Origin of the sequence: Pseudomonas sp. Pseusp11 (genome assembly GCF_047304405.1) — a bacterium.
GTDB lineage: Bacteria > Pseudomonadota > Gammaproteobacteria > Pseudomonadales > Pseudomonadaceae > Aquipseudomonas.
Genome location: NZ_JBGLZF010000011.1, coordinates 1 through 111,815, shown reverse-complemented (window position 1 = coordinate 111,815; position 111,815 = coordinate 1). Strand labels below are relative to the sequence as shown.

Here is a 111,815-nt window from a genome sequence, read left to right as displayed (position 1 = left end):
GTCCGCAGAGAATTTCCGTGACGGTTGTGTCGCCAAGAGCCGCGCTGTGCAGGCTTTCGCGCATCCATCGCTCATCGGCCTCGAAGAACATCCGGATGATGTCCAGCAGCGCTTTGGCGACAAACGTGCGTTGAGGGCTGTTCAGCGTCAGCCACAGGTAATGGAATACTTCAGAGAAATAGCGACTATGGCGCGCCTCGTCCGCCAGATGATCCCTGAGCATTGCCTGGACGCTGGAAACCAGGTCGTTACGGCAGACATCGAGCAGTTCCTTGGCAATGATCGTCTCCGACACGAACCCGACGAGAAACCAGGCCAGCGCCCTGTATCTTTCAGGGGCGCCGTCAAGCAGGGCGTTCAATCGCATGATGCGGTGCGGCATGACCGGACGCCGGCTGATCCCATAGAACCTGGCAACCTGTTCGGCAAGGCTGTTGGAAAACAGGGCGTGATAACCCTCGTCGGTATAAAGCTGAAGCGCGGCGGTCTTCATCCGTGCGGGAATGTGGACGTTCAGTTCATCATGGATGATGGTTTCCACGGAGCGGTTGACGATGCGGTGCTCAAGCAAGGTGGTGTAGTCGAGGAAGTACACCAGATGATTGGCCGACAGCCGATGGATGACGGTTTGACCTGCCGCCTGGATAGCCGGGTGAGTCAGGTAAGCCAGGAAGCCTGGAGGAAACCAGTGGCGCGTTTCCAGTTGCTGCTCCAGGTCTGGCGGTAATAGATAGTCGTGTTCGCTGGTGCGCACTGACGCGCGGGTATTCCAGTCGCCCAGGGTGTAACGATGAGCCCAGGACACCGGGTGGTCCAGCGGGGCAACGATGGGAGTGGTCATTGTTGCGGCTCCCGACTGCTCAGAAGATCTTTCAATTCCTTGCACATCATTTGTCCGTCGCTGTAGCCACAGCCGACAAAAAACAACGGTTGTTCCGCGCTGTCCTCGATCCCCAGCAAGACCTCGACCTGATCATCGGCCAACGCCCCAGTCAGCCAGGTGTTCAACCCCAGTGCAGTGGCCACCAGTTGGAATGTTTGAGAAATATGCCCTGCTTCCACGAAGGCCATTCGGTAGGCTCGCGAGTGTTCATATTTCCACCACAGCTTGTCGAACCGACTGGTGATGAACAGGCCCACGGGCAGGTTGTTGATGAAGTGCTGCCCACACAGCAACTGCCCCAGTGGCGAGTCAGGTGTCGGGTTGACGAAACTCAAGGCGTGGTCGGTGGGATGGTAGGCATAGAGCCCGGGTTTCAGGCCGCTGACGTTGTGTACATGAAGAAAGCCTTCGCAGGCATTCAGCCCGCCACCGGATGGGCTGCTGCGCCGGGCATCGAGACCTTCGACAAGGGTTTCGTCGACATCGCTTTCGCGTTCATGCAAGTAGCCAAGGGACAGGTAAAGCAGCGTGCCGATAGCTTCCAGTGAAACCGCTGCATCCGTGAAGGTGCGGCAGGTTTTTCGGCCGATCAGGACGTTGGTAAGAGACTCTTCCGGCAGGCAAGAAGGCTTTGGCAGGTCAATCAGCTCCCGCGCCTGACGTTCTGTGGACCGGTTGCTCGGCGCAGGAGTGGCCAGCACTTCGGTGCAATGGTCCAGGTAGTGTCTGGACCATTCATGAACATCCTGAGGGACATGTTCGCAGGGGATGTTTTTGGTACCGATATGGAATATCTTCGACAGTTCATCCCAACCCCATTCAACAGTACCTTGTATTGATGTTGTCAGTATTCCTGCGTTCAGGAGTTGAGTGTCAACTATGTTGCTGTCGTTATACAGTTCTGGGTTGTTGATAAGTTGCGTAAGTCTGCTTGAGTATTCAAGGCTTAGTTCAAATTGTTTGTGATTTTTGTAATCCCAGACTATTTGGCCGGGCGTGCGAGGAAGTATGAATAGATATGGGTTTATCTGCATGGTGGGTGGTTCGCTCTGGACGAGTGCCATAGAACACGCTGGGTAGCCGGCACTCCCCAGCGTCTCATTTACTTAGCGGGCTTTTGGTGCAACCAGAAAAGCCAGGTTGGCGATTTTGTTAGCTTCCAGAGTAATTGCTTTCATGTTGTTGACTCCTTGTCATTTGATAGTGAGTGTCACTTCGAGGTGACAACTCAATCATAGGCTTTAATGGGCTCTTATCAAGGGGAGATTAAGTAGGAATATTCCAGTAATTTTGTCGGAGCGGTCTTGGGGTTGGAGAAAGTTTGTAAGTTATATTCTTTCAAATCAAATGTGCAGGGAAATGTCCTGCAAGTCTGTAGGACTGCAAGAGTAAGACGATGGGGCGGGAGAGGAGATGTCGCTGCGTCAGAATGGCTGACGGAGAGCCTGTCGGCTCCCCGTCAAACCGGCGTACTCAGCTGTTTGGCAGCAGACGGCAGGTAATGCTCTTGATGTAGCGGGTTTCGGCAATGGCTGGGTGAACCGGGTGATCCGGGCCTTGTCCGCCGCGCTCCAGCATCTGGATGTTGCGGTCCAGGTGACGGGCGCTGGTCAGCAGGATGTTCTGCAGATCGTCTTCCGGCAGGTGCATCGAGCACGATGCGCTGACCAGGATGCCGTCCTTGCTGAGCAGGCGCATGGCTTGCTCGTTCAGGCGACGGTAGGCGCCTTCACCGTTCTTCATGTCTTTCTTGCGTTTGATGAAGGCAGGAGGGTCGGCCACGATGACGTCGAAACGCTCTTCGCTGGCTTTCAGTTCTTTGAGGGCTTCGAACACGTCGCCTTCAATGCAGGTCATTTTTTCGGCGAAACCGTTCAGTGCGGCGTTGCGCTCGACGCCGTCGAGGGCGAAGGCCGACGCATCGACGCAGAACACTTCACTGGCGCCGAAGGCGGCCGCTTGCACGCCCCAGCCGCCGATGTAGCTGTACAAGTCCAGCACGCGTTTACCTTTGGCATAAGGTGCCAGACGCGCGCGGTTCATGCGGTGGTCATAGAACCAGCCGGTTTTCTGGCCCTGGATGACCGGCGCTTCGAACTTCACGCCGTTCTCTTCCAGCGCTACCCACTCCGGCACCAGGCCGAACACGGTTTCTACGTAACGGTTGAGGCCTTCGGCGTCACGGGCGGCGGAGTCGTTCTTGAACAGGATGCCGCTTGGCTTGAGCACTTGGGTCAGCGCCGCGATCACGTCATCTCTGTGAGCTTCCATGGTCGCCGAAGCGATCTGGACCACCAGGATGTCGCCGAAACGGTCGACCACCAGGCCTGGCAGCAGGTCGGAGTCGCCGTAGACCAGGCGATAGAACGGCTTGTCGAACAGGCGATCGCGCAGCGACAGGGCGACGTTCAGGCGATGCACCAGCAGCGACTTGTCCAGCGGCAACTTGATGTCGCGCGACAGCAGGCGGGCGCAGATCAGATTGTTCGGGCTCATGGCAACGATGCCCAGCGGCTTGCCGCCGGCGGCTTCGAGGATCGCCTGATCGCCAGCCTTGAAGCCGTGCAATGGGGTGGCGGCTACATCGATTTCGTTGCTGTAGACCCACAAGTGACCGTTGCGCAGGCGTCGGTCGGCGTTGGCTTTGAGGCGCAGGCTAGGCAGGGACATGACGTCGCTCCGGAAAAAAGAGCGGGAGTATAGCGTGTTGAGGGAGTGGCGGGTTTGACGGACGATGAAACGCGCATGACGCCATCGCGGGCCCGCACACGTATGGATTGAGTTTGACTGGCTGTCGGATCGATCTTTTTAAGGGGTAGAATCCCCGCCTGACCCGGAGTGCGTACTTATGTCCCAAGAGCTGTCTTCTGAACAGATTCAACAGTCCCTGCAAGGCATCAGTGTGCCGGCCCAGCCGCAGATCATGGTGGATCTGCAGATGGAGCAATATATGCCCGACCCGGACCTGGAGGTGATCGCCAAGCTGATCTCCCAGGACCCTGGCCTTTCCGGCGCCTTGCTGAAAATCGTCAATTCGCCGTACTACGGCTTGAGTAACAAGATCACCGCGATCCAGCGTGCAGTAAACCTGTTGGGCAGTCGTTCGATCATCAACCTGATCAACGCGCAGTCGATCAAGGGCGAGCTGAACGACGACGCAATCGTCACCCTCAACCGATTCTGGGACACGGCGCAGGACGTAGCGATGACCTGCCTGAGCCTGGCCAAGCGCGTCGGCGTCCAGGCCGGTGATGAAGCTTATGCGCTGGGCCTGTTCCACGATTGCGGCATCCCGCTGATGCTCAAGAAATTCCCCGACTACATGAAAGTGCTGGAGCAGGCCTATGCCAACACCAGCGCCGAATGCCGCGTGGTGGATACCGAGAACAAGCAATACAACACCAACCACGCCGTGGTCGGGTATTACACCGCCAAGTCCTGGCGTCTGCCGGAACATGTCACCCAGGCCATTGCCAACCATCACAATGCCCTGGCCATTTTCAGCGATGAGTCGTGCCGCAATACGCCGCTGAAAAACCTGCTGGCAATCCTGAAGATGGCCGAGCACATTTGTGCCTCCTATCGGGTGCTGGGCAACCAGTCCGAAGACCACGAATGGAACAATGTCGGGCATCTGGTGCTCGATTACATCGGTCTATCGGAATACGATTTCGAAACCCAGAAACAAGAAATTCGCGACCTCGCCACGCGCTGAGTGTCGAACCTCGCCTGATTCGAGAGCCCCATGCCAGAACTGCCGGAAGTCGAAACCACCCGCCGCGGAATTGCACCGCACCTGGAAGGCCAGCGCGTCAGCCGGGTGATCGTGCGTGAGCGCCGTCTGCGCTGGCCGATCCCCGAAGACCTGGATGTGCGGCTGTCGGGCCAGCGCATCGTGCTGGTGGAACGGCGGGCCAAGTACCTGCTGATCAATGCCGAAGTCGGCACGTTGATCAGCCATTTGGGCATGTCGGGGAATCTGCGGCTGGTGGAAGCCGGCTTGCCGGCAGCCAAGCATGAGCATGTGGACATCGAACTGGAATCGGGCCTGGCCCTGCGTTACACCGACCCGCGTCGGTTTGGGGCGATGCTCTGGAGCCTCGACCCGCTGAACCACGAACTGCTGGTTCGCCTGGGGCCGGAGCCGTTGACCGATCTGTTCGATGGCGAGCGTCTGTTCCAGCTGTCCCGCGGACGATCCATGGCGGTCAAGCCGTTCATCATGGATAACGCGGTGGTGGTTGGCGTCGGCAATATCTACGCGACCGAAGCGCTGTTTGCTGCCGGCATCGACCCGCGCCGCGAGGCCAAGAGCATTTCCCGGGGGCGTTATTTGAAGCTGGCGATCGAGATCAAGCGCATCCTGGCGCTCGCCATCGAACGGGGCGGTACCACGTTGCGGGACTTTATCGGCGGCGACGGCCAGCCGGGGTACTTCCAGCAGGAGCTGTTCGTGTACGGCCGTGGTGGTGAACACTGCAAGGTCTGTGGCACGGGGCTGCGGGAAGTCAAACTCGGGCAGCGCGCCAGCGTCTTTTGTCCGCGCTGTCAGAGCTGATATCGGCTACGGTCTATAGTCAGTGTTCTCACTGCCTAGCCGAAGGACCGTGCCATGAATCTGTTTCGAACCTTTGTCGTCACGCTGCTGCTGAGCATCGCTGCGCCCACGCTGGCTACTGAGAACGGCAGCGGCGACCCGCGTTACACCATCCAGAATCCACCGGCCTACGCCATGCTTGGCGATCTGCTGATTGCCCGACCGTTGCTGGTGGTGGCGACAGTGATCGGTGCCGGGGCGTTTGTGGTATCGCTGCCATTTACCGCGCTGGGCGGCGGCATTGGCGATGCAGGGCAGGCGCTGGTGGTCGACCCGGCGAAAGCAGCGTTTGTGCGGTGTCTGGGGTGCATCGGGGAAGGGTTTGAGCAGCGGGAGTGAGGCATAAAAAAGATCGTCCGGACGCGGTTCGGACGATCTTTCCAGGCTTTCAAGCCTTACCGGTAATCTTCCGGTATTTCTCCATCAACTGTTCTTCAGTTTCCGGATGGGCTTCGTCCAGCGGAATGCAATCCACCGGGCAGACCTGCTGGCACTGCGGTTCGTCATAGTGGCCGACACATTGCGTGCACAGGTTCGGGTCGATCACGTAGATCTCTTCGCCCTGGGAAATGGCGGCGTTTGGGCACTCGGGTTCGCAGACGTCGCAGTTGATGCAATCGTCGGTGATGATCAGGGACATGCTAACTCCAGCCGGGGCGGCAGGCCCTGGCGCAATAAACCAATGCGCACAATTGTGCCGCATTGGCGCCCGCAGTGCACGCGGGCGCGATCAAGTGCAGCTTCGGCAGCGCCTACTTTTTGAAGCGTTCAGTGAGGGCGTCGGCCACCACCGGGTGGACGAACTTGGTGATATCGCCGCCCAGGGCCGCGATTTCACGGACCAGTGTCGAGGAAATGAACGAATAACGCTCGGACGGGGTAAGAAACAGGCTTTCCACATCCGGTGCCAGTTGGCGGTTCATGTTGGCCAGCTGGAATTCGTATTCGAAGTCCGACACCGCGCGCAAACCACGCAGGAACACATTGGCGTTCTGCTCTTTGGCGAAGTGCGCGAGCAGCGTCGAGAAGCCGACGACTTCAACGTTCGGCAAATGTTTGGTGACCTCGCGGGCCAGCTCCACACGTTGTTCCAAGGGAAACAGCGGGTTTTTCTTCGGGCTGGCGGCGACGGCGATGATCACGTGATCGAACAGGCGCGAGGCGCGTTCGACCAGATCGCCATGGCCCTTGGTAATAGGGTCGAAGGTACCTGGGTACAACACTCGGTTCATCGCGTCGTCCTGGCGGGAGTCCGTTGGGGAGTCGGATGGTATCGCAGCCTTCCCGGTCGGCCAAGTCGCCTGTTGGGTAAGAAAGCACTATAGACGATAGGAATATTCCGCGTTTTCATGGGTTTTTCAAACGTTCGGCCAGTGAATTCGCCAGTTGCGCCGTCAGTCCGTAGACCGACAATTGTGGGTTTGCACCAATGCTGGTGGGGAATAGCGAGCCGTCGTGAATCGACAGATTGTGCAGTTGATGATGTCGGCCGAGGCTGTCGGTCACGGCATTTTTCGGGTCTTCACCCATGGCACAACCGCCCATCACATGAGCACTGCCCAGGCGCGTGCGATACAACTCAAGGCTCAACCCGTCGATTAATGCACGCGCTTCGGCGAGGGTTTTCACGTAACGGGCGTCGGCATGCATCGGCATCACAGCGTTGGCGCCACCGGCGAACTGGATCTCGGCCATGCTATGGAACGCCCGGCGCAACCCGTCCCAGGCATACGGTGAAACCTGATAGTCGAGCACCGGCGTGCCGTCACTGCGCAATTCGACATTGCCGCCGGGGCTGTCCGGGTGAAAACCGTCTCGCAGCAACGCCAGCATCGCGTGGGTATGCGGCAGATTCTCCATGTGCCGGGCGTTTTCCGTGCCGAAGCCACCGAGCAGGGTGGTGGCCAGCGCCGGGTGCAGCGGTGGGACCTCCAATTTGTAGGACATCTTGCCGGTGATGCCGTCCTGCCACTGGAAATGGTCGGAATAAATCGACTGCGGCGCGCCGTAGAACGGGTTGATCACCTCGTCGAACAGCCCGGCGGACATGTTGACCAAATGCAGGAACGTCCGTTTCCCCAGTCGCTCATGCGGATCCGGCGCCTCTGAACGCAATAGCAGCGCCGGGCTGTTGATCCCGCCACCGGCCAGCACGTAATGCCGTGCCTTGACTGTGATTGTGCGTCCGGTAGGGGCAACGCAACGCTCATCCATCGCCACACAGTGCAGGCCAGTGACCCTGCCGTCCTTGATCGACAGCTTTTCAGCGCGGGCCAGATAGAGCAGCTCGCCACCTTTTTCCAGGGTCGCCGGGATGGTCGTGACCAGCATCGATTGTTTGGCGTTAGTCGGGCAACCCATGCCGCAGTAGCCGATGTTCCAGCAGCCGCGCACGTTGCGCGGGATCACATGCCAGGCGTAGCCGAGTTTTTCGCAGCCTTTGCGGATGACGTCGTTGTTGGCGTTGGGCGGCACTAGCCACGGGGCGACGCCCAGGCGTTGTTCCATTTTCTCGAACCAGGGCGCCATCTCGGCCGGTGTGTGGCCTACGACGTCATGTTCTTTGGCCCAGTGTTCGAGCGTCTGATCCGGGGTGCGAAAGCTCGAAGTCCAGTTGATCAGCGTGGTACCGCCCACCGCCCGGCCCTGGAGGATGGTGATCGCACCGTCCTTGCTCATGCGCCCGATGCCTTCCTGATAGAGGCTGGTGTAGGCCTGATCCTCGAGCATCTTGAAGTCGCTGCTGGTCTTGAGTGGGCCTTCTTCGATGAGCAATACCTTGTAGCCTGCGGCGCTGAGGATTTCGGCGGTGGTTCCGCCGCCGGCACCGCTGCCGATGATCGCCACATCCGCTTCGAGGGTCAGGTCCTGGCTCAGTTGGGCACCGTTGTAGGTTTTCCAGCCACGGGCCAGGCCTTCGCGGAACGGATCGGGTACGGGCATGTTCGGGTTCTCTTGTTGTTATGTTTTGGGTGCGATGGTGAGGCGCCACGGTCTCAAACAGTGGGCGGCCCCGGATACCCACAATGCACCCAAGACTCCGCCCGGCTGTACCACGCCATCATCACCATTTGCAGCAACGAGCTATGGCCCATGCGCAGCAAGCTCAGCGAGCTGTTTTCCCAGCGATCGAGAAACTGTCGGATGTCTTCGCCGGTGGCGTTTTCCCAGCTGCCCCAGATCCCGGTCAGTGGGCCGCGGGTGATGCTCATCCCCAGCACATCGAACAATTGCCGGGTCAGCTTGAGCATTTCCGCAGACAGGTGATCGAGGCTGTAATCCAGGCTTTTGAGGGTGCCGTCGACGGCGGCCGGCATTTTTTCGACGGCCACGGCACCGTCGAGCATTACCGGGATCAGTGCCCGCAGAAACAACAGGTCACCGCTGCGCAAAGTCGCGAAACCGCTGGCCGCCGTGCTCGACGAGCAGCCGCTGAGGCTCGCGCCTAATCCGGCCGTGGCCAGAAAGGCGCTGGCGCCCAGGCTGAATTTAAGCAGGCCGCGCCGGGACAGCGCGGGTGTGTCGGACAGGCTTGGGCTCATTATTGTTATTACCCGGCGGTGTTGATCGTTAGCGGATAAACAGCTTCTGGATCAGTTTCTGAATGGATTTGCCGTACGGCGGATAGATCAGCTTTGCCGCATTGAAACGCTGTTTGATCAGTACACCCTTGGCCTTGCTGAAGGTCAGGAAACCCTCATGGCCGTGGTAGTGGCCCATGCCCGAGGCGCCGATGCCGCCGAACGGCATGTCGTCCTGGGCAACGTGCAGCAAGGTGTCATTGAGGCATACGCCGCCGGAATGGGTTTCGTGGAGAACGCGGTTTTGCTCGCGCTTGTCGTAGCCGAAGTAATACAGCGCCAGCGGACGAGGCCGTTGGTTGATGTAGGCAAACGCTTCATCGAGGTCCTTGTACGGCACGATCGGCAGCAGCGGGCCGAAGATTTCGTCCTGCATCACCGTCATGTCGTCGCTGACGTTGAGCAGCAGGCTATGACCCATGCGCCGGCCCTGGCCCTGATCGAACAACGGAATCAGCAGCGCGCCCTTGCTGGTGGCGTCGCTGAGGTAGCCGTTGAGCCGCGCCAGTTGTCGCTCATTGATGATGGCGGTGTAGTCCGGATTGTCGGCCAGGGTCGGATAAAACCCGCGAACTGCCTGGCGATAGGCTTCGACGAAAGAGCCGACGCGGTCTTCCGGCACCAGCACGTAGTCCGGGGCGACACAGGTTTGCCCGGCGTTGAGAGTCTTGCCGAAAGCGATGCGTTCGGCGGCATCCTTTAGCGGTACATCGCGGGAAACGATGGCCGGGGACTTGCCGCCCAGTTCGAGGGTCACCGGGGTCAGGTTCTCGGCGGCGGCGCGCATCACGTGTTTGCCGATGCTGGTGGCGCCGGTGAACAGCAGGTGATCGAAGCGCAGCCGGGAGAACGCCACGCCGATGTCGGCCTCGCCGAGCACCACGCAAACCAGGTCTTGAGGGAATATCCGCCCCAGCAATTCCTTGAGCAGCAAACCGGTGGCGGGGGTCGATTCGCTGAGTTTGAGCATCACCCGGTTGCCCGCCGACAACGCCCCCACCAGTGGCCCGATGGCCAGATACAACGGGTAGTTCCACGGCACGATCACCCCGACTACGCCCAGCGGTTGATAAACGACTTTGGCCGACGCGGGTTGAAAGGCGATGCCGACTTTACGCCTCGAGGCCTTCATCCAGCCTTTGAGGTGTTGGCTGGCGTAGTGAATACCATGCAGGCTGGGCATCAATTCGGCGAGCAGGGTTTCGTCGGCGCTGCGGTGGCTGAAATCCTGGCTGATGGCGTCGACCAAGGCCTGGCGCTCATTGCTCAACAGGTCCCGCAATGCCTTTAGCCATTGCTGGCGCTGAGCCGCGGGTGGCATCGGGTTGCCTGCATACGCGGCGCGTTGAGCATCGAACAGGGTTTGGAGCTCGTCCAGAGGCTGCTGCAGGTTCTTCAGGTAGGCGATGTCAGCAGGCATGGTCGGCTCCGGATTTATTGTAATGGGAGGGTTTTTAGAGTCTATGCTCTAGAAAGTCAAATGACATCCTGACGCAGCTTTGTTTTATCCACTCCCGGATAGGTCGTAAGATGCCCGTCACCGCACTCTGAATTAAAGCTCAAGCCATGGCCCCTCGGATCAAAACCAGCGAGCGCATCGTGCAGAACAGCCTGGAGCTGTTCAATCAGCAGGGCGAGCGCAGCATCAGCACCAACCACATTGCTGCCCACATGGAGATTTCTCCGGGCAACCTGTACTACCACTTCCCCAACAAGCAGGCGATCATCGCTGTGCTGTTCAGTGAGTACGAAAGCCTGGTGGACAGCTTCCTGCGCCCGCCTCAGGGCCGCGCCGCGACGGTCGAAGACAAGCGCTTCTACCTCAAGGAATTGCTCGCTGCCATGTGGCGCTATCGGTTTTTGCATCGCGACCTCGAGCACTTGCTCGACAGCGATCCCGAGCTGGCCGCCCGTTACCGGCGCTTTTCCCAGCGCTGCCTGATCCAGGGCACCGCCATTTACGAAGGGTTCGTCGCCGCTGGCATCCTGAACATGGATAAGGTTCAGATCGAGTCACTGACGCTGAACGCCTGGATCATCCTCACGTCGTGGGTGCGGTTTCTGTGCACCACGCGGGAAAACTCCAACCACTTGAGCGAACAGGCCATTAAGCGTGGCGTGTATCAGGTGCTGGTGCTTGAGGCCGGGTTCGTTACCGATCAATCGCGCGACGCGGTAAATGCGCTGTTCGACGAATTTTACGTACCGCTGGCCCAGGCGCTGGAAGAAGTGCATTAGGATTCAAGACTGACAACATCACAGGAGCCCGTTATGCCCATTGCGCAACTGATCAGCCCGCAAGCGTTGGACCTGAAAAAGGAGACCCCGGGGCTGGTGATTCTGGATTGTCGTTTTGCCCTCGAAGACCCGGATTACGGTCAGCGCAGCTATGCCGAAGGGCATATTGCCGGGTCGAGCTTTGCCGATCTCGAGCGTGATCTGAGCGGGGCGGTGGTCAAGGGGGTTACCGGGCGTCATCCGTTGCCTGAACCCGAAAAGCTGATCGAGCGCCTGCAAGCCTGGGGCATCAATGCCGACAGCGAAGTGGTTTTGTACGATGACGGTCCTGGCGCCTACGCGGCGCGGGCCTGGTGGTTGCTGGCCTGGCTGGGCAAGCGCGATGGTGTGTTCATTCTCGATGGCGGGCTGAAAGCCTGGCACGCCGCCGGATTGCCCCTGAGTCTTGATCCGCCGTCGATCACTCGCGGCACCTTCACCGGGGCGCCGGATGCTTCGCTGGTGCTCAGCGCCAAACAGCTCCAGAAACGTCTCGGTCAGCCCGCGTTGACCTTGCTCGACGCCCGCGCCATGCCGCGCTTCAAGGGCGAAGTGGAGCCAATCGATCCGATTGCCGGGCACATCCCCGGCGCACAATGCGCCGCGTTCACCGAAAACCTGGGCAGCGACGGACGTTTTCTGCCCGCCGATCAGCTCAAGCAGCGGTTTGCCGCGAAGCTCGGTGATCGTTCGCCGACGGAGCTGGTCGCGTATTGCGGTTCCGGCGTGACGGCCTGCCACAACCTGTTCGCCCTGTGCCTGGCGGGTTATCCGTTGGGGTCGTTGTATGCCGGTTCGTGGAGCGAGTGGATTAACGATCCCGCGCGAGGCGTCGCCACCGGCGAGTAAGCGCAGAGCCGATGTGGGAGCGGGCCTGCTCCCACATTTGGATCTTCGTTGTCATCTATGGTCGGGCAATTGCCGCGCGCTGCGATACGCCCCCGGTCCAACGCCATAAACCTGCTTGAATTGCCGGCTCAGATGACTCTGGTCGGCAAAACCCAGTTGCGTCGCGACTTCCAGCGGCAGGCAACCGCCCTGTAACAACGCCCGTGCCCGAGCGATGCGCTGCTGCATCAACCAGGCGTGCGGCGGCATGCCGGTGGCGCGGCGGAACACCCGGGCGAAGTGGAAGGGGGACAGGTTCACCGTCGCTGCCAGTTCTTCCAGCGAGGGCGGCGCCGCCAATTGCGATTGCAGCCGTTCCTTGGCCAAGGTCACTGCGCGGTGTTCCTTGCCGGGTTTGCCGGCGATCGGGACGGCTGCGTGGCGTTGCAACAACGACAGCATCATTTCCCGCCAGACCGTTTGCTGCTGCAGTGCCGTGGACGGACTTTCCAGCAGCCGATGCAATTGGCAGAACCCCCTCACCAGATCCGGGTCGCGATACAGCGTGGCGCCAAACGCGGGCAGGGTGTCGCTCGGCAGTTCAAGCTCCTCCAGCAGCGAAAGAATTTGCCCGCTGTCGGGATAAAACGCCCGGTACAACCAACCGTCTTCCGTACCTTTGTGGCCGGTGTGCAGTTCGTCCGGGTTGATCAGCACCAGCGTGCCGCTGCCCGCCAAATGCTCGGCACCGCGATAGCGATAACGCTGGGCGCCGGCCATGATCATGCCGATCACATAGCCGTCATGCACATGAGGGGCGAAACGGTGTTCGATGTAGCGCGCAGACAACAACTCGACCCCGGCCAGCGGCGCCGTTTGCCAGAAGTGGATCGACTCGCCCTGATCGACTTCCACTGTTTATTTGCGCCCTGTGGCGGCCAGCCATTGGGGAATGCGCCGTTCCAGGTAGTAACCCGGTTGCCTGAACGAACCCTCGACGAAACCGACATGCCCGCCCTTGGCCTGCAACTCGAATTGAGTACTGGCGGACAATTCATCGGCTTGCGGCAGGCTATGCGGAAACACAAACGGGTCGTCAGCCGCCTGGATAATCAGGGTCGGCGTGCGAATCTCTCCAAGGAAATAACGACTCGACGCGCGACGATAATAGTCCGCGGCATCGGCGAAACCATTCAGTGGTGCGGTGACCCGGCCGTCGAAATCCCAGAAAGTACGCAAGTTCTCCAAAGAGCCCAGTGCCTCCAATGCCGCCAGGCCATCCTCATGTCCCTCATGCTGGAATCTGCGTTGTTTGTTCTTGATGTAGGCGACCATCTCTCGCATGAAATGCGCTTGGTAGAACTGGGAAAAACCCTGGCTGATACGATCGGCACAGTGATCGAGGCGAAACGGCACCGACACTGCCACCGCACCGAGTACACCGCTGTTGCTGCCGGTTTCACCCAGATGCTTGAGCAACACGTTACCGCCCATGGAATAACCGACCGCATACAGCGGCGCGAGGGGGCGTTGGGTGCGCAGGTGTCTGATGGTTTCGGCCAAATCTTCACTGGCCCCGGAATGGTAGCTGCGCGGCAACAGATTGGGCTCGCCGGAGCAACCTCGCCAGTTCAACGCGACGCTGGCCCAACCCTGGGCACCCAGCGCTTTCTGCATGCCGGCCACATAAGGCGAATTCGACGAGCCGGTCAGGCCGTGCAATACCAGCACCAACGGTGCATTCGCGCTGTGTGGGCCGTGCCAGTCCAGGTCAAGGAAATCGCCATCTTCAAGCCACAATCGCTCGCGCTCACGCTCGATATGTGTGGTTTTGCGCCATAGCGGTCCCCACAAGGTTTGTAAGTGCGGATTACCCAGGCCGTAGGCGGGCGTGAAGGCAGGGGTGAAACGTTCTGGCAGATGGGACACGATTGCTCTCGATGCTGCGGCGCGTACCCGCAGCGTTAGCTGACTGAGCTTCGCACCGTTTTCTCAGGCCGGACTAGCCGGCGATCCCTGCCATACGTTGCCACAACGCGTAGTACACACGTCCCGATTTTTGCTCCCGATGCAGGCGCCAATTTTCTGGCAAACCCAATATCGACGGTGCGCTTTCGCTTTCAGTGTAGACCCACGCATCGTCAGCCAGCCAATGACGTTCTTCGAGCAGAGTGCAAACCACAGGCAACAGATTCTGATTGAACGGCGGGTCGAGGAATACCAGGTCGAACGCCGTGGCCGGTTGGGTTTCCAGATAGCGCAAGGCGTCGGCAGTCTGTACCTGGCCGTTGGTGCAGCGCAGGGTGCCCAGATGTTCTTTCAGGCTGGACACCGCTATGTTGCTGGCGTCCAGCGCCTGGCCCATGGCCGCGCCACGGGACAAGGCTTCCAGGAACAGCGCGCCGCTGCCGGCAAACGGATCGAGCACCTTGGCCCCGGCGACGTAAGGCGCGAGCCAGTTGAACAGGGTTTCACGCACCCGGTCCGGCGTTGGGCGCAGGCCTGGGGCATCCGGGAAGCTCAGCTTTCGGCTGCGCCATTCGCCGCCGATGATGCGCAGTTGGTTCACACCGTTATGCACGTTGTGGACAGGTTTTTTTGGGCGAGTGGCCATTAATGCTCCGGAACCCCGAGCGGCTGCTCGGCAGGTTTGTCAGTAGGGGCCGGCAACGGCTTTTGTGGCACGGTCGGGCCAGCGCTGACGATGACCAGTTTATCCGTGCTCAGGTGTTTGCTCAGTGCGGCTTTGACTTGCTCGACTGTCAGGCTCTGGGACTGTTGCATGAAGTCTTCCAGGTAGCTCAGCGGCAAGTTGTAAAAGCCCATGGCGCCGAGCTGACCGACGATATCGGCGTTGCTGGCGGTGGACAGCGGGAAGCTGCCGGCCAGTTCACGCTTGGCGTCGTCGAGTTCTTTCTCGGTGGGGCCGGACTTAAGGTAGTCGGCGAGCACATCCTGCACCAGTTTCAGGGTGCCTTCGCTCATTTCGGCGCGGGTTTGCAGGTTGATCATGAACGGGCCGCGAACCTGCATCGGGCTGAAACCCGAATACACACCGTAAGCCAGGCCACGCTTCTCACGCACTTCGCTCATCAGCCGGGTGCCGAAACCGCCGCCGCCAAGAATCTGGTTGCCCATGGACAGCGCTGCGTAATCCGGATCGTCACGGTCGATACCCAGTTGCGCGATCATCAGGTTGGTCTGCTTGGACGGAAACTCGATGTGGCCGATGCTGGGCTTGGGGTCGGTCGGCTGTTCGACTTTCGCCAGGGCCGGGCCTTTGGGCAGGTCGGCGGATACCTGGGCGGCGACCGCCTCGGCTTCGGCGCGCGACAGGTCGCCTACCAGCGCAATCACCACGTTGCCGGCGGCGTAGGCTTTCTGATGGAAGGCTTGCAACTGCGCCAGGGTGATCGGTGGAATGCTCTTCGCCGTGCCGTCGCTGGAGTGCGCATACGGGTGATCGCCATACAAGCGGTTCATCAGCTCCAGGCTGGCGAGTTTGCCGGGGTTCTGTTTCTGGAATTCGAAGCCGGCGAGCATCTGGTTCTTGATGCGCGCAAACGAGTCGGCGGGGAAGGTCGGTTTGCCGACGACTTCAGCGAACAGCTTCAAGGCAGGCTCGCGTTTGTCCACCGCACTGAGGCTGCGCAGGGAGGCAAGCGCCATGTCCTTGTACGCGCCGTTGCTGAAGTCGGCGCCCAATCCTTCGAAGCCCTGAGCGATGGCGCCGACATCTTTGCCGGCCACACCTTCGTTGAGCATGGCGTTGGTCAGCAATGCCAGGCCGGGTGCATCACCGTCCTGGCTGCTGCCGGCGGCGAAGATCAGGCGCATGTCGAACATCGGCAGTTCACGGGCTTCAACGAACAATACCTTGGCGCCTTCGGCGGTATTCCAGGTCTGCACGTTCAGCGAGCGATGGCTTGGGGCCTTGCCGTCGAGTTCGGCCAGCGATTGCAGCTTTTGGCTGGACTTGGCCTTGTCGAGGGCTTCGCTGGCGTTGGACTCGTCGGGTTTTGACAGATAAAAGGCGGCAGACCCGATCAGTGCGACAGCGATCAGGCCGATCAGGGCCAGACGCGACTTTTTACGCTCACTCATGAGTCGTCTCCTGTGGCAGTACATGGGCGACGCTGAGACGTTCGCGGGTGAAATACAGCTTGGCGGCCTTCTGGATGTCCTGCGGGGTCACGCTTTCCAGGTCGGCGAGTTCGGTGTCCATCAGTTTCCACGACAGGCCGACGGTTTCCAGTTGGCCGATGGCGGTGGCCTGGCTGGTGATCGAGTCGCGCTCAAAGACCAGGCCGGCAATGACCTGTGCTCGCACCCGCTCCAGCTCTTCAGTGGACGGTGCGGTGGTTTTCAGCTGTTCGAGCAGTTTCCACAGGCCGGCTTCGGCCTGGGCCATGGTTTTCTTCTTCTGGGTGTTCGGCGTGGCCGACAAGGTGAACAGGCTGTCGCCACGGGTGTAGGCGTCGTAGCTCGACGAGCCGCCGGACACCAGCTCTTCGCCGCGCTCCAGTTGCGTCGGGATGCGGCCGCTGTAGCCACCGTCGAGCAGGGCGGAAATCAGGCGCAGGGCGTTCACCGATTGTTTGTCTGCGGCTGTGGCGATGCTCGGCACGTTGAAGGCCAGCATCAGGCTCGGCAATTGGGTCTGCACATGCAGGGTGATCTTGCGTTCGCCGGGCTCAGCCAGCTCCAGCGGGATTTTCGCCGGTGGCACGTCGCGCTTGGCGATCGGGCCGAAGTAACGCTGGGCCAGGGTTTTGACTTCGTCCGGGGTCACATCGCCGACCACCACCAGGGTGGCGTTGTTCGGCACATACCAGGACTGGTACCAGTGGCGCAGTTCTTCGACTTTCATGCGGTCGAGGTCGGCCATCCAGCCGATGGTCGGCGTGTGGTAGCCGCTGGCGGGGTAGGCGATGGCCATGAAACGTTCGTAGGCCTTGGACATCGGCTTGTCGTCGGTGCGCAGGCGACGCTCTTCTTTGATCACCTCGATTTCGCGGGTGAACTCGTCGGCCGGCAGGCGCAGGTTGGCCATGCGGTCGGCTTCCAGTTCGAAGGCCACGCCCAGACGGTCGCGGGCCAGCACCTGGTAATACGCGGTGAAGTCGTCGCTGGTGAAAGCGTTCTCCTCGGCACCGAGATCGCGCAGGATCAGCGAGGCTTCGCCGGGGCCGACTTTCTCGCTGCCCTTGAACATCATGTGTTCCAGCGCATGGGACAACCCGGTCTGGCCCGGGGTCTCGTAGCTGGAGCCGACCTTGTACCAGATCTGGGAAACGACGACCGGCGCACGATGGTCTTCGCGCACGACAACCTTCAGGCCGTTGTCGAGGGTGAATTCGTGGGTCGGTTGTGGATCGGCAGCCAGGGCCGAGAGGGGCAGACAAACTGTGCTGAGCAGCAGGCCTGCAGCGCGGCGGGCTAGAGCATTCATTCGTTTTTAAACCTGTTGGGCTGCCCGCTTGGTCTTAGCGTCGGCGGGCGAGAGGGTGCTAGGATACTGATCCGTTTTACTGGCGGCCACGCCTATCAAGCCTTTGATCGGCTTGCAGGTTGTATGGGTTACCGGCAGAAGCTTTGAGTTTGTCAGCTAAACTCTGCGTTTTCGCCGACGATGCCGTTCCAGTCCTTCGTATTAGTCGACCTTTGAGGCGCCGTTGGCTCCTCGACAAAATGTTGCGCGTGAACAAGCTGGATGAATCGCAGTCTGTTCAGCATCGAATTATTTATTTGCCGAGGCGCCTTTTGGCGCGTCGCTACCGTGAGATAGCCGTCCTCCATGTTTGGTTCCAACGACGACAAGAAGACCCCAGCTGCGGCTGGTGAGAAGAAAAGCCTGTTCGGATGGCTGCGCAAAAAGCCGCAGGAACCCGTTGTCGAACAGCCACAGCCACTTTCTGAGCCAACCCCGGCACCGGTTATAGAGCAAAAGCCTGCGCCGATTGCCGAGCCGGTGCTGCAACCTGCGGCCGCGCTCGTACCTGAAACCGAAGTCGCGGCCCCATTGCCGCTGACGCCAGTTGCCACGCCGTGGCTGACTTTGCCGGTAGCGGAAGAGCCGGTGGCGCTGGTCGAAGATGAGCAAGCACCGCACATCACCCCGCCGATTCCGGCCCCGACTGCGTTTGCTCCGGAGCCGGTTCGGGCGCCAGTGGTTGAACCGGCAGCTGTTGCTCCCGTGTTCGTGGCCGAACCTGCACCGGTGGCTCCAGTGCCAGCATTTGTTGCTCCGGTTGCTCAAGCGCCTGCGCCTGCGCCCGTCATCGCTCCTGTTGCCGCCACACCGGTTGCGCCCCTCGAAACTCCAGTCGAGCCTGTGCGTACCGAAGAGACCAAAGCCGGTTTCTTCGCCCGTCTCAAGCAAGGCCTGTCCAAGACCAGCGCCAGCATTGGCGAGGGCATGGCCAGTCTGTTCCTCGGCAAGAAAACCATTGATGACGAACTGCTCGAAGACATCGAAACCCGTCTGCTGACCGCCGATGTCGGCGTCGAAGCGACGTCGGTGATCATTCAGCGCCTGACTCAGAAAGTCGCCCGCAAGGAGCTGGCCGATGCCGACGCGCTGTACAAATCCCTGCAAGCCGAATTGGCAGCGATGCTCAAACCGGTCGAGCAGCCGCTGAAAATCACCTCGCAGAACAAGCCGTTCGTGATTCTGGTGGTCGGCGTCAACGGTGCTGGCAAAACCACCACCATCGGCAAGCTGGCGAAGAAGCTGCAACTGGAAGGCAAGAAAGTCATGCTCGCCGCCGGTGACACCTTCCGCGCCGCGGCGGTCGAGCAACTGCAGGTCTGGGGCGAGCGCAACAAGATCCCGGTGATCGCCCAGCACACCGGCGCCGACTCGGCTTCGGTAATCTTCGACGCCGTGCAGGCCGCCAAGGCCCGTGGCATTGATGTGTTGATCGCCGACACCGCCGGCCGCCTGCACACCAAAGACAATTTGATGGAAGAGTTGAAGAAGGTTCGCCGTGTGATCGGCAAACTCGACGCCGACGCGCCTCATGAGGTGCTGTTGGTGCTCGATGCCGGTACCGGCCAGAACGCCATCAACCAGGCCAAGCAATTCAACCAGACCGTCGAACTGACCGGCCTGGCGCTGACCAAACTCGACGGCACCGCCAAGGGTGGGGTGATTTTCGCCCTGGCCAAGCAGTTTGGCTTGCCGATCCGTTACATCGGCGTTGGTGAAGGCATCGACGATTTGCGTACTTTTGAAGCAGAACCCTTTGTCCAGGCATTGTTTGCCGAGCGGGAGCGTTCATGATTCGTTTCGAACAGGTCGGTAAACGCTACCCGAACGGTCACGTCGGCTTGCATGAGCTGAGCTTTCGAGTCCGTCGGGGCGAATTCTTGTTTGTCACCGGCCATTCCGGCGCCGGTAAAAGCACCTTGTTGCGGCTGTTGCTGGCCATGGAACGTCCGACCACCGGCAAATTGCTGCTGGCCGGGCAAGACCTGAGCACCATCAGCAACGCACAGATCCCATTCCTGCGCCGACAGATCGGCGTGGTGTTCCAGAACCACCAGTTGCTGTTCGATCGCACGGTGTTCAATAACGTCGCGTTGCCGTTGCAGATCCTTGGCCTGTCCAAGGCCGAAGTCGTCAAGCGCGTGGACTCGGCCCTGGAGCGCGTGGCGCTCTCGGACAAAACCGATCTCTACCCTGGCGACCTGTCTACCGGCCAGCAACAGCGCGTCGGCATCGCTCGCGCCATCGTGCACCGTCCGGCCTTGCTGCTGGCGGACGAACCGACCGGTAACCTCGACCCGCGTCTGGCGGCAGAAATCATGGGCGTGTTCGAAGACATCAACCGTCTGGGCACCAGCGTGCTGATCGCCAGTCACGACCTGGCGCTGATTGCCCGCATGCGTCATCGCATGCTGACCCTGCAGCGTGGTCGATTGATCGGCGACGGGGAGGCCGGTGTATGAGTGCGACACGTAGCCCCAAGGTTTCCGAGCGCGTGGCCCCGAAGGCCGCCGATCCGCAACCACAGCAGAAGAAAAAACGCGACGATGACGATGGCCCGGATTTCGCCACGCTGTTCCGCGCCTGGATAGAAAGCCATCGCGCCAGTCTGCTGGACAGCTTGCGTCGCTTGGGCAAGCACCCGATCGGCAGCTTTTTCACCTGCATGGTGATGGCTGTAGCCCTGAGCTTGCCGATGGGCCTGTCACTTTTGCTGAATAACGTCGAGCGTCTGGGCGGCTCCTGGCAGCGTGCGGCGCAGATTTCCCTGTACCTGCAACTTGAGGCCAGCCCTGCCGAGGGTAAGTCGTTGCGTGAGCAGATCAAAGGCATACCGGGTGTGGCCGATGCTGAATATGTCGGTCGCGATCAGGCGCTGGAAGAGTTCCAGCAGCAGTCCGGGCTGGGCGAGGCACTCAAGGAGCTCCCGGAAAACCCGCTGCCAGGCGTGGTCCTGGTGACTCCGAAAGAGGTCGACAAGCCTGCGCTTGAAGCATTACGACAAAAACTTTCCGAATTGCCGAAGGTACAACAGGCGCAACTTGATCTAGTCTGGGTCGAGCGTCTGGCGGCCATCCTCAAGCTGGGCGACCGTTTTGTCTTCGGTCTGACCGTGCTTTTGGTTTCTGCATTACTTTTGGTGATAGGCAATACCATTCGTCTTCATATTGAAAACCGCCGCACAGAGATAGAAGTGATTAAACTCGTCGGCGGCACGGACAGTTATGTGCGCAGGCCCTTTCTGTACATGGGCGCGCTTTATGGCTTCGGTGCGGGGATTTTTTCCTGGGGCGTATTGGCGTTCGGCCTGAACTGGCTGAACGACGCGGTGGTTGGACTGGCCGGTTTGTACGGCAGTGATTTTGCGCTGGCCGGAGTGCCAGTTGCCGACGGTCTGTCGCTCTTGCTTGGCGCGGTGCTGTTGGGGTATATCGGTGCATGGATTGCAGTCGCACGCCACCTGCGGGAGCTTGCGCCAAAGTAATATCATTTTGCTCGTATTGACCTTTCAGCGTTTATGGGAACTTGTTTTTTGGTTTCCGGTCAATTTTCGCAGTGCTGAACTGCACGAGTTATGTAAGTCGGAGGTTTTTTCGTATGACCAATTCTTTGCAGCCTGCATATGCTCTGGTCCCGGGTGCGAACCTGGAGGCCTATGTGCACACGGTGAACAGCATTCCATTGCTGACGCCGGAGCAGGAGCGTGAACTGGCCGAGAGTCTCTATTATGAGCAGGATTTGGGGGCGGCTCGGCAGATGGTGCTCGCCCACCTGCGTTTTGTCGTACACATTGCCCGTAGCTATTCCGGCTACGGCCTGGCCCAGGCTGACCTGATCCAGGAAGGCAACGTCGGCCTGATGAAAGCGGTCAAGCGTTTCAACCCGGAAATGGGTGTGCGCCTGGTGTCCTTTGCGGTGCACTGGATCAAGGCGGAAATCCACGAGTTCATCCTGCGCAACTGGCGGATCGTCAAAGTCGCGACCACCAAGGCTCAGCGCAAGCTGTTCTTCAACCTGCGCAGCCAGAAGAAACGTCTGGCCTGGCTGAACAACGAGGAAGTCCACCGTGTGGCGGAAAGCCTCGGCGTAGAGCCGCGGGAAGTACGCGAGATGGAAAGTCGCCTGACCGGCCATGACATGGCCTTCGACCCGGCCGCGGAAGCGGACGACGACAGTGCCTTCCAATCGCCGGCCAACTACCTGGAAGACCACCGGTACGATCCGGCTCGTCAACTGGAAGACGCCGACTGGAGCGACAACTCCAATCACAACCTGCACGAAGCACTTGAAGTGCTGGACGACCGCAGCCGCGACATCCTCTACCAGCGCTGGCTGGCAGAAGAAAAAGCCACGCTGCACGACCTGGCGCAGAAGTACAACGTGTCGGCCGAGCGTATTCGTCAGCTCGAGAAGAGCGCGATGAACAAGCTCAAGTTGTCGATCGCCGCGTAACCCACGCGAAGGCAATAAAAAACGCCCCGATCATTGATCGGGGCGTTTTTGTTTCTGCCCAATTTCCAGTTTAACGTCGACCTTGTGGGATCTTCGGTGTCATTGAGCCCACGGTGCCCGGCGCGAATCGTTGAGGCCGACCAGATAACTGTCCCCGCCCAACTGGCTCATCTGCTGACGAATCCACCCCGCCCGCCTTGCAACGTAAGAAGTCGGATGGCTGGCACTCCACACCCGCGGGTTCGGCAGTACCGCCGCCAGCAAACTTGCCTGCTGCCGGGACAGCGAACCAGCGCCCACGCCAAAGTGATGCCGGGCCGCTGCTTCGGCGCCGAACACGCCTTCATCCCACTCGGCACTATTGAGGTACACCTCAAGAATCCGCTGCTTGGGCCAGAACACTTCGATCAACCCAGTAAACCAGGCTTCCAGGCCTTTACGCAGCCAGCTGCGGCCAGACCACAGAAAAAGGTTTTTCGACACTTGCTGGCTCAGGGTGCTGGCGCCGCGAATCGAGCCGCCGCGCTCGTTATGTGCAAACGCCGCCTGAATCGCGCTGAAATCAAAGCCCCAATGCTCGGGAAACTTCTGGTCTTCACCGGCAATTACCGCGACTTTCAGGTCGTCGGAGATTTCATCCCAAGGTTTCCAGGTGCGTTGCAGGTCGATGGGCTCGCCGTCGAGCCAGGATTCGATCTTGCGCTCGACCATTAATGCCGTTCCCGGTGGCGGCACCACCCGAAACAGCAGAACCAGCAAAACGCTGCCGACCGCGAACCAGAGCAGGGCCTTTGTGAAACGACGGAAAATTAACTGCAGCATAGAGATGGCTTGGCCGAACCCGTTGAGCCGGCCATTATACAGACCCTGTTGATCGAGTCTGACTGGAGTTCTTCATGCTGCGTGGCTTTCTGATGCTGGCCGCTTTCTTCGGCTTCACCGGCGTTGCCTTGGGCGCATTCGCCGCCCACGGCCTGAAAAACCGCCTGACGCCCGAGTATTTGGCGATTTTCCACACGGGCGTCACTTATCAACTGGTGCATACCCTGGCGTTGCTGGGTGTTGCATTGCTGGCCACGCAGATTCCCGGTCGTCTGATTACCTGGGCCGGCGCGTCTTTTGCTCTAGGCATTGTGTTGTTTTCCGGCAGCCTGTACCTGCTGACGATGACCGGTGTCAGCAAGCTCGGGATCGTTACACCGTTCGGCGGCCTCGCGTTTCTGGTCGGCTGGGTTTGCCTGGGGCTAGCCGCCTGGCGGCTGAGCTGACCACGCAGTCCATTTCGTGACGAATGGCTTGGGTCGTCAAGTCTGATCGGGCTAGAATGCCAGCCCCTAAAAATGATGGCGGCATTCGGCATGCGCATTCAGTTGAACGGCGAATCCCTTGAACTGCCCGACGGTGAAACCGTTGCGGCCCTGCTGACCCGTCTGGAACTGACTGGGCGCCGGGTGGCGGTCGAGCTCAATCTGGATATCGTCCCGCGCAGCCAGCACGCTGAAACCGCGCTGAACGACGGCGACTCGGTCGAAGTGGTACACGCCATCGGCGGCGGCTAGCCGTCTGGCCCGAGCGGCCACAGAATCATTGTGCAAGAACCTCACCCCAACAGAGGATTTCCCATGAGCATCGTTCGTAGCGACAAGCCCTTCGTCCTGGCCGGTCGTACTTACCAGTCGCGTTTGCTGGTAGGCACCGGCAAGTACCGTGACATGGAAGAAACCCGCCTGGCCATCGAGGCTTCGGGTGCCGAGATCGTCACCTTCGCCGTGCGCCGGACCAACCTCGGCCAGAACCCGGGCGAACCGAACCTGCTCGAAGTCCTGTCGCCGGATCGCTACACCTTCCTGCCGAACACTGCCGGTTGCTACGACGCCATTGAAGCCGTGCGCACCTGCCGCCTGGCCCGTGAGCTGCTCGACGGCCACAACCTGGTGAAGCTGGAAGTGCTGGCGGATCAGAAAACCCTGTTCCCCAACGTGATCGAAACCCTCAAGGCCGCCGAAGTGCTGGTCAAGGAAGGCTTCGACGTGATGGTGTACACCAGCGATGATCCGATCATTGCCCGTCAACTGGCGGAAATCGGCTGTATCGCGGTCATGCCGCTGGCTGGTCTGATCGGCTCGGGCCTGGGGATCTGCAACCCGTACAACCTGCAGATCATCCTCGAAGAGGCGAAAATCCCGGTGCTGGTGGATGCCGGTGTCGGTACTGCCTCCGACGCCACCATCGCCATGGAGCTGGGCTGTGAAGCGGTGCTGATGAACTCGGCCATCGCCCATGCCCAGCAGCCGATCATGATGGCCGAAGCCATGAAACACGCCATCGTGGCAGGTCGTCTGGCCTACCTCGCCGGCCGCATGCCGAAAAAACTCTATGCCAGCGCCTCCTCGCCGCTGGATGGTCTGATCAAGTAAGAGCCATTGATGACTGAATCAAACGACACGCCTATCCAGCAGGAAGAAGGCGAAGAGCGCCAACACCGCCGCATCAAGAGTTTCGTGATGCGCGCCGGGCGCATGACCGAAGGCCAGCAACGCGGCCTGGAGCAGGGCACTCCGCTGTTCGTACTGCCTCTGGCCGATGCGCCGGTGGATTTCGATCAGGTGTTCGGCCGTTCGGCGCCGCGCTCGTTGGAAATCGGTTTCGGCATGGGCCATTCGCTGCTGGAAATGGCTGCGGCCTCGCCGGAACAGGATTTCATTGGCGTTGAAGTTCACCGTCCGGGTGTCGGCGCGCTGCTCAATGGCGTGCTGACTCAGGGCCTGACCAACCTGCGTGTCTACGATTGCGATGCGATCGAAGTGCTCAACCGTTGCATCGCCGACAACAGCCTCGACCGCCTGATGCTGTTTTTCCCGGATCCGTGGCACAAGAGCCGTCACCACAAGCGTCGTATCGTTCAGGCATCGTTCGCTGAGCTGGTGCGTAGCAAGTTGAAGGTCGGCGGTGTGTTGCACATGGCCACCGACTGGGAACCGTACGCCGAGTACATGCTGGAAGTGATGAGCGTCGCCCCGGGCTATCGCAACCTCGCCGAAGACGGCAAATGCGTGCCGCGCCCGGCCGAACGTCCGATCACCAAGTTCGAACGTCGCGGCGAACGTCTTGGACATGGCGTGTGGGATCTGAAGTTCGAAAAACTGGCTTAAGTACGGCGCTGTAAAAACTGTGGGAGCGGGCTTGCCCGCGATAGCGGTCTAACAATCAACGCAGAGGTTGAATGTTATGGCCTCATCGCGGGCAAGCCCGCTCCCACATTGTTTTGTGTGTTATTCGACGTCAGCGACGGTCTGCCACAACCCCGATCAGCACCAGCACCACCAACAACACCGGCGCCAGGCTGTAGTTGTTGAACTGGCTCAGGCCTTTGATGATCCATGGCGTGGCATAGATCAGCGCTACGCCGCTGCCGACCATGCACAGCAGGGCCATCAGCGGGATGCGCAAGGCGCCGGCGATGCTGCCCAGGCGTTGCTCGACCCAGCCCTTGAGGTCGGCGCCAAACAGCACCAGCAGGCAGCCCACCAGCGCCAGAGAGATTTCCGACAGGTTGCTACGGCTCCAGCGGGACACGGTGGCGAGCAGGTCGAGTACCAGATCCATTCGATTTCCTTATGTCAGAAAAGTCTGCAGCAAGTCATTAAGAAAGAGTTGTCCGCGCATCGTGGCTGCCAGACGTGACGGTTCGACCTGCAACAAGCCACTTTGTTCGGCCTCGCGGCGCCCTTCTGCAAGGCTTTCCAGAGGCAGCCCGGTGCGCTCCGGATACAACCGCGCTTCGACACCCTCGGTCAGGCGCAAGGCGTTCATCAGGAACTCGAACGGCAGTTCTTCGTTGGTCAGCGCTTTCTCGCCAGCCTTGAAGCTTTTGGCCGGATTGAGGTAATCCTTCGGCAGGCGAGTCTTCCAGGTGCGCACGATACGCCCGTCCGGATGGCTGAGCTTGCCGTGGGCACCGGCGCCGATACCGATGAAGTCGCCGAAACTCCAGTAATTGAGGTTATGCCGCGCCGGACGGCCGGGCTGGGCATAGGCCGAGACTTCGTATTGCGCGTAACCGTGCTCGGCCAACAGCGCCTGGCCGGCCTCTTGAATGTCCCACAGGGCGTCATCTTCCGGTAGCGTCGGCGGCTGGTTCCAGAACACCGTGTTCGGCTCCAGGGTCAGCTGGTACCAGGACAGGTGCGTCGGCTTCAGGGCGATGGCCTGGCGCAGGTCGCTCAGGGCATCGTCCAGAGATTGATCGGGCAAGCCGTGCATCAGGTCCAGATTGAAGTTATCAAAGCCGGCCTCACGGGCCATGCCGGCGGCACGCACGGCTTCGTCGCCGTTGTGAATCCGCCCCAGGGCCTTGAGTTTCTCTTCCTGAAAACTCTGGATGCCGATCGACAGGCGATTGATACCCAACGCCCGGTAAGCGCGGAATTTCTCCTGCTCGAACGTTCCGGGGTTGGCTTCCAGGGTGATTTCAATGTCGCTGGCAAACGGAATACGTTGCTCGACACCCTTGAGCAAGCGGCCCAACGCCTCGGCGCTGAACAGGCTCGGCGTACCGCCACCAAAGAAGATCGAGCTCAGCTCGCGGCCATAGACCGCATGCAGGTCCTGATCGAGGTCGGTGAGCAAGGCGTCCACATACTCTTGTTCCGGCAGCACCGGGCTGGCGGTGTGGGAGTTGAAGTCGCAATAAGGGCATTTGCGTACACACCACGGGATGTGGATGTACAGCGCCAGGGGCGGCAGCACAGGCAAAGCGGCCCGAGGCGATTGCGCGCCGCCGAAGATCAGCGGCGACGCGGATGATTCAATGGTCATTTCAAGCCCAGACGCTGGCGCAGCAGATCCATTGCACGGGCGCGGTGACTGATCTGGTTCTTGTCGCTGGGCTTAAGCTCGGCGCTGGAGCACTCGCGTTCAGGCACCCAGAACAGCGGATCGTAGCCAAAACCGTGCTCACCGCTGGCCTGGGTCAGGATGCGCCCATGCCACAGGCCTTCGCAGAGGATCGGCAACGGATCGTCGGCATGACGCACCAGCGCCAATACACAGACGAACTGCGCGCCGCGCTCGGCTTGCGGCACGTCTTTCATGACGTCGAGCAGTTTGGCGTTGTTCGCCGCATCGCCCTTGCCGTCAGCGTAACGGGCCGAATAGATACCCGGCGCACCGCCGAGGAAATCCACCGCCAACCCCGAATCGTCGGCCAATGCCGGCAGGCCGGAAATGCGCGAGGCGTTGCGGGCCTTGAGAATGGCGTTTTCGACGAACGACAGGCCGGTTTCTTCAGGCTCGACGCTGCTGAACTCGCCGATCGAGCGCAAGTGCACCGATTCGCCGAGCATGGCCTGGAGTTCTTTGAGTTTGCCGGCGTTATGGCTGGCCAATACGAGTTGCGTGAAATTGATCATTCGCCGGGGAAGAGCTCTTGGTTGAAATTGATGGTGTTGATTTTGTCACCGGTCTGCACCTTGATTTCAAAGGTGCGGACTTCCTGCTGATCCACCGGATACTGGGCGATGTAGTAGACCGCGCCTGTTTCGGTAATCTGTTTGAATTTCAATGGAACGCTTTGGCTGGTCAGGTCTTTGACCGTCCCGCTGACTTGCGCCGTTTGCGGTTTGCCGTCCTTGAGTACCGAGATATTGATCACGCCCTGGTTTTTGCTGCGGATCAGCTCGGCCGCTTTGGCAATGTCCGGTGTCAGGAAGGTCGAATTGAAGGTGTTGTAATGCACCGTCACGTCGCCAAAGGTTTCCTTGCGCTCGCCTTTGATGACATCGGCGGCCATGGCGGTGACGCTCAGGCAGGCAGTGAGTAAAAACAGCGCTAGACGACCCATGATCGTTCTCCTCGAAGTGTCGTGATTCAGACCGCGACCTTGTGGTCCGGCAGACCGGGGCTGCTGACGCGATAGATACCGATCTCACCTAACAGATTAGGCCATAGCTTACTGGCCCACCCGTGTCGATGCTGTTGATCCACGGCAAGTCGATCAATGACCTTGGCTTCACGTTCGCGACACAGCGCTTCAAAGTCTTCGAAGGTGCAGAAGTGAATGTTTGGCGTGTTGTACCAGGTGTACGGCAGAAACTCCGAAACAGGCATCCGGCCCTTGCTCGCCAGGTACCAGCGGCAGCGCCAGTGACCGAAGTTGGGGAAGGTGATGATGCACTGGCGACCGACCCGCAGCATTTCGTCGAGGATCTTGTCCGGGTAATGCACGGCTTGCAGGGCCTGGGTCATGACCACGATGTCGAAGCTGTTGCTGGCAAAGTTGCCCAGGCCCTTGTCCAGGTCCTGCTCGATGACGTTGATGCCTTTGGCGACGCACTCGGCAATGTTGTCCGGGTCGTTTTCCAGGCCATAGCCGGTGACCTGCTTGTGGTCGCGCAGCCAGGTCAGCAGTTCGCCGTCACCGCAGCCGAGGTCGAGCACGCGGCTGCCGGCGGGGATCCATTCCTGGATGATTTCCAGATCGGCTCTCATGTCTTCCTCAAAGCGATATGCGGTTCATGTAATTGCTGAAGGCCTGCAAGTAACGCGGGATCGGAATCAGGAAGGCATCGTGGCCTTGCGGAGCGTCGATCTCCAGGTAGCAGACGTCTTTCCTGGCCGCCATCAGCGCGTCCACCAGTTCCCGCGAGCGGGCAGGGGAGAAACGCCAGTCGGTGGTGAAGGACATCACGCAGAACTTGGCCTGGGCATTGGCGAAGGTTTTCGCCAGGTCATCGTCGAAATTCGCCGCCGGGTCGAAGTAGTCCAGCGCCTTGGTCATCAACAGGTAGGTGTTGGCGTCGAAACGTCCGGAAAACTCCTCGCCTTGATAGCGCAGGTAGCTTTCGACCTGGAACTCGACACTGTGGAAGTCGTAGTTGAGCTTTTCGCTCTTCAGGCCGCGACCGAATTTCTCGCCCATGGAGTCGTCGGACAGGTAAGTGATGTGCCCGACCATCCGCGCCAGCATCAGCCCGCGCTTGGGTATCACGCCCGCTTCCTGGAACGAACCGCCGTGGAACTCCGGGTCGGTGAGGATCGCCTGGCGTGCGACTTCGTTGAACGCGATGTTCTGTGCCGACAGTTTCGGCGCCGAGGCGATGGCCAGGCAGTGCCGCACGCGGTCAGGATAAGTGATGGTCCACTGCAAGGCCTGCATGCCGCCCAGACTGCCGCCGATCACCGCTGCCCATTGGCCGATGCCGAGCAGGTCGGCAAGGCGTGCCTGGCTGTGCACCCAGTCTTCTACGGTCAGTACCGGGAAGTCGGCGCCGAACGGCTTGCCGGTTTCCGGATTGACGCTGCTGGGGCCGGTGGAACCGTTGCAACCGCCGAGGTTGTTCAGGCTGACCACGAAGAATTTGTTGGTGTCGATCGGCTTGCCGGGGCCGATGCAGCTGTCCCACCAACCGGGTTTGCGGTCGTCGGGGCTGTGGAAGCCGGCGGCGTGATGGTGACCGGACAAGGCGTGGCAGATCAGCACGGCATTGCTCGCCGTGGCGTTCAGCGTGCCATAGGTTTCATAGATCAGGTCATAAGCTGGCAGCGAACGCCCGCAGGCCAGGGCCAGCGGTTCACTGAAGTGCGCCACTTGCGGCGTCACCAGACCAACAGAATCGGGGGGGAAGGCAGCTGGCATCGACCCTGCTCTCATTGAAATGAGGCGTAAGTCTAAAGACCGCTGTGGCTAGCGGCAAGCAAAGGCCGGGCCTGATTTTTCCCTGGCGTACCTGTGGCGAGGGAGCTTGCTCCCGTTGGGGCGCGAAGCGGCCCCCGTAGGAGCTGTCGAGTGCAACGAGGCTGCGATCTTTTCCCTGCCAAATGAATCCAAAGCAAAGATCAGATCAAAAGATCGCAGCCTTCGGCAGCTCCTACAGGGTGCAGCTCCACAGGTCAGGCCGGGCGCACCAGATCCGGCAAATCCGGCAGCTTCTTCGGCGAACAGATCCGCACCCGCTTCTGCCGGTTCAACTCGCCGCTGATCAGGCTGACCTGGCTCTTGGAAACCCCGAACGCCTTGGCCAGAAACGCCATCAGGTACGCATTGGCCTTGCCCTCGACCGGCGGCGCCGTCAGGCGGATCTTCAGGCGATCACCGTGCAGCCCGGCGAAATCATCGCTGCGGGCCGCAGGTTGCAGGTGACATTCCAGAATCAGGTCATCACCGTCCCAGCGAAAGTAGCTCACCGGGTCAGATCAGCAGGCGCAGGATTTGCGGCATCATGGTCAAGGCCGCGAGGTTGTTGATCACCAGCATGTCGATCAGCTTGAGCACCATGAACGCCAGGATCGGCGAGATATCCAGGCCGCCGAGGTTTGGCAGAATCTTGCGGAACGGCGCCAGGGCCGGCTCGCAGATCTGGTTCACCAGCTCGGCGCCGGGGTTATGGCTACCCGGTGCGACCCAGGACAGGATCACGCTGATGATCAGGGCATAGAAGAAGATATTCAGGAACAGCGCCGTTACGCCGATCAGCGACCAGATCAGCAATTGCAGAGGGTTGCCGGTGGTGCCGAAGGTTAGCAGCAGGGTCAGCGCCATCAACGCCAGTTGCACGAGGATCGCCAGCACCAGCGAGGACATGTCCAGGCCGAACAGGCTCGGGATGATCCGGCGCAGCGGCTTGAGCAGTGGCTGGGTGGCTTTTACGGCGAACTGGCACAGCGGGTTATAGAAGTTTGCGCGCACCAGTTGCAGCACGAAACGCAGCAGCACGATCAGCAGGTACAAACTGCCGAGGGTTTGCAGCACGTAAATCGCTGCAGTGTTCAATCCAATCATGTAAGGCTCCTTATTTGCCCAGTTGTTCGGCCATCTCGGCCGAGCGGTGCGCGGCGGCGCCGAGTGCTTTTTCCACCAGGGCTTCGAAGCCGCCAGCCTGGAACGATTTGATCGCAGCTTCGGTGGTGCCCGCAGGCGAGGTCACGCGGCGACGCAGTTCAGCCGCGTCGACATCGCTGGCGACTGCCATGTGTGCAGCGCCCAGCGCGGTTTGCACGGTCAGTTGTGCAGCAATTTCGGGTGGCAGGCCGAGCTTTACGCCAGCAGCGGTCATGGCTTCGATCAGCAGGAAGAAATACGCAGGGCCGGAGCCGGAAACGGCAGTGACCGCGTCCAGTTGCTGTTCTTCGTCCAGCCACAAAGCGATGCCGACTGCCGACAGCAGTTCTTGGGCCTGCTGGCGTTGCTCGGCGCTCACTTGGGCCGTGGCATACAAGCCACTCACGCCCTGGCGCAGCAAAGCCGGGGTGTTGGGCATGCAGCGCACGATCGGCTGGGCGCCAAGCCAGTTGTTCATGCTGGCGCAGGTAATGCCGGCCGCAATCGACACCACCAGCTGATTCGGCTTGAGGCTTGGGCGAATGGCTTCGCAGACGGCTTTCATCGCCTGTGGCTTGACCGCCAGCACGACCACGTCCACGCCTTCAATGGCTTGGGCGTTGTCGGCAAACACTTCGACGCCGTGTTCGGTGTGCACCCGGGTGCGGGTTTCTTCGCCCGGATCGCTGGCGCGGATCTGCGCGGCGTCCAGACCTTTGGCGCGCAGGCCGCCGATCAGGCTGGCGGCCATGTTGCCGGCTCCGATAAAGGCAATACGAGTCTTGCTCATGTCAGGTCCTTATAGAGAGGTGAGTCAGCCATGTTCATGGTCGACTGTAATCGCGGGCGCCAAACAGGGCCGTACCGATGCGGACCCAAGTGGCGCCCTGGGCGATGGCCGACTCGAGGTCGTGGCTCATGCCCATGGAAAGTGTGTCGAGTGGCAGGTTCAGGCTGGCTTGCAGGCTTTGCACGGCAGCAAAGGCGGCATCCTGGGCGGCGCGATCTTCAGTCGGCTCGGGAATCGCCATCAGCCCGCGCAATTTCAAACGCGGCAGCGCACTGATGGCATCGGCCAGGGCGGGCAGATCGGCCGGGGTGCAGCCGGATTTGCTGGCTTCACCACTGACGTTGACCTGGATGCAGATGTTCAAGGGCGGCAAATCGGCAGGGCGCTGTTCAGACAGGCGTTGTGCGATTTTCAAACGATCCACGGAGTGCACCCAGTCGAAGTGCTCGGCGATAGCACGAGTCTTGTTCGATTGAATGGGGCCGATGAAGTGCCAGATCAAGGGCAGGTCGGCCAATTCGAGCTGTTTGCCCAAGGCTTCCTGCAGGTAATTTTCGCCAAAGTCGCGGATCCCGGCGGCATAGGCCTCACGCAGGGCCTCGGCGGGCTTGGTTTTGCTCACGGCCAGTAGCTGGATGCTGTGTTCGTCACGCTTTGCGGCTAGGGCCGCAGCGTGGATGCGTGAACTAACCTGAGCGATGTTGTCTGCTATCGTGGACATTCAAGAGGCGCCAGCGGGTCTGAGGTTCGCGGCATTCTACTGGAATTGAGGAGCGCTATGGATATCACTGAGCTGCTGGCTTTCAGCGCCAAACAGGGCGCGTCCGACCTGCACCTGTCCGCCGGCCTGCCACCGATGATCCGTGTCGATGGCGATGTGCGACGCATCAACTTGCCGGCCCTGGACCACAAGGAGGTGCATGAGCTGATCTACGACATCATGAACGATCTTCAGCGGGTGGATTTCGAGAAGCATCTGGAAACCGACTTTTCCTTCGAGGTGCCCGGAGTGGCACGTTTTCGGGTCAATGCCTTCAACCAGAATCGTGGCGCGGGCGCGGTATTCCGGACCATTCCGTCGAAGGTCCTGAGCATGGACGACCTGGGCATGGGGGAAGTGTTTCGCAAGATTACCGAATCCCCCCGAGGCCTGGTGCTGGTGACCGGCCCGACCGGTTCCGGCAAGTCCACCACGCTGGCGGCGATGATCGATTACCTGAACAACCATCGCCATCACCACATCCTCACCATCGAAGACCCCATCGAGTTCGTCCACGAATCGCGCAAATGCCTGATCAATCAGCGTGAAGTCCATCGCGACACCCGCAGCTTTGCCACGGCCCTGCGCTCGGCCCTGCGTGAAGACCCGGATGTGATTCTGGTCGGGGAAATGCGTGACCTGGAGACCATTCGGCTGGCACTGACCGCCGCCGAGACCGGTCACCTGGTATTCGGCACGCTGCACACCACCTCGGCGGCGAAAACCATCGACCGGGTGGTGGACGTGTTTCCGGGTGACGAGAAATCGATGGTGCGTTCGATGCTCTCCGAGTCGTTGCTGGCGGTGGTGTCTCAGACTTTGATCAAGAAAATCGGCGGCGGGCGGATTGCCGCCCACGAAATCATGCTCGGCACCTCGGCGATCCGTAACCTGATCCGTGAAGACAAGGTGGCGCAGATGTACTCGTCGATTCAGACCGGTGGGTCGCTGGGGATGCAGACGCTGGATATGTGCCTGAAGGAGCTGGTGACCAAAGGCGTGATCAGTCGCGAGCATGCGCGGGAGAAGGCGCGGTCGCCGGATAATTTTTGAGTGCCTTAAAAGCAAAAGATCGCAGCCTTCGGCAGCTCCTACAGGAAAACGCGTATTCCTGCGTAGGAGCTGCCGAAGGCTGCGATCTTTTGATCTTGCTTGAAATCAGCGCTGTACGACGCGCAGCTGATTCGGTTCTTTCGGCAGAACCCGCTTGGCAACCACGTAGTGGTTATCCCAATACGGCTTCTTCAGGGTGTCGATACTTACCGACTTGCCACGGCGTGGTGCGTGGATGAAGCGGTCGTTGCCCAGGTAGATGGCCACATGGTTGACCCGGCGGCTCTTGATGTTGAAGAAGATCAGGTCGCCTGGCTTCAGTTCGTTGCGATCGACTTTCTCACCGTGACCGCTGGCCATGGCATTGGAGGTGCGAGGCAGGTCGAAGGTGGCGTCGTTGAACGCGTATTTCACCAGGCCGCTGCAATCGAACCCTTTACTTGGGCTGCTGCCACCCCAACGATAAGGTGTGCCGAGCACGTTTACCGCGCGGCTCAACACGTTGCTGCTTTCCTTGGTCGCCATCGGCGGAACCAGCTTGCCGTTGGCGCGGCTCAGTTGGGTGGAGCGTTTTACCGTCTGTTGGTTTTTGCTCGAAGGAGCAGAAACATGGGATTTTGGGGTGTAACCATTAACGTTCGGAAGACGTTGCTCACGATTGGTGGCGTGGGCGGCCAGGGGCAATAATAGGCAAATGGTTAGCCATGTCTTGAAAAATGGACGCATTAGGCAAGGCTCGTATGGGTTAGCGCGCAACTTTATAACAGCTTTTTTGTCCCTTCCGAGGCCGTTGGTCGATTCAACCTTGGGGTCAACGGAACCAAATAAGCGGCAATTTGGCGCAATTGTCGGACACAAGTCAGGTGTTACAAGGCTTTGACGGGACCCAAGGTAGCATTCGCCGTATGTCGGCTGCCTGTAAAAAAGTCACAAAGAATTCAAGAATATTTCTCTATCGCGTGAATCGAGGCCATCCATGAACACCTATCGACAACCCGTTTCACAGCAAGATACGCACAGCAAAGTGATTGGTTACCTGCTGTGGATTTTCGGTTTTACCGGGGCTCACCGCTTCTATTACGGCAGGCCAGTGACCGGGACGATCTGGTTTTTGACCTTGGGCTTGCTGGGTATTGGCTGGTTGATCGACGTGTTCCTGATTCCGGCCATGGATCGTGAAGCAGACCTGCGCTTTACCGCCGGCCCCATCGAATACAACGTCGCGTGGATTCTGCTGACGTTCCTTGGGGTATTCGGCGTACACCGGATGTATCAGGGGAAGTGGATCAGCGGGTTGCTGTACCTGGTCACGGGCGGGTTGTTCTTTCTGGGGGTGTTGTATGACTTCTGGACGCTGAACGATCAGATTTCGATTCGTAACGCGCAGAACAGAGGCGCTTTCCAGTAAGTTGTGATGAGGGAGCGAGCTCCCTCATCACAGGGTTCTACGCCTGGTGGCTGATCCGCCCATCCACCAGGGTGTAACGCACTACGCCTGGCAGGCTGTGGCCAATGAACGGGCAGTTTTCGCCCTTGGACAGCCAGGTTTCACCGGCTACGGTCGAGGCCGTCGGGTCGAACAGTACGATGTCTGCCGCGCCACCTACTGCCAATTTCCCCGCCGGCAGGCGCAATGCCTCGGCAGGGCCGGCGCTCAAGCGTGCGAGCAGGGTTGGCAGGTCGAGCAAGCCGTCTTCCACCAAGGTCATCGCCAGTGGCAGCAGCAGTTCTACGCTGCTGATGCCCGGTTCGGTCGCGCCGAACGGTGCCAGCTTGGCGTCGCGCTCATGGGGCTGGTGGTGGCTGGAGATGGCGGATACCACACCGGACTTCACCGCTGCCCGCAGGCCATCGCGGTCGGCGCGGGTGCGCAGTGGCGGCTGGACGTGATAGAGGCTGCTGAAGTCGATCAGCGCTTCGTCGGTAAGGATCAGTTGATACAACGCCACATCCGCCGTGACCTTCAGCCCGCGAGCTTGGGCCTGAGCGATCAGCGCTACGCCGCGCGCGCTGGTGAGCTGGCTGAAGTGCGCACGTACGCCGCTTTGCTCGACCAGCAGCAGATCCCGGGCCAGGGCCACGGTTTCGGCGGTTTCCGGAATGCCCGGCAGACCGAGGAAGCTTGCGGTCGGGCCTTCATGGGCCAGGCCACCTTCGGCCAAGTCGTGATCCTGCGAGTTGAAAATCACCGTCAGGTCGAACGTCGCCGCGTACTCCAGCGCCCGGCACAGGGTGCGGGTGTTGCGGAAGCTCTCCAGGCCATTGCCGAAAGCCACGCAGCCGGCATCGCGCAAGGCGACCAGTTCGGCCAGCTGCTCGCCGTCCAGGCCTTTGCTCAGGGCGCCGATCGGGAAAACTTTGGTGTTGCCGGCCTCACGAGCACGGTCGAGGATCAGTTCGGCGACGGCCGAGGTGTCCAGCACCGGTTTGGTTTTCGGCGGGCAGCACAGGCTGGTCACGCCGCCGGCGGCGGCCGCGCGGGTTTCGCTGGCGATCGAGCCTTTGCGGCTGTAGCCCGGCTCGCGCAGGGCAACGTTCAGGTCAACCAGACCCGGGGCGGCCACCAGGCCCTTGGCGTCGATGGTGTCGACGGCAACAAAACCGGCCGGAGCGGCGCCAAGGGCGACGATCTTGCAGGCTTCAACATGGATGTCAGTCACTTGATCCAGGCCGCTGGCCGGATCGATAACGCGTGCGCCGAGAATGCTGAGCTTCACTGGGCGTTCTCCTGCTCGAATTGGCGCTGGGCTGTTTGCCCGCTCATGGCCATGGACAGCACGGCCATACGAATCGCGATGCCGTAGGTCACCTGGTTGAGGATCACCGAGTGCGGACCGTCGGCCACCGCCGACTCAATTTCCACCCCACGGTTGATCGGCCCAGGGTGCATCACGATGGCATCGGGTTTGGCGCCGGCCAGGCGCGCGGTGGTCAGGCCGAACAGGCGGTAGAACTCGCCTTCGCTCGGCAGCAGGCCGCCGGTCATGCGCTCACGCTGCAAGCGCAGCATGATCACCACGTCGACGTCTTTCAGGCCTTCGGTCATGTCGGTGTAGACCTTCACACCGTATTGCTCGATGCCGATCGGCAGCAGGGTTTTCGGCGCGATCACGCGAATGTCCGGGCAGCCGAGGGTTTTCAGGGCCAGCATGTTCGAGCGTGCTACCCGCGAGTGCAGGATGTCGCCGACGATGGCCACCGAGAGGTTTTCGAAGCCACCCTTGTGCCGACGAATGGTGAGCATGTCGAGCATGCCCTGGGTCGGGTGCGCGTGACGGCCGTCGCCACCGTTGATGATCGCCACTTGCGGGCAGACATGTTCGGCAATGAAGTGCGCCGCGCCAGAATCACCGTGACGCACGACGAACATGTCGGCGGCCATGGCTTCGAGGTTGCGCAGGGTGTCGAGCAGGGTTTCGCCCTTGCTCGCCGATGACGTGGACACGTTCAGGGTGATCACGTCGGCGGACAGCCGCTGGGCCGCCAGTTCGAAGGTGGTGCGGGTGCGGGTGGAGTTCTCGAAGAACACATTGCACACGGTCTTGCCGCGCAACAACGGGACTTTCTTCACCGCCCGGGCGCCGACTTCGAGGAACGAGTCGGCGGTGTCGAGTATTTCCGTCAGCAGCTCGCGGCGCAAACCGTCGAGCGAGAGGAAGTGGCGTAGCTGGCCCTGATCATTGAGCTGCAGCGGGCGCTTGGTTTCTAGAGGCGTCATCGCGAGGGGGACTCTCAATAGGGCGAATTAAAGGGCGAGGTCTTGCAGTTCGAGCTTGAGTTCCGGACCGGACAACTTCACCCGTTCGTGGGCCGCCAGTGACAGGGTCGCTCCGACTATATTCGGGCGGATCGGCAGCTCAGCGGCGTCCAGGTCCAGCAGGCACACCAGCGTCACGCTGGCCGGGCGGCCGTAGTCGAACAGTTCGTTCATCGCGGCGCGGATGGTGCGACCGCTCATCAGTACGTCGTCGATCAGCACCAGATGCTGGCCTTCGATCTCGAAGGGCAGCGCCGAAGGGCGGACTTGTGGGTGCAGGCCGCTCTGGCTGAAGTCGTCGCGGTAGAAGGACACATCGAGGGTGCCCAGCGGCGCGTCGCTGCCCAACTCCTTGAGCAACGCCTGAGCGACCCAGATGCCACCGGTCCGAATACCGATATAACGCGGTTCGCTGATGCCACGGTTTTCCAGGTAAGCCTTGAGACGGATCGCCATCTGGCTGATCAGTTCGGCGGGATTAGGCAGGCTCATGGTTTGCTCCTTCTTGGTCCCGAGCCCTGCTTTTGGGGTATAGCGCCTGGGTGGGGGCTCGGGTTGTAGCTAAAAGAGACGCGCAGCGACTCGTCAGGATCAGGTGCTTGAGGATTCGAACAGTGCGGTGTTTTCGTCGAGCCAGCCTTGCAGTAGCAGGGCGGCGGCGATGGCATCGACCGGGTTGTCGCGGTAACTGCCCTTCTGGCCGCCACGGACCAGGCGTTCGCCTTTGGCCTCGAAGGTGGTCAGGCGCTCGTCGTGAGTATAGAAGGGCAGGTTGTAGCGGCCGTTCAGGCGCCGGGCGAATTTTTCGGCCCGCAGGCACATGTCGCTGGGCGTGCCGTCCATGTTCAACGGCAGGCCGACCACCACGGCGTCGGGTTTCCACTCCTTGATCAGGGCTTCGACCTGATTCCAGTCGGGAATGCCGTTTTGTGCCTTCAAGGTGCACAGCTCGCGGGCCTGGCCGGTTATGACCTGGCCGACCGCAACGCCGATCTGCTTGGTGCCGTAGTCGAAACCCAGAATCAGCCGCAGGGCCATCAAGCGTGCCCCGCCTGGCTGGTGAGCAGGCTCAGGTTGATACCCAGGTGCTTGGCCGCCGCTTCGAGACGTAACTCGCTGCTGGTGTTGAACAGGATGTCGGCATGGAACGGGCAAGTTAGCCAGGCGTTGTCGGCCAGTTCGGCTTCCAGTTGCCCGGCTTCCCAACCGGCATAGCCGAGGGTGATCACACTTTTCGCGGGACCGACGCCGTCGGCGATGGCGAACAGCACGTCCTGGGAGGTCGACAGCGACAATTCGCCATCCAGATCAACGGTAGCCTGATAGGTTTTTCCCGACGGGTGCAGGACAAAGCCGCGATCGGTTTGCACCGGGCCGCCGATAAAGATCGGCACGTGCTGGCAGAGCACTGGCGGTTCGATATCGGGGCGCAATTGCTCGAGGATATCGGCCAGGTTCAGGTCCTGCGGACGGTTGACCACCAGCCCCATGGCACCATTGGCCGTGTGCTCGACGATGTAGGTCAAGGTGTGCGCAAAGTTCGGGTCGGCCATGTGAGGCATGGCGATCAGGAAGTGATGCTTGAGGTAGCTGGGGCTGACGTTCTTCATGAGCGCTAGTGTGGCGTTGGAGGGGCGAACTGACAAGCTGAGCACGTCAAAAGATCGCAGCCTTCGGCAGCTCCTACCCTGCGATCTTTGATCTTCCGGCTAATTACTGGACAACCGGTCCCCACGCGCAAACTTCCAGGTGCGGATGATTTCCAGACGGTCGATGTCCGACAGATCCCCGGTAAACGGTGCGAACGGCGCGGCCAGCCGCACGATGCGCTGCGCCGCCTGATCCAGCAGCGGTTGGCCGGACGATTCCAGCACCAGCACTTCATACAGCGAGCCGTCGCGATTGATCGAGACCATCAGGCGCAAATTGCCATAAATTTGTTTGCGTCGGGCCTCGTCGGGGTAGTTGAGGTTGCCGATGCGCTCGACCTTCTTGCGCCATTCATCCTTGTACCAGGCACCCTTGTCGCGCATGGTCGATGCGGCGCTCAAGCGGTGGATGCGCGGGCGTTTGGCGTACAGCTGTTGTTCATTGGCCAGTTCCGCTTCCAGGCTGGCGATGTCGCTGGACAGCTGTGAGCTGTCGAAGGTCGGTGCTTCGACCTTGGGCTTGGTCTCGGTCTTGACGTCTTCCTGCTTGGTCGCGGCTTTTTTCGGCTTCGGCGCGACAGTCGTCACGGCGGCCTTGGGCGCGGCTTCCTGCACTTGGGGTTTGGCGGTTGGCGGCGGAGTGACCGTCTGCACTTTGTTGTCCTGGAAGGGCGCGACCTCGGTGGTCTTGGGAATGGCCTTTTTATCCAGGGTGCCGCTGCCTTGCTGATTCTCTTGAGCGAGGAAATCGGCTTTTTTCGGCTTGGTTTCGCTTTTGAAGGTGGCGAGGGTGATTTCCAGGGTTTTGCTGATTTGCTTGGGTTCGACCATGGTGAACCCGACGCCCAACAGCAAGGCCAGGTGAATCAGCGCCGCGAGAAACAGGGTAAAACCGAGGCGATCGGCCGGGCGCACGCCACGATGGGCGAGTTCAGCGGGCAGATCGGACGGGAGTGTCATGACAAGAAAACCAACATCGCGTTTTTTACAGGCCGGCGATGATAACGCAATGTTGGATATTTCTTGGCTGTTCTCGATCAACGAGCCTTGAGCTTCTGATCGATGGCATCCATCAACTGGCCGCCGATGTCGGTGCCGAACGCGTTATCGATCTCGCGAATGCAGGTCGGGCTGGTGACGTTGATTTCGGTCAGGTGCTCACCGATCACGTCGAGACCGACGAACAGCAAGCCCTTCTCGCGCAGGGTCGGGCCGACTTGCGCGGCGATCCAGCGATCTTTCTCGGTCAGCGGTCGGGCTTCGCCACGGCCACCGGCGGCGAGGTTGCCACGGGTTTCGCCTGCTGCCGGAATCCGCGCCAGGCAATAATCCACGGGCTCGCCGTCGATCATCAGGATGCGCTTGTCGCCATCAACGATCGCCGGCAGGTAGCCCTGGATCATGATCTGCTGCTTGCCATGCAGGGTCAGGGTTTCGAGGATCACCGACAGGTTCGGGTGGCCCGCGGTGTGACGGAAGATCGACGAACCGCCCATGCCGTCCAGCGGCTTGAGGATCACGTCACCGTGATGGTCGGCGAATTCACGCAACACGTCCGGGCGACGGCTGACGATGGTCGGCGGCGTGCACTGCGGGAACAGCGTGGCGAACAGCTTCTCGTTGCAGTCACGCAGGCTTTGCGGCTTGTTGACCACCAGCACGCCAGCGTTCTCGGCTTGCTCCAGCAGGTAAGTGGAGTAGACGAACTCCATGTCGAACGGCGGATCCTTGCGCATCAGGATCACGTCCAGGTCACTCAGCAGTGCGTCGGATTCGGCGCCCAGCTCGAACCACTTGTGCGGGTCGGCGAAGACTTTCAGCGGACGCATCCGCGCGCGCGCCTGGCCCTCGGCCTGATACAAATCGCGCTGTTCCATATAGAACAGTTCCCAGCCACGCTTTTGCGCGGCCAGCAGCATGGCCAGCGAGCTATCCTTTTTATAGGAGATGCTGGCGATAGGATCCATGACAATCCCGACGCGAACGCTCATGGGGTTTTCCTCGAAATTGGGGTGGAAAGTGCGATGAAAAAGTGGCGTCAGAGTGGCGCTGAGTGGGTTCCCGGTCAAGGAAAAACCACCGCACAGGTCACCCGATAGATTGGACGGGGAGACTGTGCTAAAAAGGCTGCCATGCCGTCTTGGCCCTTGAGTATCAAGGGTTTCGGGCCGCAAACGGACAAATTGATTCACAAAGGCGACGGTAGAGCCCCTATGGAACAGCATTCCAGCGCCTTGAAGGTCATGGTGATCGATGATTCGAAAACGATTCGTCGCACCGCCGAAACGCTGTTGAAAAACGTGGGCTGTGAAGTCATCACCGCAATCGATGGTTTCGATGCCCTGGCCAAGATTGCCGACAATCACCCGGGCATCATCTTTGTCGACATCATGATGCCGCGTCTGGATGGCTATCAGACCTGCGCGTTGATCAAGAACAACAGTGCGTTCAAGTCCACGCCAGTGATTATGCTGTCGTCCAGGGACGGGTTGTTCGACAAGGCCAAGGGGCGGATCGTCGGCTCCGACCAGTTTTTGACCAAGCCTTTCAGCAAGGAAGAACTGCTGAACGCGATCCAGGCCCACGTACCGGGCTTTGCCGTCGTTTCGCCGCAGTAGGACACGCACAGTGACGCTCGGCCAGTGGGCCTTGCGTCGACAAGAATGGGGAAGACCATGGCACGTATTCTGATCGTCGATGATTCGCCGACTGAAATGTACAAACTGACCGGCATGCTCGAAAAGCACGGTCATGAAGTGTTGAAAGCCGAAAACGGCGCCGACGGCGTGGCCCTGGCCCGTCAGGAAAAACCCGACGCGGTGCTGATGGATATCGTCATGCCCGGCCTCAATGGTTTCCAGGCGACCCGTCAGCTGACCAAAGACCCGGAAACCGGGCACATCCCGGTGATCATCATCACCACCAAGGATCAGGAAACCGACAAGGTCTGGGGCACGCGCCAGGGCGCCAAGGACTACCTGACCAAACCGGTCGATGAAGACACCCTGATCAAGACGCTGAACAACGTGCTGGCCGGTTGATCGTCCGGCCATGACCGAGTCGCTGACGGCCTTCGAACTGCTGCTGCAGATTGATCAACGTTGTCGTCTGCTGGCGGCGGACCTGCCGTCCCAGCCGACTCGACAGGACAGCTGGAGCGGCATCGGCTTTCGCTTGGGCGAGCATGGGTACGTTGCGCCGATGGGCGAAGTCAGCGAAGTCCTGCACGAACCGCGCGTTACCCAAATGCCGGGGGTCAAGCCCTGGGTCAAGGGCGTAGCGAACCTGCGTGGGCGGCTGCTGCCGATCATGGATGTGTACGGCTTCTTTTACGGTTATGAGGCCGGCCATGAACTGTCGGCCTCGCGCAAGCAGCGGCGGATACTGGTGGTGGAGCACAACGACGTGTTCGCCGGGTTGCTGGTCGATGAGGTCTTCGGCTTGCAGCACTTTGCCCAGGACAGCCTGGAACCGGTGCCCATGGATGAGCTGCAGGGGCCGATTGCGCCGTTCGTCAAAGGCCGCTTCCAGCGTGAACAGAATTGGCAGGTGTTCAGCCCGTTTGCGTTGGCGCAGTCGCAAGGTTTCATGAATGTTGCGCTGTAGCCGGGGCATAGGTTGAATTGGGCAGGACAGGCGAGGACCGATGATTAAAGCAAAAACAGGTACGCCGGAAGGGTCGCGCAGCCGGTCGCAGATCATCGTGCTGTTTATCGCGCTGATCATCTTCATCATGCTGCTGTTCGCCAACTTCGCGTACCTCAACACCCAGGCGAATTACGACAAGCAGTACATCGGCCACGCCGGTGAGCTGCGCGTGCTGTCGCAACGCATTGCCAAGAATGCCACCGAAGCCGCCGCCGGCAAGGCTGCGGCGTTCAAGTTGCTCAGCGATGCGCGCAACGACTTCGCCCTGCGTTGGGGCTTTTTGAAGAAAGGCGATCCTTCCACCGGTCTGCCGCCGGCACCGTCCACCGTGCGCGCGGAAATGCGCGCGGTGCAGCTGGATTGGGAGCGGCTGCTGAAAAACACCGACGCCATTCTCTCCAGCGAACAGACCGTATTGTCCTTGCATCAAGTCGCCGCGACCCTGGCAGAAACCGTGCCGCAATTGCAGGTCGAGTACGAAAAGGTCGTCGAAACCCTCTTGCAGCGCGGCGCCCCGGCCGCTCAGGTGGCGATGGCCCAGCGTCAGTCACTGCTGGCCGAGCGGATTCTCGGTGCGGTGAACACCGTGCTGTCCGGCGATGAAAACTCGCAGCAGGCCGCCGACGCGTTCGGTCGCGACGCGGCGCGTTTCGGTCAGGTACTCAACGGCATGCTTCAAGGCAATGCGGCGCTTAAAATCAGCCAGGTCGAAGACCGCGATGCCCGTGCCCGCTTGACTGAGATTTCCGAACTGTTCGAATTCGTCTCGGGCTCGGTGGACGAAATCCTTGAAACTTCGCCGGAGCTGTTCAAGGTCCGCGAATCGGCCAGCAACATTTTTACCCTGTCACAAACCCTGCTCGATGAAGCCTCGCACCTGGCCAGCCGTTTCGAAAACCTCGCCGGCGGACGCGATACGGACACCATTGGCGGCTACGTGCTGGGCTTGCTCGCTCTGATGTCGATCATCCTCATCGGTCTGGTGATGGTGCGCGAAACCAACCGTCAGCTGCGTGAAACCGCCGAAAAGAACGAGCGCAACCAGAATGCGATCATGCGCCTGCTGGACGAGATCGAAGACCTGGCCGACGGTGACCTGACCGTGACTGCCTCGGTGACCGAAGACTTCACCGGGACCATCGCCGACTCGATCAACTATTCCGTCGACCAACTGCGCGATCTGGTGGCGACCATCAACCTCACCGCCGGCCAGGTCGCCGCCGCCGTGCAGGAAACCCAGGCCACCGCCATGCACCTGGCCCAGGCCTCGGAACATCAGGCGCAGCAGATTTCCGAAGCCTCCACGGCGATCAACGACATGGCCGAGTCCATCGATCAGGTCTCGGCCAACGCCGCCGAGTCCTCAGCAGTGGCCGAACGTTCGGTGGAAATTGCCAACAAGGGCAACGAAGTGGTGCACAACACCATCCACGGCATGGACAATATTCGCGAACAGATTCAGGACACCGCCAAGCGCATCAAACGCCTCGGTGAGTCTTCTCAGGAAATCGGCGACATTGTCAGCTTGATCGATGACATTGCCGATCAGACCAACATCCTCGCCCTCAACGCAGCCATTCAGGCGTCCATGGCCGGTGACGCCGGGCGCGGTTTTGCGGTGGTGGCCGACGAAGTACAGCGGCTCGCCGAGCGCTCATCCGCGGCGACCCGGCAGATCGAAACGCTGGTGCGGGCGATTCAGACTGACACCAACGAAGCGGTGATTTCCATGGAGCAGACCACCACCGAAGTGGTGCGCGGCGCGCGTCTGGCGCAGGATGCCGGAGTGGCCCTGGAAGAAATCGAAGGCGTATCGAAGACCCTCGCGGCACTGATCCAGAGTATTTCCAACGCCGCACAGCAACAGACGTCTTCGGCCGGCCAGATTTCCCTGACGATGAACGTGATCCAGCAGATCACCACGCAGACCTCGTCTGGCTCCACCGCCACCGCCGAGAGCATTGGCAACCTGGCGAAAATGGCCAGCCAGCTGCGGCGCTCGGTGTCCGGTTTCACCTTGCCGGCCAAGCCTGCGCAAGCTGCGGACAACGCTTGAACCGCCTCAGGGCGTATGCATTTGATTGGAGTAGTTATGGGTGATCGGCACGACTATGTGGCCCTCGAATGGGTCAAAGGCGAGATTGCCGAAACGCTGAAGCAGGCTCATCAGGCGATCGAAACCCTGATCGACGACCCGCAGGCGACGCACGCGCTGAGTGAGTGCCTGGCCTGTGTCCATCAGGTGCATGGCAGTTTGCAGATGGTCGAGTTCTACGGCGCGGCGCTGCTCGCCGAAGAGATCGAGCAACTGACCAGCGCCTTGCAGCAGAACCGTGTCAACCATCGTGACGAAGCCATCCGTCTGCTGCTACATGCCCTGGGGCAATTGCCGACTTACCTCGACCGGGTGCAAGGCGCACGGCGTGACTTGCCGCTGGTGGTGTTGCCGCTGATCAACGACCTGCGCAGTGCCCGTGGCGAAAGCCTGTTGTCGGAAACCAGCCTGTTCAGCCCGCAACTTCCTGAACTGCCGCCCCTGAGCGAAGAAGCCGTGGCGCTGCTGGAGCCGTCCGACTTGCCGAATGTGCTGCGCAAGTTGCGGCAAATGCTGCAGATGGCGCTGGTCGGCTTGCTGCGCGAGCAGGATGACGAAACCCACCTGGCTTACCTGGCCAGGGTTTTTACACGCCTTGAAGGGCTGTGCGGCAATGCGCCCCTGAGCCCGTTATGGCACGTCGCTTCGGCGCTGGTCGAAGGCATGCGCAATGGCTCGATCGCCAACAGCCCCGCGCTGCGCAGCCTGTTCAGGGACGCCGACAAAGAACTCAAGCGCTTGCTCGAACAAGGCATGCCCGCGATCAATCAACCGGCACCGCCAGAGCTGCTCAAGAGTTTGTTGTTCTATATTGCCAAGGCCGAACACCCCACCGGGCAGATGCTGACCATGAAAGATCGCTACTCACTGGACGACGCGCTACCCGACAGTGCGATGGTCGATGAAGAACGGGCAAGGCTGGCCGGCCCTGATCGCGACGCCATGCGCTCGGTATTGGCGGCGTTGTGCGAAGAGCTGGTGCGGGTCAAGGAGCGCCTGGACCTGTTCGTGCGCAGCGACCGCCAGCACACCTCGGACCTCGAAAGCCTGCTGGCGCCCCTGCGGCAAATCGCCGACACCCTGGCGGTGCTCGGTTTCGGCCAGCCGCGCAAGGTCATCATCGATCAACTGGCGGTGGTGCTGAGCCTCGCCCAGGGCCAGCGCGAACCCAACGACGCGACCCTCATGGACGTCGCCGGGGCCTTGCTCTATGTCGAAGCGACCCTGGCCGGCATGGTCGGCACCGTGGAGCCGGAAAGCCAGGAAGACAGCCGTCTGCCGACCACCGACCTGACGCAGATCCACCAGATCGTGATCAAGGAAGCGCGTATCTGTCTGCAACAGGCCAAGGACATGATCGTCGACTACATCGAAGCCGACTGGGACCGTCAGTATTTGCAACCGTTGCCGGCGTTGCTGACCCAAGTGCGCGGTGCGCTGGCGATGATTCCGTTGGCCCGCGCGGCGAGCCTGGTCGAGGCCTGTAACGGTTTCATCCGCGAGCATCTATTGGTGGACCCGGGCCAGCCCGGCTGGCAGCAACTGGACAGCCTGGCCGACGTCATCACCAGCATCGAGTATTACCTGGAGCGCCTCAGCGACGACCCAGAAGCGCCCGGTGAACAACTGCTCGACGTCGCGGAAAAAGGCCTGGCCGCACTCGGTTTCTTCCCCAGCGAACAGCATGTGCCGATGCTTGAGGATGTGCTCAGCCCCAATGAAGCCTTGGTCATGCAGGACATGCAGGAGCTGGATGATCCCGAGATCGTTCAGTCTCTGGCCGATGTGTTGGCCAGCCCGGTGTCGTCGGTCAATCCACCCGCACTGACTACGCCGGGCAGTCTGTTGCCGCCGCCCGCCGATGAACAACCGGTGGACGATGAACTGCGGGAAGTCTTCCTCGAAGAAACCGACGAGGTTCTGGAAATCCTCCAGGAGTACCTGCCGCGCTGGTCGGCCAATCCCGACAGCACATCGGTTTTGAGTGAATTACGCCGCGCCTTCCACACCCTCAAAGGCAGTGGCCGAATGGTCCGCGCGCTGGTGCTGGGCGAGCTGGCTTGGGCGGTGGAAAACCTGCTTAACCGCGTGCTTGAACACAGCGTTGCACCTGGGCCTGCAGTGCAGCAACTGGTGGGCGATACGCTGAAATTGCTGCCGGAACTGGTGGCCGAGTTCGCCGCCCATGCCCAGCGCCAGCGCAACGATGTCGATCAGTTAGCCGCCCGCGCCCATGCCCTCGCCAAGGGCGATGAGCCGCTGTCCGATGAGGACGCGCAGGATGTCGCGGCGCTCGATCCGCTGTTGTTGGAGATCTTCCGCAACGAAGCCGAAACCCATTTGAACAGCCTCAATCGCTTCCTCGATCAGGCCGCCGAGCACGTACCGCTGCAGGCCAGTGACGAGTTGCAGCGAGCCTTGCACACCCTCAAGGGCAGCGCCTCGATGGCCGGCGTGTTGCCGATTGCCGAGCTGGCGGCGTCGTTGGATCAATTGGCCCGGGAATACAAGGCGCACCGGATTGCCCTTGACCTGGACGAAGTCGAATTGCTGCTGGAAGCCGAAGGTTTGTTCCGCCTGGGGCTGCGACAACTCAAGAGCGATCCGCTGGCTGAGATCCCCGGCGCCCGTTCGTTGATCGAACGCACCCAGACACTGCTGGCCGAACGTCTGCAAAGCCTGTCGAGCGCGCCCAATACGGGGTTGCGGATCAAGCGCGATCCGCAACTGATCAACAACTTCCTCGCCCAGGGCATGGACATCCTGCTGGACGCCGAAAGCCTGTTGCAGCGCTGGCAGCAGCATCCCGGCGAGCGCCAGGAACTCAGCGCGCTGCTGGACGAATTGACCATCCTCGGCGAAGGCGCACACCTGGCCGACCTGCATCCGGTAGACGAGCTCTGTGAAGCCTTGCTCGATCTCTACGGCGCTGTGGAAGAAAGCAGCCTGGCGGTCAGCGACAGGTTTTTCCACGAGGCGCAAAGTGCCCACGAAGCGCTGATCAACATGCTCGACGAGTTGGCCGCCGGCCAGGAAGTCACCGCGCAACCGCAGCGGGTCAGGGCCTTGCGCGACTTGCTGGATGAGAGTCTCGACCCATCCTCCATGGGCCTGGTTCGAAGTGACGGCAGCCGCACCCTGAGCATTCGGGAACTGGGCAGCGCCACGGCCGAAATGGAGCAGGCCGCGACGCAGGTAGATCTGGACGACGAAATCGTTTCGATCTTTCTTGAGGAAGCGGTGGATATCCTCGACAGCGCCGGCCAGGCCTTGCAACGCTGGTTGGGCGACCCGGATAACGCCGCACCGCTATTGTCCTTGCAGCGCGACTTGCACACCCTCAAGGGCGGAGCGCGGATGGCCGAGGTCGAGCCGGTCGGCGATCTGGCCCATGAGCTGGAAAGCCTTTACGAGGGCCTGGTGGACCGCCGTTACAGCCACAGCGAAGCGCTGGCGCAGTTGCTGCAACAGAGCCATGACCGACTGGCCGAGTTCCTCGAGCAGTTGCAGCACAACCGTCCGTTGGGTGACCCGGGCGAATTGATCGAGGCCATTCGTGAGTTTCGCCTGGGCAATGCCGGCAGTGCGGACGTGATTGAACCTGCGGCCAGCAACGATTCAGCAAGCCATGATTCTGAGCTTCTGGAGATCTTCCTCGAAGAAGGTTTCGACATCATTGAAAACTCCGGCGCGGCGCTGTTGCGCTGGCAGGCCGAGCCATCGAATCGTCAGGAAGTGGAAACCCTGCTGCGCGACCTGCACACCCTCAAGGGGGGCGCGCGAATGGTCGAAATCGCGCCGATCGGCGACCTGGCCCATGAGCTGGAATTCCTCTACGAAGGCTTATCCGCTGGTGTGCTGCAACCGACCGCTGCGCTGTTCACGTTGTTGCAGAGCAGCCATGACCGACTGGCGCAGATGCTCGACGCCACCCGCGCCGGTCAGCCACTGCCACCGGCCGATCGGCTGATCGAGGCAATCAAGAATTTCAGCCATCCGGCGGTGCCCGAAACACCGACACCGGTGGCGATGCCCGCAGCACCCAAAGCCGAGCCAGCCACGCTGCAACCCGAAGGCGCCGACACGGTCAAGGTCTCGGCGGAGTTGCTCGACGACCTGGTCAACCTGGCCGGGGAGACTTCGATCTTCCGTGGCCGTATCGAACAACAGGTTAACGATGCACGGGTGGCCCTGAGCGAGATGGAAACGACCATCGAGCGTATGCGCGACCAGTTGCGCCGCCTCGATACCGAAACCCAGGGGCGGATTCTCAGTCGTCAGCAAGTCGAGGCCGAGCGCTTGGGCTACGAAGAGTTCGACCCGCTGGAGATGGACCGTCACTCGCAGTTGCAACAGCTGTCGCGGGCGTTGTTCGAATCGGCCTCCGACCTGCTCGACCTCAAGGAAACCCTCGACCGGCGTAATCAGGATGCGGAAAACCTGCTGCAACAGCAGGGCCGCATCAACACCGAATTGCAGGAAGGCCTGATGCGCACGCGCATGGTGCCGTTCGAGCGAATGCTGCCGCGTTTGAAGCGCATCGTCCGTCAGGTTTCCAGCGAACTGGGCAAGGACGTGGACTTCGTTGTCGGCAACGCCGAAGGCGAGATGGACCGCAACGTCCTCGAGCGCATGGCGGCGCCGCTGGAACACATGCTGCGCAACGCCGTCGACCATGGGCTGGAATCGGCCGAGGTGCGGATCGCGGCCGGTAAACCGGCTCAAGGCAAGATCACCCTCGATTTGTCGCGAGAGGGCGGCGACATCATTTTCGACATCTGCGACGACGGTGCCGGCGTGCCGCTGGACGCCGTGCGGCGCAAGGCGATCAAGCGCGGGCTGCTCGCCCCGGACAGCGACATAAGCGACCGCGACGTGCTGCAATTCATCCTGCAACCGGGGTTCTCCACCGCCGAGAAAATCACCCAGATCTCCGGGCGTGGCGTCGGCATGGACGTGGTTCACGAGGAAGTCCGGCAGCTCGGCGGGACCATGAGCATCGACTCGACTTCGGGGCAGGGCGTGCATTTCCGGATTCGCCTGCCGTTCACGGTATCGGTCAACCGCGCGCTGATGGTGCAATGCGGGGAGGATCAATACGCGATCCCGCTGAACACCATCGATGGCATCGTTCGCGTGCTGCCCAACGAACTCGAAGGGCACTACCGGCTCGATCCACCGAGCTACGAATACGCCGGGCAACGCTATGAGCTGTGCTACCTCGGCGATCTGCTGAAAACCAGTACCCGCCCGAAACTGCTGGGCCAGAGCCTGCCGTTGCCGGTGTTGCTGGTGCAGTGCAACGAGCGGCACGTTGCGGTGCAGGTGGACGCCATGGCCGGCACCCGGGAAATCGTGGTCAAAAGCCTCGGCCCGCAATTTGCCGCAGTGCAGGGTTTGTCCGGTGCGACGATTCTCGGCGATGGTCGGGTGGTGCTGATTCTCGACTTGCTGGCACCGATCCGCGCGATGCAAGCGCAGGTGCCGCAACGACCGGTGACGCAGGACGTAGAGCCCGAGGCGCAACGGCCGTTGCTGGTGTTGGTGGTCGACGATTCGGTCACCGTGCGCAAGGTCACCAGCCGTCTGCTGGAGCGCCACGGCATGAACGTACTGACCGCCAAGGACGGTGTCGACGCCATGTTGCTGCTGGAAGAACACATGCCCGACCTGATGCTGCTGGACATCGAAATGCCACGCATGGACGGCTTCGAAGTGGCGACCCAGGTGCGCGCTGACGAACGCTTGCAGCATCTGCCAATCATCATGATCACCTCCCGCACCGGCCAGAAACACCGCGACCGCGCCATGGCCATTGGCGTCAACGACTACCTCGGCAAGCCGTATCAGGAATCGGTGCTGCTCGACAGCATCGCCCGCTGGAGCAAAACCCATGCATGAGCACCGCTCCAGCAACCTTACCGGCTTGCTGCTGCCTTTGGCTGACCGCAACCTGATCCTGCCCAACGTCGCCGTCGCTGAACTCATCGACTATCAGCCGGGGGCTTTCGATCTCGATACACCGCCGTGGTACCTGGGGCGGGTGACCTGGCGCGAACGGCAGATTCCACTGCTCAGTTTCGAGTCGGCGTGTGGCAACAAAGTGGTGATCGGGGAACGGGCACGGATCGTCATCCTCAATGCCCTTGGCGGGCGGCCTGAGTTGAAGTTCATTGCGCTGCTGGTGCAGGGAATTCCGCGCTCTTACAAACTCGACAGCCAGTTGAGCTATGTGGATGTGCCGTTGTGTTCGCTGGAAAAGGCGGCAGTGCAGGTGGCCGAGCAAGTGGCCAAGGTGCCGGATTTATTGGCGTTGGAGGAGTTGTTGGTGAGTGGGGGATTGATCTGAAGGTTGGTGAAAACCCTGTAGGAGCTGCCGAAGGCTGCGATCTATTGATCTTCCGGTGCGAGCAATGACGTAAAGATCAAAAGATCGCAGCCTGCGGCAGCTCCTACAGTGAGATTGGTGTCACTCTCAAAACCTGTGGGAGCGGGCTTGCCCGCGAAGAACGATAACGCGGTCCGTCTGACAGACCGCTAAAGCCTGTATTACGACTTAAGTGACTGGCATTAGGCCTCTCACCTATCCTTCTGGTCCTCACTCTTCAGTCTGGTCAATACGATGGCAAACGGTATCACTCCGTTGGTGCTTGAAAAGAACGCATACCAGGAATTCCATGCAATGCATCGTGCAGGAAACTTCAGCGGCCAGCGGCTTGGGCAAGCGTTCTACAACCACTTCAAACTGCACCGTCTTTCTGACCAGCAGCAATTGAAAGGTTTGTATGAAGCTGACGGGAAGTCGGCTCTCAAGATCATCGAACGAGTATTCACGCTCAGTTAGTACCTTTTTATGCCTGCGAGAGATTGGTTGGCTGTCGGGGCGCATCGAGACAACCATTACCCTGACCGTAACGATCCAACACTCCGCTTGATTGATGCCCCGCCCCCAACACTCCTAAGGTGACTCCCACGACAGCGAACCCGTGGAGTGGTCATGACAACAACAATATCCCCCGACTCGCGATGGACGCGGCGGCGCAGCGAAAAGCAGCGGCGTCTCGAATTAGTGAAGGGGCTTGCCGACGGTGTAGTGTTGCCCACCGACAAGATCGTGGCGGCGCTGGAGGCATTGATCCTGCCCGGCGACCGTGTGGTGCTGGAGGGCAATAACCAGAAGCAGGCGGATTTCCTGTCCCGCTCCCTGGCCAAGGCCGATCCGGGCAAGCTGCATGACCTGCACATGATCATGCCCAGTGTCGGGCGCTCCGAGCACCTGGACCTGTTCGAACGCGGCATCGCGCGCAAGCTCGATTTCTCGTTCGCCGGCACCCAGAGCCTGCGCATCAGCCAGTTGCTCGAAGACGGTTTGCTGGAAATCGGCGCGATCCACACCTACATCGAGCTCTATGCGCGGCTGGTGGTGGACCTGATCCCCAACGTCGTGCTCTCGGCCGGTTTCATGGCCGACCGTGCCGGCAATATCTACACCGGCCCAAGCACCGAAGACACCCCGGCGTTGATCGAACCGGCGGCCTTCAGTGACGGCATTGTCATCGTCCAGGTCAATCAATTGGTGGACGATGTCAGCGACCTGCCGCGCGTGGATATCCCTGCATCCTGGGTCGATTTCGTGGTGGTGGCGGACAAGCCGTTCTACATCGAGCCGTTGTTCACCCGCGACCCACGTCACATCAAGCCCGTGCATGTGTTGATGGCGATGATGGCGATCCGCGGGATCTACGAAAAACACAACGTTCAGTCGCTGAACCACGGCATCGGCTTCAACACCGCCGCCATCGAATTGATCCTGCCGACTTACGGTGAGTCCCTTGGCCTCAAGGGCAAGATCTGCCGCAACTGGACGCTCAATCCGCATCCAACCCTGATTCCGGCCATCGAAAGTGGCTGGGTCGAAAGCGTGCATTGCTTCGGCACCGAATTGGGCATGGAAAACTACATCGCTGCCCGGCCTGATGTGTTCTTCACCGGCCGCGATGGCTCCCTGCGCTCCAACCGGATGTTCAGTCAGCTCGCCGGGCAATACGCGGTGGACCTGTTCATCGGCGCGACCCTGCAAGTCGATGGCGACGGTCATTCTTCGACAGTAACTCGCGGTCGCCTGGCCGGTTTCGGTGGCGCGCCGAACATGGGGCACGACCCGCGCGGGCGTCGTCACGGCACGCCAGCCTGGCTCGACATGCGCCACACCGACGTGGCCGAGCCGATGCTCGAACGCGGCAAGAAACTCGTGGTGCAGATGGTCGAGACCTTCCAGGAGGGCGGTAAACCGACCTTCGTCGAAACCCTAGACGCGGTGGAGGTGGCGAAGAAAAGCGGCATGCCGCTGGCGCCGATCATGATCTATGGCGACGACGTCACCCATCTGCTCACCGAAGAAGGCATCGCCTACTTGTACAAGGCCCGCTCCCTCGAAGAGCGCCAGGCGATGATCGCTGCTGTCGCCGGGGTGACCGCCATCGGCTTGCGCCACAACCCCAAAGACACCGCGCGCATGCGCCGCGAAGGCCTGATCGCCTTGCCCGAAGACCTCGGCATCCGCCGTACCGACGCCACTCGCGAACTGCTCGCTGCGAAAAGCGTGGCCGATCTGGTGGAGTGGTCCGGTGGCCTCTACAACCCGCCCGCCAAGTTCAGGAGCTGGTAATGCACGCATTCAACCTGCAACCGAAAACCCTCACCCTGGCCGAACGGCTGGCGGACCTGGCGGTGGACGCGCTGATCGACGAAGCGGACTTGTCGCCGAAACCGGCGCTGGTGGACCGTCGCGGCAATGGTGCGCACACCGATTTGCACCTCGGGCTGATGCACGCTTCGGCGTTGTCCCTGTGGCCGGCGTTCAAGGCAATGGCGGACGCGGCCATCGAGTTCGGCGAAGTCGGTTTAGCGCTGCGCGAAACCATTGGGCGGATTGGGCGTGAAGGCGAGCAAGCGATGCTCGCCACCACCAACGGTGTGAACACCCATCGTGGGGCGATCTGGGCGTTGGGGCTTTTGGTCACTGCCGCCGCGCTGGAACCTGAATCCTGTGCCGCAAGCTCAATCGCTTTGCGCGCTGCACGCCTGGCCTTGCTCGACGACCGTTACTCGCCACGTCCTTTAAGCCACGGTGCCCAGGTCGCCCAACGTTATGGCGTTCGCGGTGCCCGTGAAGAGGCACAGCTTGGTTTCCCGGCCGTGCTGCAACGTGGTTTGCCACAACTTATACGCAGCCGCGCTGCCGGCCATGGCGAACAGAACGCCCGGCTCGATGCTCTGCTGGCGATCATGACGACACTGGCCGACACCTGCGTGCTCTATCGCGCAGGCGAAACCGGCCTGCACACCATGCAACTCGGCGCTCAAGCCGTGCTCGACGCCGGCGGCAGCGCCAGCCTCGCCGGTCGCCGTCGTTTGCATGAGCTGGACCAACAATTAATCGCGTTGAATGCCTCGCCCGGCGGCGCTGCGGACTTGCTCGCAGCCTGTCTGTTCATCGACCGCATTGAGTCGTGCGACGGCATCTTCCAGGGAGCGTTTTGATGGAAACCTTATCCTTTGAATTCCCCGCTGGGCAGCCGCCACGGGGCAGGGCGCTGGTGGGCTGTGTGGGCTCGGGCGATCTGGAAGTGCTGATCGAACCGGGGCTGGCGGGCAAATTGACGATCCAGGTGCAGACCTCGGTCAATGGCAGTGAACAACGCTGGCAGCATCTGTTCGCACGGATGTTCGATGGCCAGACACCGCCCGCGATGGCGATCGATATCCACGATTTCGGCGCCACCCCCGGCGTGGTGCGCTTGCGTCTGGAACAAGGCTTTGAGGAGATCGGCCATGACTGATAGCGCAGCCTTGTTGAATAAACACAGCTTCGTCGAACTCGGTGCCCGGCAACGGGCAAAAGCGCTGCTCGATGCCGGCACCTTCCGCGAACTGCTCGACCCGTTTCAGCGCGTCATGTCGCCATGGCTGTCGCGCCAGGGCGTGGTGCCGCAAGCCGATGACGGCGTGGTCATCGCGAAGGGCAGCATCGGCGGTCTGCCGGTGGTGATCGCAGCCATCGAAGGCGCGTTTCAGGGCGGCAGCCTGGGTGAAGTCGGCGGGGCGAAGATTGCCGGTGCGCTGGAGCTGGCCGCCGAGGACAACCGCAAAGGCATTGCCACTCGCGCCGTGTTGCTGCTGGAAACCGGTGGCGTGCGTTTGCAGGAAGCCAACCTCGGGCTGGCAGCGATTGCTGATATTCACGCGGCGATTGTCGATCTGCGCCAGTACCAACCGGTAATCGGCGTGGTCGCCGGCAGCGTCGGCTGTTTTGGCGGCATGTCGATTGCCGCCGGGTTGTGCAGTTATTTGCTGGTGACTCAGGAAGCGCGTCTTGGCCTCAACGGCCCGCAGGTGATCGAGCAGGAAGCCGGGCTCGAGGAATACGACTCCCGCGATCGCCCGTTTATCTGGAGCCTGACCGGCGGCGAACAACGCTTCGCCAGTGGCTTGGTGGATCGCTATGTCGCCGACGACGTGGCGCAGATTCAGCTGCAGGTCGGCGAATTGCTCAAGCAAGGTTTGCCGGCGCAAACCCGCAGCCGCCAGGCCGAATGGTTCCTGCAACGGCTGGCCCGTCTGGACGCCGAACCGCAAATCGAGCCGGCGACGGTTCGCGATCTGTATCAAGGAGAGCGCTCATGAGTTCGTATTCCCTGAGAGGCCTGAACTGGTTCAACGCCTTGAGCGCTGGCGCGAAATCGGTCGAGGGTTTGCCGGCTTCGTTGAAAGTTGCCGACGGTGTACTGGGCGATCAGCCCGTGCGGTTTATCGCGGTGGTGGCCGATCCCGACAACCGCTTCGTCCGCGCCCGCAATGGCGAGGTGGGTCTGCTGGAAGGTTGGGGCCTGGCCAAAGCGGTGGATGAGGTGATCGAAGCCGATCGGGATACACCGCACAAACGGGCGCTGATCGCCATCGTCGATGTGCCGAGCCAGGCTTACGGTCGGCGCGAAGAAGCGCTCGGCATTCATCAGGCCTTGGCCGGTGCGGCGGACAGTTATGCCCGCGCCCGACTGGCCGGCCATGCGGTGATCGGTTTGTTGGTGGGCAAGGCGATGTCCGGGGCGTTTCTGGCTCATGGGTATCAGGCCAACCGGCTGATCGCGTTGCGCGATCCGGGGGTGATGGTGCATGCGATGGGCAAGGCGTCGGCGGCGCGGGTGACGTTGCGCAGTGTCGAAGAGCTGGAGGCGTTGGCCGCCAGCGTGCCGCCGATGGCTTATGACATCGATAGCTTTGCCAGCCTGGGTTTGCTCTGGGAAACCTTGTCGGTGGAGCAGATTGAGCAGCCGACCGCAGCAGATTTGGCGCGAGTGAATGAGTGTCTGAACCTGGCGATTGGCGATGTCGCTGCCGGCGGTCGCGATCTGAGCAGCCGCTTGGGCGCGAGTAACCGCGCCGCGTCGAGCAAGGTTCGCCAACTGCTGAGAGCGCAGTGGTGAACACGTTTCTGGCCCACGACCTGCTTTGGGGGATGACCCCGGAGCAGTTGCCGGCGGATGCGCCTGGGTGGGTGGTCGAGTCGATCAGCGCGGGTCAGCCGGTGGTAGTCCGGCGCGCGATCACCGCGCCGGGTCAAATCGCGGTCGGGGTGCGTGGGCGCTTGCGCGAACAGCGTTATGCAACATCGATGGCGATCGCGGTGATTTCGAATCGGGTAAGGCCGGAAGACCTTTGCCATCCAGAGTCGACTCGCGACCTGCCGGCCCTGCGAGCGCTGGCGCAACTGCGGCCGCTGCTCGATGCCTGTGGTTGGGTATGGGGTGTCAGCGGCAGCGCCGGGTTCGAATTGGCCAGCGGTTTTGCGGCGTTGCATGAGCGTAGCGATCTCGATTTGGTTCTGCGTACTCCACAACCGTTGGATCGTGTTCAGGCGCAGGAACTGGTGAGGCTTCTAAATACCGATATATGTCTGGTGGATATGCAGCTGCAGACGCCTTACGGCGCTGTCGCCCTGCGCGAATGGGCCAGCTCTGCACATAGGGTATTGCTGAAAAATGCCATTGAAGCCTGTCTGGTCACCGATCCCTGGAACCCACAGGAGCAAGCAGCGTGAGTAGTCTGCTGGTGTTCCCCGGCCAGGGCGCGCAGCAACCGGGCATGCTCCATCGTTTGCCTCGGGAAACGCTGATCGAGGCGAGCGAGGTGCTTGGCGAAGACGTCTTGCTGCTCGATTCTGCCGAGGCGTTGCAGTCGACGAGGGCGGTTCAGTTGTGCCTGCTGATTGCCGGCGTTGCCGCTTCGCGCCAGTTATCAATGGCGCCGGATTACGTGGCGGGATTGTCCATTGGTGCCTACCCGGCAGCGGTGGTCGCGGGCGCCCTGAGTTTCAGCGATGCACTGCATCTGGTCAGCCTGCGCGGTGAGCTGATGCAGCAGGCATATCCTCAGGGTTACGGCATGACCGCGCTCATCGGTCTGGAGTTGGCGACGGTGGAAGGGTTGCTGGCGCAGGTTCACAGCGTCGACACGCCGGTTTACCTGGCCAATATCAATGCCGATAACCAGGTGGTGATCGCTGGCAGCGATGCTGCGATGAAAGCGGTTGCAGAATTGGCGAAAGGTCGTGGCGCCGGTCTGGCCAAGCGCTTGGCGGTCAGCGTGCCGTCCCATTGTCCGCTGCTGGAAGTTTCCGCAAAGACCTTGGCCGAAGCATTCGCCGGGGTGCAATTGAAAACGCCAACCGTGGGTTACCTGAGCGGCAGCCGCGCACGGCCCGTTATTAACACTGACGCGTTGCGCGACGACCTGGCGTTCAACATGTGCCGCGTCGTCGATTGGCGCGGTACGGTGCAAAGCGCTTACGAGCGCGGCGTGCGTTTACAGATCGAACTGCCGCCCGGTGCGGTGTTGACCGGGCTGGCGCGCCGGGTGTTCGAGCAGGGCACCGTGATTGCCTTCGACGGTGCACGGCTCGATACCTTGCAGGCGCTGTTGCGTGAGGAGGGAAGCCGCCAACACTAGACCACCGACTCAGGCTTCGAACTACAAAAACAACAATTCCGACGATGCACTTTGAGGACTACAACAATGATTATTTACGGTGTGGCGCTGTTGGCGATCTGTACGCTGGCAGGGGTGATCATGGGTGACATGCTCGGCGTGTTGCTGGGTGTGAAATCCAACGTCGGCGGGGTCGGGATCGCGATGATCCTGCTGATCTGCGCACGGTTGTGGATGCACAAACGTGGCGGCATGACCAAGGATTGCGAGATGGGCGTCGGCTTCTGGGGCGCCATGTACATTCCGGTGGTGGTTGCCATGGCGGCGCAACAGAACGTCGTCACCGCCCTGCACGGCGGCCCGGTGGCGGTGCTGGCGGCGATCGGTTCGGTGGTGCTCTGCGGCTGCACCATTGCGTTGATCAGCCGGACCCACAAAGGCGAACCCTTGCCCGATGAGCCGGTGGAAGTCACCCCGGTTGGCACGCCAGTAGGAGGTCGCTGATATGTGGGATCTCATCGAGAAAGGTCTGGAGCACAACGGTCTGGTCACAGCGTTCGCCTTCGTTGGCGTGATCATGTGGGTGTCGGTGGTGTTGTCCAAACGCCTGACCTTCGGCCGGATTCACGGCTCGGCGATTGCCATCGTCATCGGCCTGGTGCTGGCGTGGGTTGGCGGCACCATGACCGGCGGGCAAAAAGGCCTGGCGGATCTGTCACTGTTTTCCGGCATCGGTTTGATGGGCGGCGCCATGCTGCGTGACTTCGCCATCGTCGCCACGGCGTTCGAGGTGCAGGCCACTGAAGCGAAAAAGGCCGGGATGATTGGCGCTATCGCGCTGCTGCTGGGCACGATTCTGCCGTTCATTGTCGGGGCGAGCATTGCCTGGGTGTTCGGTTATCGCGATGCGATCAGCATGACCACCATTGGCGCGGGTGCGGTGACGTATATCGTCGGGCCGGTGACGGGTGCTGCGATTGGGGCCTCATCCGATGTGATGGCGCTGTCGATTGCCACCGGGTTGATCAAGGCGATTCTGGTGATGGTCGGCACGCCGGTGGCGGCGCGCTGGATGGGCCTGGATAACCCGCGCTCGGCGATGGTGTTTGGCGGGTTGGCCGGGACGGTGAGTGGTGTGACCGCCGGGTTGGCGGCGACGGACCGGCGGCTGGTGCCGTATGGCGCGCTGACGGCGACGTTCCATACCGGGCTTGGATGCTTGCTTGGGCCTTCGTTGCTGTACTTCATTGTTCGCGGGATTGTTGGTTAACGAATGACTGCTTCTTGTGGTGAGGGAGCAAGCTCCCTCACCACATTCAAGCCTGGCGATTGGCATACATCCGGCATTCCGCCAACAGTGCCAGCAGATTCGGGTCACGCTCTTTGGCCTTGAGAAATACCACGCCAATGTGCTGCTGCAACCGGTACTTTTCCTGCAATGGAATCAGCTTCACCCGGTTCTCATACACCGCCGCAATCCGCCCCGGCAGCAGCGCATAACCCACCCCCGAGCTGACCATGCTCAGCAGGGTGAAGATGTCGTTGACCTGCATCGCCACCTTCGGCTCGAACCCCGCCTGCTTGAACACCCGAATACCGTCCTGGTGCGTGGCAAAGCCTTGGGTCAAGGTGATGAACGTTTCGTCGCGCACCTCGGCCAGATCGACTTCGGCCCGCTGGGCAAAGGGCGAATCAGCCGGGGTGGCGAGGAAGATGTCATCGGAAAACAGCGGGATCTGCTCGCAGTCCGGGTCGTTGACGCTGTCGTCCAGCGACACCAGGATTGCATCGACTTCCATGTTCTTGAGCTTGTATAGCAGGTCGATGTTCGAGCCCAGGATCAGGTCGATATTGAGTTCGCTACGGCGGATTTTCAGGCCCATGATCAGCTGCGGCACAGTCTTCACCGTCAGCGAATACAGCGAGCCGAGTTTGAAACGCTCGGCGGAGAACCCGGCGGCTTCGCGGGTCAGGCGCACGGTTTCGAGCACATCCTGAATCAGCTTCTGCGCCCGCTCTTCCAGCACATAAGCGCTTTCCAACGGGGTCAGGTTGCGGCCTTCGTGCTTGAATAGCGGGCAACGCAGGGCGCTTTCCAGGGAGTGGATGGCGCGGTGCACGCTGACGTTGCTGGTCTGCAACTCGACGGCGGCGCGGGCCAGGTTGCCGGTGCGCATGAAGGCCAGGAACACTTCGAGTTTTTTCAGGGTCAACTCTTCATCGATCAGCATGGGCCAAACTCTTTTTGGAATGACCTGATTGTGCCCAATTGGCTAACGTTTGGCTTGATGGCTTTCGTAGGGGCTGCCGAAGGCTGCGATCTTTTGATCTTGATTTTCGGTGTCCTTGAAGATGCCTAAGATCAAAAGATCGCAGCCTCGTTTCACTCGACAGCTCCTACACAGCTCCTACACAGCTCCTACACAGTTCTTGCAGGGGCTTTGTGTTAATGAATTTTGAGGTGAGCAACACATGTATCACGGGGAAAGATTGAACGCCTGGACGCATTTGGTTGGGGCGGTGGCGGCATTGGTCGGGGGCGTGTGGCTGCTGGTGATCGCCAGTATGGATGGCAGTCCGTGGAAGATCGTCAGTGTGGCGATTTACGCGTTTACCTTGCTGGTGCTCTACAGCGCCTCGACCGTGTACCACAGCGTGCGTGGGCGCAAGAAAGCGATCATGCAGAAGGTCGATCACTTTTCGATCTACTTGCTGATTGCCGGTAGTTACACGCCGTTCTGCCTGGTGACCCTGCGCGGGCCATGGGGCTGGACCTTGTTCGGAATTGTCTGGGGGCTGGCGCTGATCGGTATCCTGCAAGAGATCAAACCGCGCTCGGAAGCACGGATTCTGTCGGTCGTGATTTACGCGGTGATGGGCTGGATCGTGCTGGTGGCGGTCAAGCCGTTACTGGCGGCACTGGGCCCTGTCGGCTTTACCTTGCTGGCGTCGGGCGGGGTGTTGTACACCGTGGGGATTATCTTTTTTGCCCTCGACCATCGTCTGCGCCACGCCCATGGGATCTGGCATCTGTTCGTGATCGCCGGGAGTTTGCTGCACTTTGTGGCGATTTGGTTCTACGTCTTGTGACTGCTTTTGTGGCGAGGGGGCTTGCCCCCGTTGGGCTGCGAAGCGGCCCCAGTCTTGCAACGCGTCTTCTCAGATACAACGCATAAACCGGATTTACGACTGCTTCGCAGCCGAACGGGGCGGTGCGGCGTTCCGACAAGCCCCCTCGCCACAAGGCCCTAGAAGTCACCCCAGAGTTGTTGGGCAACCGCCAACGCCACCACCGGCGCGGTTTCGGTGCGCAGTACGCGCGGGCCGAGGCGGGCGGCGTGGAAACCGCCAGCCTTGGCCTGTTCGACTTCGACGTCGGACAAGCCGCCTTCCGGGCCGATCAGGAACGCCAGGCTTGCAGGTTTGGCGTGGCTCACCAGAGGCTCGGCCACCGGATGCAGCACCAGTTTCAATTCGGCCGCGGTCTGCTTCAACCAGTCAGCCAACAGCAATGGCGGATGAATCACCGGCACCCTTGAACGCCCACACTGCTCGCAGGCGCTGATCGCCACCTGACGCCAGTGCATCAGGCGTTTGTCGGCGCGTTCGTCCTTGAGGCGGACTTCGCAGCGGTCGGTGAAAATCGGCGTGATTTCGGTGACGCCCAGTTCGGTGGCTTTTTGAATCGCCCAGTCCATCCGCTCGCCACGGGACAAACCCTGGCCGAGATGGACCGCCAGCGACGACTCGACCTGACCGGTAAAGCTTTCATCGATTTGCACCACCACGCGTTTCTTGCCGACTTCCACCAGCGTGCCGCGAAACTCGTGGCCCGAGCCGTCGAACAGTTGCACCGCATCACCCTCGGCCATGCGCAGCACACGGCTGATGTAATGCGCCTGGGCTTCGGGCAACTCGTGTTCGCCGGTGCTCAAAGGGGCGTCGATAAAGAAGCGGGACAGTCTCATCTTGGGTCTCTACGGTAAGTTCGGATCGAGTTGCTTTTGTGGCGAGGGAGCTTGCTCCCGTTCGAGCGCGAAGCGGTCGCAAGGTTTGCCTGACACTCCTCAGTGTCAGGTTTTGGGGTTGCTACTCAGCCCAGCGGGAGCAAGCTCCCTCGCCACAGGGTTACTACTCAGTGGCAGCTAGCCCGGATCGCGATAGCCCGGATGAAAGTCCTTCGGTACCGCCACGCTGATGCTGTCACGGGTGGCGATGTCGATGCCTTCGCTGGCCACTTCGGCCAGAAAATCGATCTGCTCCGGGGTAATCACGTAAGGCGGCAGGAAATACACCACGCTGCCCAACGGCCTCAGTAAAGCACCTCGTTGCAGTGCATGCTGGAACACGGTCAAACCGCGACGTTCCTGCCACGGGTAAGCGGTCTTGCTGGCCTTGTCCTTGACCATCTCGATCGCCAGCACCATGCCGGTCTGGCGCACTTCAGAGACGTTCGGGTGATCGGCCAGGTGCGCGGTGGAGGAGGCCATGCGCTGGGCCAGGGCCTTGTTGTTCTCGATGACGTTGTCTTCTTCGAAGATATCCAGCGTCGCCAATGCCGCCGCGCAGGCCAGCGGATTGCCGGTATAGCTGTGGGAATGCAGGAAGGCGCGCAGGGTCGGGTAGTCGTCGTAGAACGCGCTGTAGACCTCATCGGTGGTCAGGCAGGCCGCCAACGGCAGGTAACCGCCAGTCAGGGCCTTGGACAGGCAGAGGAAGTCCGGGCGGATACCGGCCTGTTCGCAGGCGAACATTGTGCCGGTACGACCGAAGCCGACGGCGATTTCATCGTGGATCAGGTGCACGCCATAACGATCACAGGCGTCGCGCAGCAGCTTGAGGTACACCGGGTGATACATGCGCATGCCGCCGGCGCCCTGAATCAGCGGCTCCAGAATCACCGCGGCCACGGTATCGTGGTTGTCGGCCAGGGTCTGCTCCATGGCGGCGAACATGTTGCGCGAATGTTCTTCCCAGCTCATGCCCTCGGGGCGCAGGTAGCAATCGGGGCTCGGCACCTTGATGGTGTCCATCAGCAGGGCTTTGTAGGTTTCGGTAAACAGCGGCACGTCGCCCACTGCCATCGCCGCCATGGTCTCGCCGTGGTAGCCGTTGGTGAGGGTGACGAAGCGCTTCTTGTTCGGCTGGCCGCGGTTGAGCCAGTAGTGAAAGCTCATTTTCAGCGCGACTTCGATGCACGATGAACCGTTATCGGCATAGAAACACCGGGTCAGGCCTTCGGGCGTCATCTTCACCAGACGCTCGGACAGCTCGATCACCGGCTGATGACTGAAACCGGCGAGGATCACGTGTTCCAGCTGATCGACCTGATCCTTGATGCGCTGGTTGATCCGCGGGTTGGCGTGGCCGAACACATTGACCCACCAGGAGCTGACGGCGTCGAGGTAGCGTTTGCCTTCGAAGTCTTCCAGCCACACGCCTTCACCGCGCTTGATCGGGATCAGCGGCAGCTGTTCGTGGTCTTTCATCTGGGTGCAGGGATGCCACAACACGGCGAGATCGCGTTCCATCCACTGTTTATTCAGGCCCATTTTCTGTCTCCTCGAGGCTACCCGTGACGTAGGCGGGTAAACAATCGCGCAAGCCTATGCAATGCGCGTCACGGGGACAACCCATTGTGTCGATTGAGCTACTTTGTATAGGACGATAGACGTCGCTGGCGGCGTTTTGATGGCTGACGTATTCTTCGCGGCTCTTTGAGTCGTCTGACTCGTAAAACCGCTATTTCCTCGTGTATTTCCGGAGTTCTCTGAATGTCTGCTGGTTGGCTGCGCGCCTGTGCGCTGGTGATGTTAGGGCTGTTCAGCGTTTCGGCGCTGGCCAAGGATAAAACGGCGATCGTGGTCGGCGGCGGGCTTTCGGGCCTCACCGCGGCGTACGAACTGCAGAGCAAAGGTTGGCAGGTCACCCTGCTGGAAGCCAAACCGACCCTGGGCGGTCGTTCTGGCATGGCCACCAGCGAGTGGATCGGCAACGACAAGACCCAACCGGTTTTGAACAAGTACATCTCGACGTTCAAGCTGAGCACCACGCCAGCCCCCGAGTTCGTGCGGACCCCGGGTTACCTGATCGACGGTGAATACTTCAGCGCCGCCGATCTGGCGACTAAACAGCCGGCCACCAGCGACGCGCTGAAACGCTACGAAAAAACCCTGGATGACCTGGCGCGCTCGATCGAAGACCCGCAAAACCCGGCCGCCAACAGCACGCTGTTCGCCCTGGACCAGATCAACGTGGCCAACTGGCTCGATCGCCTGAATCTGCCAGCCACTGCGCGTCAGTTGGTGAATCAGGAGATTCGTACCCGTTACGACGAACCTTCGCGCCTGTCGCTGCTGTATTTCGCACAACAAAGCCGCGTCTACCGTGGCATTGCTGACCGTGACCTGCGCGCCTCGCGCCTGCCCGGCGGCAGCCCGGTGTTGGCCCAGGCCTTCGTCAAGCAACTGAAAACCATCAAGACCAGTTCCCCGGTTTCGTCCATTACCCAGGATAAGGACGGTGTGAGCGTCAAGGTCGGCAGCGTTGGCTATCAGGCGGACTACGTCGTACTGGCCGTGCCATTGCGCGCACTGAACAAAATCCAGATGACTCCGGCGCTGGACGCCCAGCACATGGGCGCCATCAAGGGCACCAACTACGGCTGGCGTGACCAGATCATGCTGAAGTTCAAGACGCCAGTGTGGGAAAGCAAGGCGCGCATGTCTGGCGAGATCTACAGCAACGCCGGTCTGGGCATGTTGTGGATCGAGCCGGCCTTGAAGGGCGGCGCCAACGTGGTGATCAACATTTCCGGCGACAACGCGCGGGTGATGCAGGCCTTTGGCGACAAGCAAATGGCCGATCAGGTGCTGATTCGTCTGCACGCCTTTTATCCACAGGCACGCGGTTCGTTCACCGGTTATGAAATCCGCCGCTACAGCACCGACCCATCAATGGGCGGCGCTTACCTGGCCTTCGGTCCGGGGCAGATCAGCAAATACTGGCGCCTGTGGGAGCGTCCGCTGCAACGTGTAGCCTTTGCCGGCGAACACACTGACACCTTGTACCCAGGCACCCTGGAAGGCGCCTTGCGCACCGGTCAGCGTGCAGCCAGTCAGCTGGAAGACCTGGCAGCGGGCAAATCGTTTGAACCGGCGAAAGTTGTGCCAGCAGCGACCGCTGCGGCGGCAGGCGCGGTAGTGGCGAAGAAAGGCAATTTCTTCAGCAACATGTTCGGTGGTTCGTCCGATAAAGCGGCCGACAAGGCAGAACCTGCGAAGGTTGAAGCGAAAGCTGAAGAGACCAAGCCTGGCTTCTTCTCGCGGATGTTTGGTGGTGGCTCCGACAAGGCTCCGGCCAAGGCGCCAGAACCCGTGGCCCCCGTTGCTCCGGCACCCGCGCCAGTTGCTGCGCCGGCTCCGGCACCTGCACCGGTTGAGGCACCGAAGCCAGTGGTGCCGGCGCAAGCCGAGCCGGTGAAGAAAGCACCGTCCAAAGCGCCAGTGAAAAAGCCTGCAGCCAAAACCGAGGCCAAAAAGGCTCCGGCCAAGGCAACGGCGAAAAAGGCTGAGCCAGTGAAGAAACCAGTGGCGAGTACCGCTGCGAAGGCACCGGTGGCGACTGAAACCAAGACACAGTAAGTTTTGGGATCAAAAAAAAGCGCGGCAGTGATGCCGCGCTTTTTTTATGTCTTTGTCCTCCCGTGGAGGCAGCTGATTTTTTTGGTACTAAGGTAGACAGAGGGTATGGATATGGTCGCCTTGGTAGTCGCTGATATAGGCGCAGTTATGACTATCAAGAACCATATGTTGTGGGTCGATAGCGCCAGGGATGGGAAACCTGCGAACAATCTTATGGGTGGCGGTATTCACTTCCACGACCTCTTTTTCGGTTTGATCAACGGCATAAGCGTTCTTTTTGCTAAACACTATTTCCCCTTCGCAAGCCACAAAATCGAAATGTCGGGTGGTCAGTGACCGGGTGTCCAACACGGTCAGTTTTCGAGCGTCCAGACCCACGATATACACTTTTCTACCGTCGGGACTGACAGTAACGGCTGACGGATATTTTTCGGTTTTGATGATGTTGATGACTTCGAACGTCTTGCTGCTGATGACCGTGAGCGCGTCCTGAAAAGGGCGACCAGGGGAATCGGTACTGGAAATATAGAGACGCGAATCGTCTTGGCTGATATCCACACTTATGGACGGTGATGGTAATCCTCGGACTCTGCTCACCACATAAGTGCGAGTGTCAATTATTGCCAGCCACTCTTTATCCTGCCGTACGGTGACGTAAACATGCCTCCCGTCCCGGCTCGCGACGACTCCCCAAGGGTGTCTACCCACCGTGATGTTACCCACCGCGTATGTTTCGGTATCAATAACCGAAACCGAACTTGAACCGTAGTTGGTCACGTAAGCTCTTTTCCCCTCATGGCCAAGGGCAATGCTTCGGGGATACTGCTCTACGGCGATGGTGCGAATTACCTTTTTGATCCGGGTGTCGATGACGGACACATTGTCCGACATGTAATTGCAAACAAATACGCGCGATCCATCGTTGCTGATGGCCATCCCTCGCGGTCCTTCCCCTACGGGTATCGAATTGGATTGATTGCGTGTTATCACGGGGGATGAACTCGAATTGTGACTCATGGTAGAACTCCTGTTCAGACACTTGGACTCACGTCCAAGTTCAAGTTCATCAATGACTTGCAATGAAAGCCACTGTTAAATGTGACAGTTCTGACGAGTGGTATCGGCTCTTGAATGAATATTAGGAGGGTGCGTGAAGGTTTTTTCCTTCGGTTAACACTCTCTTAACCTCTCGGCCCCAAGGTCTTGATCGTATTTCTCGATATTTCAGAGCGAAATTTTCCGCTTTAAATCGATAGATAACTCGATAGTCTTGGGCGCAGTTCTTACAGGATTTGGGCAATGCAGCTACGTAACTCTTCTTCCCGCTACGGTTGGGTCAGCATCTTCATGCACTGGGGTGTGGCGCTGGCCGTCTTTGGCCTGTTTGCGTTGGGGTTGTGGATGGTCGGTCTCGATTACTACAGCACCTGGCGTAAAGACGCGCCGGATCTGCACAAGAGCATTGGTCTGGTGTTATTTGCCGTGATGTTGCTGCGGGTAGTGTGGCGCTTCATCAGCCCACCGCCGCCGCTCCTGCCAAGCTATAGCCGCATGACCCGCCTTGGCGCCAAGTTCGGCCATTCGTTCCTTTATCTCAGTCTGTTCGCTGTGATGATTGCCGGTTACCTGATTTCCACCGCAGACGGTGTCGGGATTCCGGTGTTTGGCCTGTTTGAAATTCCTGCACTGGTTTCCGGACTACCGGACCAGGCAGACACCGCGGGTGTGATTCATTTGTACCTGGCCTGGCTGCTGGTAATTTTTTCCGGTTTCCATGCGTTGGCTGCATTGAAGCACCACTTTATCGATCGTGATGCGACCCTGACGCGAATGCTGGGGCGCAAAGCCTGATGTTCTACCTCGACTCCAAAGGAATAGAAAGCATGTTGAAAAAGACGCTCGCCGCTCTGGCAATCGGTTCTGCTCTGCTGTCGGCTAACGTGATGGCGGCCGACTATGTGGTCGACAAAGAAGGCCAGCACGCCTTTGTTGACTTCAAGATCAGCCACCTGGGTTACAGCTACATCATCGGTACCTTCAAGGATATCGACGGCAAGTTCAGCTTCGACGCTGCCAAGCCTGAAGATAGCAAGATCGAGTTCAATGTGCGCACCGCCAGCGTGTTCACCAACCACGCCGAACGCGACAAGCACATCGCCAGCGGTGACTTCCTGAACGTGGGCAAATTCGCCGACGCCAAGTTCGTCTCCACCAGCGTCAAACCTACCGGTAAAAACGCCGCAGGCAAAGACACTGCCGACGTGACCGGCAACCTGACCCTGCTGGGCGTGACCAAGCCAATCGTGGTCAAAGCCACGTTCCTGGGTGAAGGCAAGGATCCATGGGGCGGCTACCGTGCCGGCTTCGAAGGTACCACCAGCATCAAGCGTTCCGATTTCGGCAAGCAGAAAGACCTGGGCCCAGCGTCCGACGCGGTCGATCTGTACGTGACGTTTGAAGGTGTCAAAGCGAAGTAACCTTCGCGCCTGACATAAAAAACGCCCCTGATCTCATGATCCGGGGCGTTTTTTATGGTCTGCCAGAATCCATACGGACGGCACCGAGCCCGCTCCCGCAGGTTTCTTCGCGAGCATAAAAAATGCCCCGGTCTTTCGATCCGGGGCATTTCTCATGGTTTTGAAAAACTCAGCGGTTGCGGGTCAGCAATGCTGGTTTTTCGCCGCGCGGACGGCCTGGCAGTTGATCCAGTTGCTCAGGGGTCGGGAAGCGATCGCTTTTCGACTCCTTGTGAATGATCTTCGGTGCCGGGCTCCTCGGGTTTTGCACGGCCGGTTCCGAACGAGACTGGTCGTCACGGGCCGGACGGCGGTTGCGGGACTCTTCGCGACGGGCCTGGCCGTCACGTGGAGCGCCGTTGCGTGGGCCACTGCGCTTGGCCGGTGGGGTGCCGGTGGTTGCGCCGCTGCTGTTGCGCGGACCGTTCTGGCGACCTTGTGGCTGACCGGCGCGCGGAGCGCCAGCGCCTTGTGCCGGTGCGCCCGGACGGCGGCCACGGCCCTGAGCCGGTTTGGCTTGAGGCACGTAGTCGACGCGGTTACCGAAGTTATCGATATCGTCGTCCAGGAACTCGTCCGGAGCACGGTCGGCGGCGCGAGGCGCCGGGCGCTGTTGTTCGCGGGCCGGAGTGCCTTCGCGTGGCTTGTGTTCACGGGCCGGGCGCTCGCCACGGCCAGCGGCAGGCTTTTCCTTGCCGCCCTTGTCCTTGCCTTTGTCTTTACGACCGCCACCACCACCGCTGCCGTTCGGGCCGTCGCCGCGCGGGCCACGTGGAGCGCGTGGGTTACGTACATCCGGACGCTCGCGGACTTCCGGTTTCTCGGCTTCCACAGCGCTGGAGTCGAAGCCCATCAGGTCGCCGTCGGCGATTTTCTGCTTGGTCATGCGCTCGATGCTTTTCAGCAGTTTTTCTTCGTCCGGAGCGACCAACGAGATCGCCTCGCCCGAACGACCGGCACGGCCGGTACGACCGATACGGTGCACGTAATCTTCGTCGACGTTTGGCAGTTCGAAGTTGACCACATGAGGCAACTGGTCGATGTCGAGGCCACGAGCAGCAATGTCGGTGGCGACCAGGATGCGCACTTCACCGGCCTTGAAGTCGGCCAGGGCTTTGGTGCGGGCGTTCTGGCTCTTGTTGCCGTGGATCGCGACGGCGGTGAGGCCGTGTTTGTCCAGGTACTCGGCCAGGCGATTGGCGCCGTGCTTGGTGCGGGTGAATACCAGCACCTGTTCCCAGGCGCCGGCAGTAATCAGGTGCGCCAGCAACGAACGCTTGTGGCTGGCGGCCAGACGGAATACGCGTTGTTCGATCCGCTCGACCGTGGTGTTCGGTGGCGTGACTTCGATGCGTTCCGGGTTGTGCAGCAGCTTGCCGGCGAGGTCGGTGATGTCTTTGGAGAACGTCGCCGAGAACAACAGGTTCTGCCGTTTGGCCGGGAGGCGGGCGAGGACCTTTTTCACGTCATGGACAAAGCCCATGTCGAGCATGCGGTCGGCTTCGTCCAGCACGAGGATTTCCACGTGGGACAAATCGACACTGCCTTGGCCGGCGAGGTCGAGCAGGCGACCCGGGCAGGCCACCAGCACGTCGACACCACGGGACATGGCTTGAACCTGCGGGTTCATGCCGACGCCACCGAAGATGCAGGCGCTGACGAACTTCAGGTCACGGGCATAGACCTTGAAGCTCTCGTGCACCTGAGCTGCGAGTTCGCGGGTTGGGGTCAGGACCAGTACGCGTGGTTGGCGCGGGCCGTGACGCTGGGATTTGTCCGGGTGACCGTTGGGAAACAACCGCTCCAGGATCGGAAGGGCGAAGCCACCGGTTTTACCAGTACCTGTCTGAGCCGCAACCATCAGGTCGCGACCTTGCAACACGGCGGGAATGGCCCGCTGTTGCACCGGAGTAGGCTCGGTATAGCCCGCTGCCTCGATGGCGCGGACTAAAGCCTCGGAGAGACCGAGGGAAGCAAAGGACATGAGTAATCCTGTTTTAGTTAGGGCTTGGCCCAATGGGAGTCTTGCCTGGCGCGAATGGCGTTTAAGAGGACGCAATCCCGTCCGGTCCTGCTGGGCCTCGAAGGCTCGTCTGGAGCGCTCGCGCGGGCTGAAAAGCTGCGCTGTAGCGGGATCGAGATGCCTTGAACAAGTCCGAGCGTCCGGGCGTGAGCCTGGCGGGAAGGCCGGAGTATAACAGAGCAATCACTGCGCGCCGCTTTCCTGCTGCTCAACGGTTTTTCCGCCGGTTGCGGTGGCGCTGGCGGCCCGGGCTTCGGTGGCCGGGCCGGCACCATAGCGGGCGCTCAGTTCGGCATAGGCCGGTTCGCGCTTGAAGCGCTTGAGCTCGGCGCCGAAACGCTGCACCAACAAATCCATCCCGGCATTGCGGCGCACCGCCAGATACTGGCTTTGCTGGCTGATGACAGTCGGGTTCTCGGTGATCTTGTCGCGGATGTCCAGTTGATCGAGCAAGTGCTGGCCGACCCGGTGATCGGTGATCAGCAGGTCGATCCGCCCGCGCACCAGTTTGCCGAAGTTGGCTTCATGGGTGGGCGCCGGTTCCCGGGTAAACAACGTCGATTCGCTGAAGTCCTTGCTGTACAGGTAGCCCGGCGAGGTGCCGATGGTCAGGCCTTTCAGGTCGTCCAGGGTGCGAAACGGGAACGGCCGTTCATTGGCGTAGAACATCACGAATTCGACTTGCGAGAGCGGTTCGCTGGGGTAGAGCAGAGTCGCTTCGCGTTCATCGCTGTGGAAAATATCCAGCACACCGTCCGCCTGGCCTTGCTCAAGCATCGACAGGCAGCGCTTCCACGGCAAGAACTGCCATTCCACGTCAATCCCGAGACGTTTGAAGACAATGGCCGTGGTTTCGTAGTCGAGCCCGAGGTTCTTGCCGCCTTCTTCATAGACGTAGGGCGCCCAGGGTTCGGTGACAATACGCAGCTTCTCGCCCCGAGCGGTGAAGCTCAGGCAAGTGAATAGAAGCACGGTCAGTAACTGGGCGATCAGGGGCATGGCTTGAGATTACGACGAGAAATCATAAAGAGCCAGAAACCGGATCCAGAAGCTCTGGATCGGGCATTAAAAGCAAAAGATCGCAGCCTTCGGCGGCGCCTGCAGAGGTACATATTCCCCTGGAGGCGCTGCCGAAGACTGCGATCTCTTGATCTTGCGTTAACGGCTATTAGCGCGGCAACTTCAGGTTGTTCCACACCGCCAGGCTCGGTTCAGCCTGGTTCAGGGTGTAGAAGTGCAGCCCCGGTGCGCCACCTTGCAACAGGCGTTCGCACATCTCGGTGATGACTTGCTCACCAAAGCTTTGAATGCTCTGGGTGTCGTCGCCGTAGGCTTCCAGTTGCTTGCGGATCCAGCGCGGGATTTCCGCACCGCAAGCGTCGGAGAAGCGCGCCAGCTTGCTGTAGTTGGTGATCGGCATGATCCCCGGCACGATCGGGATGTTCACACCCTTCGCCTGTACACGCTCGACGAAGTAGAAATAACTGTCGGCGTTGAAGAAGTACTGGGTGATCGCACTGTTGGCACCGGCGTTGGCCTTGCGCACGAAGTTGTTGAGATCATCTTCGAAATTGCGCGCTTGCGGATGCATTTCCGGGTAAGCGGCGACTTCGATGTGGAAATGATCGCCAGTCTCTTCACGAATGAATTCAACCAGGTCATTGGCGTGGCGCAACTCGCCGCTGGCCATGCCCATGCCCGAGGGCAGGTCACCGCGAAGCGCAACGATTCGCTGGATGCCGGCTGCCTTGTACTGGGTCAGCAGACCGCGCAGGTCGTTCTTGCTGTCACCCACGCAAGACAGATGCGGAGCGGCAGGGACTTTGACTTCACTTTCCAGCTGCAACACGGTGTTGAGGGTGCGATCACGAGTCGAACCGCCAGCGCCGTAGGTGCAGGAGAAGAAGTCGGGATTGTAGGTCGCCAGCTGACGGGCAGTGGCGATCAGTTTTTCATGCCCAGCATCGGTCTTCGTCGGGAAGAATTCGAAGCTGTAGCGACGTTCTTGGGACATGGTCATATCCTTGGAAACACGTAAGCCGGACGCTGGCCCCGGTAGGAGCTGCCTTAGGCTGCGATCTTTTAAGATCAAAAGATCGCAGGCTTCGCCAGCTCCTGCGCAGAGCGGTCAATCAGCGTATCAGTAGCGGTAAGCGTGCGGCTTGAACGGGCCTTCGACGGTGACGCCGATGTAGTCAGCCTGTTGCTTGGTCAGTTGAGTGACCACGCCGCCGAAACCGCGGACCATTTCCAGGGCCACTTCTTCGTCGAGTTTCTTCGGCAGTACTTCAACGGTCAGGCGCTCGGCTTTCTGGGCTGGCGACAGGTCGGCGTACTTCTGGCCGAACAGGAAGATCTGCGCCAGAACCTGGTTGGCGAACGAACCGTCCATGATGCGGCTTGGGTGACCAGTGGCGTTGCCCAGGTTAACCAGGCGGCCTTCAGCCAGCAGGATCAGGTAGTCGTCGTTCTGAGCGTCGAAAGCGCCTGGACCGGTGCGGTGAACCTTGTGAACCTGCGGCTTTACTTCTTCCCATGCCCAGTTCTTGCGCATGAAAGCGGTGTCGATTTCGTTGTCGAAGTGACCGATGTTGCAGACCACAGCGCGCTTCTTCAGGGCTTTGAGCATGTTCGCGTCGCAAACATTGACGTTACCGGTGGTGGTTACGATCAGGTCGATCTTGCCCAGCAGCGCTTTGTCGATGCTCGCTTCGGTACCGTTGTTGATGCCGTCGATGAACGGCGAAACCAGTTCGAAGCCGTCCATGCAGGCTTGCATGGCGCAGATCGGGTCGACTTCGGAGACTTTAACGATCATGCCTTCCTGACGCAGGGACTGGGCCGAGCCCTTGCCCACGTCACCGTAACCGATGACCAGCGCTTGCTTGCCGGACAGCAGGTGGTCGGTGCCGCGCTTGATTGCGTCGTTCAGGCTGTGACGGCAGCCGTACTTGTTGTCGTTCTTGCTCTTGGTCACCGAGTCGTTGACGTTGATGGCCGGGATTTTCAGCTCGCCCTTGGCCAGCATGTCCAGCAGACGGTGAACGCCGGTGGTGGTTTCTTCGGTGACGCCGTGAACGCGATCCAGTACTTGTGGGTACTTCTTGTGCAGCAGCTCGGTCAGGTCGCCGCCATCGTCGAGGATCATGTTGGCATCCCAAGGCTGGCCATCCTTGAGGATGGTTTGCTCCAGGCACCACTCGTACTCTTCTTCAGTCTCGCCTTTCCAGGCGAAAACCGGGATGCCGGCAGCGGCGATGGAAGCGGCGGCCTGATCCTGAGTCGAGAAAATGTTGCAGGACGACCAGCGTACTTCGGCACCCAGGGCAACCAGGGTTTCGATCAGCACGGCAGTCTGAATAGTCATGTGAATGCAGCCGAGAATCTTCGCGCCCTTGAGCGGTTGCTCGACGGAGTACTTGCGGCGCAGACCCATCAGGGCTGGCATTTCGGATTCGGCGATGATGGTTTCGCGACGGCCCCAGGCAGCCAGGGACATGTCGGCGACTTTGTAATCGTTAAAATCTGCAGGCGTGATAACAGCGCTCATGAAGAGCCTCCATTCGTAATGTATGCGAATGGGCGCCGTTGTGCGTTTAGTGTCTGGCCGTGGCCAGTCAACGCCCCATCCGAGCCTGACAGGTTGAACCTGCTGCAGCGCCCCTCGGACAGGTGGCGGGAAAACGGTAGCAAGTGAACATTACCGTTTTGAAACGGGGGCGATTATAGCGGGCTATGCTGATCTTCCAAAGCGTTTCTGTTGGTCAATGTCCGAACGGTAATCGAGGCCATAGTCGATGCTTGATAGAGCTCTAGTCCGGGCTCTGCCATGATGGCCGGCATCAATCGGCAAGACGGTCAGGAGTGAGTATGAATTTCCACACCCGCAAATGGGTAAAACCCGAAGACCTCAACCCCAACGGCACGCTGTTCGGAGGCAGCCTGCTGCGCTGGATCGACGAAGAAGCGGCGATCTACGCCATCGTCCAGTTGGGTAATCAGCGCGTGGTCACCAAGTACATTTCCGAAATCAACTTCGTCAGCGCCTCGCGTCAGGGCGACATCATCGAGCTGGGCATCACCGCCACCGAGTTCGGTCGCACCTCGATCACTCTGACCTGCGAAGTGCGCAACAAAATCACTCGCAAGAGCATTTTGACGGTAGAGAAGATGGTTTTCGTGAACCTGGGCGAAGACGGCCTGCCCATGCCGCACGGCCGGACCGAGATCAGGTACGTCAAAGACCAGTTCAAGGATGACGAGATCGGCGGGTGATTGTTGTTTCTGTGGCTAGGGAGCACGTTCCCTCGCCACGGGTTTTGTACTTTCACGGACTGGCATTAACCGGACGCACTGACCGCGGCAGCACTGCGACGTTGCAGGTAGATGAAGAACAGCGCCGTCAGCAGCGTGAATACGCTGACCAGTGCGCCGGTCCACGGCAAGTCCGCCAGGTCCGCGCCACTGGCCACCACCAGTCCGCCAATCCACGCCCCGGCGGCGTTGCCGAGATTGAATGCGCTTTGATTCAACGTCGACCCGAGGTTTGGCGCCTCATGGGCCTGATCGATAATCAGCAATTGCAGGATCGGGCACAGCGCGAAGGCGAAGATACCCCACAACACCAGCGTGATCGCCGCCGGTATCACTGAATGGCTGGTTTGGCTGAAGGCGGCCAGCACGATGGCCACGGCCAATGTCATCCCCACCAGCGAAGGCAGCAAGCGACTGTCCGCCAATCGGCCGCCGAGCATGCTGCCCCCGGTCAAGCCGACCCCGAACAACAGCAACATGATGGTTACGCCATGCGGACTGACGCCGGTGATGTCCTGCAGGATCGGCGCAATGTAAGTGAACACGCTGAACAGGCTGGTGGACGCCAGCACGCTCATGCCCAGCGCCAGCAGCACATTGACCTTGCCCAGCACTTTGAATTCGCTGGCCAGGTTGGCCTTGTCCATGGGGATTTCCTTGGGCAGCCAGACCCACTGCGCAATGGCCGCAATCACACCGATCACCGACACCGCCCAGAAGGTCGAGCGCCAGCCGGCGTATTGCCCAAGTGCTGTGCCTAAGGGCACGCCCAGCACGTTGGCCAAGGTCAGGCCGGTGAACATCATGGCAATCGCCTGGGCTCGTTTGTTCGGTGCCACCAGACTGGCAGCGACCACCGAGCCGATGCCGAAAAACGCACCGTGGCACAAAGCAGTAATCACCCGTGCAGCCATCAAGGTGGCGTAGTTCGGCGCCAGGGCGCAGAGGATGTTGCCGAGAATGAACATCAGCGTCATGCCCAGCAGTGTGGCTTTGCGCGGCATGTTAGCGGTACCGACTGCGAGAATCGGCGCACCGAACACCACGCCCAGGGCGTAACCGGTGATGAGCAGGCCGGCGTGAGGAATGCTCACGGCGAGGTCGCGGGCGACATCGGGCAGCAAACCCATGATGACGAACTCAGTGGTGCCGATGCCGAAAGCGGCAACGGCCAGTGCAAGTAAGGCGAGTGGCATGCGCAAGGTCTCTGTCGGTAGTCTTGACGCTTTGATCAGGCATACGCAGGCCGACGACCGTTCTCGATGAGAGCGGGCAGGGGCAGGAATTATTGGAATTAGTCTGTGCGCAACTGAGTGCGGCGTGGTCGCTTGCAGTATAAACAGCTGCGGACATATGGCGAATCAAATCTCTGTCCCGCGATGCAGCGGGGTAATACAAGGAGCGTGCCGTGCTTGCGACGATTCTGGTGTTGGTGGCGGCGCTGTTGCACGCGGCGTGGAATACCCTGATCAAGTTCAGCGCGGAGCGGCTGTTGGTGGTGGCCTGCATGGACAGCGTGGCGTTGCTGTTTGTCGCGCTGATGCTGCCCTTCGTGGCGCTGCCGCCACTGGATATGTGGCCGTGGATTCTTGCGTCGGCGGCATTCGAGTTGCTCTATCGCTACCTGTTGATCCAGGCCTATCGGGTCGGCGATCTCGGCCTGGTCTATCCGTTGATGCGTGGCCTGTCACCGTTGGTGGTGCTGGCGCTGACGCTGATCTTCGCCGGAGAAGTGCTGACGGCTCAGCAGATCTTCGGGATTTTGCTCATCCCGTTCGGCATGGTGTGCCTGCTCTGGCAGGGCGGTGGCGGGGTGCGCCTGCCGTGGTCGATGCTGCCGGTGGTGGCGCTGATCGGGTTGTGCATCGGTTGCTACACCTTCATCGATGGCCAGGCCTTGCGGCGCTGGTCCCATCCGCTGGACTACCTGGTTTGGGTCACAGTGCTCAGTGCCTGGCCATTCCCATTGCTGGCGCTGGTGCGCAAACGCCCGGCGTTCATGCTGTTCTGGCGTGAGCAGTGGCGGTTGGGGTTGGCGGTCGGGTTCTGCGTATTGTTCAGCTACGCTCTGGTGCTGTGGGCCATGCAGCTCGGATCGATTGCCGAGGCAGCGGCGCTGCGCGAGATCAGCGTGATTCTGGTGGTGCTGTTCGGTATGCGCTACCTCAAAGAACCTTTTGGCAGGCCACGGCTCTTAGCCTGTGGATTGGTATTGATCGGCATGTTGGTGATGAAGTTTTAGTCGCCGCTGATGGAATTCGATTCTCTATAACTTGAAGAAGGGACTGCGTTATGACGGTTGCTCTGTGGTGCATTTTGATTGCGATCTGCTTACCGTATCTGTGCGCAGGCGTCGCCAGGTTCAGCGGTGGCAAGTTCGGGCTGAAACAGAATCACGACCCGAGGGCGTTTCTGGATTCGCTCGAAGGCGTGGCCAGGCGTGCGCATTCGGCGCAGTTGAACAGCTTCGAAGTGACCCCGGCGTTTGCGGCGGCGGTAATCGTGGCGCATTTGGCTGGCAATGCCGAACTGGTGACGATCAATGTGCTGTCGGTGCTGTTCATCACCAGTCGGCTGCTGTACATCATTTGCTATCTGGCGGACTGGGCGATTCTGCGGTCGTTGGTGTGGTTTGTGGGGATGGGGTTGATCGTCAGTTTCTTTGTGGTGTCTGTTTGAGAAAGCAAGATCAAAAGATCGCAGCCTGCGGCAGCTCCTACGGGATCGGTGTTCATCTGCGATATTGCGACGAACGCGCTCAATGTAGAAGCTGGCGGAGCCTGCGATCTTTTTGCGTTTAAAGTTTGTCAGCCACCTGCGGCACCTGAGGCAACGCCGCCCCTTTAGGCCAGAGCATCCAGATCTGCCCCTGCTGTTTCATGTCGCCGGCCAATTGCCCGGCCGCCTCGCCCGTGCCCCAGAACAGATCCGCGCGGACCTCGCCGGCAATCGCGCCGCCGGTATCTTGAGCGGCCACCGGACGCACCAGTGCGCTGCCGTCCGGTCGCGTCGTCGATAACCACAACAAGCTGCCGAGCGGAATCACCTTGCGATCCACTGCCGCGCTATAACCTGCGGTCAATGGCACATTCAGCGAACCGCGCGGCCCTTCGTTGCTGTCCGGGTTGCGATTGAAGAACACGTAGCTGGGGTTGCTGCCGAGCAGTTCGGGAATGCGCGTCGGATTGGCCTTGGCCCAGTTATCGATGGCGCTCATGGTCACCTCTTCTTTCTTCAGTTCGCCCTGGTCCACCAGCCAGCGGCCGATAGGTCGATAGGGGTGACCGTTCTGGTCGGCATAACCAATGCGCAATTGACGGCCATCATCGAGCTGGATGCGCCCCGAACCCTGGATTTGCAGGAATTGCAGGTTCATCGGGTCGGTCAGCCAGGCAATCACCGGCGCCTTCACGCCTTTGGTTTCAATGGTTGCCGCATCGTCGTAAGGCTTGAGCACGCGACCTTCGAGTCGTCCGCGCAGGCGTTTGCCTTTGAGCTCCGGGTAGATACTGTCCAGCGAGACTATGATCATGTCCTCGGGCACGCCGTACACCGGGATGTTCGCTTGCTTGGTCTGGGTCAGGCTGCCGGGATACACCGGTTCGTAGTAACCGGTGATCAGACCGTTGGGGTTGTCATTGGCGGCACGCAAGCCGTAAACATCGAGGTTCTGCTTGAGGAAGCCGCGGATGTCGCTGGCGGTTGGCTGCACGTTGGCGGAAGCGGCACAGGTGCCGCCCCAGACCGGGTCGGCCTTGAGTCGGGTGCAGGCGCTGCGCCACGAGCCAAAACCGGCGACGAGGTCGTTGTCGGAAACCGCTGGAAGGGCTTCCCAGGTAGCGCTGGAGTAGGTCGCCAGTGCGTGGGTTTTCGGTGTGCTGCTGTCGCCACCGGTGCAGCCCGCAAGCACGGCCACCATCGGAAGGGTCCAGGCCAGGTTGTGACGCCACGCCTTGAAACGGCTGTTCATGGAGTAATTCCTTTGCCGGTTGCCTGAGTGCTCCATGCGCTCACACAACCCGTATTGATAATAGGGCTATTGGTCTTTGCCGGTGACGCGAGGATACTGGCCGCCGTTTCCAGTGATCTGAAGCCACCATGACTCTTAAAAGACTCTCTGTTGTATTGCTGGCCTGCCTGACCTTGTCCGCCTGCGGCGGTGTCGACCCGAACTCGCCTCTGGGCCAGCGCAAGGCGATCTTCAAGCAAATGCTCAAGACCGGCGAAGACCTGGGTGGCATGTTGCGTGGGCGTATTCCGTTCGATGGCCCGAAATTCGCCGACGGTGCCGTGAAGCTCGACGCGTTGTCCCATGAGCCGTGGAAGCATTTCCCGCAGGTGCGCGAAGAAGATCACACCAGCGCCAAGGACGATGTCTGGCAGAAGCAGGCACGCTTCCAGGAAATGGCCCGCACCCTTGAAGGCGCCACCGGTGAACTGGTGATCGCCAGCCAGGTTCAACCCTACAAGGCCAGCAACCTGGGGCCGGCGGTGCAGAAAGTCGAAGACGCCTGTAGTGCCTGCCATAAAGAGTTTCGGGATCATTGAGGCGGCGTGTTCAAACCGGATTACTTATCCAGCTCGTCGAGCGCGTCCTGTAAATCCTTGCGCGATTGAGCCAGTTTGTCTTTGCGTTTGTTGATCTTCTCGGCGTCGCCTTTTTTCATCGCCTTGTCGAGGTCGGCCTGACGCCGGCTGACTTCGTGCTTGGCGTCGAGCACCTTGTTTTCCCGTTCCTTCTTCAAGGAAGCGTCGGTGCAATGGGCGGTAACTTCGCTCAGGGCGGTTTCCAGGCCAGCCTGTTGATCGGCGTTGCCGTGAGACTTGGCCAGTTCGATCTGGTTGATGATGCCTTGTTTTTTCGCGGCGCAGCCGGTCAGGCCCGGGGCGTCTTCGTCGGCCATTAATGGAGCGGCCATCACGCTGCACAGGGTTAACACGGCGAGCGGTGAAAGAAGTTTCATAAAGGCTCCAGGTGAAAAAATCGATGTAGCGATGGGCTGTTTGAGCGCATCGGTACCTATGGGTTCCCAGGCTGACGGGCGTCGCCGGGCCGCTAGAAACCGTCAATCCCGGCAACACGTAATGTCTCGCTCAAGGCCAGCACCTGCGGGTCGCGGAAAAATGCGCTCAATTGCGCCGCGCGTCCCGGGCCGATGCCGGTTTCGGCCTGCCATTGTTCGGTGTTTCGTTGCGCCAGCACCTGCCATGAGTCGGCGAGCTGTGCCTGGCCGGTCGGCGGCAAGCCCAGGGCTTTGAGCCAGCGAGCGAACGGTCGTTGTCGGGCGCTGTTGAAACTGTTCAAAAGACGAGCACTACTGCGTTCGCCGAAGCCGTCAATGTTAGCAAGCTCTTGCTCGTCGAGGGTCAACCAATCGAGCAAGTTGTCGAGACGTTCGGCCTTGAGCAGTTTCTCCCAGGTGCCCGGCCCGACATGCGGCAAGGCCAGCCCCTGTTTGCCGCTGAGCCAGGCCAGGCGTGCGAGAAACTGGCTTTCGCATCCGGGTGTCGGCTGCCAGCAACTCAACGGATGAAAATCTGCTGCCAGTGGTGCGTTCAATTCAGTCCGTTCGGTGCTGCGCAATACCACACCGTCGAGCCTGGGGATGGTCAGCCCGGCCAGGCTGATGGCGACCTGATCGCCGGGACGAATGTCCAGCGCTTCCCAGCGCTGCAGGGAACTGACACTGACACGCTTGATCTGCCGGTCATCGAGCATCACCGGTGCCAGATCCAGCACCGGTGTGATCCGGCCGGTTCGTCCAATCTTGAAGTGGACCTTGCGCACCTCGGCCAACGCCTGGGCGAAGGGGTACTTCCAGGCGACACTCCAGAAAGGCGTTTTCGCCTGCCAGCGCTCGGCGGGTGGGCGCTGGTTCTGCCGCAAAACGACGCCGTCGCTGGCAAAGGGCAGGGGCGAGCGATACCAATGATCGCGCCAGCGTTCGGCATCGGCAAATGCCTCGATCGGCTGGCTGTAGGGCGCGGTGCCCGGGAACCCCAGCTCATCCAGAGCCGTCACGCGGGCGGGCAGGCTTTTCGGGCCTTGTGGCCAGTCCCAGACAAACAGGCCGATACCGGCGGCATGCTCAGGGCTCAGCGTTTTGCGTGCCATTAACCCGGCCACCGTGGCGCGGGCATTGAGGCTGCCGGCCTGGGCTTGCACGTGTTCGGTCAGTCGCCAATAGAGTTCGCCTTGCAGCAGCAGGTCCAGCGGTTGCGCAAGTTTTTGAGGGATCGCGGCGATCTGGCGCGCTGAGGCAGTCCAGTCGTGGCCGGTTATCCCGTCACCACGACTGATCGCCTTGTGCAGCCAGCCATTGCGATAGATCAACGTTACCGCCACGCCATCGACCTTGGGCTGAATCCAGACCTCATCCCGATTTTTCAGCCAGGCTTCGACGGCGTGCTCATCGCGCAGTTTTTCCAGGCCGGTGTGGGCGATGGGGTGAGCAATCGTGCCACCGGCAGTGCGCAACGGTTCGGCTGAAGGGCCTGAGTCAAAGCACTCGTGCCATTCGCTTAGTCGTATGCGGGATTGATCATAGAGTTCATCGGCGACCAAAGAGTGTCCTTCGCGATGATAGCTGTCGTCCCAGAGGTCGATTCGCTTTTGCAGTGCGTTGATTTCGTCCAGAGCGCGGGCCGGTGGCCAATCAGGACAGTCCGCGGCATTGGCGGTCAGGCAGGTGAGGGTCAGCAGGAAACCGAAAAACAGGCGTAGGTTGAGCAGCATCGAGAGCGTCCTTGCTCGTTGGGATGCTTTCAAGGCTAGACAGGTTTCGGGTGTGGAGTGCAGAGGTGTAATTCTGCGTGTTTCGAGGTGGGATTTTTTTCATGAAAAAGCCCCGCACGGCGAACCGTGCGGGGCGTTTTGTGCAACCGGGGAAGTCTTACAGGCCGGCAGCAGAACGCAGAGCGTCGGCGCGGTCGGTTTTTTCCCAGGTGAACGTGGTGAACGTATCGTCGCCCACGGTTTTGGTTTCCGGGGTGCGACCGAAGTGGCCGTACGCCGCGGTGTCCTGGTACATCGGGTGCAGCAGGTCGAGCATGGTGGTGATCGCGTATGGACGCAGGTCGAACACTTCACGAACCAGTTTGACGATCTTGTCGTCGCTGATCTTGCCGGTGCCGAAGGTGTTCAACGAAATCGAAGTCGGTTGAGCGACGCCGATTGCGTAGGAAACCTGGATCTCGCAACGCTCGGCCAGGCCGGCAGCCACGATGTTCTTGGCCACATAACGACCAGCGTAGGCAGCCGAACGGTCAACCTTCGATGGATCTTTGCCGGAGAACGCGCCGCCGCCGTGACGGGCCATGCCGCCGTAGCTGTCAACGATGATCTTGCGACCGGTCAGGCCGCAGTCGCCCACTGGGCCACCGATGATGAACTGGCCAGTCGGGTTGATGTGGAACTGGGTGTCCTTGGACAGCAGCTCGGCAGGCAGTACGTGCTTGACGATCAGTTCCATCACGCCTTCGCGCAGGTCTTTGTAGGACACTTCCGGGTTGTGCTGGGTCGACAGTACAACGGCGTCGATACCGACAACCTTGCCGTTTTCGTAGCGGCAAGTCACTTGCGACTTGGCGTCTGGACGCAGCCAAGGCAGCAGGCCGGACTTGCGGGCTTCGGCCTGGCGCTGAACCAATTGGTGCGAGAAGGTGATCGGTGCTGGCATCAGCACGTCGGTTTCGTTGCTGGCGTAGCCGAACATCAGGCCCTGGTCGCCGGCGCCCTGGTCTTCAGGCTTGGCACGATCAACACCCTGGTTGATGTCGGGGGACTGCTTGCCGATGATGTTCATCACGCCGCAGGTCGCGCCGTCGAAGCCGACATTGGAGCTGTTGTAGCCGATGTCGAGAATCACGTTACGGACGATGTCTTCCAGATCGACCCAGGCCGACGTGGTGACTTCACCTGCGATGATTGCCACGCCGGTTTTCACCAGAGTCTCGCACGCCACGCGGGCGAACTTGTCTTCAGCAATGATGGCGTCCAGCACCGCATCGGAAATCTGGTCGGCGATTTTGTCCGGATGCCCTTCAGACACGGACTCGGAGGTGAAGAGGGAGTATTCGCTCATCTCGATTTTTTCCTGAATTTACCGATGGTGAGTGTCGCCAGCCGGTCGCTGAAAATGGCGGACCTGTATCTGGAAACCATTACGTAAGCCTACATAGAGGCTTTCCCCGGGAACGAGTCCCGCAGCGGTGGCCCAACGGGCCAGATCGTCCTGTTCAAACCCCAACCAGAGATCACCGCAGGCCTCCTTGGCCCAACTCTGGTTGTGGCTACATAACTCTGTCACTAACAGGCTACCGCCTGGTTGCAGCAAACCGGCCATGTGCTTGAGCGCTTCGGCCGGCGCGGCAAAATGGTGCAGCACCATGTTCAATACAACGCAGTCGGCCTGAAGGCTTACGCCGTTCAATGCATCGGCCAATTGCAGGCTGACGTTAGCCAGCGTTTCACGTTCGCAGACCTGACGGGCCAGTTCGAGCATCGCCGGGCTGTTGTCCAGCGCCGTGACCTGAGTGAAACGACGCGCCAGCTCCGGCAGAAATGCGCCATCGCCGGGGCCTACTTCGATGGCCGTGGCGCCGGGGCCGAAACTCAGCTTGTCGAGCAGTGCCACCACGCTTTCGCGGTATTGCGGCAGGCCGGCGATCAAGTCTTGCTGGGCGCGAAACTTCTCCGCGACCCGCGAGAAAAAGTCCTGGCTGGCCGCCTCACGTTGCCCGTGGACCTGACCGATCCGCGCCTGGACGTCAGTCGGCAGGGTCAGGTTATCCACTTCTTCGAGCAGCGCGGCATGCAGCTTGCCGCCCAGCAGGTCGGTGTGGGGCAGGGCGCGACGGTAGAAAATTGCATTGCCTTCACGGCGGGTCGCTACCAGATCGGCCTGGGCCAATACCTTGAGGTGATGACTCATGCCGGACTGACCGATGCCGAAGATCTGCGCCAGTTCCAGTACGCCGAACGAATCGTTGGCCAGCGCGCGCAATACATTCAGCCGCAGAGGATCGCCGCCGGCCTTGCACAGGGCCGCCAGCTCATCGCAATCGTCATGTTGAATGGAAGGCACGCGCAGATTCATAAGGCCAGCAGTCTAGTGACGGTCAGAAAACACCGCAAGAGCAATATCAAAAAGTTTTGATATTGGTCGATAGATGGCACTTCTTAACGTTAGTTTCAGTCCACAAACCAACAGCGGAAAGGTTTCATCAGTCGAATACGCCGTTATCCATTGGAAAAACGTCTTCGGATGACTATCTGTCATTGCCCCGAGGCGGGTCGGTGAGGGAAAATGCTCGCCTTTTTTCCGTTTCGTTTTATTCACTCTCGATTCAATATCCGCAGGAGATCAGCGATGCCCAGCCGTCGTGAGCGTGCCAACGCCATTCGTGCCCTCAGCATGGATGCCGTGCAAAAAGCCAACAGCGGCCATCCCGGTGCCCCTATGGGTATGGCGGATATCGCCGAAGTACTTTGGCGTGACTACCTGAAGCACAACCCGAGCAATCCATCGTTCGCCGACCGTGACCGCTTCGTGCTGTCCAACGGTCACGGCTCGATGTTGATTTACTCGCTGCTGCACCTGACCGGCTACGACCTGTCGATCGATGACCTGAAAAACTTCCGCCAGCTGCACAGCCGTACCCCGGGTCACCCGGAATACGGCTACACCCCGGGCGTTGAAACCACCACCGGTCCACTGGGCCAAGGCCTGGCCAACGCAGTCGGTTTCGCCCTGGCGGAAAAAGTCCTGGCGGCGCAATTCAACCGTCCTGGCCATAACGTCGTCGATCACCACACCTACGTATTCCTGGGTGATGGCTGCATGATGGAAGGCATTTCCCACGAAGTCAGTTCCCTGGCCGGTACGCTGGGCCTGGGCAAACTGATCGCCTTCTACGATGACAACGGCATCTCCATCGACGGCGAAGTCGAAGGCTGGTTCACCGACGACACGCCGAAGCGTTTCGAATCCTACAACTGGCAAGTGATCCGCAATGTCGACGGTCACGACCCGGAAGAAATCAAGATCGCGATCGAAACCGCGCGCAAAAGCGCACAACCGACGCTGATCTGCTGCAAGACCACCATCGGCTTCGGTTCGCCGAACAAGCAAGGCAAGGAAGATTGCCACGGCGCCCCGTTGGGTGACGCGGAAATCGCCCTGACCCGTGAAGCGCTGAAGTGGAACCACGGCCCGTTCGAAATCCCGGCTGATATCTATGCCGAGTGGGACGCCAAGGAAGCCGGTCGCGCTGCCGAAGCCGAGTGGGATCAGCGTTTCGCTGCGTACTCCGCCGCCTTCCCTGAGCTGGCCAACGAACTGGTTCGTCGCCTGAGCGGTGATCTGCCGACCGATTTCGCCGAGAAGGCCCAAGCCTATATCGCTGAAGTCGCGGCCAAAGGCGAATCCATCGCCAGCCGTAAAGCCAGCCAGAACGCCCTGAATGCGTTCGGCCCGCTGCTGCCGGAACTGCTTGGCGGTTCGGCTGACCTGGCCGGTTCCAACCTGACCCTGTGGAAAGGTTGCAAAGGCGTCACCGCCGAAGACGCCAGCGGCAACTACATGTACTACGGCGTTCGCGAGTTCGGCATGAGCGCGATCATGAACGGCGTGGCCCTGCACGGCGGCCTGGTGCCTTACGGCGCGACCTTCCTGATGTTCATGGAGTACGCCCGCAACGCGGTACGCATGTCGGCGCTGATGAAGAAGCGCATCGTCTATGTGTTCACCCACGACTCCATCGGTCTGGGCGAAGACGGCCCGACTCACCAGCCGATCGAGCAACTGGCCAGCCTGCGCTGCACGCCGAACCTCGACACCTGGCGTCCGGCCGATGCCGTTGAATCGGCGGTGGCCTGGAAGTTCGCCCTGGAGCGTGACGACGGTCCTTCGGCGCTGATCTTCTCGCGTCAGAACCTGCAGCACCAAACCCGCAATGCGATCCAGATCGAAGAGATCGCCCGTGGCGGTTACGTGTTGAAGGACTGCGCAGGCGAGCCTGAGCTGATCCTGATCGCCACCGGTTCGGAAGTCGGCCTGGCCGTTCAAGCCTTCGACAAACTGACCGAGCAAGGCCGCAAGGTTCGTGTGGTGTCGATGCCATGCACCAGCGTCTTCGAAGCCCAGGACGCCGGCTACAAGCAATCGGTTCTGCCGTTGCAGGTCAGCGCGCGTATCGCCATCGAAGCCGCCCACGCGGACTACTGGTACAAGTACGTGGGCCTGGAAGGTCGCGTGATCGGCATGACCACCTACGGCGAGTCGGCGCCTGCGCCGGCCTTGTTCGAAGAGTTCGGCTTCACCCTGGAAAACATCCTGGGTCAGGCTGAAGAGCTGCTGGAAGACTAAGGCACGCCGCGGTGGTTTTATGGCCGCCGCGTTCCCTGTGTAGGAGCTGCCGCAGGCTGCGATCTTTTGATCTTAAAAGATCGCAGCCTCGTTTCACTCGACAGCTCCTACCAGCTCCTACAGGGATTTGTGTTGTTAGCAAGAATTCGTCTGCCGCGACTATCGAGAACCCCATGCCTCAACCGCGTCCTTACAAAGTTGCACTCAACGGCTACGGCCGGATTGGTCGTTGTGTCTTGCGTGCGTTGTTTGAGCGAGGCGATAAGGCCGGGTTTGAAATTGTCGCGATCAACGATCTGGCCGATATGGCCAGCATCGAATACCTGACACGCTTCGACTCCACTCACGGGCGGTTTCCCGGTGAAGTGAGGGTTGAGGGCGATTGTCTGCATATTAAGGGCGACTGCGTGAAGGTCCTGCGCAGTGCCACCCCCGAAGGCATCGATTGGGCGTCGTTGGGCGTCGATCTGGTGCTGGAGTGCTCCGGCGCTTATCACACCCGTCAGGATGGCCAGCGTTTTCTCGACGCCGGTGCGCCACGGGTGCTGTTTTCCCAGCCGATGGCCAGCGAGGCGGATGTCGACGCCACCATCGTCTACGGCGTGAACCAGGATTGCCTGACCGGCGACGAGCTGCTGGTGTCCAACGCGTCCTGCACCACCAACTGCGGCGTACCGCTGTTGCGCCTGCTGGATCAGGCCATTGGTCTGGAATACGTGTCGATCACCACCATCCACTCGGCGATGAACGATCAGCCGGTGATCGACGCCTATCACCACGAAGACCTGCGCCGCACCCGTTCGGCGTTCCAGTCGGTGATTCCGGTGTCCACTGGTCTGGCGCGAGGCATTGAACGCCTGCTGCCGGAACTTGCCGGGCGAATTCAGGCCAAAGCCGTGCGGGTGCCGACGGTTAACGTGTCCTGCCTCGATATTACGATGCAGACCGTAAGCGATACCGACGCCACCGAGGTCAACCGGATTCTGCGCGAGGCCGCCACCCATGGCCCGCTCAAAGGCCTTCTGGCCTACACCGAGTTGCCTCACGCCAGTTGTGATTTCAATCATGACCCGCATTCGGCCATCGTCGATGCCAGTCAGACCCGCGTTTCCGGCCCACGGCTGGTGAACATCCTGGCCTGGTTCGACAACGAATGGGGTTTTGCCAATCGAATGCTGGACGTTGCAGAGCACTATTTGCAAGCCGCTACTACTCCACAATCTGTCTTTCAAAAACAGTAACCCAGGAAATGCGACCCATGACCGTGTTGAAGATGACCGACCTCGATCTGCAAGGTAAGCGCGTACTGATCCGCGAAGACCTCAACGTCCCAGTCAAGGACGGTGTTGTCACCAGCGATGCGCGAATCCTGGCTTCGCTGCCGACCATCAAGCTGGCCCTGGAAAAAGGCGCGGCCGTGATGGTCTGCTCGCACCTTGGCCGTCCGACCGAAGGCGAGTTCTCGGCCGAGAACAGCCTCAAGCCAGTGGCTGACTACCTGAGCAAGGCTCTGGGCCGTGAAGTGCCGCTGGTGTCCGATTACCTGGGCGGCGTCGACGTGAAAGCCGGCGACATCGTGTTGTTCGAAAACGTGCGCTTCAACAAAGGCGAGAAAAAGAACGCCGATGAACTGGCCCAGCAATACGCCGCCCTGTGCGACGTGTTCGTGATGGACGCCTTCGGCACCGCTCACCGCGCCGAGGGCTCGACCCATGGCGTGGCCAAATTTGCCAAAGTCGCCGCCGCTGGCCCGTTGCTGGCCGCCGAACTGGACGCACTGGGCAAGGCCCTGGGCTCCCCGGCTCAGCCAATGGCCGCCATTGTTGCGGGCTCCAAAGTGTCGACCAAACTCGACGTGCTCAACAGCCTGAGCCAGATCTGCAACCAGCTGATCGTTGGTGGCGGCATCGCCAACACCTTCCTGGCCGCTGCCGGTCACCCGGTTGGCAAATCGCTGTACGAGCCGGACCTGCTGGACACCGCCCGTGAAATCGCGGCGAAAGTCAGCGTGCCATTGCCAGTGGACGTGGTGGTCGCCAAGGAATTCGCTGAAAGCGCGACCGCGACTGTCAAACTGATCGCCGACGTGGCTGCAGACGACATGATCCTGGACATCGGCCCACAGACCGCGGCGAATTTCGCCGAGCTGCTGAAGTCGTCCAAGACCATCCTGTGGAACGGCCCGGTGGGCGTGTTCGAATTCGACCAGTTCGGTAACGGCACCAAAGTGCTGGCCCAGGCCATCGCGGAAAGCTCGGCGTTCTCCATTGCCGGCGGTGGCGACACTCTGGCGGCCATCGATAAATATGGCGTTGCCGAGCAAATCTCCTACATTTCTACCGGCGGCGGCGCGTTCCTCGAATTCGTCGAAGGCAAAGTGCTGCCGGCCGTTGAAGTCCTGGAAAGCCGGGCCAAGGCCTGAGGCCGCTCATTTGACCAGGCAAAGGAGTGTTCAGATGGTCAGGACATTAATGCTGTTGATCGCCGCGGGCATGCTGGCGGCTTGCGGGAGTAACCCGAAAGCCACGCCGGAGCCCGCGCCATCCGCGTCGGATAAAGGCTGCTACCAGGCTGACTGGCAAGCGGAAACCAACCCGGTGATCAACAAGCGGTCCGGGCCCGATGGCCTGGACAAATACGAGACACAGACCCCGGCCAAGGAACATGGCTGCCCTTGACGGGTCTGACTCTTTACTCAGGGCTGGCGGCATGCGCCGTCAGTCGAGGAACATGGATGAAAGGTTTTATCGCCGTTTCGGCGCTGGTATTGCTGGCAGGTTGTTCGAATTTCGACCTGTTCAAGCCTGCCGAATCAACGGACAACTGGACCACCTGGACCTGCGACAGCCAGGCCAAAGTGCTCTGGCGCTACACTGACGTGAGCCGCAAGGCAGTCGATGTTCGCCTGGGCGGCGCCGATCAGGTCTACCGCCTGAAGCTTGAACCGGGCGCCGAAGGTTCGCTGTACAGCAACGACATGCTGGCGTTTCACGTAAAAGGTGAGGAAGGCCTGGTGTACTGGGTCGCCACCAATGATTTGATCGGCCGCGGTTGTAAAGCGCAGTAACAACGCCGATCGCAGGACTATTGTTGTGGCGAGGGAGCTTGCTCCCGCTGGAGCGCGAAGCGGTCCCAAAGCCAGTCGATTTGGTGTTTCAGAAGGACCGAGTCGACGGGTTTACGACTGCTTCGCAGCCGAACGCGAGCAAGCTCGCTCGCCACAGGTTCTTCGTTACGCACAGGTTTTTGTTGCACCGAATTCGCAGCCCGGGCCAACCCCCGATCTGCAATAACTTGAATAGCCGCCGCCGCTACGGCAGGCTGGCACGATTAACGACCCTCAACCGGGAGAGACACACACAATGGCACTTATCAGCATGCGCCAGATGCTGGACCACGCAGCCGAGTTCGGCTACGGCGTTCCAGCCTTCAACGTCAACAACCTTGAGCAGATGCGCGCCATCATGGAAGCCGCTGACAAGACTGACTCCCCGGTGATCGTCCAGGCTTCGGCCGGTGCTCGCAAATACGCAGGCGCCCCGTTCCTGCGTCACCTGATCCTGGCGGCCATCGAAGAATTCCCGCACATCCCGGTGTGCATGCACCAGGACCACGGCACCAGCCCTGACGTCTGCCAGCGCTCCATTCAACTGGGCTTCAGCTCGGTCATGATGGACGGCTCCCTGGGCGAAGACGGCAAGACCCCGACCGACTACGAGTACAACGTTCGCGTTACCCAACAAACCGTGGCCATGGCTCACGCCTGCGGCGTATCGGTGGAAGGCGAGCTGGGCTGCCTGGGTTCGCTGGAAACCGGCATGGCCGGTGAAGAAGACGGCATCGGCGCCGAAGGCGTTCTGGATCACAGCCAAATGCTGACCGACCCGGAAGAAGCCGCGGACTTCGTCAAGAAGACCCAGGTCGACGCCCTGGCCATCGCCATCGGCACCAGCCACGGCGCCTACAAGTTCACCAAGCCACCTACCGGCGACGTGCTGGCCATCGACCGCATCAAGGAAATCCACAAGCGCATCCCGAACACCCACCTGGTAATGCACGGTTCGTCTTCGGTTCCGCAAGAGTGGCTGGCGATCATCAACCAGTACGGCGGCGACATCAAAGAAACCTACGGCGTACCGGTTGAAGAAATCGTCGAAGGCATCAAGCACGGCGTGCGCAAGGTCAACATCGACACCGACCTGCGTTTGGCGTCCACCGGTGCGATGCGTCGCCTGATGGCCACCAATCCGAGCGAGTTTGATCCGCGTAAGTTCTTTGGCGCGACTGTTACTGCTATGCGTGACGTGTGTATTGCGCGTTATGAGCAGTTTGGTACTGCCGGTAATGCTTCGAAGATCAAGCCGATCTCGTTGGAAGCGATGTTCCAGCGTTACCTGAAAGGTGAGTTGAACGCTAAGGTTAACTAAACCTTAGAATTTGACCCGTGTTGTGAAGAACCCGCCGAGAGGCGGGTTTTTTTCTGGGCGGGGATTTTTGCGCGCAATAACTACCCAAAAGTCATAGAAAATGGCGCTGTCGCTTGCTCAATGGCACTGACCACATGAGGCGCCTGTTCCCGATACTCAGGATAGCGTTCAAGTACTGTTTCAACCGAGGCAAGCAATTGCTGAATGCGCTCCTGAGGTCGCTCGATCTCACAGGTGTGCGCAAACTCAAGCAGTCCTTGCCGTGAGGCAAACATTGACTTGTTGCCCGCCAGATCCAAAGCCAAAACATCTTCCGGAATATAGGCCGTGGTGTTAACGATGTCGTAGGCCGGCGCCAGGCGTGCATCGCGTTGCGTAGGATCGGAATAGAGCAATCCGAAGTTTTTCAAATGAGCGTCGCCATTCCCGACAATACAGCTCAGGGCAACGCTATCGAAGAGCTGATCAAGGGATGTGCGTAAATGTTTAGTCGGGCAGAACACACGAATAGCCTTGGCGATTGCCGCATAGCTCTTGCTGTACTTCTGGTTAGCCGATAGGCCCATCAACACCGCCATGTCTTCAAATCCAATTGGGTTGAGCTGGTCGTCGCGATCAAAGCGACGCATGACAAACAGCCTGGCATTATCGGAAAGGTAAAACGGTGGAACGGGAATACCGGCCTCCTTCGCAATGGACATGCAAAGGAACTCGTTGATTGCCAGACCGGGAAATTCGTCTCGGCCACTTTTGATAATCAGGTCCGAGGTTTTCGATGTCACCCGTGGCAATCCGGTTTCCAGGCGTTCCGGTACCAACACTTTGGGTTGAACGCCGGAAATGCCGGCACGCAGGATGTAGCGATCAAGAATGTCAGCGAAGATATCTTCCGTGCCGTCCCATGTCAGAATCTCTTCGAGTTTCTCCCCCGGAAATTGTTGCTCCTCCAGCAAGGCGTCAACCGTTTCAGACCGCACTTGCACCCTGCCAATGGGCGAAGTGCTGCCGGAAAGCGCCAGCAAAAGCATCGGATCGACATTCACGGTCTTGGCCAATCGATTGCGCAGTTGCTCCAATACATAGCCTTCCGGCAGATTCATCTGAAAAACAGGATGGAGTTCGCGCCGACGAAACTCGTCATGCCTTACTGGCATCGACAAGCTGATAGCCATTTCTGGCGATGCATCTTCGTGATAACGGAATGTGAAGTCTTCGGCATCGCTGAAAAGCCTGCCGCTACGCCCCTCGGGCGTGCTGACTTTGAGAGAGGACATCTTCATTCGAATAAATCCCCAAGCTCTTCAAGGGTCGGCATAGCAGCTGGAACGACAGCAAGCTCACAATCCAGAGCGCCAAGGACGCGCGCATAGGCGATCATGCCGACAGACAGAGTACCTTTCTCTACTGCGATGACTTTGTATCGTGTCAGCCCCGCGAGGTCGGCAAGCTGTGCTTGCGTCAGACCGCGATTTATACGTTTTTCGCGTATTTGGTTGCCAAGACGGCTGATCAACAGAAAATAATCCATGTTCCGATTCCGTAACATTTATAGCTAAATGTAGCGTATACGCAACATTTTATCTACGTCGTATTTAAGTCCACGGCCATCGGCGACACAGGGATCGTAGAGCGTCAAGAACCCACCAACGCATCCCGAACACCCACCTGGTGATGCACGGTTCCTCTTCGGCTCCGCAAGAGTGGCTGGCGATCATCAACCAGTACGGCGGCGACATCAAAGAAACCTACGGCGTACCGGTTGAAGAAATCGTCGAAGGCATCAAGCACGGCGTGCGCAAGGTCAACATCGACACCGACCTGCGTTTGGCGTCCACCGGTGCGATGCGTCGCCTGATGGCCACCAATCCGAGCGAGTTTGATCCGCGTAAGTTCTTTGGCGCGACTGTGACGGCGATGCGTGATGTGTGTATCGCGCGTTATGAGCAGTTTGGTACTGCCGGTAATGCTTCGAAGATCAAGCCGATTTCGTTGGAAGCGATGTTCCAGCGTTACCTGAAAGGCGAGTTGAACGCTAAGGTTAACTGAGCCTGAGCGTTAAGCTGCGTTGAATAAGAAACCCGCCGAGAGGCGGGTTTTTTTTGGGTGGAGATTTACACGGCGCTGCTTATGCTCGGCGAATCAAATGTCACCTATAACGGACATTTGTAAAGCTTGAGGTGGAAAAGTCCGATATAGGTGACATCGATCTTGTTTTAGCGGTTCGATTTCTCGTCAAGCCCACCCTGCTCAATCACCCGAAACACATCGGGGTGTAGGACGGGGGCTTTCCCCCATTCGGCGGAGTAGCCGTCGTGAACCGGGCGGTGCGGTGTGTCCGAGGAATTGGGTGGCAGGGCGGTGCAGGCTGTCTCATCACCGCTTGATCCACACGGGTTCAGGCACAACTCGGTCGTAGCCAATGAAGAGGAAACGGGTTCAACCGATCAGGTTGAGTCAAAGGGCAAACTCTGCGGTTGAACACTGCAGAGTGCGGTGGCTTTTAACCTTGACTTGAGACCGGCTAATGGGTGTCCCCTTTTGTTGACCCCGTTTATTATTATGTTTGCTCTGCTATCGCAAAAGCGTATAAAAAACTATCAATTATTACAGGTGAATGAGCAGTTGTAGGCGGCTATCATTTAAATCAACGAGTCATGTGATGGCGTGATAATGTAAAGCGCAATGTTTTTACTTGGCTCGTTTACTAATCACCCAGAATGGGAATATGACTATGGAACTGTCAAGTACCGGAAAAGCGTCGGCGATTTTTGCAGCGTTTTTTGCTATTATTACAACTTCTGCTGCTAATGCTGACCCCGATCCACAATGCTATGATCGAGTGGATAGTTACACTGATCGTGGAAAAGTGACGGAGTACAATCGCAAGACTATCCATGTAGATGTCAAATGGCCAAACCCTCTAAAGTCTGGAAGCGAAGTGGAGTTTGATGCAGGCGGCTCAACTGTTCCAAGCGGGAAAATGGAATCCGAGTGGACTAGTATGAATCCAGATTTTAAGCTCATTTCAGGGTCTAAAGCTGATGCAGTTAAAAAATATAAGGTTCCAGATCGGGATGTTGAGAGAGACCTTAATGGGAAGTTCCAAGTAACCGATATCCACTGTGGCTTTAACAAGGAGATTTTTCTTGTGCTGAAAGTGATACCTTAATTTTAATATGATTAATGGGTGTCCTGTTTGTTTGCAAAGACGACTTAAAAACTGTTATTTCTTACAGGTGTAGGTGCGTTTGAATAGCGCTATGCTCTATCGTGCACCAAAAAAATACAATAGGTCGTAAAAATAAATCCGTCCCCTCGTCCGCCTTTCGTCCTCTGTCCCCTTTCGTCCTCTTTCGTCCTTAAGAGAATAGATTATGACCAAGAAAAACACAGTTTTGGAAGGTATCTACCAAAGTAAGGATGCGGTAAATGGCAGTTATCGCACCCTTTTTATAAATTCTGCCGAATATGATTCAGGAAGAATGGAAGGTTTTCTTGTACCTTCTGGATCTATGAAGCCCCATGATCTGAAATTCGCCTTGTCGGACGCCTGGTACGGCTTTAAAACTCCGAGGTCAAGTGGCATTACTGTGAACTTTTCTGTAGAGAATACTCGTTATACGTTGCAGTCGGATGATGAGTCTTATAATAGGCTTCATGGATCGATGTCTGTTGATGGAACGAACGTAGGCACATGTGTTTTTGCGAAACCTCATACGTAATCAGAGTGGCAAGTGTCTAGTATTGGAATAAGTTTATATCGGTTTCACCCAAACGCCCGATGCATTGCATTGGGCGTTTGGTATTCTGCGCCCAGCATGGGCGCAATCTTGTGGGTGAAGGTCCCGCTGTAAGCTAAAAAAAGAAAAGGGGACAGATTTATTTAATCGCCCCAGCGCTTCTATTCGAGTTGCTTCGCAGGCCTGCCTCGCGCTCGATGCGATATTCGCAATCCAGTGATTTTCTCTATCTCATCTGTAAATCGAGGATTCCCCGTCAATTGTCCACGCTGGAGGGCGCCTCTGATCAGCTGCAACTCTGTAGACGGAATCGTCTGCTCCATAAATGAGGTGTAGCGAGCAAGGCGCTCGGTGTGAGTTTTACCGAGTTCAGTGAAGCAAAGATCTTCATCCAGCCAATGATTTTCTGCCGTTTCGTTGAGGCGCAGGTGCAAGCTCGACCAAGGGTAATCCTGTGCATGCTGAACCATTTGCGCTCGCACCGGATTTAGCTCGATGTATCGACTACAAGCCAGCAAATAGGTGTCGGTTTGAACCACGCTGGATTTGTATCGACTCTCCCACAAGGTACCGGAGCGCCCCTCCAGCTTGTTGCGATAGCGCGTCATGCGACCTGCCAGGCCTTTCATCAATTGTCCGAGACTCGCGACGGAGTCTCCTGGTGCGAGTAATAGATGGACATGATTGGTCATCAAGCAGAAGGCATAGACTTTGACGTTGTATAGCGCTTTGAGCTCTCGCAGATCTTCGAGGTAACGCTGGAAGTCATTCGGCTCGGCGAACACAACCTGCCTGTTGTGGCCTCGTTGCACGACATGATGCGGATAATTGGGTAAAACAACGCGTCCCATTCTGGGCATATATCCTCCTACCTCCTTGTAGTGATCGGTGCAGCATAGCAGTAGAGAATCGATTAAATAAATCTGTCCTTTGTTTGTTTTTGTGTTGCGTTCTTTGTTCGTTTGTTTTCTTGTTTTCTTATAGCAAAGACGACTTAGAAACTGTTATTTCTTGCAGGTGTAGGTGCGTTTGAATAGCGCTATGCTCTATCGTGTACCAAAAAATACAAAGAGGTCGAAGAGGTCGTAAAAATAAATCTGTCCCCTTTGTCCCACCTTTATAACGGACTAAAGGATAGAAAAATGCCATGGCAACCTTATGTGGAATCTCTGACAAGCTCGGGCTCAGTAGCACAAGCGGCGATAGGCGGACTTGACGGAAAAATATGGATCAATTCACCCGGATTCAACATTTCCGGCGACGAAATCTCGGCAATACTGGCAGGGTTTAAAGACCCTAATATTTTACAAAAGTCTGGAATAATTGTTAATGGGGTGAAATATCTATACCTACAATCCGATGATAGCCAGATGCAAGGAAAAAAAGATGTTACTGGTATTTCTGTCGCGAAAAGCTCTAGATCTGTAGTTATTGGCACATATATCTCTAATATGCAGCCTGGCAATGCACGAGCGCAAGTTGAAAGAATACGAGATCATCTCTCAAGTATCGGGTATTGATTTTGCGCGGATTAGTTGGTTTGTTGTAGGTATAATTGATAGCACTAAAAATGAATGGCGCTTACTAAGACGATTAAAGGGGCAGATTTATTTAATCGTCTAACCTCAATCTCTTGAACCGCCCGGTGCCGGTTGGTGTGGCAGGGGAACGGCCTGTGAGAGCCGTCCCCTATGCCGATTGGAGGCAAGTTTGCTCGCCTTGCACCAACCGAGCCGCGATTACTCCTTCGGTTCGACGTGATCCAGCGCCTGATTCACCGCCAGTTCACCGAGCATGACCACTTGGGCAATGCCCAGCAGGGTCTTGCGATGTGAGGTTTCCAGCAGCGCGGCGAAATTATTGAGCATGAGGGTGGCCGAGCCGAGTGTTTCGCTGGCGTTGGCCAGCAGGGATTCGGTGTTGTACTTCGGATTGGCGAGGTACATGGGCTCGGGTTCGTGGGTGGTGGCCATGATTTTGGCGGCCGGGTTGAGGTAGTGGTCGAGGGCGCGTTCGGCGGCTTCGTGGAATTTTTTTGAATCGGGGGATTCGTAGGGGGATGCCGGGTCTGTGACCGGCGGATGCGGCGTTGATTTAGTCATTTGCTCGAAACCTGATTGGAGTGCCCCTCTCTGGCTACTAATCAAAGTGGAGGCAACTGTACGCAGGTTAGTAGACCGGGGTTTCGAGCAAGCCGGCGCACCCGAAGGTGCCCTGCGCACAGTTACCATCAAGCGCAGGAATCGAAATCCCTGACTGACAGATGCTTGTGCACCAAGCTCGAAACCACGGGCTACTAAACCCGATCACTGCGAATCAGTGACACGAATCAAGTTACCGATGGGCCTCAAAGCGCACAAGCCGGCGGATTCTGGCGTACCTGTAGGCGGTGACGCAAGCCGTTGTAGGCCTCATGAAGTAACGCTGAGTGTCTTTAAACGTGGGCGTTTAAGTGGGGGCTGATGCCGGTCAGTGAAGAGATGGAGGTGGACATAAAGAACCTGTGGCGAGGGAGCTTGCTCCCGCTGGGCCGCGAAGCGGCCCCCAAAAAGAGGGTCTGCTGCGCAGCCCAACGGGAGCAAGCTCCCTCGCCACAAAGGGTGGATTCCTGCGGTCTTTCAGGGATTACGTATCGTGATCGATATCCAGCTTGCTGAACGTCACTTCCCCGCCTTCAGTGGTGTACCCGGTGTTGTCCTGCACATAAGCCCCGGCCTTGAAGTACAGCTGCTTATCACGCCACATCGCGCTGATGTCGGTGTCCCACTGGTAGCCCGCCGCGCTGATGCCTAATGCACCGCCGGGGCTGAGGTGGATGAAGTAGGAGAATTCCTGATCGAGTTTCACGCCGGTGGCGATGGTGATGACCCGAGGGGTGTCGTCGTCGGGGTGCATGCGGACTTTGGCGACGATGTTGCCGGTCGCGCTGGAGGTTTTGTATTGATATTCGACCTTCACCATCGGCTTCTGGCTGTTGTAGGCATGGATCTGGCCAATAACGATCTTGCCCGAGCTGGGCACCTTATTGATCGCGAGGGTCGCACGCAGGGAATTGTCGGCGTCAGGGTAATACCAGTTTTTCAGCGTGCCGTTACTGTAGGTTTCGCGCAGTTCGGTGCGAGGGTAGACCGCGTTTTCAGTGCGGGTGCCGGTGACCGGGGCCCAGAAAAACAAGGTGCCGGTGTCGGAGTGGAAGTATTGATCCTTGAAGCCGTCCACCAGCTTGGTGGTTTCGACAGTGTACGGCGGGCTGCCGACGGGAACGCTGAGGTTCCAGGTTGCGAGATCGATCATAATTCAAGCTTCCACATTTTTTACTGCACGCGCGTACCAGAAGCTCTAGCCCGCGCCTTCGGGGGGGGTCTTTATAAGCGTAGAAAAGATCTTTGTTAATGCCCGTTCGGCAAATGGTTGACGCCAACATCCTGTCGAAATGCCATCTTTCCCGGTTTCCGGGGGCTGTAGGACTTACCGTTAGTCGGCTTCTAAAGCTTTGTCTAAATGCTGGCCCACTGACAGCTTCTGCTTTAAGGGATCCGGGTCTAGAGTGAAGTCGCAATAGGTGACCGGTTTTAACAAAAGGCCGGCCTGACGCCCCGAACAAGAGATGCAGCATGGAATGCGCACAATCTAAGCCAGCTGAAGGCAACTCAATCCTGTTAATTGTTGATGATTACCCTGAAAACCTGATCAGCATGCGCGCGTTATTACAGCGCCAGGATTGGCAGGTCATGACCGCGGCTTCCGGTTTTGAAGCCCTTGGCCTGTTACTCGAACACGATGTCGACCTGGTGCTGCTGGATGTGCAGATGCCGGGTATGGACGGTTTTGAAGTGGCGCGCTTGATGCGCGGCAGCCAGCGAACCCGTCTTACGCCAATCATTTTTCTTACCGCCAACGAACAGTCCCAGGACGCTGTGATCAAGGGTTACGCCAGTGGCGCAGTGGATTACCTGTTCAAACCGTTCGACCCGCAAATACTCAAACCCAAAGTCCAGGCGTTGCTCGAGCACCAGCGTAATCGCCGTGCCTTGCAGCGGTTGAGCCATGATCTGGAAGTCGCCCGGGCCTTCAATGCCTCGGTGCTGGATAACGCCGCCGAAGGCATTCTGGTGGTGGGCGAGGACGGGTTGATTCGCTTCGCCAACCCGGCGATGTCGCGTCTGCTCAATGCCACGGTGTATGACCTGCAAGGCAAAGAGTTTCTGGATTTCCTGCAAAAACCGCACATTCCGATCTGGGCCGATTCCGAGTTGTTTGCCGGTTACAAACGCGGTGAAACCCTGCGCTTGCACGATGCGCTGCTGCGTACCGCGCCCGGCCAGCAAGTGCCGGTGGCGTTGTCTTGCGCGCCTTTGCCCGCCGAACAACATGCGATGGTGGTGACGGTGCTGGACATGTCGGTGGTGCGCCATCTGCATCAGCAGTTGGAGTTCCAGGCGGTGACCGACCCGCTGACCGGGCTGCTCAATCGCCGGGGTTTCTACCAGACCGTTGAAAACCTGCTGCTGCGCGGCGAACGTTCCGACAGCACTTGGGTGCTGTTGTACCTGGACCTCGACGGCTTCAAGCGGGTCAATGATTCCCTCGGCCACGATGCCGGCGACCGGGTGCTGCGTTGGGTGTCCGAGCAGTTGAAGGCGTGCCTGCGGCCCTTCGATATTCTGGCGCGGATGGGGGGCGATGAGTTCACTGCGTTGCTGGATCTTGAGCTCCCCGAGCAGGCGGCAAAGATTGCCGAGAAGCTCATCGAGCGGGTGTCGATCTGTCAGCAGATCGAAGGCATGGACATCGCCTTGGGTGCCAGCATCGGCATCGCCACTTATCCCGATTGCGGGTCTAATCTGGACGGGCTGATGCGCGCCTCCGACATTGCCATGTACGAAGCCAAGCGCGCCGGGCGTCAGCAATATCGCTTCTACGATCACGAAATGAACGGCCGGGCACGCTCGCGGCTGATGCTTGAAGAGAGCGTGCGCACGGCCATCGAGAACCGCGATTTCAACCTGGTGTATCAGCCCCAGGTGGCGATTGCCGATGGGCAGATCCGCGGGTTCGAAGCGTTGTTGCGCTGGCAGCATCCGAGTGTCGGCGATGTACCGCCGGGGCTGTTTTTGCCGTTGTTGGAAGAGGCGCGGTTGATCAGTCGCCTGGGTAGCTGGATTTATCATCGCGGGGCCAAACAGCGCAAAGCCTGGGAAACCTTGTTTGCCGAAGATCTGGTGCTGGGCGTCAGCTTGAGCAGCACCCAATTCGGGTTGCCCAACCTGGTCACCGAGCTGCGTCAGGTGCTGGAGCGCCATGGCCTGAGGCCGCAGCAGCTGGAAGTCGAGGTCACGGAAGAGGCCTTGATGTCTAACCCCGACGAGACCCGCAAACAACTGCGTTTGCTGCGCAATCTGGGGGTGCGGGTGGCGCTGGATGACTTCGGCTCCGGGGCTTGTTCGCTGGCGCATTTGCGCGACCTGGAACTGGACACGCTCAAGCTCGACCGGCATTTGATCGCCCGGTTGCCGGGGTCTGAACGGGATGCGGCGCTGGCACGCAGTGTCATTGATTTGTGCAACCGGTTAGGGCTGCTGGTGATCGCCGAAGGGGTTGAAACGGTGGCGCAATATGAGTGGCTGCAAGCCAACGGTTGCCAGTATGTGCAGGGTTTCCTGGTGGCGCGGCCGTTGATGGCCGAGGACACCGGTCACTTTGTCGAGCCGTTCGACTGGGGCGCGCTGACGAGTTGAATTCGCTACACTGGCGACCTTTTCGTGATGCGTGTTGCCGCTCCAATGACTGTGTTGAAATACCTCCAGGCTTATCCTGCCGCGTTGCAGGACCAGGTGCGCCAACTGATCGCCGAAGGTCGGCTGGGCGATTACCTGAGCCAGCGCTATCCGGAAAAACACGGGGTGCAGAGCGACAAGGCGCTATACGCCTATGCCCTGGACCTCAAGCAGGAATACCTGCGTAACGCCCCGGCCATCGACAAGGTGTTGTTCGACAACCGTCTGGACCTGACCCACCGCGCGCTCGGTCTGCACACCGCGATCTCACGGGTGCAGGGTGGCAAGCTCAAGGCCAAGAAAGAAATTCGCATCGCCTCGCTGTTCAAGGAAGCGGCGCCGCAGTTTCTGAAAATGATCGTGGTGCATGAGCTGGCGCACTTCAAAGAGTCGGATCACAACAAGGCGTTCTACAAGCTGTGCGAGCACATGTTGCCGGGGTATCACCAGGTGGAGTTCGATTTGCGGGTATACCTGACGTGGCGGGATATGCACTGACAGACCAAGATCTTCTACAAGGAGTGCATGGATGGACGTGAGCAAGACCAAGAGCAGCTTCTACCGCCGATTGTACGTGGCGTACCTGATCGACAGCGGGCTGGCCAGTAACGTCCCTGCATTGACCGAAGTGACCGGCATGCCCCGACGCACGGCTCAGGACACCATCGCGGCGTTGGCGGATCTGGATATCGTTTGTGAATTCGAGCAGGAAGAAGGCGCGCGCAACCACGCGGGGCGCTATCGGATTCGCGAGTGGGGGGCGATTGATCGGGGGTGGATCGAGCGTAATCTGCGGCAGATTAAAGCGGTGCTCGAGTATCCCTGAATTACCGACCCCGATCATTCCCACGCTCTGCGTGGGAATGTAGTCCTGGACGCTCCGCGTCCCAAGAGCGGACGCAGAGCGTGGGAACGATCATTGCGGGCGACGCATCCCGATATGCGGAATCTCATCCTCCAGGTATTCCTCACCCACCGCCACAAACCCGTACCTCCCGTAATACCCCTGCAAATGCGCCTGGGCCGAAAGATAGATCGGCACTTCAGGCCAGTGCCTGGCAGCCTGTTTCAACGCCTGGCTCATCAACTCATGCCCAAGCCCGGCACCGCGTGCCGCGGGTGCGATGATCACCCGGCCAATCACCACATCGCCGCCCTGTAATTGCGGGTCGAGCAATCGCAGGTAGGCCACCAGCCGATCCCCGTCCCAGCCCATCAAATGGCAAGTGTCACCTTCCAGGTCCTGGCCATCGATGTCTTGATAAGCGCATTTCTGCTCGACGACAAACACTTCGGCGCGCAGCTGCAAAATGGCGTACAGCTGCTCTTTACCCAGATCGCTGTGATGTTTGCAGACCCAATCGATTGTCATCTTCACATTCCTTGAACAACGTTGCTCCGATACTAAGCGCCCTGAGCCGGGATGTCTTTATGGCAGAGGAATCTGTGATAAAAGCCAAAATGCCATCATTCATTTCTCGCGAAGTTGTCTTCTTTGTGTAATCTGCGATGAAGCGCTGTGCAATGGCCTCAATGAGCTAATGTTAGGACCTGGGTTCGCCGGTAGAGGAACCTTGGAGTTTTGGCTGAAAAACACGTCGGGCAGCTCGCCCGCTAAGGATTTCTGGCATGCCGCGGTTTCATCGAGCGTTTGCTTTGATCGGATTGCTGTTGCTGACTCAGGCCGAAGCTGCGGAAAAGCTGCGTCTGGTCGCCGATGCCTGGCCACCCTTTACCGACGCCACGCTGGTCAATGGCGGTGTGGCCACGGACATCGTCAGTACCGCGCTGGCCCGGGCCGGTTACGCCAGCGATTTCGAACAAGTGCCGTGGGCGCGGGCCTTGTTTGGGGTGGGCGAGGGACGTTACGACGTACTGGTCAACACCTGGTACGCCGATGAGCGCACGAAGCTGGGGCAATTTTCCGGCGAGTACTTGCTCAACCGCGTGCGCTTTCTCAAGCGCAAAGACACGCCAATCGAATACAACAACCTGCAACAACTGCACACCTACCCGATAGCGGTGGTACGCGGTTATGCCTATTCGCAGGAATTTGATGAGGATGTGTCGTTGCAGAAAGTCCCGGTGCATAACTTCGCCATGGCTGTGCGCATGGTCGCGGCCGATCGGGTCAAGCTGACTTTGGAAGACGAGTTCGTCGCCCGGTATTACCTGGCGCGGGAGTCACCCAAAGTGCGCAATGCCGTGGAGTTCCTGCCCAAGCCGTTGAGCGAGAACAGTCTGCATATTCTGGTGAGCCTGAAGAACCCGGAGCATGAACAGATCGTCGCCGGTTTCGATCGCGAGATTGCGGCGATGAAGGCTGATGGGAGTTATGACAAGTTGCTCAGGCAGCATGGGATGTGATCTGAAAGGCCTGCCGTTTCTGGGCTGACGCCTTCGCGGGCAAGCCTCGTCGCTACACATCTCAGGCTTCGCCAGTGTCCTTGATCAAATGCGCCGCCAACGTCCGCAACGGCCCCAGTTGCCGGCAGATCAACGCCAGTTGCGTCTGCACCAGGCGCTGCCCTTCATCGATTTCATCCGGCATCTGCTCAAGCGCATTGGCCAGCGCTTCTTCCTCATCACTCTGAATCGCAATCGGCTGTTTGCTCGCCAGGCCCTGGGCGATTGCGTCGAGGCTGGTGGCCAGGCTCACGCCTGCACCGTCGATCAGGTGCTCGCGCACATCCGACGGCAGTTGGGTTTCACGGTGTGCCCCAAGTCCCGACAAATAGCTGAGCAGGGTGTGCGACAGCACCAGGAATCGGAACCCGACATCGGCTTCCTTACGGAAGTGCCCCGGCTCCATCAGCATGTTGGCCAGTGTCGTCGACAACGCCGCGTCGGCGTTGTGCGCGTTACGTCGGGCCAGGCGATAAGCCAGGTCGTCGCTTTTACCGGCGGCGTATTGCTGCATGATCTGGCGCAGGTAAATGCTGTTGCAGGTCAGGGTATTGGCCAGCACTTTGTTCAGGCGTCGGCCCTGCCAGTCCGGCAGGAACAGGAATACCGCCAGGCCGGCGATCAGGCTGCCGAGCAAGGTATCGAGCAGTCGTGGCAGGAACAGCCCGTAACCATCCCCGACCTGGTTGAAGCAGAACAGCACCATCAAGGTGATCGCCGCGGTCGCCAGGGTGTAGCGGGTCGTGCGGTTGGTAAAGAACACCACCCCGGCCACGATCGCGAAGCACGACTGCACCAACGGGCTCGGAAACAGATCGAACAACGCCCAGGCCGCAGTCAGGCCGATGGCGGTGCCGATGATCCGCTGGCCAAGTTTGCGGCGGGTGGCGCCGTAGTTCGGCTGGCAGACAAACAGCGTGGTGAGGATGATCCAGTAACCTTGCGAGGGGTGGATTAAATGCACCATTGCGTAGCCGATGCTCAATGCCAGGGGCAGGCGCAGGGCGTGGCGGAACAACAAGGACGTCGGCGTCAGCTGTGTGCGCAAGCGAATCCACACATCCTTGAGGCTGCGTGGCGAACGGTCGAGCAGGCTGCTGTCGGTGGCGTCTGCGAGCGCATCGGGGTTGCTGGCGTCGCGGAGCAAACGGTCGAGGGTGCCGAGGTTGGCGGCCAATGCCCGCAACGAACGCAACAGACCGCGCCACGCCGGATTGCTCTGGATGCGCAGGTGTTCGAGGGAGGCGTGCAGGTCGCTCAGGGCTTCGGCGAAGCTGGCGTCATAGATGAACGGCTGGCGCATCTGGATCGATTCGGCCAGCGCGCGGCACACCTTGCCTTGCTGGCGCAGCAGGCGCTGACAGCGGAACAGCACGTCGCTGTGGAAGAACGCCTCGGCCAGCGCGTTGTAAGGGTAGTGCGAGGAGCTGGCGCGCTCGTGGATGTCCTGGGCGAGGAAGTACAGCTTCAGGTAACGGCTGAGTTTCGCACCCGGCCTGCCATCGCCGACCCGGTGCAGAATGATTTCCTTGGCGGCGTTCAGGGCTGCCACCACCCGACCGTTCTGCTGGGCCAGTTCCAGGCGGCGCGCTTCCACGTCCAACTGCCGGATCGGTTCGAACAACGACGATTTCAGCTTCAGGTAATAACCCAGTTCACGGAACAACCGCGCCAGGCTCTGTTGCACCGGCTGGTTGGAAAACAGCGCCTGCCACAGCACCGAGAGCAAGCCATACCACGCTGCACCGGCCACCAGCAGCACCGGCTCGTGCCAGAAATCGGTGACTGCACCGCCGCGCTGGTCCACGCCGATCATGGTGTAGACCGACAGAATCAGCGTCGCTGAAGCAATCGCGCCATAACGTTCGCCCAGCGCGCCGAGCATGGTCAGACAAAAGCTGGCCAGGGCAAAGGCGATGATAAAGAGAACGGGGTAGGGGAAAAGCAGTTCGACGGACAGGGCGGCGACCATAAAACACACCAGCGTCACGGCCAGCGCGTTGAGGCGGCCCTGCCAACTGTCGTCGGTTTCGGCCAGGGCGCTGGCGATGATCCCCAGGAACAACGGGATCAGCAGGCCCATTTCATCCTGATACCAACACAGCGCCATGGTGCCGGTCAGGGCGATGAACACCCGAACGCTGTAACTGAATTTATCCAGCGCCCAGAGGCGACGCAGAGACTGCCGAAATGTGGTCGATGACATGAAGTGCGAAGGCCTTCCGAGGCGATGACGCTAAATTGAGCCACTAATGACGCCGACGCAATGGCGCCGATCACATCAGACAGCAAAATCTGTTCCTTCCCTGGCGAAACACGCTCCCCTGCAGGGGTAATGCTGTTCACTTAAACGCACTCTCCAATCATGGCTACCTTTGTGGCGAGCGAGCTTGCTCCGGGCGGCGTTCCGACGCTGGGCTGCGTAGCGGCCCCAAAAATCTGACAACTATTGCCGATTTTTGTGAGTGCTACGCACTCAAGCGGGAGCAAGCTCCCTCGCCACAGGTTTCTCTGATTCAAGACGCTCTTAAGTGAACAGCATCAGTGAACAGCATTACCCTACAGGGGGAGCGGTGTAGTCAGACGTACTGCGCCGCCGCGTAGCCGGAGGCCCAGGCCCATTGGAAGTTGAAACCACCCAGATGCCCGGTGACGTCGAGCACTTCACCGACGAAATACAGGCCGGGGCTTTTCAGCGACTCCATGGTTTTGGATGACACTTCGCGGGTGTCGACGCCACCCAGGGTCACTTCGGCCGTGCGGTAGCCCTCGGTGCCGGCCGGCACAACTTTCCAGCTCGCCAGTTTTTCGGCGATGTCTGCAATTTCCGCGTGGGTGTACTGCTTCATAGGTTTGGAAACGAACCAGTTGTCCGCCAGCAGGTTGGCCATCTTCTTGGTGAAGATCTCACCGAGCAGGGTTTTCAACTCACTGTTTGGGCGCTCGACTTGCTGCTGTTGCAGCCAGCTCGGTACGTCGTGGTCCGGCATCAGGTTGATTTCCACCGTGTCGCCGGATTCCCAGAACGAAGAAATCTGCAAAATTGCCGGGCCGCTGAGGCCGCGGTGGGTGAACAGGATGTTCTCGCGGAAACTCTGGTCGTTGCAGCTCACCAGGCAATCCACCGACGTACCGGACAGCTCGGTGCACAGCTCCTTGAGCTGATCGGTGATGGTGAACGGCACGAGGCCGGCGCGGGTCGGCAGCAGGTCGTGGCCGAACTGCTTGGCCACCTGATAGCCGAAACCGGTAGCGCCGAGGGTCGGAATCGACAGGCCGCCGGTGGCGATCACCAGGGATTGGCAAGTGATCTGGCCCAGCGTGGTATCCAGCAGATAACCGCTTTCGAGCTTCTCGATGGTCTGGATCGAGGTGTCCAGGTGCAGGCTGACGCCGACCTGATTGCACTCCTCGAGCAGCATTTCGAGGATGTCGCTGGATTTGTTATCGCAGAACAACTGGCCGAGTTTTTTCTCGTGGTACGGCACGCCGTGTTTGGCCACCAGACCGATGAAGTCCCACTGGGTGTAACGCGCCAACGCAGATTTGCAGAAATGTGCGTTCTGCGAGAGGAAATTGCCTGGTTCGGTGTACATGTTGGTGAAATTGCAGCGGCCACCGCCCGACATGAGGATTTTCTTGCCGGCCTTGTTGGCGTGGTCAAGCAACATCACCTTGCGCCCGCGCCCGGCGGCGGTCAGCGCACACATCAACCCTGCGGCGCCAGCGCCAATGATCACGACTTCGGTAGAGCGCAAAACGGTGTCCTCACACATTGATCGTTCCCACGCTCTGCGTGGGAACGATCACAGGGAAATACAGTGTTCTTACAGGATGCGCACGCGCAGCGAACGGCCTTTGATTTTACCGTCGTTCAGGCGCTGCAAGGCTTGCTTGGCGATCCCGCGTTCCACGGCCACATACGCCTGGAAGTCGAAAATTGCGATCTTGCCGACCTGGGCGCCGGGAATGCCCGCCTCACCGGTCAGTGCGCCGAGAATGTCACCCGGACGGACTTTGTCTTTACGGCCCGCACCAATGCACAGCGTGCTCATCAGCGGCAGCAGAGGACCGCCGCCCTGGGATGTGAGGTTATCCACCTGATCCCAATTCAACGGCGACTTCTGCAGTTGCTCGATGGCTTGGGCGCGATGGGCTTCGGACGGTGCGACCAGACTGATCGCAATGCCTTTCTCGCCGGCACGACCGGTACGGCCGACACGGTGAATGTGGATTTCCGAGTCACGGGCCAGTTCGACGTTGATCACCATGTCCAGCGCATCGATGTCCAGGCCGCGTGCGGCGACGTCGGTGGCAACCAGTACCGACGTACTGCGGTTGGCGAACATCGCCAACACCTGGTCGCGGTCACGCTGTTCCAGATCGCCGTGCAGGCCGACGGCGGAGATGCCTTTGGACGTCAGGTGATCGACGGTTTCCTGAACCTGCTGCTTGGTGAAGCAGAACGCCACGCAGGACGCCGGACGGAAGTGGCCGAGCACCTTGGTCACCGCGCTCATGCGCTCTTCCGGGGAAATCTCGTAGAAACGCTGCTCGATCTGCGTGTCGTCGTGGAACGCCTCGGCCTTCACTTGCTGCGGATTACGCATGAACTTCGACGCCAGCTGCTTGATGCCCACCGGATAGGTGGCGGAGAACAGCAGGGTCTGGCGACGTTCCGGGCACTGGGCGATGATTTCTTCGATGGAATCGTAGAAACCCATGTCGAGCATGCGGTCGGCTTCGTCGAGGATCAGCGTGTTCAGGCCGTGAAGCACCAGCGAACCCTTGCGCAGGTGTTGCTGGATGCGCCCTGGAGTGCCGACGATGATGTGCGCGCCGTGCTCCAGTGAGCCGATCTGCGGGCCGAAAGACACGCCGCCGCACAGGGTCAGGACCTTGATGTTGTCTTCGGAGCGGGCCAGGCGACGGATTTCCTTGGCGACCTGGTCGGCCAGCTCACGGGTCGGGCAGATGACCAGTGCCTGGCAACCGAAGAAGCGCGGATTGATCGGGTTCAACAGGCCGATACCGAAGGCGGCGGTCTTGCCGCTGCCGGTCTTGGCCTGGGCGATCAGGTCCATCCCCTTGAGGATCACCGGCAAGCTTTGCGCCTGGATCGGCGTCATCTGGGCATAACCGAGGGAGTCGAGGTTAGCCAGCATGGCGGCGGACAGCGGCAAAGTATTAAAAGCGGTGGCGATGGTGGTCACGGGACTGGCCTGCAAAACAAAATGTCGCGCAGTGTATCAGTCCCATGGCCATTCGCCCTAAGGCTCTATGTGTTGTTCCGGACGTTTGACGCGCCGTCCGTCTTCTCTCGACAACTGCGAGAAGATGGTTGCAGCCAGCATCGCCATGATTCCGACCGTCACAAACGTCAGCTGGAACGCGCCCAGAACCGTGTCCACGCCGTCATTGCCGATCTCCGCCGTGAAGCCGCCGAGCAGGGCGCCAGCGCAGGCCACGCCGAGGCTCAGGGACAATTGCGCGACCACCGACAGCAAACTGTTGCCGCTGCTGGCGCTGGCATCGTCGAGGTCGATCAGGGTCACGGTGTTCATCGCGGTGAACTGCAAGGAGTTGATCGCCCCCAGAATCGCCAACTGGGCCAGCAACAGCCAATACGGCGTCTGCTCGCTGACCAGGCCCATGCTCGCCAGCATGATCCCCAGCGCCAGGGTGTTGCCGGTCAGCACGATGCGGTAGCCGAAACGTTCGATCAACGGCCGCGCCACCGATTTGGCGACCATCGCCGCCGCGGCCAGGGGCAGCATGCTCATCCCGGCCTGAGACGGCGAATAACCCAGCGCCACTTGCAGCAGCAACGGCACCAGGAACGGCAATGCGCCGCTGCCCAACCGGGCGAACAGATTGCCGAGGATGCCCACGGCGAAGGTCCGGGTCTTGAACAGCGATGGCGCAAACAGCGGATTGTCGGTGTGCCCGGCCCGCAGCCAATAGGCCGCCAGGCAGGCCATGCCGGCAAACAACAGCAACATCACCCGCAAGTGCGGTAAATGCAGTTCGCCGAGGCCTTCCATGGCGATGGTGATCAGCACCATCGCCGCGCCGAACAGCAAAAAGCCCAGGCTATCGAAGCGGGTGCGTTCACTGCCGCGCAGGTCGGGAATGAATTTCCACACGGCGTAGCAGCCGACGGCACCCACCGGCAGGTTGATCAGGAAGATCCAGTGCCAGGTCAGGTATTGCACCATCCAGCCGCCCATGGTCGGGCCGATCAGCGGGCCGAGCAGGCCGGGAATGGTGATGAACCCCATGATCCGCACCAGATCCGAGCGCGGATACGCGCGCAGCACTACCAATCGTCCGACCGGCAGCATCAAGGCGCCGCCCAGGCCCTGGATCACCCTGGCGCCGATCAGCATGCTCAGAGTGCTCGATAAGGCGCAGAGCAATGAGCCGATGCTGAACAACAGGATGGCGCCGAAGAAGATCTTCTTGGTACCGAAACGGTCGGCGATCCAGCCGGAGGCGGGAATCAGCAAGGCGACGGTGAGCATGTAGGCGATGATCACACCCTGCATGCGCAGCGGGTCTTCGGCCAGATCCCGAGCCATGGCGGGGAGGGCGGTATTGAGGATTGTCCCGTCGAGGGACTGCATGAAGAAGGCAATGGCGACGACCCACGGCAACCAGCGGGCGGTGACAGCGTCGAGAGGTGGGCGGTTGGGCATGGGGCCTCTTGTTAATGCAGATTCGTGGCTGGCGCTGAACCTTGTGGCGAGGGAGCTTGCTCCCGCTCGGCTGCGTAGCAGTCGTAAATCCGGTGAATGCGGTCTGTCTGATAGAGCACATTGCCGGTCTGGGGCCGCTTCGCAGCCCAGCGGGAGCAAGCTCCCTCGCCACAGGTTTTTGTGTTTACAGGGTCAAGGTCAATCGGCTGACGAGCGCTCCCGGCAGCAATGCCGAAGACGTGTTCCGCTGACTGTAGGTGCTGGCCGACAACATCAGCTCGCGTTCCTCGGTCAACGCTTCCAGCTGCGAACCGAGCAGGCTGTAGGCGCTGTCATCGAAGCGCATGGTGCTGACCGGTGCCTGAATCTCGCCGTTCTCGACCCAGAAGGTCGCGAACCGTGTCATGCCGGTCAGGCGTGCTGCCGGTTGGTCCGAGTAGTTCAGGTACCACAGGTTGCTGATGTACAGACCGGTGCCCAGTTGCTTCAGAATCTCGGCGTCAGGCAAAGCGCCGGCCGCCATGTTCAATGCACTTGGGGCTTCACCACCGCCGGCACCGTTGGCGGTCAGGCCGTATTCGGCGGCGCTGCGTGAACCGACCAGTTGCTCGCCTGCCTTGCCCTCAACAATCAGCCGCAGATCACTGCGTGGATAACCTTCACCGGAGAACGCCGGGCTCAGGGAGCCGCTGACTTTTTCATCCAGAGACACCAACGGGCTGAACGAGCTGTCGCCACCGTAGAGCTTCTGCAGCGGACTGCTCTTGCTGGCAATCGACTGCGCCGAGAACCCGCCCCAACTGAGCATGCCCATGATTTCTTCCAGGGCTGCCGGCGCGAGGTACGCGCGGTACTGACCCGGCGCCAGCGTGCGCGTTGGCCGACCCAGAAACGCCAACTGCTCGCGGGCCTGCTGGAAACGCCGGGCAAAGCCTTCGCTGTTCCAGTCGTGCCCGGCATAGCTGGCTTTCACCGCCTGACCGTTTTCATGGAACAGGCTGAAATCGAAGTTGAAGCTGTTGGCCTGATGCCAGCCGAACGCGCCCGAAGAACTGGCGAAACCGCGACTGATCGGCCCGGCGGCATAGAAACCGACCAGATCCAGCCCCTCGCCGGCCTGAGTGATTTCAGCGACCACCTGCTCGGTATCCGGCAGCGGATGATCCTGCACGTTGTTGCTCTGCCAGTCGTCATGGTTGAGCAGCAGGTACGGGTCCTGAGGCAGCAGCGGCAGGGTCTCGCGCAACTGCTGCAGCCCCTCGGCCAGACGCTGAAGATCGACTTCCGGATCGCCCGACAACGTGATATCGAGGTCGGCGTGGCGCCCATCGTCGATCAGTTTGAAGCCGATGCTTGCCTGCTGCACCTGCCCGGCCTGACGCACCTTGGCGTGGTTGAAACGCACGAAGGCCGACGATTCGGCGGCGTAGCTGAGGGTGAACTGCTCAGGCGTGCGCAGTGCATCGCGCAGCCAGTCGACCAAGGCCTTGAACGAATCGGCCTGGTTTTTTGAAGTGCTCGTGGACGTACTCATCAGGCATCTCCCCCAAACACATCAACGTTGCTGAACACACAGGCCGGCGACGCATGGCCGACACGGATCACCTGGTTCGGTTCGCCCTTGCCGCAGTTCGGCGTGCCCAGCACCTTGAAGGTGCTGACGTCACCGACGGCGCGCAGGCTCTTCCAGAATTGCGCGGAAATCGCCCGGTAATTCGGGTTCTTCACCACGCCCTTGAGTTCGCCGTTTTCGATCAATTGGCCCCATTCGCAACCAAACTGGAATTTGTTGCGCGCATCGTCGATGGACCACGAACGGTTGGTGCTCATCAAAATGCCGTGCTCGATGTTGCCGATCAGTTGCTCAAGCGGTTGATCGCCAGGCTCGATGTTGAGGTTGGCCATGCGGTCGATCGGCGGACGGTTCCAGCCGCAGGCGCGGCTGTTGGCCACGCCGTCGAGGCCGGCCCGGAACTGCGAGAGTGCGCCGCCCAATGGTCGCAGCAGCAAACCTTCCTTGATCAGAAATTGCTTGCTGGCGGCGGTGCCCTCGTCGTCATGGCCGTAGCTGGCGAGTTGTTCGGGGATGTCCGGGTCGAATGTCACATTGAGCAGTTCGGAACCGTATTGCAGGCGGCCGAAGTCTTGCGCCTTGACGAAACTGGTGCCGGCGTAATTGCGCTCGTCGCCGAGGATGCGGTCCAGTTCCAGCGGGTGACCGATGGACTCGTGGATTTGCAGCATCATCTGGTCGGGCATCAGCAACAGGTCGCGCGGGCCTTGCGGGGTGTTCGGTGCCAGCAGCAATTGCAGCGCCTGGTCGGCGACTTTCGGGCCGGAGCCGATCAGTCCGCAACGGCTGATCACATCAAAGCCGCCCTGCTGACCGAAATTCTCGCGGCCGAGGGTGCGGGTCTGGCTGTCGCTGCCATCGTAGGCGGTGACGTCCATGCTCGGGTAGACGAAGCGCTGGGCCTGGCGCAGTTCAGCACCGGCGCTGTTGAGGTAGATCTGCTCGACGTTGGTGATGCCGATGCTCGCCTGCCAGTTCACCAGGCGTTCGTCCTTGGGCACGGCGGCGGATTCGGCGCCGAGCACTTGGTAGCAATCGCTGAGAGACGGGAAGGGCTGGTCGAGGCTCGGCGAGAAATAGTCGGCGCTGTCGCTGGAAACCGCTTGCTCACGCAAGTCGAGGAGCGCGTGGGGCTTGAGTCGACGGGCTTGCTGCTCGGCTTTCTCCAGCGCGGCTTGCAGCCCGGACTGGGACAGGTCGTTGGTCGCGGCATAGGCTTCGACGCCGTTGACCCGAACGGTCAGCATCGCACCTTCGTCCCGGCTCAGGCTCGGCGGTTCGGCGACGTTCTTGCGCACCGACAGGTACTGGCCGGATTCGCGTACATAACGCAGCGAAAAGAATTCAGCGCCCGTGCGCAACGCAGCGAAGCGCTGCTTGAGCTGGGGGTGGAAATCGAACATTCGGGAACCTCCTTGGTATGGAGCGGCGGCGAATCGGTGTTGCGAGGGGGTGAAACGTTTGCGTGGCGCTAGATTAGGCCTGCGTGGGGGTAGGATCAAGGGCGGAGCGGTGTAGGAAGGGGTGAGGTCGGGGAGTCAGAAAAATGTTTATTGCTTGGGCGGACGCTTTCGCGGGGCAATTGGGGGGGCGCCCCCCGGGGGGGGGGGCGCCATGACCCCCCCGGGGGGGTTTAAAGGGTTTATTGGGGGGGGGGGGAAAA

The 111,815-nt window shown here is 59.9% G+C and carries 110 protein-coding genes, 1 pseudogene and 1 riboswitch (1 of these 112 running past the window's edge); of the genes and pseudogenes, 53 read left to right on the top strand and 58 right to left on the bottom strand.

Going from position 1 to position 111,815, the window contains the following annotated elements; all coding sequences use genetic code 11:
• The 3 genes from ACCC96_RS11595 to ACCC96_RS11585 all read right to left on the bottom strand — a co-directional run.
• Positions 1–841: the 5' portion of a diiron oxygenase gene (locus ACCC96_RS11595; protein WP_258671502.1), read on the bottom strand. The gene continues 137 nt to the left of window position 1, outside the view; only the first 841 of its 978 coding nucleotides appear in the window; the start codon lies at positions 839–841; its stop codon lies off the left edge, out of view.
• Positions 838–1,917: a SagB family peptide dehydrogenase gene (locus tag ACCC96_RS11590; RefSeq protein WP_413695897.1), complete on the bottom strand. Its 1,080-nt coding sequence runs from the start codon at positions 1,915–1,917 to the stop codon at positions 838–840. The genes ACCC96_RS11595 and ACCC96_RS11590 overlap by 4 nt, the downstream gene beginning before the upstream one ends.
• Positions 1,918–2,356: 439 nt before the next feature.
• Positions 2,357–3,553: a class I SAM-dependent rRNA methyltransferase gene (locus tag ACCC96_RS11585; protein ID WP_413695866.1), complete on the bottom strand. Its 1,197-nt coding sequence runs from the start codon at positions 3,551–3,553 to the stop codon at positions 2,357–2,359.
• A 232-nt stretch (positions 3,554–3,785) separates the two neighbouring features.
• Here ACCC96_RS11585 and ACCC96_RS11580 point away from each other — a divergent pair, with 232 nt between their 5' ends.
• From ACCC96_RS11580 to ACCC96_RS11570, 3 genes are read left to right on the top strand one after another with little or no spacing between them, the layout of a single operon-like run.
• Entirely contained in the window at positions 3,786–4,598 is an 813-nt protein-coding gene (locus ACCC96_RS11580) for an HDOD domain-containing protein (RefSeq protein WP_413695896.1), read from the top strand.
• Positions 4,599–4,628: 30 nt separating this feature from the next.
• Positions 4,629–5,441 carry a bifunctional DNA-formamidopyrimidine glycosylase/DNA-(apurinic or apyrimidinic site) lyase gene (gene mutM / locus ACCC96_RS11575; RefSeq protein WP_018928680.1) on the top strand — a complete coding sequence of 271 codons (813 nt, stop codon included), beginning with the start codon at positions 4,629–4,631 and terminating at the stop codon, positions 5,439–5,441.
• A 54-nt stretch (positions 5,442–5,495) separates the two neighbouring features.
• Positions 5,496–5,819 (top strand): multidrug transporter, encoded by a 324-nt coding sequence (locus ACCC96_RS11570; RefSeq protein WP_019650206.1) that lies wholly within the window; start codon positions 5,496–5,498, stop codon positions 5,817–5,819.
• A 49-nt stretch (positions 5,820–5,868) separates the two neighbouring features.
• On the opposite strand, the gene ACCC96_RS11565 is transcribed toward ACCC96_RS11570, so the two are convergent.
• The 5 genes from ACCC96_RS11565 to ACCC96_RS11545 all read right to left on the bottom strand — a co-directional run bounded on the left by ACCC96_RS11565 (position 5,869) and on the right by ACCC96_RS11545 (position 10,481).
• Positions 5,869–6,120, bottom strand: coding sequence for a YfhL family 4Fe-4S dicluster ferredoxin (locus ACCC96_RS11565; protein ID WP_003195146.1), 252 nt, complete (start codon positions 6,118–6,120; stop codon positions 5,869–5,871).
• 112 nt (positions 6,121–6,232) lie between these two features.
• A complete protein-coding gene (coaD, locus tag ACCC96_RS11560) occupies positions 6,233–6,712 on the bottom strand; it encodes a pantetheine-phosphate adenylyltransferase (protein ID WP_007939322.1) in 480 nt (159 codons plus the stop codon).
• Positions 6,713–6,827: 115 nt separating this feature from the next.
• Positions 6,828–8,423, bottom strand: a complete 1,596-nt coding sequence (locus ACCC96_RS11555) for a GMC family oxidoreductase N-terminal domain-containing protein (RefSeq protein ID WP_413695865.1) — start codon at positions 8,421–8,423, stop codon at positions 6,828–6,830.
• A 53-nt stretch (positions 8,424–8,476) separates the two neighbouring features.
• The gene (locus tag ACCC96_RS11550) at positions 8,477–9,022 is read right to left on the bottom strand and encodes a twin-arginine translocation pathway signal protein (RefSeq protein WP_413695864.1); all 546 of its coding nucleotides are present in this window, start codon (positions 9,020–9,022) and stop codon (positions 8,477–8,479) included.
• 28 nt (positions 9,023–9,050) lie between these two features.
• On the bottom strand, positions 9,051–10,481 hold the full coding sequence (locus ACCC96_RS11545; RefSeq protein WP_413695863.1) for a coniferyl aldehyde dehydrogenase: 1,431 nt from the start codon (positions 10,479–10,481) through the stop codon (positions 9,051–9,053).
• A 146-nt stretch (positions 10,482–10,627) separates the two neighbouring features.
• On the opposite strand from ACCC96_RS11545, the gene ACCC96_RS11540 reads away from it, so the two are divergent.
• The gene (locus ACCC96_RS11540; protein WP_018928685.1) at positions 10,628–11,299 is read left to right on the top strand and encodes a TetR/AcrR family transcriptional regulator; all 672 of its coding nucleotides are present in this window, start codon (positions 10,628–10,630) and stop codon (positions 11,297–11,299) included.
• Between the two features lie 33 nt (positions 11,300–11,332).
• Positions 11,333–12,187, top strand: a complete 855-nt coding sequence (locus ACCC96_RS11535) for a sulfurtransferase (RefSeq protein WP_413695862.1) — start codon at positions 11,333–11,335, stop codon at positions 12,185–12,187.
• Positions 12,188–12,238: 51 nt separating this feature from the next.
• Here ACCC96_RS11535 and ACCC96_RS11530 read toward each other — a convergent pair whose 3' ends face one another.
• The 5 genes from ACCC96_RS11530 to ACCC96_RS11510 all read right to left on the bottom strand — a co-directional run bounded on the left by ACCC96_RS11530 (position 12,239) and on the right by ACCC96_RS11510 (position 17,618).
• Positions 12,239–13,081 (bottom strand): AraC family ligand binding domain-containing protein, encoded by an 843-nt coding sequence (locus ACCC96_RS11530; protein WP_413695861.1) that lies wholly within the window; start codon positions 13,079–13,081, stop codon positions 12,239–12,241.
• 3 nt (positions 13,082–13,084) lie between these two features.
• On the bottom strand, positions 13,085–14,095 hold the full coding sequence (locus tag ACCC96_RS11525; protein WP_018928688.1) for a hydrolase: 1,011 nt from the start codon (positions 14,093–14,095) through the stop codon (positions 13,085–13,087).
• A gap of 73 nt (positions 14,096–14,168) precedes the next feature.
• Positions 14,169–14,780 (bottom strand): 16S rRNA (guanine(966)-N(2))-methyltransferase RsmD, encoded by a 612-nt coding sequence (gene rsmD, locus ACCC96_RS11520; protein ID WP_018928689.1) that lies wholly within the window; start codon positions 14,778–14,780, stop codon positions 14,169–14,171.
• Positions 14,780–16,270, bottom strand: a complete 1,491-nt coding sequence (locus ACCC96_RS11515) for a M16 family metallopeptidase (RefSeq protein ID WP_413695860.1) — start codon at positions 16,268–16,270, stop codon at positions 14,780–14,782. Before ACCC96_RS11515 ends, rsmD begins: the two co-directional genes overlap by 1 nt.
• Positions 16,263–17,618, bottom strand: coding sequence for a M16 family metallopeptidase (locus ACCC96_RS11510; RefSeq protein WP_413695859.1), 1,356 nt, complete (start codon positions 17,616–17,618; stop codon positions 16,263–16,265). Before ACCC96_RS11510 ends, ACCC96_RS11515 begins: the two co-directional genes overlap by 8 nt.
• Before the next feature lie 345 nt (positions 17,619–17,963).
• On the opposite strand from ACCC96_RS11510, the gene ftsY reads away from it, so the two are divergent.
• From ftsY to rpoH, 4 genes are all read left to right on the top strand, one after another.
• Positions 17,964–19,451 carry a signal recognition particle-docking protein FtsY gene (gene ftsY, locus ACCC96_RS11505; protein WP_413695858.1) on the top strand — a complete coding sequence of 496 codons (1,488 nt, stop codon included), beginning with the start codon at positions 17,964–17,966 and terminating at the stop codon, positions 19,449–19,451.
• Positions 19,448–20,119, top strand: coding sequence for a cell division ATP-binding protein FtsE (ftsE, locus tag ACCC96_RS11500; RefSeq protein ID WP_018928694.1), 672 nt, complete (start codon positions 19,448–19,450; stop codon positions 20,117–20,119). The genes ftsY and ftsE overlap by 4 nt, the downstream gene beginning before the upstream one ends.
• Complete coding sequence (gene ftsX, locus ACCC96_RS11495) at positions 20,116–21,141, top strand: permease-like cell division protein FtsX (protein WP_413695857.1); 1,026 nt, start codon at positions 20,116–20,118, stop codon at positions 21,139–21,141. Before ftsE ends, ftsX begins: the two co-directional genes overlap by 4 nt.
• 113 nt (positions 21,142–21,254) lie before the next feature.
• Complete coding sequence (gene rpoH / locus ACCC96_RS11490; RefSeq protein ID WP_007897890.1) at positions 21,255–22,109, top strand: RNA polymerase sigma factor RpoH; 855 nt, start codon at positions 21,255–21,257, stop codon at positions 22,107–22,109.
• Positions 22,110–22,208: 99 nt separating this feature from the next.
• On the opposite strand, the gene mtgA is transcribed toward rpoH, so the two are convergent.
• Complete coding sequence (gene mtgA, locus ACCC96_RS11485) at positions 22,209–22,931, bottom strand: monofunctional biosynthetic peptidoglycan transglycosylase (RefSeq protein ID WP_413695856.1); 723 nt, start codon at positions 22,929–22,931, stop codon at positions 22,209–22,211.
• A 74-nt stretch (positions 22,932–23,005) separates the two neighbouring features.
• Between mtgA and ACCC96_RS11480 the strand changes: the two genes are divergently transcribed.
• From ACCC96_RS11480 to trmB, 4 genes are all read left to right on the top strand, one after another.
• The gene (locus ACCC96_RS11480) at positions 23,006–23,377 is read left to right on the top strand and encodes a DUF423 domain-containing protein (RefSeq protein WP_019580607.1); all 372 of its coding nucleotides are present in this window, start codon (positions 23,006–23,008) and stop codon (positions 23,375–23,377) included.
• 90 nt (positions 23,378–23,467) lie between these two features.
• The gene (gene thiS, locus ACCC96_RS11475; protein ID WP_177324956.1) at positions 23,468–23,668 is read left to right on the top strand and encodes a sulfur carrier protein ThiS; all 201 of its coding nucleotides are present in this window, start codon (positions 23,468–23,470) and stop codon (positions 23,666–23,668) included.
• Positions 23,669–23,731: 63 nt separating this feature from the next.
• Entirely contained in the window at positions 23,732–24,526 is a 795-nt protein-coding gene (locus tag ACCC96_RS11470; RefSeq protein ID WP_007939343.1) for a thiazole synthase, read from the top strand.
• Positions 24,527–24,535: 9 nt separating this feature from the next.
• Positions 24,536–25,261: a tRNA (guanosine(46)-N7)-methyltransferase TrmB gene (gene trmB, locus ACCC96_RS11465; RefSeq protein WP_413695855.1), complete on the top strand. Its 726-nt coding sequence runs from the start codon at positions 24,536–24,538 to the stop codon at positions 25,259–25,261.
• A gap of 130 nt (positions 25,262–25,391) precedes the next feature.
• On the opposite strand, the gene ACCC96_RS11460 is transcribed toward trmB, so the two are convergent.
• From ACCC96_RS11460 to ACCC96_RS11415, 10 genes are all read right to left on the bottom strand, one after another.
• Positions 25,392–25,715 carry a DUF3392 domain-containing protein gene (locus ACCC96_RS11460; protein ID WP_019650219.1) on the bottom strand — a complete coding sequence of 108 codons (324 nt, stop codon included), beginning with the start codon at positions 25,713–25,715 and terminating at the stop codon, positions 25,392–25,394.
• A 9-nt stretch (positions 25,716–25,724) separates the two neighbouring features.
• A complete protein-coding gene (gene hemW / locus ACCC96_RS11455; RefSeq protein ID WP_019650220.1) occupies positions 25,725–26,927 on the bottom strand; it encodes a radical SAM family heme chaperone HemW in 1,203 nt (400 codons plus the stop codon).
• Positions 26,924–27,520 (bottom strand): RdgB/HAM1 family non-canonical purine NTP pyrophosphatase, encoded by a 597-nt coding sequence (gene rdgB, locus ACCC96_RS11450; RefSeq protein ID WP_007939349.1) that lies wholly within the window; start codon positions 27,518–27,520, stop codon positions 26,924–26,926. Before rdgB ends, hemW begins: the two co-directional genes overlap by 4 nt.
• Positions 27,517–27,951 carry a DUF4426 domain-containing protein gene (locus ACCC96_RS11445; protein WP_019650221.1) on the bottom strand — a complete coding sequence of 145 codons (435 nt, stop codon included), beginning with the start codon at positions 27,949–27,951 and terminating at the stop codon, positions 27,517–27,519. Before ACCC96_RS11445 ends, rdgB begins: the two co-directional genes overlap by 4 nt.
• Positions 27,952–27,977: 26 nt before the next feature.
• The gene (gene metW, locus ACCC96_RS11440) at positions 27,978–28,598 is read right to left on the bottom strand and encodes a methionine biosynthesis protein MetW (RefSeq protein ID WP_007939351.1); all 621 of its coding nucleotides are present in this window, start codon (positions 28,596–28,598) and stop codon (positions 27,978–27,980) included.
• 7 nt (positions 28,599–28,605) lie between these two features.
• Entirely contained in the window at positions 28,606–29,745 is a 1,140-nt protein-coding gene (gene metX, locus ACCC96_RS11435; RefSeq protein WP_413695854.1) for a homoserine O-succinyltransferase MetX, read from the bottom strand.
• 254 nt (positions 29,746–29,999) lie between these two features.
• Entirely contained in the window at positions 30,000–30,293 is a 294-nt protein-coding gene (locus ACCC96_RS11430; RefSeq protein WP_007987815.1) for a DUF167 domain-containing protein, read from the bottom strand.
• A 4-nt stretch (positions 30,294–30,297) separates the two neighbouring features.
• Positions 30,298–30,888, bottom strand: a complete 591-nt coding sequence (locus ACCC96_RS11425) for a YggT family protein (RefSeq protein WP_019580613.1) — start codon at positions 30,886–30,888, stop codon at positions 30,298–30,300.
• A gap of 10 nt (positions 30,889–30,898) precedes the next feature.
• Positions 30,899–31,717, bottom strand: coding sequence for a pyrroline-5-carboxylate reductase (gene proC, locus ACCC96_RS11420; RefSeq protein ID WP_413695853.1), 819 nt, complete (start codon positions 31,715–31,717; stop codon positions 30,899–30,901).
• 34 nt (positions 31,718–31,751) lie between these two features.
• Positions 31,752–32,438 (bottom strand): YggS family pyridoxal phosphate-dependent enzyme, encoded by a 687-nt coding sequence (locus ACCC96_RS11415; protein WP_258671477.1) that lies wholly within the window; start codon positions 32,436–32,438, stop codon positions 31,752–31,754.
• 57 nt (positions 32,439–32,495) lie between these two features.
• Here ACCC96_RS11415 and ACCC96_RS11410 point away from each other — a divergent pair, with 57 nt between their 5' ends.
• Entirely contained in the window at positions 32,496–33,530 is a 1,035-nt protein-coding gene (locus tag ACCC96_RS11410; protein ID WP_258671476.1) for a type IV pilus twitching motility protein PilT, read from the top strand.
• 105 nt (positions 33,531–33,635) lie between these two features.
• Here ACCC96_RS11410 and ACCC96_RS11405 read toward each other — a convergent pair whose 3' ends face one another.
• Complete coding sequence (locus tag ACCC96_RS11405) at positions 33,636–34,256, bottom strand: C40 family peptidase (protein WP_018928708.1); 621 nt, start codon at positions 34,254–34,256, stop codon at positions 33,636–33,638.
• Between the two features lie 250 nt (positions 34,257–34,506).
• Here ACCC96_RS11405 and ACCC96_RS11400 point away from each other — a divergent pair, with 250 nt between their 5' ends.
• On the top strand, positions 34,507–34,938 hold the full coding sequence (locus ACCC96_RS11400; RefSeq protein WP_019580618.1) for an NINE protein: 432 nt from the start codon (positions 34,507–34,509) through the stop codon (positions 34,936–34,938).
• A gap of 37 nt (positions 34,939–34,975) precedes the next feature.
• On the opposite strand, the gene ACCC96_RS11395 is transcribed toward ACCC96_RS11400, so the two are convergent.
• The 7 genes from ACCC96_RS11395 to gshB form a co-directional block, all read right to left on the bottom strand.
• Entirely contained in the window at positions 34,976–36,247 is a 1,272-nt protein-coding gene (locus tag ACCC96_RS11395) for a dihydroorotase (protein ID WP_018928710.1), read from the bottom strand.
• Complete coding sequence (locus ACCC96_RS11390) at positions 36,244–37,248, bottom strand: aspartate carbamoyltransferase catalytic subunit (RefSeq protein ID WP_007939362.1); 1,005 nt, start codon at positions 37,246–37,248, stop codon at positions 36,244–36,246. The genes ACCC96_RS11395 and ACCC96_RS11390 overlap by 4 nt, the downstream gene beginning before the upstream one ends.
• Before the next feature lie 27 nt (positions 37,249–37,275).
• On the bottom strand, positions 37,276–37,779 hold the full coding sequence (gene pyrR / locus ACCC96_RS11385; protein ID WP_018928711.1) for a bifunctional pyr operon transcriptional regulator/uracil phosphoribosyltransferase PyrR: 504 nt from the start codon (positions 37,777–37,779) through the stop codon (positions 37,276–37,278).
• Positions 37,780–37,878: 99 nt separating this feature from the next.
• On the bottom strand, positions 37,879–38,325 hold the full coding sequence (gene ruvX / locus ACCC96_RS11380) for a Holliday junction resolvase RuvX (protein ID WP_018928712.1): 447 nt from the start codon (positions 38,323–38,325) through the stop codon (positions 37,879–37,881).
• Positions 38,325–38,897, bottom strand: coding sequence for a YqgE/AlgH family protein (locus ACCC96_RS11375; protein WP_019650230.1), 573 nt, complete (start codon positions 38,895–38,897; stop codon positions 38,325–38,327). Before ACCC96_RS11375 ends, ruvX begins: the two co-directional genes overlap by 1 nt.
• A 99-nt stretch (positions 38,898–38,996) precedes the next feature.
• The gene (locus ACCC96_RS11370) at positions 38,997–39,896 is read right to left on the bottom strand and encodes an energy transducer TonB (protein WP_026345939.1); all 900 of its coding nucleotides are present in this window, start codon (positions 39,894–39,896) and stop codon (positions 38,997–38,999) included.
• A gap of 77 nt (positions 39,897–39,973) precedes the next feature.
• The gene (gene gshB, locus ACCC96_RS11365; protein WP_018928715.1) at positions 39,974–40,927 is read right to left on the bottom strand and encodes a glutathione synthase; all 954 of its coding nucleotides are present in this window, start codon (positions 40,925–40,927) and stop codon (positions 39,974–39,976) included.
• Between the two features lie 222 nt (positions 40,928–41,149).
• On the opposite strand from gshB, the gene pilG reads away from it, so the two are divergent.
• The 16 genes from pilG to madM all read left to right on the top strand — a co-directional run bounded on the left by pilG (position 41,150) and on the right by madM (position 58,936).
• Positions 41,150–41,554, top strand: a complete 405-nt coding sequence (gene pilG, locus ACCC96_RS11360; protein WP_007897954.1) for a twitching motility response regulator PilG — start codon at positions 41,150–41,152, stop codon at positions 41,552–41,554.
• 57 nt (positions 41,555–41,611) lie between these two features.
• Positions 41,612–41,977, top strand: a complete 366-nt coding sequence (pilH, locus tag ACCC96_RS11355) for a twitching motility response regulator PilH (protein ID WP_007897961.1) — start codon at positions 41,612–41,614, stop codon at positions 41,975–41,977.
• 10 nt (positions 41,978–41,987) lie between these two features.
• Entirely contained in the window at positions 41,988–42,542 is a 555-nt protein-coding gene (locus ACCC96_RS11350; RefSeq protein ID WP_019650233.1) for a chemotaxis protein CheW, read from the top strand.
• A gap of 40 nt (positions 42,543–42,582) precedes the next feature.
• A complete protein-coding gene (locus ACCC96_RS11345) occupies positions 42,583–44,640 on the top strand; it encodes a methyl-accepting chemotaxis protein (RefSeq protein WP_413695852.1) in 2,058 nt (685 codons plus the stop codon).
• Positions 44,641–44,676: 36 nt separating this feature from the next.
• A complete protein-coding gene (locus tag ACCC96_RS11340) occupies positions 44,677–50,580 on the top strand; it encodes an Hpt domain-containing protein (RefSeq protein WP_413695851.1) in 5,904 nt (1,967 codons plus the stop codon).
• Complete coding sequence (locus tag ACCC96_RS11335) at positions 50,573–51,028, top strand: chemotaxis protein CheW (RefSeq protein WP_413695850.1); 456 nt, start codon at positions 50,573–50,575, stop codon at positions 51,026–51,028. Before ACCC96_RS11340 ends, ACCC96_RS11335 begins: the two co-directional genes overlap by 8 nt.
• Positions 51,029–51,301: 273 nt before the next feature.
• A complete protein-coding gene (locus ACCC96_RS11330) occupies positions 51,302–51,523 on the top strand; it encodes a hypothetical protein (protein WP_064620940.1) in 222 nt (73 codons plus the stop codon).
• A gap of 153 nt (positions 51,524–51,676) precedes the next feature.
• On the top strand, positions 51,677–53,347 hold the full coding sequence (gene mdcA, locus ACCC96_RS11325; protein ID WP_019580630.1) for a malonate decarboxylase subunit alpha: 1,671 nt from the start codon (positions 51,677–51,679) through the stop codon (positions 53,345–53,347).
• Entirely contained in the window at positions 53,347–54,222 is an 876-nt protein-coding gene (locus ACCC96_RS11320; RefSeq protein ID WP_413695849.1) for a triphosphoribosyl-dephospho-CoA synthase, read from the top strand. Before mdcA ends, ACCC96_RS11320 begins: the two co-directional genes overlap by 1 nt.
• Positions 54,222–54,521, top strand: coding sequence for a malonate decarboxylase subunit delta (locus tag ACCC96_RS11315; RefSeq protein ID WP_007941972.1), 300 nt, complete (start codon positions 54,222–54,224; stop codon positions 54,519–54,521). Before ACCC96_RS11320 ends, ACCC96_RS11315 begins: the two co-directional genes overlap by 1 nt.
• Complete coding sequence (locus ACCC96_RS11310) at positions 54,514–55,365, top strand: biotin-independent malonate decarboxylase subunit beta (RefSeq protein ID WP_413695848.1); 852 nt, start codon at positions 54,514–54,516, stop codon at positions 55,363–55,365. The genes ACCC96_RS11315 and ACCC96_RS11310 overlap by 8 nt, the downstream gene beginning before the upstream one ends.
• Entirely contained in the window at positions 55,362–56,165 is an 804-nt protein-coding gene (gene mdcE, locus ACCC96_RS11305; protein ID WP_413695847.1) for a biotin-independent malonate decarboxylase subunit gamma, read from the top strand. Before ACCC96_RS11310 ends, mdcE begins: the two co-directional genes overlap by 4 nt.
• Complete coding sequence (locus ACCC96_RS11300) at positions 56,159–56,779, top strand: malonate decarboxylase holo-ACP synthase (RefSeq protein ID WP_413695846.1); 621 nt, start codon at positions 56,159–56,161, stop codon at positions 56,777–56,779. Before mdcE ends, ACCC96_RS11300 begins: the two co-directional genes overlap by 7 nt.
• On the top strand, positions 56,776–57,687 hold the full coding sequence (mdcH, locus tag ACCC96_RS11295) for a malonate decarboxylase subunit epsilon (RefSeq protein WP_413695845.1): 912 nt from the start codon (positions 56,776–56,778) through the stop codon (positions 57,685–57,687). Before ACCC96_RS11300 ends, mdcH begins: the two co-directional genes overlap by 4 nt.
• A 66-nt stretch (positions 57,688–57,753) precedes the next feature.
• A complete protein-coding gene (gene madL / locus ACCC96_RS11290; protein WP_413695844.1) occupies positions 57,754–58,170 on the top strand; it encodes a malonate transporter subunit MadL in 417 nt (138 codons plus the stop codon).
• Position 58,171: 1 nt separating this feature from the next.
• Entirely contained in the window at positions 58,172–58,936 is a 765-nt protein-coding gene (gene madM / locus ACCC96_RS11285) for a malonate transporter subunit MadM (protein WP_413695843.1), read from the top strand.
• A gap of 46 nt (positions 58,937–58,982) precedes the next feature.
• Here madM and ACCC96_RS11280 read toward each other — a convergent pair whose 3' ends face one another.
• A complete protein-coding gene (locus ACCC96_RS11280) occupies positions 58,983–59,897 on the bottom strand; it encodes a LysR substrate-binding domain-containing protein (RefSeq protein ID WP_253417860.1) in 915 nt (304 codons plus the stop codon).
• 241 nt (positions 59,898–60,138) lie between these two features.
• Here ACCC96_RS11280 and trhA point away from each other — a divergent pair, with 241 nt between their 5' ends.
• Positions 60,139–60,756, top strand: coding sequence for a PAQR family membrane homeostasis protein TrhA (trhA, locus tag ACCC96_RS11275; protein ID WP_018928730.1), 618 nt, complete (start codon positions 60,139–60,141; stop codon positions 60,754–60,756).
• A 158-nt stretch (positions 60,757–60,914) separates the two neighbouring features.
• Here the strand turns inward: trhA and ACCC96_RS11270 are convergent, their stop codons facing one another.
• Both ACCC96_RS11270 and ACCC96_RS11265 read right to left on the bottom strand, forming a co-directional pair.
• Positions 60,915–61,634 carry a 16S rRNA (uracil(1498)-N(3))-methyltransferase gene (locus ACCC96_RS11270; RefSeq protein WP_018928731.1) on the bottom strand — a complete coding sequence of 240 codons (720 nt, stop codon included), beginning with the start codon at positions 61,632–61,634 and terminating at the stop codon, positions 60,915–60,917.
• A gap of 177 nt (positions 61,635–61,811) precedes the next feature.
• Positions 61,812–63,218, bottom strand: coding sequence for an adenosylmethionine--8-amino-7-oxononanoate transaminase (locus ACCC96_RS11265; RefSeq protein WP_413695842.1), 1,407 nt, complete (start codon positions 63,216–63,218; stop codon positions 61,812–61,814).
• Positions 63,219–63,440: 222 nt separating this feature from the next.
• On the opposite strand from ACCC96_RS11265, the gene ACCC96_RS11260 reads away from it, so the two are divergent.
• Positions 63,441–65,309: a flavin monoamine oxidase family protein gene (locus ACCC96_RS11260; protein WP_413695841.1), complete on the top strand. Its 1,869-nt coding sequence runs from the start codon at positions 63,441–63,443 to the stop codon at positions 65,307–65,309.
• 87 nt (positions 65,310–65,396) lie between these two features.
• Here ACCC96_RS11260 and ACCC96_RS11255 read toward each other — a convergent pair whose 3' ends face one another.
• Positions 65,397–66,245, bottom strand: a complete 849-nt coding sequence (locus tag ACCC96_RS11255) for a YncE family protein (RefSeq protein ID WP_413695840.1) — start codon at positions 66,243–66,245, stop codon at positions 65,397–65,399.
• A gap of 363 nt (positions 66,246–66,608) precedes the next feature.
• Between ACCC96_RS11255 and ACCC96_RS11250 the strand changes: the two genes are divergently transcribed.
• Together ACCC96_RS11250 and ACCC96_RS11245 are read left to right on the top strand one after the other, a co-directional pair.
• Positions 66,609–67,160: a cytochrome b gene (locus ACCC96_RS11250; protein ID WP_018928735.1), complete on the top strand. Its 552-nt coding sequence runs from the start codon at positions 66,609–66,611 to the stop codon at positions 67,158–67,160.
• Positions 67,161–67,192: 32 nt separating this feature from the next.
• On the top strand, positions 67,193–67,786 hold the full coding sequence (locus ACCC96_RS11245) for a YceI family protein (RefSeq protein WP_018928736.1): 594 nt from the start codon (positions 67,193–67,195) through the stop codon (positions 67,784–67,786).
• A gap of 169 nt (positions 67,787–67,955) precedes the next feature.
• Here the strand turns inward: ACCC96_RS11245 and ACCC96_RS11240 are convergent, their stop codons facing one another.
• From ACCC96_RS11240 to ahcY, 4 genes are all read right to left on the bottom strand, one after another.
• Positions 67,956–69,809, bottom strand: a complete 1,854-nt coding sequence (locus ACCC96_RS11240) for a DEAD/DEAH box helicase (protein WP_258671450.1) — start codon at positions 69,807–69,809, stop codon at positions 67,956–67,958.
• Between the two features lie 222 nt (positions 69,810–70,031).
• A complete protein-coding gene (locus ACCC96_RS11235) occupies positions 70,032–70,847 on the bottom strand; it encodes a substrate-binding periplasmic protein (protein ID WP_413695839.1) in 816 nt (271 codons plus the stop codon).
• 169 nt (positions 70,848–71,016) lie between these two features.
• The gene (gene metF / locus ACCC96_RS11230; RefSeq protein ID WP_258671446.1) at positions 71,017–71,862 is read right to left on the bottom strand and encodes a methylenetetrahydrofolate reductase [NAD(P)H]; all 846 of its coding nucleotides are present in this window, start codon (positions 71,860–71,862) and stop codon (positions 71,017–71,019) included.
• A gap of 126 nt (positions 71,863–71,988) precedes the next feature.
• The gene (gene ahcY, locus ACCC96_RS11225) at positions 71,989–73,398 is read right to left on the bottom strand and encodes an adenosylhomocysteinase (protein WP_018928740.1); all 1,410 of its coding nucleotides are present in this window, start codon (positions 73,396–73,398) and stop codon (positions 71,989–71,991) included.
• Positions 73,399–73,421: 23 nt separating this feature from the next.
• A riboswitch (S-adenosyl-L-homocysteine riboswitch) is annotated at positions 73,422–73,520 on the bottom strand.
• 198 nt (positions 73,521–73,718) lie between these two features.
• Here ahcY and ACCC96_RS11220 point away from each other — a divergent pair.
• On the top strand, positions 73,719–74,123 hold the full coding sequence (locus ACCC96_RS11220) for an acyl-CoA thioesterase (protein WP_018928741.1): 405 nt from the start codon (positions 73,719–73,721) through the stop codon (positions 74,121–74,123).
• A 65-nt stretch (positions 74,124–74,188) separates the two neighbouring features.
• Here the strand turns inward: ACCC96_RS11220 and ACCC96_RS11215 are convergent, their stop codons facing one another.
• Positions 74,189–75,358: an MFS transporter gene (locus ACCC96_RS11215; protein ID WP_413695838.1), complete on the bottom strand. Its 1,170-nt coding sequence runs from the start codon at positions 75,356–75,358 to the stop codon at positions 74,189–74,191.
• A gap of 212 nt (positions 75,359–75,570) precedes the next feature.
• Here ACCC96_RS11215 and ACCC96_RS11210 point away from each other — a divergent pair, with 212 nt between their 5' ends.
• Positions 75,571–76,404, top strand: a complete 834-nt coding sequence (locus ACCC96_RS11210; RefSeq protein WP_018928744.1) for an EamA family transporter — start codon at positions 75,571–75,573, stop codon at positions 76,402–76,404.
• Positions 76,405–76,454: 50 nt separating this feature from the next.
• Entirely contained in the window at positions 76,455–76,841 is a 387-nt protein-coding gene (locus tag ACCC96_RS11205) for an MAPEG family protein (RefSeq protein ID WP_413695837.1), read from the top strand.
• Between the two features lie 118 nt (positions 76,842–76,959).
• Here the strand turns inward: ACCC96_RS11205 and ACCC96_RS11200 are convergent, their stop codons facing one another.
• Entirely contained in the window at positions 76,960–78,132 is a 1,173-nt protein-coding gene (locus ACCC96_RS11200) for a murein transglycosylase A (protein ID WP_019580647.1), read from the bottom strand.
• Between the two features lie 128 nt (positions 78,133–78,260).
• On the opposite strand from ACCC96_RS11200, the gene ACCC96_RS11195 reads away from it, so the two are divergent.
• Positions 78,261–78,710 carry a c-type cytochrome gene (locus ACCC96_RS11195; RefSeq protein ID WP_026286618.1) on the top strand — a complete coding sequence of 150 codons (450 nt, stop codon included), beginning with the start codon at positions 78,261–78,263 and terminating at the stop codon, positions 78,708–78,710.
• 20 nt (positions 78,711–78,730) lie between these two features.
• On the opposite strand, the gene ACCC96_RS11190 is transcribed toward ACCC96_RS11195, so the two are convergent.
• The 4 genes from ACCC96_RS11190 to ACCC96_RS11175 form a co-directional block, all read right to left on the bottom strand.
• Positions 78,731–79,126 (bottom strand): DUF1090 domain-containing protein, encoded by a 396-nt coding sequence (locus ACCC96_RS11190; RefSeq protein ID WP_258671434.1) that lies wholly within the window; start codon positions 79,124–79,126, stop codon positions 78,731–78,733.
• 92 nt (positions 79,127–79,218) lie between these two features.
• A complete protein-coding gene (ligB, locus tag ACCC96_RS11185) occupies positions 79,219–80,898 on the bottom strand; it encodes an NAD-dependent DNA ligase LigB (protein WP_413695836.1) in 1,680 nt (559 codons plus the stop codon).
• 157 nt (positions 80,899–81,055) lie between these two features.
• The gene (gene metK / locus ACCC96_RS11180; protein ID WP_007937912.1) at positions 81,056–82,246 is read right to left on the bottom strand and encodes a methionine adenosyltransferase; all 1,191 of its coding nucleotides are present in this window, start codon (positions 82,244–82,246) and stop codon (positions 81,056–81,058) included.
• An 18-nt stretch (positions 82,247–82,264) separates the two neighbouring features.
• Positions 82,265–83,260: an ArsR/SmtB family transcription factor gene (locus ACCC96_RS11175; protein WP_019650255.1), complete on the bottom strand. Its 996-nt coding sequence runs from the start codon at positions 83,258–83,260 to the stop codon at positions 82,265–82,267.
• Between the two features lie 273 nt (positions 83,261–83,533).
• On the opposite strand from ACCC96_RS11175, the gene tkt reads away from it, so the two are divergent.
• The 6 genes from tkt to fba all read left to right on the top strand — a co-directional run bounded on the left by tkt (position 83,534) and on the right by fba (position 89,958).
• On the top strand, positions 83,534–85,531 hold the full coding sequence (gene tkt, locus ACCC96_RS11170) for a transketolase (RefSeq protein WP_019650256.1): 1,998 nt from the start codon (positions 83,534–83,536) through the stop codon (positions 85,529–85,531).
• A 173-nt stretch (positions 85,532–85,704) separates the two neighbouring features.
• Positions 85,705–86,772, top strand: a complete 1,068-nt coding sequence (gene epd / locus ACCC96_RS11165; protein WP_413695835.1) for an erythrose-4-phosphate dehydrogenase — start codon at positions 85,705–85,707, stop codon at positions 86,770–86,772.
• Positions 86,773–86,789: 17 nt separating this feature from the next.
• A complete protein-coding gene (locus tag ACCC96_RS11160; protein ID WP_258671427.1) occupies positions 86,790–87,953 on the top strand; it encodes a phosphoglycerate kinase in 1,164 nt (387 codons plus the stop codon).
• 34 nt (positions 87,954–87,987) lie between these two features.
• A complete protein-coding gene (locus ACCC96_RS11155; protein ID WP_019580652.1) occupies positions 87,988–88,209 on the top strand; it encodes a hypothetical protein in 222 nt (73 codons plus the stop codon).
• A 56-nt stretch (positions 88,210–88,265) separates the two neighbouring features.
• Positions 88,266–88,598: an MliC family protein gene (locus ACCC96_RS11150; RefSeq protein WP_019650258.1), complete on the top strand. Its 333-nt coding sequence runs from the start codon at positions 88,266–88,268 to the stop codon at positions 88,596–88,598.
• Between the two features lie 295 nt (positions 88,599–88,893).
• Entirely contained in the window at positions 88,894–89,958 is a 1,065-nt protein-coding gene (fba, locus tag ACCC96_RS11145; protein WP_018928755.1) for a class II fructose-bisphosphate aldolase, read from the top strand.
• A gap of 80 nt (positions 89,959–90,038) precedes the next feature.
• Here the strand turns inward: fba and ACCC96_RS11140 are convergent, their stop codons facing one another.
• Positions 90,039–91,238: a type II toxin-antitoxin system HipA family toxin gene (locus ACCC96_RS11140; RefSeq protein WP_413695834.1), complete on the bottom strand. Its 1,200-nt coding sequence runs from the start codon at positions 91,236–91,238 to the stop codon at positions 90,039–90,041.
• Complete coding sequence (locus ACCC96_RS11135; RefSeq protein ID WP_064620880.1) at positions 91,235–91,486, bottom strand: helix-turn-helix domain-containing protein; 252 nt, start codon at positions 91,484–91,486, stop codon at positions 91,235–91,237. The genes ACCC96_RS11140 and ACCC96_RS11135 overlap by 4 nt, the downstream gene beginning before the upstream one ends.
• A gap of 110 nt (positions 91,487–91,596) precedes the next feature.
• On the opposite strand from ACCC96_RS11135, the pseudogene ACCC96_RS11130 reads away from it, so the two are divergent.
• From ACCC96_RS11130 to ACCC96_RS11120, 3 genes and pseudogenes are all read left to right on the top strand, one after another.
• Positions 91,597–92,004, top strand: a pseudogene (locus tag ACCC96_RS11130) (class II fructose-bisphosphate aldolase); the annotation flags it as partial.
• 679 nt (positions 92,005–92,683) lie between these two features.
• A complete protein-coding gene (locus tag ACCC96_RS11125; RefSeq protein WP_413695833.1) occupies positions 92,684–93,127 on the top strand; it encodes a hypothetical protein in 444 nt (147 codons plus the stop codon).
• 205 nt (positions 93,128–93,332) lie between these two features.
• Positions 93,333–93,680 (top strand): hypothetical protein, encoded by a 348-nt coding sequence (locus ACCC96_RS11120; RefSeq protein ID WP_413695832.1) that lies wholly within the window; start codon positions 93,333–93,335, stop codon positions 93,678–93,680.
• A gap of 179 nt (positions 93,681–93,859) precedes the next feature.
• On the opposite strand, the gene ACCC96_RS11115 is transcribed toward ACCC96_RS11120, so the two are convergent.
• The gene (locus ACCC96_RS11115) at positions 93,860–94,558 is read right to left on the bottom strand and encodes a transposase (protein WP_413695831.1); all 699 of its coding nucleotides are present in this window, start codon (positions 94,556–94,558) and stop codon (positions 93,860–93,862) included.
• 282 nt (positions 94,559–94,840) lie between these two features.
• Here ACCC96_RS11115 and ACCC96_RS11110 point away from each other — a divergent pair, with 282 nt between their 5' ends.
• Positions 94,841–95,218, top strand: a complete 378-nt coding sequence (locus tag ACCC96_RS11110) for a profilin (RefSeq protein WP_413695830.1) — start codon at positions 94,841–94,843, stop codon at positions 95,216–95,218.
• A 219-nt stretch (positions 95,219–95,437) separates the two neighbouring features.
• Here the strand turns inward: ACCC96_RS11110 and ACCC96_RS11105 are convergent, their stop codons facing one another.
• Together ACCC96_RS11105 and ACCC96_RS11100 are read right to left on the bottom strand one after the other, a co-directional pair.
• Positions 95,438–95,800 (bottom strand): DUF6124 family protein, encoded by a 363-nt coding sequence (locus ACCC96_RS11105; RefSeq protein ID WP_413695829.1) that lies wholly within the window; start codon positions 95,798–95,800, stop codon positions 95,438–95,440.
• A gap of 523 nt (positions 95,801–96,323) precedes the next feature.
• Positions 96,324–96,992 (bottom strand): polysaccharide lyase family 7 protein, encoded by a 669-nt coding sequence (locus ACCC96_RS11100; protein ID WP_413695828.1) that lies wholly within the window; start codon positions 96,990–96,992, stop codon positions 96,324–96,326.
• 320 nt (positions 96,993–97,312) lie between these two features.
• Here ACCC96_RS11100 and ACCC96_RS11095 point away from each other — a divergent pair, with 320 nt between their 5' ends.
• The 3 genes from ACCC96_RS11095 to ACCC96_RS11085 are packed head-to-tail and all read left to right on the top strand — an operon-like array spanning position 97,313 to position 100,301.
• Complete coding sequence (locus ACCC96_RS11095; RefSeq protein WP_413695827.1) at positions 97,313–99,436, top strand: putative bifunctional diguanylate cyclase/phosphodiesterase; 2,124 nt, start codon at positions 97,313–97,315, stop codon at positions 99,434–99,436.
• Positions 99,437–99,481: 45 nt separating this feature from the next.
• Positions 99,482–99,973 carry a M48 family metallopeptidase gene (locus ACCC96_RS11090; protein ID WP_413695826.1) on the top strand — a complete coding sequence of 164 codons (492 nt, stop codon included), beginning with the start codon at positions 99,482–99,484 and terminating at the stop codon, positions 99,971–99,973.
• 31 nt (positions 99,974–100,004) lie between these two features.
• Entirely contained in the window at positions 100,005–100,301 is a 297-nt protein-coding gene (locus ACCC96_RS11085) for a winged helix-turn-helix domain-containing protein (RefSeq protein ID WP_007937940.1), read from the top strand.
• A gap of 90 nt (positions 100,302–100,391) precedes the next feature.
• On the opposite strand, the gene ACCC96_RS11080 is transcribed toward ACCC96_RS11085, so the two are convergent.
• Positions 100,392–100,847 (bottom strand): GNAT family N-acetyltransferase, encoded by a 456-nt coding sequence (locus ACCC96_RS11080; RefSeq protein WP_413695825.1) that lies wholly within the window; start codon positions 100,845–100,847, stop codon positions 100,392–100,394.
• Between the two features lie 257 nt (positions 100,848–101,104).
• Between ACCC96_RS11080 and ACCC96_RS11075 the strand changes: the two genes are divergently transcribed.
• Complete coding sequence (locus ACCC96_RS11075) at positions 101,105–101,842, top strand: substrate-binding periplasmic protein (RefSeq protein ID WP_258671411.1); 738 nt, start codon at positions 101,105–101,107, stop codon at positions 101,840–101,842.
• Positions 101,843–101,903: 61 nt separating this feature from the next.
• Here ACCC96_RS11075 and yccS read toward each other — a convergent pair whose 3' ends face one another.
• From yccS to ACCC96_RS11045, 6 genes are all read right to left on the bottom strand, one after another.
• The gene (yccS, locus tag ACCC96_RS11070) at positions 101,904–104,087 is read right to left on the bottom strand and encodes a YccS family putative transporter (protein WP_413695824.1); all 2,184 of its coding nucleotides are present in this window, start codon (positions 104,085–104,087) and stop codon (positions 101,904–101,906) included.
• A gap of 373 nt (positions 104,088–104,460) precedes the next feature.
• Entirely contained in the window at positions 104,461–105,639 is a 1,179-nt protein-coding gene (locus tag ACCC96_RS11065) for an NAD(P)/FAD-dependent oxidoreductase (protein WP_413695895.1), read from the bottom strand.
• Positions 105,640–105,708: 69 nt separating this feature from the next.
• Complete coding sequence (dbpA, locus tag ACCC96_RS11060; RefSeq protein WP_230175555.1) at positions 105,709–107,046, bottom strand: ATP-dependent RNA helicase DbpA; 1,338 nt, start codon at positions 107,044–107,046, stop codon at positions 105,709–105,711.
• 105 nt (positions 107,047–107,151) lie between these two features.
• Positions 107,152–108,738, bottom strand: coding sequence for a multidrug transporter subunit MdtD (mdtD, locus tag ACCC96_RS11055; protein ID WP_413695823.1), 1,587 nt, complete (start codon positions 108,736–108,738; stop codon positions 107,152–107,154).
• Positions 108,739–108,763: 25 nt separating this feature from the next.
• Positions 108,764–110,113 (bottom strand): TldD/PmbA family protein, encoded by a 1,350-nt coding sequence (locus ACCC96_RS11050; protein WP_413695822.1) that lies wholly within the window; start codon positions 110,111–110,113, stop codon positions 108,764–108,766.
• On the bottom strand, positions 110,113–111,555 hold the full coding sequence (locus ACCC96_RS11045; RefSeq protein WP_413695821.1) for a TldD/PmbA family protein: 1,443 nt from the start codon (positions 111,553–111,555) through the stop codon (positions 110,113–110,115). Before ACCC96_RS11045 ends, ACCC96_RS11050 begins: the two co-directional genes overlap by 1 nt.
• Between the last annotated feature and the right edge of the window lie 260 nt (positions 111,556–111,815).

Coding starts and splice junctions, on each gene's coding strand:
- metW (WP_007939351.1), bottom strand. CDS start 28,598: ATGAGAGCCGATCTGGAAATCATCCAGGAATGGATCCCCGCCGGCAGC.
- ACCC96_RS11050 (WP_413695822.1), bottom strand. CDS start 110,113: ATGAGTACGTCCACGAGCACTTCAAAAAACCAGGCCGATTCGTTCAAG.
- ACCC96_RS11550 (WP_413695864.1), bottom strand. CDS start 9,022: ATGAGCCCAAGCCTGTCCGACACACCCGCGCTGTCCCGGCGCGGCCTG.
- ruvX (WP_018928712.1), bottom strand. CDS start 38,325: ATGGCCCTGCGGCTGATTCTGGGTTTCGACTACGGCACCAAGCAGATC.
- ACCC96_RS11510 (WP_413695859.1), bottom strand. CDS start 17,618: ATGAATGCTCTAGCCCGCCGCGCTGCAGGCCTGCTGCTCAGCACAGTT.
- ACCC96_RS11540 (WP_018928685.1), top strand. CDS start 10,628: ATGGCCCCTCGGATCAAAACCAGCGAGCGCATCGTGCAGAACAGCCTG.
- pyrR (WP_018928711.1), bottom strand. CDS start 37,779: ATGAGCCTGCCTAATCCCGCCGAACTGATCAGCCAGATGGCGATCCGT.
- ACCC96_RS11310 (WP_413695848.1), top strand. CDS start 54,514: ATGACTGATAGCGCAGCCTTGTTGAATAAACACAGCTTCGTCGAACTC.
- ACCC96_RS11090 (WP_413695826.1), top strand. CDS start 99,482: ATGACTGTGTTGAAATACCTCCAGGCTTATCCTGCCGCGTTGCAGGAC.
- ACCC96_RS11280 (WP_253417860.1), bottom strand. CDS start 59,897: ATGCTGATCGATGAAGAGTTGACCCTGAAAAAACTCGAAGTGTTCCTG.
- ftsE (WP_018928694.1), top strand. CDS start 19,448: ATGATTCGTTTCGAACAGGTCGGTAAACGCTACCCGAACGGTCACGTC.
- rdgB (WP_007939349.1), bottom strand. CDS start 27,520: ATGATCAATTTCACGCAACTCGTATTGGCCAGCCATAACGCCGGCAAA.
- ACCC96_RS11315 (WP_007941972.1), top strand. CDS start 54,222: ATGGAAACCTTATCCTTTGAATTCCCCGCTGGGCAGCCGCCACGGGGC.
- ACCC96_RS11565 (WP_003195146.1), bottom strand. CDS start 6,120: ATGTCCCTGATCATCACCGACGATTGCATCAACTGCGACGTCTGCGAA.
- ACCC96_RS11235 (WP_413695839.1), bottom strand. CDS start 70,847: ATGCCCCTGATCGCCCAGTTACTGACCGTGCTTCTATTCACTTGCCTG.
- ACCC96_RS11585 (WP_413695866.1), bottom strand. CDS start 3,553: ATGTCCCTGCCTAGCCTGCGCCTCAAAGCCAACGCCGACCGACGCCTG.
- ACCC96_RS11110 (WP_413695830.1), top strand. CDS start 94,841: ATGCCATGGCAACCTTATGTGGAATCTCTGACAAGCTCGGGCTCAGTA.
- coaD (WP_007939322.1), bottom strand. CDS start 6,712: ATGAACCGAGTGTTGTACCCAGGTACCTTCGACCCTATTACCAAGGGC.
- ligB (WP_413695836.1), bottom strand. CDS start 80,898: ATGCTGCTCAACCTACGCCTGTTTTTCGGTTTCCTGCTGACCCTCACC.
- hemW (WP_019650220.1), bottom strand. CDS start 26,927: ATGACCATTGAATCATCCGCGTCGCCGCTGATCTTCGGCGGCGCGCAA.
- pilG (WP_007897954.1), top strand. CDS start 41,150: ATGGAACAGCATTCCAGCGCCTTGAAGGTCATGGTGATCGATGATTCG.
- ACCC96_RS11200 (WP_019580647.1), bottom strand. CDS start 78,132: ATGAACAGCCGTTTCAAGGCGTGGCGTCACAACCTGGCCTGGACCCTT.
- tkt (WP_019650256.1), top strand. CDS start 83,534: ATGCCCAGCCGTCGTGAGCGTGCCAACGCCATTCGTGCCCTCAGCATG.
- madL (WP_413695844.1), top strand. CDS start 57,754: ATGATTATTTACGGTGTGGCGCTGTTGGCGATCTGTACGCTGGCAGGG.
- ACCC96_RS11140 (WP_413695834.1), bottom strand. CDS start 91,238: ATGAAGATGTCCTCTCTCAAAGTCAGCACGCCCGAGGGGCGTAGCGGC.
- ACCC96_RS11330 (WP_064620940.1), top strand. CDS start 51,302: ATGGCAAACGGTATCACTCCGTTGGTGCTTGAAAAGAACGCATACCAG.
- metF (WP_258671446.1), bottom strand. CDS start 71,862: ATGTCCCAAGAACGTCGCTACAGCTTCGAATTCTTCCCGACGAAGACC.
- ACCC96_RS11245 (WP_018928736.1), top strand. CDS start 67,193: ATGTTGAAAAAGACGCTCGCCGCTCTGGCAATCGGTTCTGCTCTGCTG.
- ahcY (WP_018928740.1), bottom strand. CDS start 73,398: ATGAGCGCTGTTATCACGCCTGCAGATTTTAACGATTACAAAGTCGCC.
- ACCC96_RS11555 (WP_413695865.1), bottom strand. CDS start 8,423: ATGCCCGTACCCGATCCGTTCCGCGAAGGCCTGGCCCGTGGCTGGAAA.
- ACCC96_RS11095 (WP_413695827.1), top strand. CDS start 97,313: ATGGAATGCGCACAATCTAAGCCAGCTGAAGGCAACTCAATCCTGTTA.
- gshB (WP_018928715.1), bottom strand. CDS start 40,927: ATGAGCGTTCGCGTCGGGATTGTCATGGATCCTATCGCCAGCATCTCC.
- ACCC96_RS11175 (WP_019650255.1), bottom strand. CDS start 83,260: ATGAATCTGCGCGTGCCTTCCATTCAACATGACGATTGCGATGAGCTG.
- ACCC96_RS11570 (WP_019650206.1), top strand. CDS start 5,496: ATGAATCTGTTTCGAACCTTTGTCGTCACGCTGCTGCTGAGCATCGCT.
- ACCC96_RS11120 (WP_413695832.1), top strand. CDS start 93,333: ATGACCAAGAAAAACACAGTTTTGGAAGGTATCTACCAAAGTAAGGAT.
- ACCC96_RS11460 (WP_019650219.1), bottom strand. CDS start 25,715: ATGGATCTGGTACTCGACCTGCTCGCCACCGTGTCCCGCTGGAGCCGT.
- trhA (WP_018928730.1), top strand. CDS start 60,139: ATGTATCACGGGGAAAGATTGAACGCCTGGACGCATTTGGTTGGGGCG.
- ACCC96_RS11375 (WP_019650230.1), bottom strand. CDS start 38,897: ATGAAGAACGTCAGCCCCAGCTACCTCAAGCATCACTTCCTGATCGCC.
- metK (WP_007937912.1), bottom strand. CDS start 82,246: ATGAGCGAATACTCCCTCTTCACCTCCGAGTCCGTGTCTGAAGGGCAT.
- epd (WP_413695835.1), top strand. CDS start 85,705: ATGCCTCAACCGCGTCCTTACAAAGTTGCACTCAACGGCTACGGCCGG.
- ACCC96_RS11075 (WP_258671411.1), top strand. CDS start 101,105: ATGCCGCGGTTTCATCGAGCGTTTGCTTTGATCGGATTGCTGTTGCTG.
- ACCC96_RS11470 (WP_007939343.1), top strand. CDS start 23,732: ATGAGCATCGTTCGTAGCGACAAGCCCTTCGTCCTGGCCGGTCGTACT.
- dbpA (WP_230175555.1), bottom strand. CDS start 107,046: ATGCTGGCTAACCTCGACTCCCTCGGTTATGCCCAGATGACGCCGATC.
- ACCC96_RS11255 (WP_413695840.1), bottom strand. CDS start 66,245: ATGGCCATCAGCAACGATGGATCGCGCGTATTTGTTTGCAATTACATG.
- ACCC96_RS11215 (WP_413695838.1), bottom strand. CDS start 75,358: ATGCCACTCGCCTTACTTGCACTGGCCGTTGCCGCTTTCGGCATCGGC.
- mutM (WP_018928680.1), top strand. CDS start 4,629: ATGCCAGAACTGCCGGAAGTCGAAACCACCCGCCGCGGAATTGCACCG.
- ACCC96_RS11445 (WP_019650221.1), bottom strand. CDS start 27,951: ATGGGTCGTCTAGCGCTGTTTTTACTCACTGCCTGCCTGAGCGTCACC.
- pilH (WP_007897961.1), top strand. CDS start 41,612: ATGGCACGTATTCTGATCGTCGATGATTCGCCGACTGAAATGTACAAA.
- ACCC96_RS11350 (WP_019650233.1), top strand. CDS start 41,988: ATGACCGAGTCGCTGACGGCCTTCGAACTGCTGCTGCAGATTGATCAA.
- ACCC96_RS11045 (WP_413695821.1), bottom strand. CDS start 111,555: ATGTTCGATTTCCACCCCCAGCTCAAGCAGCGCTTCGCTGCGTTGCGC.
- ACCC96_RS11410 (WP_258671476.1), top strand. CDS start 32,496: ATGGATATCACTGAGCTGCTGGCTTTCAGCGCCAAACAGGGCGCGTCC.
- ftsY (WP_413695858.1), top strand. CDS start 17,964: ATGTTTGGTTCCAACGACGACAAGAAGACCCCAGCTGCGGCTGGTGAG.
- ACCC96_RS11190 (WP_258671434.1), bottom strand. CDS start 79,126: ATGAAACTTCTTTCACCGCTCGCCGTGTTAACCCTGTGCAGCGTGATG.
- ACCC96_RS11515 (WP_413695860.1), bottom strand. CDS start 16,270: ATGAGTGAGCGTAAAAAGTCGCGTCTGGCCCTGATCGGCCTGATCGCT.
- ACCC96_RS11260 (WP_413695841.1), top strand. CDS start 63,441: ATGTCTGCTGGTTGGCTGCGCGCCTGTGCGCTGGTGATGTTAGGGCTG.
- ACCC96_RS11415 (WP_258671477.1), bottom strand. CDS start 32,438: ATGTCCACGATAGCAGACAACATCGCTCAGGTTAGTTCACGCATCCAC.
- ACCC96_RS11085 (WP_007937940.1), top strand. CDS start 100,005: ATGGACGTGAGCAAGACCAAGAGCAGCTTCTACCGCCGATTGTACGTG.
- ACCC96_RS11320 (WP_413695849.1), top strand. CDS start 53,347: ATGCACGCATTCAACCTGCAACCGAAAACCCTCACCCTGGCCGAACGG.
- ACCC96_RS11340 (WP_413695851.1), top strand. CDS start 44,677: ATGGGTGATCGGCACGACTATGTGGCCCTCGAATGGGTCAAAGGCGAG.
- ACCC96_RS11195 (WP_026286618.1), top strand. CDS start 78,261: ATGACTCTTAAAAGACTCTCTGTTGTATTGCTGGCCTGCCTGACCTTG.
- mtgA (WP_413695856.1), bottom strand. CDS start 22,931: ATGCTGCAGTTAATTTTCCGTCGTTTCACAAAGGCCCTGCTCTGGTTC.
- trmB (WP_413695855.1), top strand. CDS start 24,536: ATGACTGAATCAAACGACACGCCTATCCAGCAGGAAGAAGGCGAAGAG.
- ACCC96_RS11405 (WP_018928708.1), bottom strand. CDS start 34,256: ATGCGTCCATTTTTCAAGACATGGCTAACCATTTGCCTATTATTGCCC.
- proC (WP_413695853.1), bottom strand. CDS start 31,717: ATGAGCAAGACTCGTATTGCCTTTATCGGAGCCGGCAACATGGCCGCC.
- ACCC96_RS11155 (WP_019580652.1), top strand. CDS start 87,988: ATGGTCAGGACATTAATGCTGTTGATCGCCGCGGGCATGCTGGCGGCT.
- ACCC96_RS11345 (WP_413695852.1), top strand. CDS start 42,583: ATGATTAAAGCAAAAACAGGTACGCCGGAAGGGTCGCGCAGCCGGTCG.
- ACCC96_RS11590 (WP_413695897.1), bottom strand. CDS start 1,917: ATGCAGATAAACCCATATCTATTCATACTTCCTCGCACGCCCGGCCAA.
- mdcE (WP_413695847.1), top strand. CDS start 55,362: ATGAGTTCGTATTCCCTGAGAGGCCTGAACTGGTTCAACGCCTTGAGC.
- madM (WP_413695843.1), top strand. CDS start 58,172: ATGTGGGATCTCATCGAGAAAGGTCTGGAGCACAACGGTCTGGTCACA.
- ACCC96_RS11115 (WP_413695831.1), bottom strand. CDS start 94,558: ATGCCCAGAATGGGACGCGTTGTTTTACCCAATTATCCGCATCATGTC.
- ACCC96_RS11135 (WP_064620880.1), bottom strand. CDS start 91,486: ATGGATTATTTTCTGTTGATCAGCCGTCTTGGCAACCAAATACGCGAA.
- yccS (WP_413695824.1), bottom strand. CDS start 104,087: ATGTCATCGACCACATTTCGGCAGTCTCTGCGTCGCCTCTGGGCGCTG.
- ACCC96_RS11080 (WP_413695825.1), bottom strand. CDS start 100,847: ATGACAATCGATTGGGTCTGCAAACATCACAGCGATCTGGGTAAAGAG.
- ACCC96_RS11265 (WP_413695842.1), bottom strand. CDS start 63,218: ATGGGCCTGAATAAACAGTGGATGGAACGCGATCTCGCCGTGTTGTGG.
- ftsX (WP_413695857.1), top strand. CDS start 20,116: ATGAGTGCGACACGTAGCCCCAAGGTTTCCGAGCGCGTGGCCCCGAAG.
- ACCC96_RS11480 (WP_019580607.1), top strand. CDS start 23,006: ATGCTGCGTGGCTTTCTGATGCTGGCCGCTTTCTTCGGCTTCACCGGC.
- ACCC96_RS11400 (WP_019580618.1), top strand. CDS start 34,507: ATGAACACCTATCGACAACCCGTTTCACAGCAAGATACGCACAGCAAA.
- ACCC96_RS11100 (WP_413695828.1), bottom strand. CDS start 96,992: ATGATCGATCTCGCAACCTGGAACCTCAGCGTTCCCGTCGGCAGCCCG.
- ACCC96_RS11125 (WP_413695833.1), top strand. CDS start 92,684: ATGACTATGGAACTGTCAAGTACCGGAAAAGCGTCGGCGATTTTTGCA.
- ACCC96_RS11150 (WP_019650258.1), top strand. CDS start 88,266: ATGAAAGGTTTTATCGCCGTTTCGGCGCTGGTATTGCTGGCAGGTTGT.
- ACCC96_RS11160 (WP_258671427.1), top strand. CDS start 86,790: ATGACCGTGTTGAAGATGACCGACCTCGATCTGCAAGGTAAGCGCGTA.
- thiS (WP_177324956.1), top strand. CDS start 23,468: ATGCGCATTCAGTTGAACGGCGAATCCCTTGAACTGCCCGACGGTGAA.
- metX (WP_413695854.1), bottom strand. CDS start 29,745: ATGCCAGCTGCCTTCCCCCCCGATTCTGTTGGTCTGGTGACGCCGCAA.
- ACCC96_RS11250 (WP_018928735.1), top strand. CDS start 66,609: ATGCAGCTACGTAACTCTTCTTCCCGCTACGGTTGGGTCAGCATCTTC.
- ACCC96_RS11535 (WP_413695862.1), top strand. CDS start 11,333: ATGCCCATTGCGCAACTGATCAGCCCGCAAGCGTTGGACCTGAAAAAG.
- mdcA (WP_019580630.1), top strand. CDS start 51,677: ATGACAACAACAATATCCCCCGACTCGCGATGGACGCGGCGGCGCAGC.
- ACCC96_RS11370 (WP_026345939.1), bottom strand. CDS start 39,896: ATGACACTCCCGTCCGATCTGCCCGCTGAACTCGCCCATCGTGGCGTG.
- ACCC96_RS11425 (WP_019580613.1), bottom strand. CDS start 30,888: ATGATTGGATTGAACACTGCAGCGATTTACGTGCTGCAAACCCTCGGC.
- rsmD (WP_018928689.1), bottom strand. CDS start 14,780: ATGGCCACTCGCCCAAAAAAACCTGTCCACAACGTGCATAACGGTGTG.
- fba (WP_018928755.1), top strand. CDS start 88,894: ATGGCACTTATCAGCATGCGCCAGATGCTGGACCACGCAGCCGAGTTC.
- ACCC96_RS11240 (WP_258671450.1), bottom strand. CDS start 69,809: ATGTCCTTTGCTTCCCTCGGTCTCTCCGAGGCTTTAGTCCGCGCCATC.
- ACCC96_RS11335 (WP_413695850.1), top strand. CDS start 50,573: ATGCATGAGCACCGCTCCAGCAACCTTACCGGCTTGCTGCTGCCTTTG.
- ACCC96_RS11545 (WP_413695863.1), bottom strand. CDS start 10,481: ATGCCTGCTGACATCGCCTACCTGAAGAACCTGCAGCAGCCTCTGGAC.
- ACCC96_RS11205 (WP_413695837.1), top strand. CDS start 76,455: ATGACGGTTGCTCTGTGGTGCATTTTGATTGCGATCTGCTTACCGTAT.
- ACCC96_RS11220 (WP_018928741.1), top strand. CDS start 73,719: ATGAATTTCCACACCCGCAAATGGGTAAAACCCGAAGACCTCAACCCC.
- rpoH (WP_007897890.1), top strand. CDS start 21,255: ATGACCAATTCTTTGCAGCCTGCATATGCTCTGGTCCCGGGTGCGAAC.
- ACCC96_RS11105 (WP_413695829.1), bottom strand. CDS start 95,800: ATGACTAAATCAACGCCGCATCCGCCGGTCACAGACCCGGCATCCCCC.
- ACCC96_RS11270 (WP_018928731.1), bottom strand. CDS start 61,634: ATGAGACTGTCCCGCTTCTTTATCGACGCCCCTTTGAGCACCGGCGAA.
- ACCC96_RS11390 (WP_007939362.1), bottom strand. CDS start 37,248: ATGACGCCTCTAGAAACCAAGCGCCCGCTGCAGCTCAATGATCAGGGC.